Origin of the sequence: Cronobacter dublinensis subsp. dublinensis LMG 23823 (assembly GCF_001277235.1) — a bacterium.
GTDB lineage: Bacteria > Pseudomonadota > Gammaproteobacteria > Enterobacterales > Enterobacteriaceae > Cronobacter > Cronobacter dublinensis.
This window is the reverse complement of record NZ_CP012266.1, coordinates 2,465,695-2,580,661: the sequence shown is the minus strand read 5'-3', so window position 1 is coordinate 2,580,661 and position 114,967 is coordinate 2,465,695. Positions and strand designations below refer to the sequence as shown.

Sequence of the window (114,967 nt, the reverse complement as noted above, 5' to 3'; positions counted from 1 at the left end):
GCGGCCCGTTTCGCCTGCCATTACGCCAGCAGTAAGTATGCCGCTGAGCAGGTCATCACTGCCGCCGCGCAGCGTTTCCCGCACGTCACCTTTGTTATTCTGCGCCCGCGCGGGCTGTTCGGCCCGCATGACCGGGTGATTATCCCGCGCCTGCTGCGCCAGCTGGAGGCCGATCGCGGCGTGCTGCGTCTGCCGCGCGGCGGCGAGGCGCTGCTGGATCTCACCTGGGTCGGCAACGTCGTGCACGCGATGCAACTGGCGACGCGCCAGCCAGGGCTGACGTCCGGCGAGGCGTTTAACATCACCAATCAACAGCCGCAGCGGCTGATAACGATGCTCGACCACCTGTTGCGCGACGAACTTCAGCTGCAGTATCGGGTGGCGTCGGTGCCCTGGCCGCTGCTCGCGCTCGTCGCGCAGGGCATGGAACTGCGCGGACGCCTCACCGGCGTGGAGCCGCGCCTGACGCGCTACAGCGCAGGCACCGTCAGTTTTGATATGACGCTTAATCAGGACAAGGCGATAACCCGTCTTGGCTATCGCCCGCCGGTCTCGCTCGAGGACGGCGTGCGCCTCACCGGCGCATGGCTGCGCGCAAGGAGACGCTGAAATGGCCACCATCACCACGTTTGAAACTGGCTACTGCACCCATTTAGGCTGTATCGCGCTCAAGGGCGCGGGGCTGCGGGTCTGTAAATTCCCCGCCCGCGCGAGCCTTATCGAGGCGGGCGGCAAACGCTGGCTGTGGGATACCGGGTACGCTTCCTGGTTTGACGACCACACCCGCCGCGGGATCTACCAGATTTATCGACGCGTCACGCCGGTCTATTTCTCGCCGGAGCAGTCGCTGGCGCGCCAGCTCGCCGCCGCGGGGTATCGCCCGGAGGATATCGACGCGCTGATCCTCTCGCATTTTCACGCCGACCATATCGCCGGGCTGCGCGATTTCGCGAACGGCCGGTTTATATGCTCCGGCGAAGGCTGGGCGCAGACCCGCACGCTGCGCGGGTTTGCCGCGCTGCGCCAGGCGTTCGTGCCGGGGCTTATCCCTGAAAACTTCGAGAGCGCCGTCGCCTTTATCGAGGGCTTTGAGCGCGTGGCGCTGCCCGCCGCGCTCGCGCCGTTTGAGAACGCGTATTTACTGCCGGAAAGCAACGGCGAGATCATGCTGGTGCCGCTGCCGGGCCACGCCGCCGGACATATCGGTGCGTTCGTGCTGACCGATGACGGCTGGGTGTTGCTGGCCGCCGACGCGGCCTGGTCGCCGGTCAGCTATCGCGAACAGCGCGGCCCCTCCCGGCTTGCGAATCTGGTGATTGCCGACCCGGCGGCGGCCACGCGCACGCTTGATTTACTGCATCAGCTCTGGCAGCGCGGCGGCGCGGAAATTCGCCTCTCGCACGAGGGCGACCTGTGAATAAGCTTGCGATGCTCTGGCACTATTTCCGCGTGCGGCGTATGCGGTTTCGCAGCCGCGAGGCGCTGGCGCGTCACCAGCAGCAACAGCTGCGGCGCTTTGCCTCGCGTGTGCTGGCGAAAAGCCCGTGGTTTCGGCGCTACAGCACGCTGCCGTTCAGCGAATGGCCGACCATGGACAAAGCGCTGATGATGACCCATTTCGACGAAATGAACACCGCCGGGCTGAAAGCGGACGCGGTCATGGCGTGCGCGCTGCAAAGCGAGAACGACAGAAATTTTGCCCCGACGGTGGGCCGCTATAGCGTGGGGCTGTCGAGCGGCACATCGGGACGGCGCGGTATTTTTGCCGTCAGCCCCGAAGAGCAGTCGCTGTGGGCCGGGGCGATGCTCGCCAAAATGCTGCCCGATGGCCTGTTCGCGGGCGAGCGGGTGGCGCTGTTCTTGCGCGCCGACAATAACCTTTATCAGAGCGTCAACAGCCGCTGGCTGAGCCTTGCGTTTTACGATCTCTTTGAACCCTTCGACACGCTGCTGACCCGCCTTGAGGCCGACGCGCCGTCGATTATCGTGGCGCCTGCCCAGGTGCTGCGCGCGCTGGCGCTGGCGGTGCAGTCAGGCGAGCTGAACGTGGCGCCCAAAAAAGTGATTTCGGTCGCCGAAGTGCTCGACCCACAGGACCGCGCGTTGCTGGCGCAGGTGTTTCCGGCGGTCGGTGAAGTTTATCAGGCGACCGAAGGGTTTCTCGCCGCCACCTGCGCGCACGGCGTATTGCACCTGAACGAGGCGTTTATCGTGGTGGAAAAAGCGTGGCTTGACGATCGTCGCTTTATACCGGTGATCACCGACTTCACCCGCACTACGCAGCCCATTGTGCGCTACCGGCTGGACGATATCCTGGTGGCGCGCGACGCACCGTGCCCGTGCGGCGATCCGTCGCAGGCGCTGGCGCACATCGAAGGGCGTCAGGACGACCAGCTGCTGCTGCCGGACGCGCAGGGCGGCCAGCGCGTTATCTTTGGCGACCTCTGCAACCGGGCGCTGGCGCGCGTGCTACCCCTGACGGCGGATTTTCGGCTTATCCAGCACGGCGAAGCGCACCTCACGCTTATCGCGCAGGCGGACGACGTGCAGCGGTCGGCGGCACAGGCGGCCCTGACGGCGCTGTTTGAACAGCAGGGCGTGGCGTGCGAGCTTCTGCGCTGGACGCATCACGCGAGCCTGCCGCCCGCGACGCCGGGCGCGAAACGGCGGCGCATTCTGCGCGTCAGGGAGACGGCGTGAGCGAAACGTCTTACCGCCTGAAGGCGCTACTGCTGGGCTGGGGAAGCGTCGGCGTGGTCTATTCCACCACCGACGTGTTACAGCGTGCCGGGTATAAGCTGCCGCCGCTGTGGGTCGATACGCTCCTCGATTTCTCACCGTCCGCCATCTGGCTCTATCTGTCGTTTTTTATCCTCATTCCGCTGGGCTACTGGCTGACGCCGCTGTCGCAGGTGAAATGCCTGATGCGCGCGACCCAGCTGGCAGCGCTGTTCGCAGGCGTCATCTACCTCGCCTGGCCGAGCACGATGGATTATCCGGCGGTCAGCGGAGAGGGCGTGAGCGTCGACCTGCTGCGCCTGCTGCTGGCGGTGGATTCGTCGCAGAACTGTTTCCCGTCGCTGCACATGGCGCTGACCCTGCTGATGGTCTGGGGCATCAGCCGACGCGGGCAGTGGCAATACACGCTGGGCGCGGCTATCTGGGGGGCGGCCATTGCGGTCTCCATATTGCAGCTGCGTCGGCATCTCTTTATCGATCTGGTCGGGGGAACGGCGCTTGCCCTGCTGGCAGGAGCGCTGGCCGTGAAAATGACGGCCCGGCGAGTGACCCAGGAGGCATTGCGCCATGAATGAATTAACGCTGCCCATCGTGGTGATGCTGGCGCTGGTTTTTGGCGAGGCGCTGCTGGTGAAATGGCGCGGCAAAGAGGCCGTTGACTGGCGGGACGTGGTGTTTAACGTCAACTCCGGGCAGATGATGCTGTGGCTGTTTCGCGGTCTCGAGGTGCTCTGCTATGGCCTGGTATCGCGCACCGCGAATCTGGAGCTCTTTGACGGCCTGCCTGCGGCGGTGGTCTGGGCATTCGCGTTTATCGCCTGGGATTTCGGTTTTTACTGGCTGCATCGTCTGCATCACCAGTGGCCGCTGCTCTGGGCAGTACACAGCGTTCATCATCACGGTGAGCACTATAATCTGTCGCTGGGCGTGCGAAACTCCTGGTACTCGTCGCTCACCTCGATCCCGTTTTTTCTGCTGCTGGCGGTGGCGGGCGTGCCGCTGTCGGTGTTTCTGGCGGTTTCCATCCTCCACTATACCGTCCAGTTTTTTAACCATAACGCATTTACCGGGCGACTCGGCTTCCTGGAACGGCTGTTTGTGACACCGTCACATCATCGGGTGCATCACCTGCGCGAGCGCAGCTTTGCCAACAGCAACTACGGCGGCACCTTGATCCTGTGGGATAAGCTGTTTGGATCGTTTACTCATCAGCCGCCCGCGCGCGGCGAGCATCACTACGGCGTGAAGGGCTATATCGCCTCCGCGAACCCGCTGCGTGAGAGCAACGCGCCATTTGCCCGCCTGCTCGGCCTGCGCCTGCCGCCGCCTGCCGCAAGGCAAGGCCCCGCGCCGCAGGTTATCGTCAGCGCCACGCTGCTGCTGTTTATCCCGGTTATCGGGTATATCCAGCGTTACGGTTACGGCTACGAGGATATCGGCAGGGAACAGGTGGCGCTGTTTGTGCTGCTGGTGGCCGCGTCGGTAATGCTCGGGCTACTCAGCGACGGACGGCGCGGGAGCCGCGTCGGCTGGGCGACAGTTACGTGCCTGATGCCGCTGCTGTGTCTCTTCGCTTTTGGCTGGCAGGGGCTTCTCTGGCAGCTAAGCCTGCCCTTGCTGGGGCTCCACGGCTTGCTGATGCTGCTGATGGGCGGGATGAAAACGAGGGCGCTGCGTCATGGTTAAGACACTGACTCCGCTGCGTTTCGGCACGGCGCAGGAAGGTGCGTTTCATCGGGCGCTGCAGCGGCGGGCGTATGGTTATCTGCACGCGCGCGGCGACCATCGTTTCGCCAACCGGCGGGCGATAAGCAAAGCGGTGCTGATCCTGCTCGCGGCCATCGCCTCTTACAGCCTGGCGCTGCGCGCCTCGCAGCCGCTGGCGTTTATGGCGGGCTACGTGGCGTTTGCCGTGCTGATGATGTGGCTGAATATCGACGTTAACCACGACGCCTCGCACCACACGTTTGTCCGCAGCCGCGTGCTGAACGCCGTAATCAGCCGGGCGGTGACGCTCTCCACGGGCATTGAACCGGTCTACTGGCGCGTGCGCCACGTCAGCTTTCATCACCGCTACGCCAATATCGAACGCTACGATCTGGATACCGAAGAAAACGGGATTTTCCGCCAGACGCCGTTTCAGCGCTGGCGCGGCTGGATGCGTTGGCAGCATGTTTACTGGCCGCTGGTGGCGGCGTTATCCCTGAGCTGGATAGGCGTAGTGTTTGACTGGGCCGACAGGCTCGGGCGCACGCCGCTGCGCGCGGAGCGCCTGCTGCCGGGCGCGGCGGGCTGGGCGGCGTTTATTTTCAGCAAGCTCGGCCACCTGACGCTGATGCTGGGCCTGCCGCTGCTGATGGGGCATGACGGCGGCCTGGTGCTCGGCCTCTATCTCTTGGTGCAGATGTGCACCTCGCTGATGGTGGTGTTTCTGCTGCTGGGCACGCACTGGGCTGATGCGGCGTTTTATCAGGCGCCGACGGGTGAGAACCTGGTTATGGCGCACGGCTGGTATTACCATAACTTTATGACCGCCTGCGACTGGCACACGCCTCAGCGCTGGCAGGAGATGCTGACCGGCGGGCTGAACTATCACCTGACGCACCATCTGTTTCCTGGCTGGCACCATCGGCATTACCCGGCGCTCGCGCGAATTATCGGCGAGCTGGCGGCGGAGCACGGGCTACCGTACCGCTGTATCCGCTATGGCGAGCTGCGGGCCGCCCAGCGTGCGTTTCTGCGCCAGATGGGGCGTGCGCATGCCGCATAACTCGCCGCCGCGCGCGGCAGGGCGCGACCGGGCGCTGCATAAGGCGTTTCGCTCAGCCTGTCAGCGTTATCTGGCAGAGCGGCGCGATCACCGGTTCGCCGACCGGGGAATGTGGTTAAAGCTTGCGCTCCTCGCGCTGGGGGCTGCGGCGTGTTATCTGCTGTGCCTTACGCCGTCGGGCCTTGCCGGCTACGCGCTCTGCTATTTCGGCTTTATCTTTTTTGCGATGATGCTGGTGGTAAACGTGCTGCACGACGCCAGCCATAACGCGTTTTGCCGCTCCGGGGCGGCGAACGCCTGGCTTGGACGCGTTATCAGCCTGCCGCTCGGCCTCGATGCCGACAGCTGGCAGGTGCGGCACGTGCAGTTTCATCACCCGTACACCAATATTCAGGGCTATGACCCGGATATCGACGAGAACGGCGTGCTGTGCCAGACGCCGTTTCAGCGCTGGAAGCCTGTCATGCGCTATCAGCATCTCTACTGGCCGCTGGTGGCGGCGCTCACTTTTCCGTGGTACGCCTGGTGGATGGACTGGCGCGACCGGCTCGGCAACACGCCTTTCACGCGCCATTTACCCCATCAGGGCGCGGGTGGCGCGGGGGTGTTTCTGCTGCTGAAGGGCGCGCATTTTCTCCTGGCGCTCGGCGTTCCGGCGCTGTTCATGGCCGGAAAGCTCTCGTTCATCACCGTACTGACCGTGTATCTGGCAAGCCAGATGCTGGTCTCGGCGCTGTTTGTGTCGCTGCTTATCGGCACCCACTGGGCGAAAGGGCATTTTTATCCGACGCCTGTCAAGGGTGCGATGCCGCCGAGCCCGTATCACCACGCGTTCGCCACGACCTTTGACTGGGGCGCGCGGCCACGGCTGCTGGGCTACTGGCTCGGCGGGCTGAACCTGCACTTAACGCACCATCTGTTTCCCGACTGGAGCCACCGCCATTTTACGGCGCTGAGCGAGATTATCGGCGAGGTGGCGTGCGCGCACGGCCTGGCGTATCGGGTATTGTCAGTGCGGGATCTGCTGCGGTTGCAGCGGCGACATTTAACGCGGATGGGCGCGAACCCCACAGAAGACCGCCGCCAGTAGAGGGCGGCGGCAGAGTGTTACAGCGCGGCGATAATTTTGATTTCGACTTTATAACGCGGGTTCATCAGGCGGGCCTGCACGGTGCAGCGTACCGGGGCTGAGCCTGCCACAACCCATTCATCCCACGCTTTGTTCATCAGCGCGAAGTCACCGCCGTCGGCGAGGAAAATCGTGGCGTCGAGAATGCGCGATTTGTCGCTGCCCTGGGCGGTTAACAGCGTGTCGATTTGCGCGAGCGTATTCGCGGTTTGCTCATAAGCATCGCCGTCCAGGTTTTCCGGTACGCCGGTGTAGTAAATCGTCTGGTTGTGGATCACCGCGTCAGACCAACGGTCTGCGGGATCGATACGCTTAATTGTCATCGCTGTTCCTTTTCCTGTTGTATTCAGCCGCCTGCAAGCCTGCCATATTGTGCGCCGCGCGTCATCTCTTCGGCTGGCTAAAGTGCCGCCTCCCTGACATAATCACTGGCAATTTAACCAGGGGGTAGTGTGACGGACGATTTTGCAGCAGATGGCCAGCTAGCCAAAGCGATACCGGGTTTTAAACCGCGCGAGCCGCAGCGCCAGATGGCGCAGGCGGTCACCGCCGCCATTGAGGCGGCAAAGCCGCTGGTGGTGGAAGCGGGCACCGGCACCGGGAAAACCTACGCGTATCTCGCGCCTGCGCTGCGCGCCGGTAAGAAAGTGATCGTCTCTACCGGCTCGAAGGCGTTGCAGGACCAGCTCTACAGCCGCGATCTGCCGACCGTCGCCAAAGCGCTCGAGTTCAAAGGCCGTCTGGCGCTGTTAAAAGGGCGCTCCAACTACCTCTGCCTTGAGCGTCTTGAACAGCAGGCGCTGGCGGGCGGCGACCTCCCGGTACAAACCTTAAGCGACGTTATCCAGCTGCGCGGCTGGGCCAACGAAACGATCGATGGCGATATCAGCACCTGCGGGCGCGTGGCCGAAGACGCCCCCGTCTGGCCGCTCGTCACCAGCACCAACGATAACTGCCTCGGCAGCGACTGCCCGCTCTATAAAGACTGCTTCGTCGTGAAAGCGCGTAAAAAAGCGATGGATGCCGATGTGGTGGTGGTCAACCATCACCTGTTTCTCGCCGATATGGTGGTCAAAGAGAGCGGCTTCGCGGAGCTTATCCCGGAGGCGGACGTCATTATCTTTGATGAAGCCCACCAGCTGCCGGATATCGCCAGCCAGTATTTTGGCCAGTCGCTCTCAAGCCGCCAGCTGCTCGATCTCGCCAAAGATATTATCATCGCTTATCGCACCGAAGTTAAAGACACCCAGCAGTTGCAAAAATGCGCGGATCGTCTGGCGCAAAGTACCCAGGATTTTCGTCTGCAACTGGGCGACCCCGGCTTTCGCGGCAACCTGCGCGAGCTGCTGGCGGACGCCTCCATCAGCCGTGCGCTGCTGCTGCTCGACGACGCGCTGGAGCTCTGCTACGACGTGGCGAAGCTGTCGCTTGGCCGCTCGGCGCTGCTGGACGCCGCCTTTGAGCGCGCCACGCTCTACCGCGCGCGTCTCAAGCGCTTAAAAGAGATTAATCAGCCCGGCTACAGTTACTGGTATGAGTGCAACTCGCGCCACTTTACGCTGGCGCTGACGCCGCTGACCGTGGCGGATAAATTCCAGGATGTGATTGCCGAAAAGGGCGGCAGCTGGATTTTTACGTCGGCGACGCTCTCGGTTAACGACGAGCTGCATCACTTCACGGAGCGGCTCGGCATTCACGAGGCGCAGACGCTGCTGCTGCCAAGCCCGTTCGATTACGCCCGCCAGGCGCTGCTCTGCGTGCCGCGCGGCCTGCCGCAAACCAACCAGCCACAGGCGGGCAGGGCGCTGGCGCGCATGCTCCAGCCGCTTATCGAGGCCAACCAGGGGCGCTGTTTTATGCTCTGTACCTCGCACGCCATGATGCGCGAGCTGGCCGAGCATTTTCGCGCCACCATGACGCTGCCGGTGCTGCTGCAGGGCGAAACCAGCAAAAGCCAGCTGGTGGAGCAGTTTATTAGCGCGGGCAACGCCCTGCTGGTGGCGACCAGCAGCTTCTGGGAAGGGGTGGACGTGCGCGGCGACGCGCTGTCGCTGGTGATCATCGACAAGCTGCCGTTTACCTCGCCGGACGATCCGCTGCTGAAAGCGCGCATGGAAGATTGCCGCCTGCGCGGCGGCGATCCGTTTGACGAGGTGCAGCTGCCAGACGCGGTGATCACGCTCAAGCAGGGCGTCGGGCGTCTTATTCGCGACGTGGATGACCGCGGCGTGCTGGTGATTTGCGACAACCGTCTGGTGATGCGCCCTTACGGCGCGGTGTTCCTCAAAAGCCTGCCGCCGACCCCGCGCACCCGTGACATCGGCGAGGCGGCGCGGTTTCTCACCGACGCCGCGCGGCAGTAATTTATGCCAGACTGTGATAAGATGCGCCCCTTTTTGAACTACCACGACGCGTAAGAGTGTTATTGATCCATGCGAATTCTGGCTATTGATACCGCCACCGAGGCCTGTTCTGTCGCCCTGTGGGACAACGGTAAAACCTCCGCCCTGTTTGAACTCTGCCCGCGCGAGCACACCCAGCGTATTCTGCCGATGGTCAGTGAGATCCTCACGGCCAGCGGCGTTGCGCTGACGTCAATGGACGCGCTGGCCTTTGGCCGCGGGCCGGGCAGTTTCACCGGCGTGCGAATCGGCATTGGCATCGCGCAGGGGCTGGCGCTCGGCGCCGAACTGCCGATGGTCGGCGTCTCGACGCTGATGACAATGGCCCAGGGCGCATGGCGCGTCTGCGGCGCAACCCGCGTGCTGGCAGCCATCGACGCCCGCATGGGCGAAGTCTACTGGGCAGAATACCAGCGCGATGCGCAGGGCGTCTGGCACGGCGAAGAGACCGAAGCGGTACTCAAGCCGCAGGCGGTAGCTGAACGTCTGAAAACGCTCAGCGGCGCGTGGGCGACCGTCGGCACCGGCTGGCAGGCGTGGCCGGATCTGGCGAGCGAGAGTGGGCTTACGCTCACTGACGGCCAGGTCACGCTGCCTGCCGCGGAAGATATGTTGCCGCTGGCGTGCGGGCTGTTCGAACAACAGCGCGTTGTTGCGGTCGAACATGCAGAACCGGTCTATCTGCGCAACGAAGTCGCGTGGAAAAAATTGCCAGGCCGGGAATAACACCCCGACGCGAGCCGCGGGCGGGTTTAAGGAGTCGCTTATGGTGGGTCAACAATCAATGATGCGCAGCACAATTCTGGCGCTTGGCGCGCTGCTGCTGAGCGGCTGCGTCAGCGTGCCTGACGCGATTAAAGGCACCAGCCCGACGCCGCAGCAGGATCTGGTGCGCGTGATGAACGCGCCGCAGCTCTACGTCGGCCAGGAGGCGCGCTTCGGCGGGCGCGTGGTGAATGTCGATAATCAGCAGGGCAAAACCCGACTGGAGATCGCCACCTTGCCGCTCGACAGCGTCGCCCGTCCACTGCTCGGCCAGCCGTCGCGTGGGCGCATTTATGCCGATGTCGGCGGTTTTCTCGACCCGGTCGATTTCCGTAATCAACTGGTGACGGTGGTCGGGCCCATTACCGGCACGGCAGACGGCAAAGTCGGGGCCAGCCCGTATAAATTTATGGTGATGCAGGCGAACGGCTTCAAGCGCTGGCGCGTGACGCAGCAGGTCGTGATGCCGCCGCAGCCCATCGACCCGTGGATCTGGGGCCCGCCGCGTTCCGGCTGGGGGTATGGCTATGGCCCGTGGGGCTGGTATAATCCCGGGCCCGCTCAGGTACAGACCGTAGTAACTGAGTAACGTATTGATTAATTGAATAAAAAAAACAGCGGCCGGTCCGCTGTTTGTTGTTTTTATCGGCATAACAAAAATAATTAGTGACGCGCTTCGCAACCTTAAACCCGGTGAATTAATAAACTGGTACAATGAGTTAATATTATGTTAACGCCGTGTTTATTGTTTTGGGGTTGTGATGACGACGAATAATATATTCAGAGGTGACGCATTGAAGAAGGTTTGGCTTAACCGTTATCCGGCGGACGTTCCGGCGCAGATAAACCCGGACCGTTATCACTCCCTGGTGGATCTGTTTGAGCAATCCTGCACACGCTTCGCCGATCAGCCCGCCTTTACCAACATGGGCGAGGTGATGACCTTCCGCAAGCTGGAAGAGCGCAGCCGCGCGTTTGCCGCCTGGCTGCAACAGGGGCTGGGCCTGCAAAAAGGCGACCGCGTGGCGCTGATGATGCCCAACCTCCTGCAATACCCGGTGGCGCTGTTCGGCATTCTGCGCGCCGGTATGATTGTCGTAAACGTCAACCCGCTTTACACGCCGCGTGAGCTGGAGCACCAGCTGAACGACAGCGGCGCCAGCGCCATCGTCATCGTCTCCAACTTCGCGCACACCCTGGAAAAAGTGGTCGATAAAACCCAGGTTAAGCACGTCATCCTGACGCGCATGGGCGATCAGCTCTCCACCGCTAAAGGCACGCTGGTGAACTTCGTGGTGAAGTACGTCAAGCGCCTGGTGCCGAAATATCACCTGCCGGACGCCATTTCATTTCGCCGCGCGCTGCATAACGGCTACCGGATGCAGTACATCAAGCCGGAAGTGACGCCGGACGATCTGGCTTTCCTGCAATATACCGGCGGCACGACGGGCGTTGCCAAAGGCGCCATGCTCACTCACCGCAATATGCTCGCCAACCTGGAGCAGGTGCTCGGCACCTACGGGCCGCTGCTGCATCGCGGCAAAGAACTGGTGATAACCGCGCTGCCGCTGTACCACATTTTCGCGCTGACCATGAACTGCCTGCTGTTTATCGAACTGGGCGGCCAGAACGTGCTTATCACCAACCCGCGCGATATTCCGGGGCTGGTGAAAGAGCTCGGTAAATACCCGTTCACCGCGATGACCGGCGTGAACACGCTGTTTAACGCGCTGCTGAATAACAAAGACTTCCACAAGCTCGATTTCTCCTCGCTGCACCTCTCGGCGGGCGGCGGAATGCCGGTGCATCAGGCCGTGGCGGAACGCTGGGAAAAACTCACCGGCCAGTTTCTGCTGGAGGGCTACGGCCTGACCGAGTGCTCGCCGCTGGTGAGCGTTAACCCGCACGATATCGACTACCACAGCGGCAGCATCGGCCTGCCAGTGCCGTCCACCGAAGTGAAGCTGATTGACGATGACGGCAACGAAGTCGCGCCCGGCGAGCCTGGCGAGCTGTGCATCAAAGGCCCGCAGGTGATGCTCGGCTACTGGCAGCGCCCGGACGCCACCGATGAGATCCTGCAGGACGGCTGGCTGCGCAGCGGCGATGTCGCGGTGATGGACGAAGAGGGCTTCCTGCGTATCGTCGATCGCAAAAAAGATATGATTCTGGTCTCCGGCTTTAATGTCTATCCGAACGAAATCGAAGATGTGGTGATGCAGCACAGCGGCGTCCAGGAAGTGGCGGCCGTGGGCATTCCGTCTGAAGCCAGCGGAGAGCTGGTGAAAATCTTCGTGGTGAAGAAAGAGGCCTCGCTTACCGAAGAGGCGCTGATCACCTTCTGCCGCCGCCATCTGACCGGTTATAAAGTGCCGAAACAGGTGGAGTTTCGCACCGAGCTGCCAAAATCCAACGTCGGGAAAATTTTACGACGAGAACTACGTGACGAAGTGCGCCGGGCAGGTGACAATACCGCCTGAGCTGCAATCACGTCGCCCTGACGCCGGTTCTACCGGCGTTTTTTATGGGCGCAGACAAAGAGAGAGCGATTTGAATTACCAGATGATTACCACCAATGACGCGCTGGCGGCGCTGTGCGAAACCGCACGCACGCAGCGCGCTCTGGCGTTGGACACCGAATTTGTCCGTACCCGCACTTATTACCCACAGCTGGGGCTCATCCAGCTTTACGACGGCGAAAACGTCGCCCTTATCGATCCGCTGACCATCACCGACTGGGCCCCGTTCCAGTCGCTGTTGCAGGATCAGAACGTGACCAAATTCCTTCATGCAGGCAGCGAAGATCTGGAAGTGTTCCAGAACGCCTTCGGCATGATGCCAGATCCGTTTATCGACACCCAGGTCGTGGCCTCGTTTGTCGGCCATCCGCTCTCCTGCGGTTTTGCGACGCTTGTGGAGCACCACACCGGCGTGGTGCTGGATAAAAGTGAATCCCGCACCGACTGGCTGGCGCGTCCGCTGACGGAGCGCCAGTGCGACTACGCGGCGGCGGACGTCTGGTATCTGCTGCCTATCGCCCACAAGCTGATGGAGCAGGTGCGCGACGCGGGCTGGCTGACGGCCGCACTCAACGAGTGCCGCCTGATGACGCAGCGTCGTGGCGAGGTGCTGGATCCTGATGAGGCGTATCGTGAAATTACTAACGCCTGGCAGCTTCGTCCGCGCCAGCTGGCGTGCCTGAAGCTGCTGGCGGGCTGGCGTCTGCGTAAAGCGCGCGAGCGCGATATGGCGGTGAATTTCGTGGTGCGTGAAGAGCATCTGTGGAAGGTGGCGCGCCACATGCCGGGCTCGCTTGGCGAACTCGACGGGCTGGGGCTCTCTGGCAGCGAGATCCGCTTTCACGGCAAGACGCTGATCGCGCTGGTCGCCGAAGCGCAGGCCCTGTCGGAAGACGCGCTGCCGTCGCCGCTGGCGAACCTTGTCGACATGCCGGGCTATCGCAACGTGTTTAAAGCGATCAAAGCGCTGGTGCAGGAGACGAGCCAGAAGCAGGGGATCAGCGCCGAGCTGATGGCGTCGCGACGTCAGATTAACCAGTTGCTGAACTGGCACTGGAAACTGAAACCGCAAAATCAGCTGCCGGAATTAATCAGCGGCTGGCGCGGCGAGTTATTAGGCGAATCATTAAAAACGCTGTTGCAGCAATATTAATGACGCCCCTGTAATTATTTACAGGGAAGTGAATGGTCACTGAGAATATATACAGTGGATTCGTTAAAAAAATACCCCGGCATGCCGGGGTATTTTTTCGCGTTATTTTGTCTCTTCCGCTTCGGGTAGCGTGACGTTAAGTTCCAGAATCGAAATATCGTCGCCTTTTTGTTCCAGTTGAACCGTAACCATTTCCGGATCAATCTGAACGTATTTGCAAATCACTTCCAGAATATCCCGCTTCAGCTGCGGTAAATAATGCGGTTCGGCGTCGCTACGACGACGCTCTGCAACAATAATTTGTAAGCGCTCTTTGGCGATACTGGCGGTGTTCTTTTTTCTGGAGAGAAAAAAGTCGAGTAATGCCATAACTTATCCTCCGAACAGGCGTTTGAGGAAACCTTTCTTCTCTTCTTCAATGAAGCGGAAAGGACGTTCTTCTCCCATCAGGCGATCAACGGTATCGGCGTAGGCTTTGCCTGCATCGGATGTGCCATCCAGGATGACCGGCTCGCCCTGGTTTGAGGCGCGCAGCACGGACTGATCTTCCGGGATAACGCCGACCAGAGGAATACGCAGGATCTCCAGCACATCTTCCATGCTGAGCATGTCGCCCTTGCTGACGCGGCCCGGGTTGTAGCGGGTCAGCAGCAGGTGCTCTTTAATCGGGCTCTCGCCGTTTTCGGCGCGGCGCGATTTGGAGGCCAGGATGCCCAGGATACGGTCAGAGTCGCGAACGGAGGAGACTTCCGGGTTGGTGGTAATGATGGCTTCGTCAGCAAAATAGAGCGCCATCAGCGCGCCGGTTTCGATGCCGGCAGGGGAGTCGCAGACGATAAAGTCGAACTCCATCTTCTTAAGCTCATCAAGCACTTTTTCCACGCCTTCGCGGGTCAGGGCGTCTTTGTCGCGCGTCTGCGACGCAGGCAGGATGTAAAGGCTCTCGGTGCGTTTATCGCGGATTAACGCCTGATTCAGCGTAGCATCGCCCTGAATGACGTTGACGAAATCGTATACGACACGGCGTTCGCAACCCATGATCAGATCAAGGTTACGCAGGCCGATATCGAAATCGATAACTACGGTCTTCTTTCCCTTCTGGGCCAGACCCGTAGCGATGGCCGCGCTGGAGGTGGTTTTGCCAACGCCCCCTTTACCTGATGTAACTACAATAATGCGTGCCATAAAGGAATTCCTTGTTAAAAGGGCTTAATTTAATGGTTGAACCGTCAGCGCGCCGTCGGCCAGACGCAGGCGTGCCGCTTTGTTGTAAAACTCGGCCGGGATTTGATCGCTCAGCCAGTAAACCCCGGCGATGGAAACGAGTTCCGCCGCGAGGTTTGTTGAAAAGATTTGTGCTGCTTTATCGCCGCTGGCGCCTGCGAGCGCACGCCCGCGCATGGTGCCGTAGACGTGAATATTGCCGTCGGCGATAAGCTCCGCGCCCGCGCTGACGTGGCTTGTGACGACCAGATCGGCGTCCGGCGCGTAGATCCGCTGGCCAGAGCGCACCGGCAGATCGATTAAACGCGTACGGGGCGCAGGCGCTGGCGGCGCGACGGGTGCTTCAGCAGGCCGTGCGGCGCGTGGCGCGCTGGCCTTTCCCTCCGTCAGCAGGGCGAGCCCTGCGCGAGAGATTTCCGCCTTCAGCGCGTCATCCTGACAGCCGCTGATACCGACCAGATGCAGCCCGCTGTCGACAAATGTCTGATGCAGCTGCTGCCAGTTTATCGTCCCGTCGAGCCCCGCGACATTCACCACCACCGGCGCATTTTTGAGAAAGGCCGGCGCCTGAGCAATTTTTTCTTCAAGCGCTTTGCGAATAACCTCGGGGTGAGCATCATGCAAATGAACCACTGATAAGGTGAAACTACTGCCTTTTAGCTCGATGGGCGTGTTTGACATCCTGGCCTTACTCAATTCAGTTTAAATCCCCACCGCAGTGGGATGATATTCCGAAGCACATCAGGCATGTTATAGTCAGCCTTATATTCAGGCAAGTAACCATCTGGCTAATTTAGAGTAAAAACATGTTTTGTGTGATCTATCGAAGCGCGCGCCGCGAACAAACTTATCTTTATGTTGAAAAAAAAGACGATTTTTCGCGTGTGCCGGAAGAATTGCTGGCGGGATTTGGTCAGCCAATTATGACCATGATGCTACCGTTGGACGGTCGTAAACAATTAGCCAACGCCAGTCTTGAAAAAGTGAAACAGGCGCTCAAAGAGCAGGGCTATTATTTACAAATGCCGCCGCCGCCGGAAAATTTGTTAAAACAGCACCTCGAATCGCTCGGAAAAAAATAGTCTGACGCGCCGTTTTCTGCGGCGCGTTTTTTTGCGCGCGGCAACGGTTTGACTTTTCGCGCGGCCGGGGCGAATAGTTAGGTACTCTCTTACCATCATAAAAAGCCGAGGAAAGCTATGTACCAACATCATCACTGGCAAGGCGAACTGCTCGATTACCCGGTCAGTAAAGTCGTCTGCGTGGGCAGCAACTATGCGAAGCATATTCAGGAGATGGGCAGCGCGACTCCGCAGGAGCCGGTGCTGTTTATCAAACCGGAGACGGCGTTGTGCGATCTGCGCCAGCCGCTGGCGCTGCCGCAAGGGCTCGGCTCGGTGCATCATGAGGTGGAACTGGCGGTGCTGATTGGCGCAACGCTGCGCCAGGCGAGCGAAGAGCACGTCGCGCAGGCCATCGCAGGCTACGGCGTCGCGCTCGATCTCACGCTTCGCGATGTGCAGAGCAACCTGAAAAAAGCCGGGCAGCCGTGGGAAAAAGCGAAAGCGTTCGATAACGCCTGTCCGATCTCCGGTTTTATCCCGGCAGCAGAGTTTTCCGGCGACCCGCAAAATACGCCGCTCAGCCTGCATATTAACGGCGAAGTGCGCCAGAGCGGCAACACCGCAGATATGATCCATAAAATAGTGCCGCTTATCGCGTACATGAGCCGCTTTTTCACGCTGCGCGCGGGCGATGTCATCCTGACCGGCACACCGGAGGGCGTCGGCCCGCTTAACAGCGGCGACGCGCTGGAAATCCGCGTTGGCGACCACACGCTTAACACCCGCGTTCTGTAAAGATGCCGCCCGTGGGGCGGCAAGACTTGCATCCGAGGGCCAGAGTGTTTATAAGGTGCAGCTTAATTTTTGATGTGCGGACACTGTTATGACCGAAACGCCTTTCTGGCAGCGTAAAACCCTGGATGAGATGAGTGACGCCGAGTGGGAATCCCTCTGCGACGGGTGCGGTCAGTGCTGCCTGCATAAGCTGATGGACGAAGACACCGATGAAATCTACTTCACCAACGTCGCCTGCCGTCAGCTGAACATCAAAACCTGCCAGTGCCGTAACTATGAGCGTCGCTTCGAGTATGAGCCGGACTGCATCAAGCTGACGCGCGATAATCTGCCGACCTTTGAATGGCTGCCGCCGACCTGTGCGTATCGTCTGCTGGCCGAAGGCAAAGACCTGCCGCTGTGGCATCCACTGCGCGTCGGCTCCAAAGCTGCCATGCATGCCGAACGTATTTCGGTGCGCCATATTGCCGTGAAAGAATCCGTCGTTCGCGACTGGCAAGACCACATTATAAATAAACCGGATTGGGCAGAATAATCTTAAGCCTGCCATTATGTCGGCGTTAACAGATATAAGCCGCGTTAAATAAATCGCCAATAAAAAAGCCGCTCTTCAATAGCGGCTTTTTTTATCCGAAACGAACGCGCTGCGTATTTTTTCGCCGCAAGGGCGGAGGGTACACCGCGCTGAAAAGGGTTTGAAAGAGGTTGCGAGACGCGGCGCGCCTGTCAGAGCCAGCCAAACCTGACGGATAAGGAAAGGAGTAGACCAGCAAAGGCGAACAGGTTAAGTAAAACCGCAGTTCTGCTTGAAATCTCCATACAATACTCCGGGCTTGTTTGTGACACAGGGGGAGTATAGCCCGTGTTTATTGCGCTGCATCTGGCTTTTGAAAAAATCAGATTATTCGCTCATTCATTGCTCAGATATTTCTTAAGAATATCTGAATAATTGCAGTTTGATTTAGTGAGCGTAAATAAACAGTAATTACGCATCGGGGAATTGGTCAAGAAACTGGCGGAGCGTATTTTGCTCATCGTCATTGAGGGATAAAAAACGCGCAATTTGTTCCTGAAGATGGTCGCACGGCTGCGCGATAATCGTCATCCAGGCTTCATCGCCAGGCTGGCGAATAAGCGATACGCCGCGCAATGTGCCGGAAGGCGCAAGGATGGCTTTAATACTCACGTCGGTACGAAGGATCAGTGGGTTCATAGGGCGGAAAAAGGGCTTAGCAAAATCATCTGACCACACAAATAACACATCTCCTGTCTTGATACAATTCACCTTTTTATAGTGATTGAACCAATAGCCAGTCTCTATTGTAGTAATGGTTAAACCTTTGTTTTCACAGTAAAGATACGTAAAGTTAAATCTGTGTATTAATACATCAGTTTGTAATGGAAGTATAAAAAAAGGCCGCCTGAGCGACCTTCTGATTACTTCTGGTTAGGACTCGGTCTTTTATCGCCCGATTCCGGTGCTTCATTCGGATCGTCTTTTTCGACGTTGAGTGGGTAATTACGCATACGTCCTCCTGTCGTTAATCAGTCACTGTTTAAGTATAGGCAGGGCGCGGCGAAACAAGCCAGGCGGTAGCGGCAATCCGTAAGCAGAAACAAAAACGCCCACCGGGCGGTGGGCGTGGTGTGCTGCTGATATAAAGACTCAGTAGCGGCCGAAGAGATCGCGTTTTTTCGGTTTAAACGCCTGGGCCAGTAGCACCAGCAGCGCAACCAGCAGGTAGGCGGCGAAAATGCCGACCAGCCATTGCGGCATCTCCAGCGTCAGGAAGGACCACTGACGCTCGGAGCAGTCGCCGCTGGCGACAAACACCTGCGGCAGCCACTTGTCGAGCGGCAGCCAGCCCGGAAAACGGGCCGCGAAATCGCAGGTCACGAACGGCGACGGGTGCAGCTGAATCATCGTGTGCTCCCAGGAGAGCATCAGGCCCTTCCAGGCGCTATAGATCCAGATACCCATCGCCACAAAGCGTAACGGGGTTTTCGGTGCAATGGCTCCCACCAGCCCTGCGCCCATCACGCCAAACAGCGCGCAACGTTCATAAATACACAATACGCAGGGTTTCAGCATCATGACATGCTGGAACCACAGCGCCACCATTTCCAGCGCGAAAGCGGTGAGCGCCAGCAACAGCCATGCGCCGCGCCCACGTGAACACTGGTTTAAATATCGCAACATAATGATTATCTCTGCAATCTGCGTTGAACCGGCAGTGTAAACGAATTCCTTTTGGACGCCACTAGCGACATCAAAAATAACGCATTAATCCGGCGCCGGTGAATAAAAAAACGGGCCGTGAAGGGCCCGATAAACCTTAATGCAGCAGCGCCGTCACGGCAGGCACACTGACCCAGCCGCTTTCCAGCAGCCATTGGGTAAACGGCACCAGCGTGTACTGTACGCAGGCGAGACCCACCAGCGTCAGCACTATCGTATACGGCAGCGCCATCCAGACCATGCGGCCATAAGAGAGACGGATAAGCGGCGCGAGCGCAGAGGTCAGCAGGAACAGAAACGCCGCCTGGCCGTTTGGCGTGGCGACCGAAGGCAGGTTAGTGCCGGTATTAATGGCCACCGCCAGCATCTCAAATTGCTTAGCGTCGATAACGCCCTGTTGCAGCGCGCTTTTCGCTTCATTGATATAGACCGTGCCGACAAACACGTTATCGGAAATCGACGACAGCAGACCGTTGAAGAGATAGAACAGCGACAACTGGTTATGCGGCGAGGCTTCCAGCACGTAGGCGATAATCGGCGCGAACAGATGCTGGTCGATAATCACCGCCACAACCGCAAAAAAGACCGTCAGCAGGGCGGTGAAGGGCAGCGCTTCGGTAAAGGCTTTGCCGATAGCGTGCTCGTCGGTCACGCCGCACAGCGCGCTCGCGAGAATAATCACGGAAAGGCCAATCAGGCCCACTTCCGCCAGGTGCAGCGCCAGCGCGGTAATCAGCCAGACGCCGATCAGCGCCTGAATCACCAGCTTAACGGTGTCCTGACGGGTGCGTTTCTGGCGGCTCTTATCGTCATACTCGCGCAGGATCTGACGCACCGGCTCCGGCAGCGGTTCGCCATACCCGAAGGATTTGGTTTTTTCGACCAGAATGCAGGTGATGATGCCGCAGATAAACACCGGCACGCTCACCGGCGCCACGCGCAGCAGGAAGTCGCCGAAGCCCCAGTCCGCTGCGTGCGCGATAATCAGGTTTTGCGGTTCGCCAACCATCGTCATCACGCCGCCAAGCGCGGTGCCGACGCCCGCATGCATCATCAGGCTGCGCAGAAACGCGCGAAAACGCTCAAGCGTGGCGCGACGTTCGTCGTCGAGCTGCGCGTCATCCACCAGCTCTTGCCCCTCTTCATGGTTCGAGGCGACGCGATGGTAAATGCCGTAAAAACCGACCGCCACACTTATCACCACCGCGACCACGGTCAGCGCGTCGAGGAAGGCCGAGAGAAACGCCGCCGCAAAGCAGAAGGCCAGCGAGAGCAGCGTTTTGGAGCGAATGCCCAGCAGCAGGCGGGTGAAAATCAGCAGCAGCAACTGCTTCATAAAGTAAATGCCTGCGACCATGAAGATCAACAGCAGCACCACGGCGAGGTTATTCGCCACTTCTTCGCGTACATGTTCGGCGCTGGTCATGCCGATAAACAGCGCTTCCACCGCCAGCAGGCCGCCCGGCAGCAGGGGGTAACATTTGAGCGCCATCGCCAACGTGAAGATAAACTCAGTCACCAGCAGCCAGCCCGCCGCGAAGGGGCTTACCCAGAACACGAGAGGATTCAGAATCAAAAAGCCAAGTAAACAAAGCTTGTACCAGTCCGGAGATTGTCCTAAAAAGTTACGATACAACGCCCGGCCATATGAAATTTCCATGCCATGATCCTTTACGGTTATTTTTCGTTAACATGTCAGGGTACCCGGCAGCGGGGCGGCAATCAAGCCGCAGGCGCGTGTGGCGGGGCGGCGGGGAAGGCCAGAAACCGAACCCCGATCCCTTTTTTTACTTTTCGTCATGCTATCTGCGCTCCGGCGCGTCTGGTATGATGAGTGAATTTTGCATCTTAGGTGTATTGGAAAGCTCATTATGGTGATTAAGGCGCAGAGCCCGGCGGGTTTCGCGGAAGAGTACATTATTGAAAGCATCTGGAATAACCGCTTCCCGGCGGGATCCATTCTGCCTGCTGAACGCGAACTCTCTGAACTGATTGGCGTGACGCGCACCACCCTGCGTGAAGTGTTGCAGCGCCTGGCGCGCGATGGCTGGCTGACTATCCAGCACGGCAAGCCGACCAAAGTAAACAACTTCTGGGAAACCTCGGGCCTCAATATCCTCGAAACCCTGGCGCGTCTCGACCACGAAAGCGTGCCGCAGCTTATCGACAACCTGCTCTCCGTGCGTACCAACATCGCGACGATTTTTATTCGCACCGCGCTGCGTATGCACCCGGAGCGCGCGCGTGAAGTGCTCGCCACGGCGGATGAAGTGGAAGATCATGCGGACGCGTTCGCCGATCTCGACTACAACATTTTCCGCGGTCTGGCGTTCGCCTCCGGCAACCCGATTTACGGGCTTATCCTCAACGGCATGAAAGGGCTCTACACCCGCATCGGCCGCCACTATTTCTCCAACCCGGAAGCGCGCAGCCTGGCGCTGGGCTTTTACCATAAGCTTGGCACGCTCTCCCGCGAAGGGCAGTACGATCAGGTCTACGACATCGTGCGCACCTACGGGCGTGAGAGTGGCGAGATCTGGCACCGAATGCAGAAAAATCTGCCGGGCGATCTGGCGATGCACACCCGCTAAGCGCGACAGACAGAAAAAAGGCTTCCTTCGGGAAGCCTTTTTCGTTTTAACCGCAAGCCGCTTACAGCGTATTGATACGCGGCGGGCAGCGCTCCAGCAGCTCAATGCTGCCGTCTTCGTTCTGCTGCTCCAGCAGCACGTCAAACCCCCACAGCCGATGCACATGCTTGAGCACCTCGCGGCGGCCTTTATCAAGCGGCGCGCGGTTTTGCGGGATGTAACGCAGCGTCAGCGCGCGGTCGCCGCGCAGGTTAACGTTCCACACCTGGATATTCGGCTCAAGATTACTGAGGTTGTACTGGGCCGATAGCTCGTTGCGAATCGCCCGGTAGCCTTCTTCGTTATGAATGGCCGCAATCTCCAGGTAATTGTTGCGATCGTCATCCAGCACCGTGAAGAGACGGAAATCGCGCATCACTTTTGGCGACAGGAACTGACTGATAAAGCTCTCGTCTTTGAAATCGCGCATCGCGAAATGCAGCGTCTCCAGCCAGTCAGATCCCGCGATATCCGGGAACCAGTAGCGGTCTTCCTCGGTCGGGTTCTGGCAGATGCGTTTAATGTCCTGGAACATGGCGAAGCCCAGCGCATACGGGTTAATGCCGCTGTACCACTGGCTGTTATAGGGCGGCTGGAACACCACGTTGGTGTGGCTGTGCAGAAACTCCAGCATAAAGCGCTCGGTCACTTTCCCTTCATCATAGAGATGATTAAGGATGGTGTAGTGCCAGAACGTCGCCCAGCCTTCGTTCATTACCTGGGTCTGCTTCTGCGGGTAGAAATACTGGCTCACCTTACGCACGATGCGCAGGATCTCTCGCTGCCACGGCTCCAGCAGCGGGGCGTTCTTCTCCATGAAATAGAGCAGGTTCTCCTGCGGCTCCTCCGGGAAGCGATGGTGCGCCTCGACGGTTTTTTCCTCCTCGCGTCGCGGCAGCGTGCGCCACAGCATATTCACCTGGCTTTGCAGATACTCCTCGCGGCTTTTCTGACGCGCTTTCTCCTCCTGCAACGAGATCTTCTGCGGGCGTTTATAACGGTCGACGCCGTAATTCATCAGCGCGTGGCAGGAGTCCAGCAGCTTCTCGACCTCATCGACACCGTAACGCTCTTCGCACTGGGTGATGTAATGGCGGGCGAAAATCAGGTAATCGACAATCGAGCTGGCGTCGGTCCAACTGCGAAACAGATAGTTATTCTTAAAAAATGAGTTGTGGCCGTAACAGGCGTGCGCCATCACCAGCGCCTGCATGGTGATAGTGTTCTCTTCCATCAGATACGCGATGCACGGGTTGGAGTTAATCACAATCTCGTAGGCGAGCCCTTGCTGGCCGTGCTTATAGAGCCGCTCGGTCTCGATGAATTTTTTGCCGAACGACCAGTGCGGGTAGTTAATCGGCATCCCGACGCTTGAGTAGGCGTCCATCATCTGCTCGGAAGTGATTATCTCAATCTGATGCGGGTAAGTGTCCAGCCGGTAGAGTTTCGCCACGCGGTCGATCTCGGCGAGATAAACGTCCAGTAATTCAAACGTCCAGTCCGGCCCGTCGCTCAGACGTTGGGTATCCTTTTTCTGGGAATCAGTTACGGTAGCCATCAGCGCGCCCTCATTGTTAGCGGCTCTCATCCGGGGAGAGCCTTAATTTCAAGCATAGATCACCCCCGCCTTATCAGCGCCACGGCAAAAATTTTTTCTGCGCGATTTCCTGAGCCCGACTGTCGGTAAATGCCGGGTGTCGCAGAATTTTATTTTGCCGGGCAGGGAAGGGAAGCAGGAGATCCTGAAAGCGTCATCCCCGCTGTGGCGGGGAAAGTTGTGAGTCGGCTCACCATAAAAAAGCCATATGTTGAATAATATTTTCTTCTGGGTTATCAATTTGTAATCAGTTAATTATTCTTTAGCCTGAGAAGGAAGAGGACATGCATGTAGTCGTGCTGGGGAGTGGGGTAGTCGGGGTCGCCAGCGCCTGGTATTTACGCCAGGCGGGGCACGAAGTAACGGTTATCGATCGCGAGCCGGGCCCGGCGCTGGAAACCAGCGCCGCCAACGCGGGGCAAATCTCGCCCGGCTACGCGGCGCCCTGGGCCGCGCCCGGCGTGCCGCTGAAGGCCATTAAATGGATGTTCCAGCGCCACGCGCCGCTGGCGATAAGCCTGGACGGGACGCACTTCCAGCTGAAATGGATGTGGCAGATGCTGCGCAACTGCGACACCCGCCACTACATGCAGAACAAAGGGCGCATGGTGCGCCTTGCGGAATACAGCCGCGACTGCTTAAAAGCGCTGCGCGAATCCACCGGCATTCAGTACGAAGGCCGTCAGGGCGGCACGCTGCAACTCTTTCGTACCGAGCAGCAGTATGAAAACGCCTCGCGCGATATCGCGGTGCTGGAGAGCGAAGGCGTGCCGTTCCGTCTGCTGAAAGCCGCCGAGCTGGCGCAGGTCGAACCGGCGCTGGCCGAGGTCGCGCATAAGCTCACCGGCGGGCTGCAACTGCCGAATGACGAAACCGGCGACTGCCAGCTCTTTACCACGCGCCTTGCGCAGATGGCCGAAGAGGCAGGCGTCGTGTTTCGCTACAACACGCCGGTGGATCGTCTGCTCTCGGAAGGCCAGCGCATTTACGGCGTGAAGTGCGGCGATGAAGTGATCAAAGCGGACGGCTACGTGATGGCGTTCGGCTCTTACTCTACCGCCATGCTCAAAGGCATCGTCGATATCCCGGTCTACCCGCTGAAAGGCTACTCGCTTACCATCCCGATTGCCGACGACACCGGTGCGCCGGTCTCCACCGTGCTCGATGAAACCTACAAAATCGCCATTACGCGCTTTGATAACCGCATCCGCGTCGGCGGCATGGCGGAGATCGTCGGCTTTAACACCGAGCTGCTGAAACCGCGTCAGGAGACGCTGGAAATGGTCGTGCGTGACCTCTACCCGCGCGGCGGCCATATTGAACAGGCGAAATTCTGGACCGGCCTGCGCCCGATGACGCCGGACGGCACGCCGGTCGTGGGGCGCACCGGCTTTAAAAACCTGTGGCTTAACACCGGCCACGGCACGCTCGGCTGGACGATGGCCTGCGGCTCCGGCCAGCTGTTGAGCGATATTATCTCCGGTCGCACGCCCGCCATTCCGTTTGAGGATCTCTCGGTGGCCCGCTACGCGCCCGGCTTTACGCCGTCCTCTTCGCACCGCCTGCACGGCGCGCATCCCTGAGAAGGAACCCGCATGTCTCGTCCGATACAGGCGAGCCTGGATTTGCAGGCTCTGCGTCATAATCTGGAAGTGGTGCGCCGGGCCGCGCCCCGTTCGCGCGTCTGGTCTGTGGTCAAAGCGAATGCTTATGGCCACGGGCTTGACCGCGTCTGGTCGGCGCTTGGCGCGACCGACGGCTTCGCGATGCTTAATCTCGAAGAGGCCATTCTGCTGCGCGAGCGCGGCTGGAAGGGCCCCATCCTGATGCTGGAAGGCTTTTTTCACGCCGACGAACTGGCGTTGCTGGATAAATATCGCCTCACCACCAGCGTGCACAGCAACTGGCAGTTAAAGGCGCTCGCCGGCGCGAAGCTTAACGCGCCGCTCGATGTCTATCTTAAAATCAACAGCGGCATGAACCGCCTGGGCTTCGCGCCGGAGCGGGTGCACAGCATTTATCAGCAGCTGAAGGCGATTGCGAACGTCGGGCAGATAACCCTGATGGCGCACTTTGCCGACGCCGACCGCCCGGACGGCATTGACGAGGCGATGGTGCGCATCAACCAGGCGGCGGAAGGCATTGACGCGCCGCGATCGCTCTCCAACTCCGCCGCGGCGCTCTGGCATTCGCAGGCGCATTTCGACTGGGTACGCCCCGGCATCGTGCTCTATGGCGCGTCGCCGAGCGGCCAGTGGCGCGACATCGCCACCAGCGGATTGCAACCGGTGATGACGCTGAAAAGCGAGATTATCGGCGTGCAGACGCTGAAGGCGGGGGATACGGTCGGCTACGGCAGCCGCTATCGCGCCGCGCGCGAACAGCGCATCGGGATTGTCGCGGGCGGTTACGCCGACGGCTACCCGCGCCACGCGCCGGACGGTACGCCGGTGCTGGTGGATGGCGTGCGGACCGGTACGGTCGGCACGGTGTCGATGGATATGCTGGCAGTGGATCTCACGCCGTGTCCGCAGGCGGGCATCGGCAGTCCGGTGGAGCTGTGGGGGAATGAGATTAAAATCGACGACGTCGCCGCGGCGAGCGGCACGGTCGGGTATGAGCTGATGTGCGCGCTGGCACCGCGCGTGCCGGTCACCACACGCTAAACGCGCCACGTCAGGTCAATAAAAAGGGAAACCCGCGGGTTTCCCTTTTTACGTAAGCCTTATGGCGCGACGCGCTTACTCGTCGTCGTCTTCCGCCACTTTCAGGCCGATGCGGCGGATCTGGTTGTTCTCTTTCTCCGCCACCGTCCACGTCATCCCGGCGAAATCCACCTGGTCGCCCACCACGGGGGCCGCGCCAATCAGCGTCTGTATCACTTCGCCGATGGTGCGCTCTTTATCCACCGCCGACCGATCGTCAAGCCCGTAGATAAACGCCACGTCGGCGAATTTCGCCTCCGCTTCGAGGATAAAATCGCCGAAGAAACGCTGGTCGAGCGCCACCGGCGGCGACTGGCTGAAAAGCTTGCCAAGCGCTGGCAGGTCGCGCTCGCGGCCAATCACGCACAGCACGTCGCCTTCGCGCAGGCGCGTGCTGCCGGTCGGGTGCATCAGCTGGTTTTCACGAAACAGCGCCGCGATGCGCGTCTCTTTCGGCATATGCAGGTCGCGCAGCGCCGCGCCGACGCACCATTTATCGGCGCTCAGCTGATAAACAAACTGCTCCCACGGGTTTTCCGGGTGAATATCAAGCCCCACGCGCGACTGCGGGCGTCCCACCTCCGGCACCACCACTTTGGCCTTTTTCGCGGCCCAGCCAAGCGTCGTGCCCTGAAAGAGCAGCGACACCAACACTACGAAAAACGCCACGTCGAAAAACAGATTCGCGCGATCCAGCCCGGCCATCATCGGGAACACCGCAAGGATAATCGGCACCGCGCCGCGAAGCCCCACCCAGCTGATAAACACGCGCTCGCGCAGCGTAAACCCGCGAAATGGCAGCAGCCCGGTAAAGATGGAGAGCGGGCGGGCGATAAAAATCATCCACAGCGACAGCAGCAGCGCAGGCACCGCGATCGGCAGCAGGTGCGACGGCGTCACCAGCAGGCCCAGCACCAGGAACATGCCGATTTGCGCAAGCCAGGCAAGGCCGTCGAAGGTTTGCTGAATGCCGTAGCGGTTGCGAATCGGCTTATTGCCGAGCACAAAGCCGCAGAGATAAACCGCCAGAATGCCGCTGCCGTCGAGCGCCGTCGTGACCGAGAAGACCATGATCCCGCCGCTCAGCGCCAGCAGCGGATAGAGCCCGGTCGGCAGCGGAATGCGGTTGATCATCTTCAGCAACAGCCAGCCGCCGCCGAGGCCGATGATAATCCCGAGCCCGAACTGCTGAACGATATGCACCAGGAACATCCAGCTCAGGGCCGTCTGATGTTCCTGGATCATGGCAATCAGCGTGATGGTGAGAAACACCGCCATTGGATCGTTACTGCCGGATTCAATCTCAAGCGTGGAGCTGACGCGCTCGTTAAGCCCTTTGCCGCCGAGCAGCGAGAAGACCGCCGCGGCGTCGGTCGAGCCGACAATCGCGCCAATCAGCAGCCCTTCCATCATATTCAGGTTAAACAGCCACGCGGCGGCCATGCCGGTCAGCCCCGAGGTGATGAGCACCCCGACGGTCGCGAGCGACAGCGCGGGCCCCAGCGCGACCTTAAACGAGCTCGCCTGGGTGCGCATCCCGCCATCAAGCAGAATGACGGCCAGCGCCAGGTTACTGATGAGGTACGCTAAGGGGTAGTTGTCGAACGGAATGCCGCCTACGCCATCGACGCCCGCGAGCATGCCGATAGCCAGGAAAATCACCAGAATGGGGATACCAAGACGCGACGAAAATGAACTTAACAGGATACTGCAGGTGACCAGTACCGAACCCAGAATAAACAAACTAATTATCGTCCCGGCGTCCAACGTGCGCGCTCTCCTCTGCTGATGGGTTTTTTAAAAACTTAACATATTAATTATGAATCAATCGGTTTAATTAGCATGGTGAATATACTTTTCCTGCGCTTTCAGCGGGGTAACGGCGACATCAGGGCGGTACGCCGCCTTACGCTCCCGATCTTTCGGAAGGCGTCAGTCGAAATACGGCTGTAACACCTCTTCAATCCAGGCCATAAAGGCCCGGACGCGTGGCGACAAATTTCGCCGGTGTGCGATGACGAAAGACGCATCCAGCGGCGCGGGGCGAAAATCGGCAAGCACTTCAACCAGCGCGCCGCGCGCCATCCAGGGCGCGAGGGTAGAATATCCGCCCTGAATTAAGCCTAACCCCGCGATCCCCGCATTATGGTACGCCTGGACGCTGTTTACCCTGACCGCGCCCGGCAGCATTAGCGACTGATAGCCGTCTTCTGTCGGATACTCCCATCCGTCCGGTCTGGCGCTAAAGCTTGACATGTAGTGCACCATCCGGTGCCCCTGGCGGATAAGATCGTCAATCGTCTGCGGCACGCCAACGCGCGCCAGATAGTCCGGGCTTGCGGCATTGATCATACGTAATTTGCCCAGCGGGCGCGCCACCAGCGTTTCGTCAACGATGGGCCCCAGGCGCACGACGCAGTCAAATCCTTCCTGGATAAGGTCCACCCGGCGGTCGGTGCAGGATAGCTCCAGCTCAAGTTCGGGATGGGCGTCGAGCAGGCGCGGCAGGGCAGGGATCACCACGTTCTCGGCGAGCACTGCGGGCATATCGACCCGTAAGCGCCCGCGCAGGGAGGTCGTGCTATGAGAGAACATCGAGGTCAGTTCCTCGGCATCTGATAGCAGATCGCGCGCACGGGCATAAAACGCGCGCCCTTCTTCGGTGAGCTGTACGGTTCGCGTCGTGCGGGTCAGAAGCGTTGCGCCAATTGCCTGTTCGAGCTCGCGCACCACCACCGAGGCGCGGCCTTTCTGGATCCCGAGGCTCTCAGCCGCCTGTGTAAAGCTCTTCATTTCTGCCACGCGCGCAAAGATAAGCAGCGGCTCAAGGTTTTTCATTGTTCATCTCAAAAGTAACAGTGCGTTCATTTTACGGTTATTTATACCCATATTAATACTTAATAGACTGCCTTCACACCGCGTAACCCGCATACTTTCAGGAAGGCAGACAACATGACGCATCTCCTCAGCACCCTTCACCCCACCCGGACGCCCGTCGTGCCGGGCCGCGCGGCGCTCATGCCAGAAGGGGGCGTTCTGTGAAATATAAACAGCTTGGCCGGACAGGCATGTTCGTCTCTGAACTGTGCCTCGGCACGATGACGCTCGGCGGCGGCGCCCAGGCGGGCATGTGGTCCTCCATCGGCGCGGTCGCGCAGGAAGAGGCTAATCAGCTGATCGCGAAGGCGCTCGCAGGCGGCGTCAACTTTATCGATACCGCCGATATTTACGCGTTCGGCCAGTCGGAGCGGATGACGGGCAACGCGCTCCGGGAGACTGGCGTGGCGCGCAGCGACATCGTTCTCGCGACCAAAACGGGCGGCGTGATGGGCAAAGGGCCGAACGACCGGGGCGCGTCGCGCGGGCACATTATGGACTCCGTGCAGCGCAGCCTGGAGCGGTTGCAGGTCGACTATATCGACCTGTACCAGATCCACGCGAGCGACAGCGTCACGCCGGTCGAGGAGACGCTGCGCGCGCTCGACGACCTGACCCGCCAGGGCCTGGTGCGCTATGTGGGCGTCTCTAACTGGGCGGCGGGCAGGCTCGGTAAGGCGCTGGGCCTCAGCGAAGCGCTGCATGCGACGCGCGTTGAGACGCTACAGGCCTATTACTCCATCGCCAGCCGCGACATTGAGCGTGAACTGGTGCCGCTGGTCAGCGAGGAACACCTGGGGCTGCTCGTCTGGTCGCCGCTGGCGGGCGGATTGCTGTCCGGTAAATTCGGGCCGGATGCCTCTGAGGCGAGCCGCGATGCGCGCCGTACCCACTTTGATTTTCCGCCCGTTGACCGCGACCACGCCTGGCACTGCGTGGCGGCCATGCGTGCGATTGCCGAAGCCCGCTCGGTATCGGTCAGCCAGATTGCCATCGCCTGGCTGCTGGCTCGTCCGGCGGTCACCAGCGTTATTATCGGCGCAAAACGGCTCGATCAGCTTACCGAGAATCTGGGCGCGGTTGACATCACGCTCACCGCCGACGAGCTGGCGCGCCTCGATGCGATAAGCGCGCTGCCCCCGCATTACCCGGCATGGATGATTGAACGCCAGGAGGCCATGCGCTATCCGGCGCCGGCCGGCGCGCAGTAACAGACGCAACAACGCAGTTCAGGCGCGCCTGCGCTAAACCTATCAATGACACAGGAAGGAAAAGAGAATGAACAAAGGTTATCTGGTCGCTCACGTGACTATCACCGACCCGGCTGCCTACGCGCACTATGCCGACGCCGCCGCCAAAGCCATGCAGGAATTTAACCCGACCGTCGTTGCCTGGTCGGGGCAGTATGAGAACCTGGAAGGCGAGACGCATGAGAAACATGTGATTTTTGAATTCGCGTCGTTTGACGACGCCCGGCGCTTTTACCATAGCCCGGCGTATCAGGCCGCGAGAACGATGCGCTCCGGCGCGGCGAGCGGCACCTTTGTCTTGATCGAAGGGGCGAGTGCCTGATCCGCTGACCTTGTGTTGCCCGACGCGACGACGTCGGGCAACGCGGTTAATTAAAAGGCGGATGTGAGGATGATTGTGTTAAGCGCGCCTTACTTCTTCATCTCTTCGGCGGCTTTCAGATGCTGCTCCACGACCGGCGTGTGCGCATCGGCCAGCGCTTTGACATCCGGATCTTTGATTTTCGTAGCGTCACTCTGGAGTTTTGAGAGCACCATTTTGTGATCTTTGGTGCCGGCGTTTTCCATATACGCTTTGTCAAAGGCATCGCCGCTCTGCTTTTCAAGCTTCTCAGCCATCGCTTTATGTTTGGCGTCCGGCTCGGTCGGCAGCGTCACGCCTTTTTTCTCAGCAACCTCTTTGACTTTATTCAAAGCATCGCTGTGATCGTCGACCATTTTCTGCGCGTAGGCTTTAACATCGCTGCTCTGGGCTTTTTCCAGCGCGATTTTGGCAGCGGCGACTTCGTTGATATTGGCCTGCGCCATGTCCTTCATTGCTTTTTCATCGCCAGCGCTGAGCTTTGCCCCCGATTCAGTCTGTGCTGCGGCGCCATTCTGCGTGGCGGTCGTCGGCGTCTGGGCTTGCACGCCAGCGGTACTGAACATCGCGGCGACTGCCGATACGGCGAGCAGCCCTTTCAGGGTGTTACGCTTTTGCATGTTGTTCTCCTGCGGGTCATGGGTAAGGTTGAGGTCAGGTCATTTCCCGCATGTAGCCTCACGGGAAACAAAAACCGTAAAGGTCAGTATAGTGCATCGTCGGTTTATGCCAGCAGGTTGCGCTATGAAGGCTGCAAAGGCGTGGATGAAAATAACGCAAGCGAGGCGGCAGGATGGAGAAGTGACCTGCCAGGAGTAACGCGTTGGGCCGGCGCCGGTCTTTGCGCGCCGCCTGAAGGCGGGGGCGCAGACAGGCGGATTATGGTAGTACCGCCTCTTTGCCAGACGTATTATTTTTAACGCGTGAATTCGGTGATTTATTTTTCAAGGATTAAAAGAATGCCACTGCCGGAAAGGATGAGACCGACCAAAGTCAGCAGGAAAAAAATTGATGAACTGGCAAAGCATGCGCAAGGCATTCTTTCCAAAATAGAGGAAGGTGCCGATCAGGATGACCCAGGGCTTGTGACCCTGATGGCCGAATGGAACCGGCAGGTTGTGCAGCCCTGTTCTTTTTCTGATTTCAGAGACTTTTCCTCCTGGACCAGCGCCATCAATTTCACCCGCATGGCCTTTAATCAGGAGAAGTTCTACCCGGACTTTACGTGGCCCGAACTCATTCAGATCATTACCTTTATCTGCGACTGCGAGGGGAATGCATCAGAACAAGACTTCGCGATTTCCTTGCTGGAGAGTAATTTTGTCGGCAACCCGTCGGATCTGATTTTTTGGCCCGACAGCTGGTTCGAAGATGCGGAAATGGCCAATGTTGAGCTCAGCGCGGAAGAGATTGCCGGGTACCTGATGGCTCGCTCCGGCAGGCCGCTCACGGATGCGCCGGACATCGCGTTGCGATACCCGCTCCCGGATAAATAACCCCTTCAGGCCCACTGGCCCCTGAGCCGCCGCATGACTCAGGGGCGCATTCACGTCACAGACGCTGCGTAAACCGCGCGGCGGCTTTCGAAGAGAGCACCGGATGACCGCTCAGGCGCAGCTGCGCGCGTTCGCCGTCATGGCGTAGCTCGCCGCGCGCGCCCAGCGGCAGCGTGACGGTTTCCTGTTCATGGCCGAACGCAAGGCCGGTCAGCACTGGAATGGCAAGGCGCTCGCGCAGAAGGGCGGCGACGCTCGCCAGCGAATACCCGTCGTCGTAGTCATTGCTTGCCGCCGCGGTGAAGCTGCCCAGAATCAGCGCCTTCTGCCGCGCCAGGATACCGGCAGCGTGCAGTTGCAGCAGCATACGTTCCACGCGGAACGGGTGCTCGTTGATGTCTTCTACTACCAGAATTCCGCCGTCAATCTGCGGCATCCACGGCGTGCCGGTAATGGATGCCAGCATCGCCAGATTGCCGCCCCAGACGGTACCCTCCGCCGTGCAGGGCGCGCCGTCGCTGTACCACGCTATCGTATACTCGGGCTCGGTGAGCGCCTGCCAGAAGTGACGCCAGGTAAACGCGTTCATCTCGGGCGCGCCGAAATTCCCGGCCAGCATCGGGCCGCTGAAGGTGAGAGTGTTGCCGCGCGCCAGCAGGAGCATCTGCAACGCCGTGAAATCGCTGTGGCCGCAAATCAGCAGCGGGTTTTCTTTCTGGCGGGCAATCAGCGGCGCCGGATCAAAGTTTTCCAGCAGGCGGGTCATGCCGTAGCCACCGCGCACCGGCATCACGATAACGTCATTTTCAGACAACGCGCTTAAGGCCTGTAAATCGCCCAGACGCTCGTCGTCGCTCCCGGCGAAACGCTGCATCCGGCGGGTAATAACCTGCTGATTCGCAACCGGTAATCCGGCGTCTTCGAGACGGCTGACGCCGCGCCAGGCGGCCTCCTGATTGATGCAATAACCGGACGGGGCGATGAGATGAAGATGAGCCATAACAAATCCTTGCTGACATACCAGGCGAAACCGCTATCATGCCGCTAACCTTAGCGGTTGTCACCCGCACGCCCGCGCTGCGTCCGGGGTCGATGCCTCGTTTTGCACTGATATCGAAAGGAAAGTTGCGTGAAATTGAGATGGTTAATGTGGTTAGTGGTGTTTCTCGCCGGGTGTTCTTCCACGCCGGATTATAAAAATCCGCCCTGGAACCCCGAGGTGCCGGTAAAACGCGCCATGCAGTGGATGCCGATCACCGAAAAAGCGGGCGAGGCCTGGGGTGTCAGCCCGCGCCTGGTGACCGCGATTATCGCCGTGGAATCGGGCGGCAACCCGACGCTTGTAAGCAAATCCAACGCCATCGGGCTGATGCAGATTAAAGCCTCCACCGCCGGGCGAGAAGTCTACCGCTATATGGGCTGGAGCGGCCAGCCGTCGTCCAGCGAGCTGAAAAACCCGGAGCGTAATATTTCGCTCGGCACCGCGTATCTGAGCATTATGGAGCACGGCGTGCTGAAGGGGATTGAAGAGCCGCAAACCATGCAGTATGCGCTGGTGGTCTCTTATGTGAATGGCGCGGGCGCGCTGCTGCGCACGTTCTCGTCGGATCGCAAAACGGCTATCGAGAAGATTAACGACCTGAGCCCGGATGAGTTTGTCGACCATGTCGCGAAACATCATCCAGCGCCGCAGGCCCCGCGTTATATCTGGAAGGTTCAACAGGCGATGAACGCCATGTGATCAGCGCACCCGGCTGGCTTTTTCCCGGGCGATACGCTCCAGCGCGAAGATAATGCGCTGGAGCTCGCGCTCCGTGCCTGGGTTGAGGTTTAAGAAGCGAAAACTCAGGCGCGGCGTGGCGATGGTCTCGTTTTTACTGTCCACCACTTTACGCTCGCTTATCGTCAGCAACTGCGCATCAAAGCGAAATTTTCCCCACTCCAGCAGGTCAATCTCCAGCGGCGAGAACTGCATGCCTGCCTCCAGACCTTCCGGCATCGCGCCTTCCAGCAGCGTCCCCATGCCGCCAAGCGACAGATCCTGCAGACGCCCGCGAAACAGCGTGCCGTCCGGCATCCGCGCGAGGCAGTAGAACAGCGGCTGAACTGGCGCGCTGATGCGAAAATGTTCGCGGCGTTGCACAAACCAGACGGCCTCCGGCAGCGGGGCAACAAAGGCGGGCAGATTCTGATACTCACCGGCGTTCAGCGCAGGCAGATTAAACTCCACCTTCGCGCCCTGGGCTTCGGCGCTAAACTGGATATTTTTGGCTTTTTGCACAGCCTCGTTTTCGCTGGTCTGGCTGCCGAAATCCAGCACCAGCTGGTCCGGCGACGCCTCAAGAATACGGCTGATAAATTGCCAGCCGCCCCACGACAGGCGGATCGGTGCCTGGCTTTTTTGCAAATCGCGCAAAATCCCCAGTACGGCCAACGGGTTTTGCTTCAGAAACTGCTCACTGTAATTGCTCACGTCGCGTGATTCCTTAAAAGACTGACAGAGAGATGTGGACGGTTATCGGCCCACGTGCCTGAAACTTAAGATTTATCCTAAAATTTTTTTATTTCAGTATGAGGATAATCCGAGCTTACCGGAAGAATCTTTATTTATTACCTATACTTGAACCACTTCGGTTTACCGCGCCTTGCGGCAAGCCATTAAGAGACACTTAACCAAGAGGGTGGAGACTATGGGTATTTTAGCCTGGATTGTATTTGGACTTATCGCGGGCATTATCGCCAAGCTGATTATGCCGGGCCGTGACGGCGGCGGCTTTATTCTGACCTGCGTACTGGGGATTGTGGGCGCCGTGGTCGGCGGCTGGCTGGCGACCTTCTTCGGTATCGGCGGCAGCGTGACCGGTTTTAACCTGCCAAGCTTCCTTGTGGCGGTCGTCGGCGCGATTGTGGTGTTGCTGGTCTTCCGCCTGCTGCGCAGGGATTAACCAATCGGCCCGTCAGGGCCACAGACGTGTATATAAGAACGGCCCCGCGGGGCCGTTTTTTTACGTCAGAAATCGTAGCCAATCGTCGCGGTCACGCTGCGCTCCGCGCCCCAGTAGCAGTAACCGGTGCCGTAGCAGCCCGCCACGTAGTCGCGTCCGGTCAGGTTAGTCGCGTTCACCTGAACAAACGCGCCTTTCAGCGCACTGTTCCACGCCCCCAGATCGGCTTTAACCATTGCGTCCACCAGCGTGACGGAAGGCACGCGGCGCGTGTTTTCGTTATCCGCCCACTGTTTGCCGATGTAGCGCACGCCCGCGCCCGCGCTTAAGCCGTAATCGAACTGATAATGGCCCCACAGGTTCGCCATCTGATCCGGCGTCACGTATGGCGTGTTCTTGTTGTTGCCGTCAATGGCGTCTTCAAAGCGCACATGGTTCCAGGTGTAGTTGGCGATAGCGGAGAAACGCGACGTCAGCTGCGTGTGCGCTTCCAGCTCCACGCCCTGCGAATGCACTTTGCCTGCCGGTTCGAAATAGCTGCCGACCACGACGCGGTTGCCAACATCTTTCTGCATCAGATCGTAAACCGCGATGCTGTAGAGATCGGACGTGCCCGGCGGCTGGTATTTCAGGCCGCCTTCATACTGCTCGCTGGTGGTGGGCTTGAGAAGCTTGCCGCGGGCGTCGGTCAGCACCTGCGGCGTTACCGCCGTGCTGTAGCTCAGGTACGGCGACAGGCCATTATCAAACGCGTACAGCAGCGAGGCGCGACCGCTGAAATGATCATCCTTGCGGTGATCGGTGGTATCGGTGCCCGCCGACGGCGTGATCACGCGGTTTTTGGTTTCCAGGTGGTCGAAACGCCCGGAAAGATCCATATGCCAGCGGTTCCAGACCATCTCATCCTGCAGATAAACGCCGGTTTGCTCATAGACGCGCTTCATGTCCTTGCGTTGCAGGCCCTGCAGACGGGTGGCGAAGGTCGGGTCGAGCGGATCGTAATACCAGAAGCCGCCCGCGCCGCCGGAGACGCCGGTCCACGGGTTGAGATTGGTGGTGTAGCCCGCGTCGTCGGAAAGATTGTTGGTGAATTTATGGTATTCGCCGCCCAGCACCACGGTATGCGCGAGGTCGCCGGTGTTAAAGCGCGCCTCTAACTGATTGTCCATAGCCCAGGCGTTCAGTGAAGAGTGTTCGCCGCTGTAGTAGCGGGTCAGCTCGTTCTTCTGCGCATCGGCCCAGCCAATCTGGTAAGCCTGCTTGAGATCCAGATTCGAGTAGGTGTAGCTGCCGTTCGAGCGGAACGACCAGGTGTCGTTGAAATCGTGCGAAAACGCGTAGCTGTAGAGCTGCTGGTAGCGTTTGAATTCGTCGTTGCCCGGCTCGACGTCCGAGAAGCCCGTGTCGAGCTTGCCGTGCGAGGTAGCGTCGAGGCTGCCGCTTGCCGGTACTGAGCCGTGATAGCCGCCGGACGGATCTTTTTCCAGATACGCGCGCAACAGCAGCGAGGTGGATTCGTCCGGCTGCCACAGCAGCTGCGGAGAGATCGCGTAGCGTTCGTCACGCGTTTTTTCATACTGCGTGTCGGTGTATTTCGTCAGGCCGGTGATGCGGTATGCCCACTCGTCGTTAATGGCGTCGGTGTAGTCAAAGGCGGTATTGCGGGTATTGTGATTGCCGACCGAGGCGCGCAGATGGCCTTGCGGGCTAAACAGCGGGCGCTTTGAGCTTTCCATCACCACGCCGCCGGGAATGGTCTGGCCGTAGAGCGCGGAAGAGGGGCCTTTAATCACATCGATACGCTCAAGGAACCACGGGTCGACCTGTAAAACGTTATAGCTGCCGCCGTCGCTCATCAGACGCAGACCGTCTAAAAACGTGTTATTGACGTCGCCGCCGTGGAAGCCGCGCAATGAAACGGTGTCATAACGGGTGGCCCCGCCGGAGAACCCGGTAAACGCGCCTGCGGTGTAATTTAGCGCGCTATTAACCGACAGCGCCCCCTGATCCTCAATCTGCTGACGCGTCACCACGGATACCGACTGCGCGGTGGTGATCAGCGGCTTGTCGGTCTTGGTTGCGCCGGTGCTGCGTTTCACCGTATAGCCTTCGGTCGGGGAGGCGGCGGTTTCCGCCGGTGCGGCGCTTACGGTGATGGTGTCTTCAGCAAGCGTCGCGTGCGGCGCAGCCAGCGCCAGCGCGCACAGCGCCGCAGAGCGTTTCAGGGTTAAAGCCATTTTCATTGTTATCTTCTCGGGGTTGCCAGTGTTCTCTGTGTCGCAGAGACGTAACGATATGTAATAAAGAATGCGAATTATTATCGTTAACAACAATGGATTCAACTAGCAAAATTGGCGGGGAGAATATATCCGGTAAAAAACGGCAGGGAAGCGGGTGAAAGAGTAAAAAAAACTGCCCCCGAATGAGGGCAGTGACAGGTGACGTCGGATTACTGTGCCGGAGCCGGAGCCGGAGCCGGAGCGCTGCTGGTCGGCGCGGCCGGGGCGTTAGCTTCGGCAGGCGCAGCCGGTGCCGTGCTCTGCGGCGCGGGGGCGTCTGCTTTCGCAGGGGCGTTCTGCTCCGCAGGTTTACTCAGCATTTTACCGTCCTGCTGCGGCGTAGCGGCATCTGTTTTTGCAGGGGCGTTCTGCTCCGCAGGTTTGCTCAGCATTTTACCGTCCTGAGACGCGGCGCTGGCGCTGCCGGGGCGCGTCTGGGGCACGTTGTCACACGGTTTTTCCGCGCCGCACAGCAGGTCGAGCATTTTCAACGTCACGCCGTTCGTCCAGCCGAAGCCGTCCTGCAGCGGGTACTCACCGCCGCCGCCGCCCGTGCCGGTAGAGGAAACGTCATATTTCTCTACCAGCTTCTGCTCGCGGTCATAGGTGTGCTGCACGTTGGTTAAGAAGCGCCAGGTCACGTCCATCGCCAGATCTTTCTGGCCGTAATTCATCAGGCCCTCGGTCGCGACCCACTGCAGCGGCGCCCAGCCGTTCGGGGCATCCCACTGCTGGCCGGTTTTGACGGTGGTGGTCAGAATACCGCCCGGTTTCAGCAGCTGCGCGCGGGTGGCGGCGGCCACTTTCTCGGCGCGATCCTGCGCCGCCGCTTTCACATACAGCGGGTACAGCGCGGCGGCGGTCAGCTGATCGCGCACCTTGTTAGTTTTCAGATCGTAATCCGCATACCAGCCATGTTTCGCGTTCCACAGATGCGTTTCCATCGCCTGCTGACGCTGGCTTGCGAGCGACTCATAGCGGGTCGCGCCTGCGCTGTCGCCTGCCGCTTTGCTGGCGCGCGCCAGGGTTTTCTCCAGCTGGAACAGCAGGGCGTTGAGATCCACCGGCAGAATGGTCGTGGTGCGAATCGAGCCGAGCTGTTGCGGGTTATCCATCCAGCGCGAGCTGAAATCCCAGCCCGACGCCGCGCCTGCGCGCAGATCGCGGTAGATCTCGGTCGCCGGGCGATCCGGGTTGTTTTTGGCGGTGGTCACGTCGTCAAGCCAGGATTCGGTACGCGGCGCGTCGCGATCGTCCCAGTAGCGGTTCAGCACCGCGCCATCTTTCAGCTTCACCACGCGCTCATGGGCATCGCCCGCCGCGAGGTTGTCGCTGCCTTCCATCCAGTACGCGTACTCTTTTTGCAGCTGCGGCAGATATTTTTTCAGCGTCTCGTCGCCGCCTTCATGGGTCGCCAGCAGTTCCACCATAAACGAGAAGAACGGCGGCTGGGAGCGGCTTAAGTAGTAGCTGCGGTTGCCGTTCGGGATATGGCCCCAGGCGTCAATCTCATGGGCGAAGTTATCGACCATATCCTGCACTTTATCCCAGTGGTCGCTCTCGGCGAGGCCCAGCATGGTGAAATAGGTGTCCCAGTAATAGACCTCGCGAAAGCGTCCGCCCGGCACCACGTAAGGTTTCGGCAGCGGCAGCAGGGAGTCCCACTTGCTGGCGGAATCGGTGGAGCGCGTCAGCACCGGCCACAGTCCGTCGATATGCTCGCGCAGGCTCTGTCCCGCAGGCGGCACATACGCTTCGCCTTTTTGCGGCAGGGTAAAGTTGAGCTCAACGAAGTGGCGTAAATCAAAACCCGACTGGTTACGCTGCATGCGGTAGTCGGCCAGGATCATCAGCGGGTCGCTTTTCGGCACCGCGTCGGCGAAGGTTTTCTGATCGGGGAACAGCTTCGCGCTCTGGACGTCGGTAAACAGCGGGCCGAGGAGTTGATCCGGCGGCTGCGGCGCGGCGCGGTCGGCTGGCGCGTCCTGCGCGCTGGCGGGCAGCGTGGAGAAGGCCAGCAGCGCGCCGCTGAGGGCGACCTGAATGGCGAAAAACAGCGTCCGGGGACGGCGCGTAACGGCTTGTGTCATCAATTCATTCTCCTTAACGGGGTGCAGCGCATACCACTGCGAATCAACCATATGAAAACCTTAGACGAATATTCCCGTTACGAGGGTGCGTAAAGGGGAAATTTCTGTTTTTCGCCTCCGGTTCAGCCCCGGTTTAGATTCTCCGGGGCGAGGTTTGCCGGTGCACCAGCGTCACGGGCACCCATTCGATGCGCGCAGGCGCGTGCGGTTGCCGGGCGCGATCGGCAAGACACGCCAGCGCCTGTGCGGCAAGCGCGGCCACGTCCTGATGCAGCGTAGTAAGCCGGTAGGCGTCATAGGCCGTCTGCGGCGTGTTGTCGAACCCGATCAGATGAAAATCGTGCGGTGCGTTTTTGCCACGCCGCCGCATGCCGTCGAGAAACCCGCAGGCGAGCTGCGCGTTAGCGCAGAAAATCCCGTCCAGCGAGGCGTGGGCGCTGCCCGCCGCCGCAAGGCCGCCCTGGTAGCCTTCTTCCGGCGCGTTAACCAGCGTGGTGTGCGCCTCGCTGACACCACGGGCGACAAGCGCCGCCAGAAACGCCGCGCCGCGCTCAACACCCGCCCAGGTCGAGTGCGGATAGTTAAGCCAGCCGAAGCGGCGACAGCCCGCGTCGCACAGCTGCGCGGCGGCAAGCGCCGCGCCCTGGGCGTTGTCGGAGCAGACCGTGTCCACCCGCGCATGGGTCGCCGGGCGGTTAATGCCCACCACCGGGATTTGATGGCGCACGCAGTCGTCGATAATCGCCTCGGGCGGCTGGCCGGAGGTCACCACTACGCCCGAGACGCGATACTGCATAAAGCGGCGCAGCGTCACCTCAAGCTCTGCCTCGCCGGCGATTTCCGTCACCAGCGCCTGATAGCCGCGCTGCGAAATCGCCTTAATCAGCGCCTCCAGCAGCGCGCTGCGAAACGGGTCGCCGATGCGCGCCACCATCACGCCGATAAGCTGGCTGCGCTGGCGGTTGAGCCCCTGCGCCAGAAAATTGACCTGATATCCAAGCTCTCTGGCGGCGGCCAGCACCCGCGCTTTGGCGTCCGGCGAGATACTGCCGCTGTCGCTGAAGGCGCGGGAGACCACGGCGCGCGACACGCCCGCCCGCGTCGCGACATCCTGCGCCGTTACCGCGCCCCGTGTCTGGCGCGGCTTCACAATGCTCTCCCGATAAGCGCCAGATCGTGTTGCTGGCCATCTTCTACGAGAAACAGCGCCGGGTGGCGCGCGCAGGCGTCGCGGATAGCCGCGATATCCGCCTCCCAGCAATGGTAAAGCCCAAGCGCGGGCAGTTGCAGGCAGTCGCACACCGTCAGGCAGGAGGGGAAATCGCCGTGTGAGGCGTCATCGTCAAGCGCCTGCCACGAGGCGCACTCCTGAAACGCCAGCGTCGTGCCCGCCATCAGCGCCAGACTCTCGGGCGTCGGGCGGCCGTCGCCGCTATAAAACAGCGCCAGACCCTGCGCGTCAATGCGCAGCGCCCGGCACGGAATTTCATGCTGCGTCGGCGCGCTACGGATGCGCCAGTCGCGCCACGGCGTCTGCGTCGTAATATCCTGCCAGTCGATGTCAAAACAGAACGTGGTCTGCGGCCAGACCGCCAGCAGCGCCAGCTGCTGCAACACCGCGCGCTGGGCAGGCTCGCAAAAAATGGTCAGCGGTTTAACGCGCCCGAAACTCTTCCACTGGTTCAGCAGCGGGGCGAGCCCGGCGCAGTGATCCGGGTGGACGTGGGTAAACCAGATAACATCGATGGCGTTAATGTCCGTTTTGCGCTGCCACAGCGCGCGCGGAATAGTCGGGCCGCAATCCACCAGCCACTGCCCGGCACCCTGAATCAGTATTGATGAGGTATTTCGCTGCGTGGCGAACGCGCTGCCGCTGCCGAGCACATCAATTAACATTTCCCACCTCTTTCCCCGCTCGCTTAATTAAATTGTCACAAAGGCGCGACAAAGTAGGTGCCTATCATGTCGGGGCGACGTTGCATTTTTTTTACATCGTAGTGAACACGTGTTCACCGATAAATAAACGTGCCGCCAGAATGCAGGTGAGAGCGATGAGTTATTTACAGATAACGCAGTTAAAAATGGGCTATGGCGATAATACGGTGCTGCACCATATTGATTTATCGGTCAATCGCGGTGAGATGATTGCGCTGCTCGGTTCCTCCGGCTGCGGAAAAACCACGCTGCTAAACGCGCTCTGCGGATTTGTGCCTGTGCAATCCGGTGAGATTATTCTCGCCGGGCGAAATATCACCGCGCTGCCGCCGGAGCAGCGCAATATTATTATGGTGTTCCAGAGTTATGCGTTATGGCCGCATTTTACGGTGGCGCAAAATATTGGCTTTGGATTAACCCTGCGGAAATTACCGAAGGCCGAAATCCAGGCGCAAATAAAAAAGATGCTGGCGCTGGTGAATTTATCCGGCTTTGAAGACCGCAAAATCAGCGCGCTGTCCGGCGGGCAGCGTCAGCGCGTGGCGCTGGCGAGAGCGCTGGCGGTGGAGCCGGATGTGCTCGTGCTCGACGAGCCGCTCTCTAACCTCGACGCCCGTGTGCGCCTGAACGTGCGTCATGAAATCAAAACCCTGCAACAGCGGCTCGGCTTTACCTCGCTTATTGTCACCCACGATCAGGAAGAGGCGCTGGTGATGGCCGACCGCGTGGCGGTGCTTAACCAGGGCCGTATCGAGCAGGTCGGCACGCCGCAGACTATCTGGCAGCAGCCGCAAACGCCGTTTGTGGCCGATTTTATGGGGGCCAACAACCGCATTCGCGCGCAGGCGGGCGAGACGCTCTGTTTTCGCAGCGCCGACGTGGCGATAAGCGCCGCGCCCGGCCACGCGCAGGACGGCGGGCTGACGCTGGCGGGCGTTATCGAGCAGAGTGCGTTTATGGGGCATCTGTATCGCCACAGCGTGCGCATCGACAGTCATCTTCTCCAGGCGGACAGCCCGCAGAGCTGGCCCGTCAACGCCGCCGTGGCGCTGCATGTGCCAGCCCACGCGCTGCACCGTTTTAACCAGCCTTAGTTCTCTTTTACTCACACAGTCAGGGGTATTTCATGTTTGCTAAAACTCACATCGCGCTGTGCGCGACGCTTTCGTTCGGCTTGCTTGCCAGCGCGCAGGCGGAAACGGTGCTGAACGTGGCGACGGCGGGCGATCAGAATATGGTCGATTACGTTAAAACCTTTCTCGCGCCGCGCTTCGAGGCGAGCCACCCTGACGTAAAAATCCGGGTGGTCGGCACCGGGCCGGGGGATGCGGGCTCCAATAAAATCATCGAGAAGCTGACCGCCCAGCAGCAGAGCGGGGCGGCGCAGTGGGATATCGACGTCGCGGTCGTCCATCAGAAAGCAGGCGGCGAGCTCGTCGAAAAGGGGCTACTGGCGAAATTCCGCGACCAGATCCCGACCGGTAAAATGGTCTCGCAGGCGAGCGCGCGCAACGCGCTGGGCGTGGATGTCGACGGCTACGTGATGCCGATGTTCCTGAGCCAGACGGCGCTGGCGTACAACAGCGAGCTGGTGAAAACGCCGCCCGCCTCGTATGACGAACTGGTGCAATGGACGCAGAAAAACCCGAAGGCGTTTGGCTATAACGGCATCAAAAACGGCATGTCCGGCGTGAGCTTCGTGGTGGGCTGGATCTACGCCTATGGCACCGACGCCGCGCGTCTCGGTGCACAGCCCTATGACAAAAGCGTCGAGAAACGCTGGGGGCCCGCGTTTGAAAAACTCAAAGCCTTTAACCAGAACGTGACGTTCACGCCGGGCAACGCCGGTACGCTCGACATGTTAAGCCGCGGCGAAATCGCCATGGGCCCGGTATGGGTGGATATGTTCTACAGCTGGAAAGATCAGGGCAAAGTGCCGCCGTCGCTGAAGCTTGCGCTGATTGCGCCGGGGATGCCGGGCCAGCCGATGTACTACGTGGTCCCGGCGCACGCGGCCCAGGCGAAGCTCGCGCAGGATTTTATCGCGCTGGCGACCAGCCCCGAGGTGCAGGCGCAGGGCATTGTGAAGCAGTTTAACTGGTATCCGGGCATCGACGCGCAGTACGTCAAAGCTCAGCTCGACGCGCCGACCTGGCAGAAACTGTTCGCCGAAATCTCGCCGCAGACGCTTGCGAACTACGGCAAGAGCTTCCCGATTGCCCCGTACTTTGACGACATCAAAGAGGGCTACGAGCGCCAGGTGTCGAACTGATCCCGCGCGCCCGACACGCGCGTCGGGCGCTGTTATTGTGACTTTTCGGGAATAGCCTGATGAGACCATCCCTTCGTTACGGCCTGCTGGTGGCGCCTGCCGCGCTGCTCACTGCCGTCCTGTTTTTATATCCGCTGGGCTTCTCGCTGGTGTCGGCGTTTGTCAACGACGCCTCAGGGTTGACCCTGGCGCACTTTCGTAAAGTGATTGACCTCTACTCGCAGGATATTCTGTTCTCGCTCGCCATTGTGCTGGTGTCGGTCATTCTGCTGGCGGTTATCGCCGTGACGCTCTCCGGCGTCATCGTGCTTTCGCCATACCCGTTTCTGGCGCGCGCGTTCGGGCTGCTCTACCGCCTGCCGCTGTTCATTCCGTTTATCGTGACGGCGCAGATGATGCGCACGTTTCTCGCCAAAAACGGCCTGATGAATAACGCGCTGGTGGCGGGCGGCCTGCTGACGCCGCTTGAGACCGTCTCGTGGCTTGGCTGGAAGGGCATCATTATTACGTTCGTCTGGAAGCAGATGGCGTTTGTCACGCTCCTGACCTGCGGCGCGATGGCGGCGATTGAGCCCGCGCAGATCCAGGCGGCGAAAAACCTCGGTGCGTCGCGTCTGCGCATCCTCTTGCAGGTGCTCCTGCCCCAGGCGATGCCGACGCTCGGCGTGGCGCTGGTGCTCTCCACCGTCACGATGCTCTCGGTCCTGTCGGTGCCGCTGATGATAGGCACCGGCACGCCTACCATGATGACCGTCGATATGGCGTTTCGCGTCAGTTCTTACGGCGACTATCACGTCGCGAACGCGCTCGGGGTCATCTCGTACCTGATTTGCGCCGCGCTATCGTGGTTTTATCTGCGCCATACGCTGAAAGAGAAAGGAGTCCACGCATGAGCCCGATAGTGGAAAATCGCGCGCTGACGCCCACGCGCGCCTTTAATCTGACGCCGTTTCGCGCGGGCTTCTTCTGGCAGACGCTGCTGCTGGTGCTCCTGCTGCTGATGCTGCTGGGCCCGGTGCTGAACCTGCTTATCTGGACCGTGGCGGAGCGCTGGTACTTTCCGCACACGCTGCCCGACGTGTGGGGGATGAAATACTGGTCGCAGGTGTTCAGCCCCTACAGCGACGTAGGGGGATCGCTGTTCACCAGTATCGTCATTGCGCTGCTCACCGTGGGGGTGTGCCTCGCGGTGGCGGTGCCCGCCGGCTACGCGCTCTCCCGCAAGGCGATGCCGCTGCGCTTTTTCTTTATGCTGCTGTTTTTGATCCCGCAGGCGTTTCCGGGGCTCACGGTCTATATGAACGTGGCGCGGCTCTTTTATCAGTGGGGGCTTAACGGGACGGTGGCGAGCGTGGTGCTGGTGCACAGCGTTCACGGCATGATGTACGCCATCTGGATAAGCGTGGCGGCCTTCAGCAGCGTCGACCCGCAGCTTGCCCGCGCCGCGCGCAATCTCGGCGCGAGCGCGACGTACACCTTCCTGCGCATCGTGCTGCCGCAGGCGGCGCCGGGCATTATCGCCGCCAGCATTTTCGTGTTTCTTGAATCACTGGATGAGTTTACCGGCGCGTTTTTTGTCGGCGCGCCGGATCTCAGCACGCTGCCGCTGCTGCTCTATAACGCCAGTATGTCGGGCAACTATCAGGTGTCTTCGATCACGGCGCTGATCCTGCTGCTCCCGTCAGTGGTCTTTATGCTGGTGGTTAACCGGTTCATGCACCCGGAGATGCTCTCGAAGCTCGGCAAATAGCCGCGTTCAGCGCACACCGGAGAGTAGCGCGCGGGTGTCTGCCGCCGCGCGGGTCAGGAGCGCCAGCGCCTCGTCGTAAGAGCGAAGGTTGGTATAGCCGATGATCAACCCGTAGCGTTTGTCGGGCAGCAGATACCAGGGCGAGAGGGCGCTCACCTGCAACTGGTGCTGATGCCAGACGCGGGCGAGCGCCTCGTCGCAGGTGGCCGTGGTGAGATACGCCACCACATGCATGCCGCCATCCTCAAGCGGCGTGGCAAACACGCCGGGAAAGACCGCGTGCAGCGCGCGGATCGCTATCTCACGCCGCCGGGCGTAGAGCGCGCGCATTTTTTTCAGGTGCGTATAGAAATCGCCGCCGCTTAAAAACGCCGCGAGGATTTTCTGCATCAGCAGCGGCTGGCCGCCGCAGAGCAGCGCGCCGCTGTCCAGAAAGGCGTGACGCGCCGCGCGCGGCATCACCAGATACCCGATGCGCACCGAGGGCATGATGGTCTTGCTGAAGGTGCCGATGTAAATCACGCGGTCATCGGTATCCAGGCTTTTGAGCGACGGCAGCACATTACGCGTGTAGTGAAACTCGCCGTCGTAGTCATCCTCGACAATCCACGCGTTATGCGCTGACGCCCAGGCCAGCAACTGCTGTTTGCGCGGCAGCGACAGCGTGACGCCAAGCGGACTGTGGTGCGACGGCGTGACAATGGCGAGCCGGGCGTTCGGGCAGTGGCGTTGCAGATGCGCCACCTGCATGCCTTCATCATCCACCGGCACCGGATGCAGCGCGGGCGCGAGGGTTTTCAGCAGCCGCTGGCCCATAAAATAGCCGGGCTCCTCCAGCGCCACGCTCTCACCGGGGCCCAGCAGGGCCTGGAGCGTCAGCAGCAGGTTGCCGCGATAGCCGCTGGTGATGAAAATATCGTCGGCGGTACAGGTGACGCCGCGCGATATCGTCAGGTAGCTGGCGATGGCCGCGCGCAGCGGCGCATAGCCCGCGACCGGCGGGTTGACCATCTCTTCCGGGCGCATGGCGCGCGTCGCGCGGGCGCACAGCAGCAGCCATTTCTTGTTGGGAAAGCGGTCCAGCGACGGAATGCCGGGGCGCAGATAGCCTTCGCTTTCGCAAGCGAGCGGGCCGCCCTCGTGGACGGCGACAGGGGCGTTGTCGGCGAGGCGCGGCACGGGCGTCAGCGCCGGGTTGACGCAGGTGCCCTGCGGCCCGCGGCTCACCAGATAGCCTTCACCCACCAGCACGGCATACGCCGCCTCGACGGTTTTCTTCGCAACCTGCAACTCCTGCGCCAGCAGACGGATAGACGGCACCCGGTCGCCCGGTTTCAGTACGCCGTCATGGATGTTCTGGCGGTAACGCTGGTAAATCTCGCGATAGCCTGGCTTCATGTCCTGCCTCGATTCCTCATTGTTGACCCTTTTTACTATGTCATAGCGCCGTAAGATAGCCGGGAAATCCCGACGCACTCCACAGGAGAGTGCATTTTATTGTGACGTAAGGAGTCTCCATGAGTACGCGCGTAAACCATTACCAGGCCGCTCCGGCGCTGGTCAACACGCTGATGAACGCCAGTGCGGCGCTGAAAAAAAGCAGCCTGACGCCGACACTCAAGCATCTGATTGACCTTCGCGCGTCGCAGCTTAACGGCTGCGCGTTCTGTGTCGATATGCACTGTAAAGAGGCGAGAATGGCGGGCGAGCGCGAGCTGCGCCTGCACCATGTGGCGGTGTGGCGCGAGTCGCCGCTCTTCAGCGCGCGGGAAAAAGCGGCGCTGGCCTTAACCGAGGCGCTGACGCATATCGACAAAACGGGCGTCAGCGACGCGCTGTATCAGGAAGCCCGCGAGCATTTTACTGAAGCGCAGATTGCCGAAATCGCCTTTGCGATTGCCATCATCAATAGCTGGAACCGTCTGCAATTAGTCTCGCAAATGGCACCCGGCAGCCAGGACGCCGCGTTCGGTCTCGACCGCGCCGGGCTCGAATAACCCCGATTTTCTCTGCTGAAAGCCCGCCGATGCGGGCTTTTTTTATGGGCGCGACGGGAGCGCAAACCGACGCGCGTTACAGAAAAGCTTGTTTTTTAAACACATAGCAGACCTCTTTGCGCAACCCGCGCCACGCCTGACACTTAAGTAAAACCGATTAAAAAATCTACTGGATATTTAACCAGGTGCCTGTATACTATTTCTACAAAGCACCAGGTGTTGTTGTAATTGAGTCAGTGAATGAGTGGTGAAACCTATGATGATTCCGCTGGAAAATCTTAATGCTCAGGATCAATCGGTCACAATGAGCAGCCGTGAAATCGCGACGTTGACAGGTATTGCCCACAGTGAAGTGAAGCGCATGATTAAAAGCCTGGAAACGGCGCAGCGCCTGTCCCAGCCCATCGGCATTAATTTGTACGAGCGGGACGGGGAGATGCGTCAGGAGTTTTTGTTAAATAAACGCGACTCGCTGTTGACGGTCGCCCGCATTTCGCCGGCCTTTACCGCCGAAATGCTCGATCGCTGGCAGGAGCGTGAACGCAACGCCAGCCTGCCGGATTTTACCAACCCGGCCGCCGCCGCGCGCGCCTGGGCCGAGCAGTATGAAAAGCGTCAGCGGGCGGAGCAGCAGCTGGCTCTCTTCGCCCCTAAAGCCGAGTTCTTCGACCGTTTCGTGCAGGTTGAAGAGTCGCTGGGCTTTCGCCAGCTGTGCAAAATGCTCAAGGTGAAGGAGCCGGAATTCCGCCAGTTCCTGCTGGAGCGCAACATTATGCAGCGCGCTAATGGCACGCTGGTGCCGCAGCACCATCACCTGCAGGCGGGGTACTTTACGCTGCGTTCAGGCGTCGGCGAAAACCTGCATACGTTCTCCCAACCGCGCTTTACGGCGCGCGGCGTGAAATGGGTGGCGAGCCTGTGGGCTGCGCACCTTGCCGCACAAACCAGCGGCGCGGCGGCCTGACGGCCCGGCGTCGCGCTGCCGCCCGGCGTTGCACGGCGGCCGTCCTGAGCCTGCGTTACCCGCAGGCAGGGCGGCAGGCTGCGACGCGCCGGGTGTTGTTTTTATTCTCTTCTTTGCTCCCACCAGATCCCGCACTTGAGCGCCACGCGCGCGCCGCGTATAACCCTCGCAACTGTCTGAAAGGATAATGCGATGTCTGTTTTTGCCCCGTTACGCGTCGAGCAGGCGCTCACGCTGATTAACCGCTGGTTCGACGACACCACGGAACGCTTTACGTCGCCCGACGCGCCACCCGATCATCCGCTGCGCGCGGGCGACTATTCGCTGATGCTGAATGTTGAGTCGCGTCGGGTCACGCTGGAGGAGAGGTTCGAGGAAGACGCTGATGACGATCCGGGCGGATGGCACGGCGCGCTGTCGCCCGATGAGGTGCGCGTCGACTGGCTCGCGCCGCTGACAGCGCTTATCGGGGCGAGGCTTGATACGCTGCGCCGCGAGACGTCCTTCCGCGCCTGGCGCTTCCACGTTGACGCGCGTTTCGCCACGTGCGAAGGGCGGGTGCAGGCCACGCTGTTTGAGCAGCGCGACGCGCAGCATATCGACGCGCTGCACCAGGCAATGCAGGATCATCAGCGCGACGTACTGACTCACGGCGACGCGCCGACCGAGCCGACCTCCACGTTCTTTTATTGCGGCAACGCGCTAAATCGCGAGCTTTACCCGCAGCCTGACATTCCGGCGCTGCTGCGCGATTGCGAGCGCATCCAGCAGCTGAACCAGGGCTGCGCCGCGCTGACCGAACATCGCCACTGGATAGCGTATCTGCTAAGCAATTATGTGGAGCGCGAGTGTCTGCCGCGCTGGTTTACGGCGCAGGAGACGCCCTGGCGGGAGCGTCAGTATCAGCGCAGGCCCGATGCGCCGCCGCCGACGGCAGACGAAACGGCGCTGTTGCTCTACACCGCGCTGATTATCCTGCGTTTTGAGCCGTCATACAGCAAATCCAGAGGGCTGCAATTCCTGACGCTGGCGCAGCAGCTCGGCATTAAAAAAGCCGCCGCGTACCTGAAAACCGGCACCGGCGCGCTGGCGCAGGATGTCGTGACTTTTGAGAGCGAGCAGGTGAGCTGTGCGGCTAACGATGTACTGGCGCGGGTGACGGTGCATATCCGCGAGGAGTCCGCCGCGGCGTATACGCAGGCGCTGGCGTTTCTGTGTCGCCTGCTGGCGGACGACTTCCCGCGCAGCTATGCCCTTAAGCTGAAGTCTGGCGTCAGGGAATGGCTGCCGATCAAGGGCCTTGCGCGCAACGACACGCACCGGTTTTTCGCCAACGCCCTGACGTATGAAGCCTGCCACCCGGCGCTTGAACGTTATGCGCGCGCGGCGATGCGCCAGTATGAGTGGTACGCCGATGCCGGGGCGGAGAAATGCTGTATGCCGGGCAGCTACGCCGTTTTCGGCCTGGCGCTGGCAGGCGAGGCGTATTTCCCGCTGCTGGCGGACACTATGGCGTTGGTCGATGACGAGCATCAGTCGGTGCAGGATAGCTTTATCAAAGCCTTGATGGCGCGCTATACGCTGAATGCGCAGACGGCACCGGCGCTGGTGGCATGCCTGCGCGTCGCCACCGACGCGCTAAAGCTAAAACGCCCGCCGACGGATGACGCCGGGACGCTGCGCGCGCTGGCGGCGGCGCTTTGCGATATGCCGTCTGATGAGGTTTACACGGTGCTGTTCCGGCTGTGGGGTAAGCCGGAGCCGCTCGCGAAGCGGGCGGCGAAAGCCAGCGGCGAGACCGGCGCGCTCTGGCAGGCATTGCTGGACGCTGCCGGTCTCAGGGCGTAACGCGCGTTACGCCTGAGTGGTAAAGATCTGCGTGCCGAGCGTGCGCGCGCGGTCTATCGCGGCGGCAGGCGCGCTGAGCTCCGGCAGGAACAGGATCTCATTGCTGACCACCGGCGCGCCGCAGAAGTCGAAAATCCCGTGGGCGATTTGCGTGTGGTACGCCTGGCGGTAATCATGTTTCTCGTACGTTTTGCGATCCGCGCCGCCGATGCCGACAAGATGCACCGGCAGGTGCCCCAGCTTTTTCACGATCCCGCCCTCCGGCCGCTCTTCATACGCCCAGCCATTGGCAAAGACGCGATCGATCCAGCCTTTCAGCAGCCCCGGCATCGACCACCAGTAGACCGGGTAAACCAGCACCAGCGCGTCGGCGTCATCGAGGCGCGCCTGTTCTTTGGCGACGTCCGGCGGTACCGGCGCGGTTTGCATAAACGCCGCGTAGTCGGCCTCGTTAAACACCGGATTAAAGCCCTCGCGGGTCAGGTCGGCAATCTGCGCGGTGTGGTGCGCGCTGGCGGCGCTGACGCCTTCGGCGAGCGCGTGCGCGACGCTGTGGGTCAGCGATTGCGCTGACGGATGGGAAACCACTATTAATGCGTGCATGTTCACTCCTCCTGCGTTGCCATCGGGCGGCAATGGACGTAATCTGATATACCAAAGGTAACCTACCATTAGTAAGTTACTTTTAGTAGGTTATTCTGTCAAGGAGAATACGCATGTCCGATACCCGCACGCGCACGCGGCTCAGCCGCGAGGAGCGCAATACCCAATTAATGACGGTTGCCTGGGAAATTATTCGCGAGGAGGGCACCGAGGCGCTGACGCTCGGCAGGCTCGCGGAGCGGGCGGGCGTCACCAAACCGGTGGTATACGATCATTTCACCAGCCGCTCCGGCCTGCTGGCGGCGCTCTATCGCGAGTATGACGTGCGCCAGACCCGCAAACTGGACGAGGCGATTGCGCGCACCGCGCCAGAGCTGACGCCGCTTGCGACTGTTATTGCCGATGCGTACATCGAGTGCGTGCTGTTGCAGGGCCGTGAAATGCCAAACGTGATGGCGGCGCTCTCCGGCACGCCGGAGCTGGAAAAACTGCGCCAGGAGTACGCCTTTGAGTTTACCGCCAAATGCCGCGCGCTGTTCGCGCCGTTTCGCGCGCAGGGGGCGCTGCGCGACGCCGCGCTGTGGTCGATGTTCGGTGCCGCCGAAGGGCTTTCGTGGGCGGTCGCTATCGGCGCGATTGACGCCAGCGCGGCGAAAGCGGAATTGCGCGACGCGATAGTCGGCATGGTGGAGAGAGCGTAACGGCGCGCCTTATACCATTCCGTTATTCCCGTGACGCAAAAAGGCGGGCCGCCGGTTGAGCCTGGCAAACCAGGCGTCAATGGCGGGGACGTCAGGGTGGGTAAAGGGCGTCATTTTCCAGCGGTTAACGGATAACCCGATGACAATATCGGCAAGCGTAAAGGTCTCTCCGGTCATCCACGCACCGGTAGCGCGCAGTTGCTGTTCAACAATTTCAATACACTGGTTCCAGGCGATAATGCCCTGAGCGATGGCGTTTTCATCGTTATACGCCGGGTTTTTACGCGCCAGCGCAGGAAACACATAGCGCCACGCGTTGTTGAACTCCGTCGCCTGCCAGTCCATCCAGTGTTCCACGCTCGCCGCAGCCTGCGGTTCGCCAGGGAGAAGATCGTTCCGGCAAGCCTTACGCGCCACGTAGCGACAAATCGAATTAGACTCCCACAACACGAACCCCTCATCGATAAGCACCGGCACCAGCGCATTCGGGTTGAGCGCCTTAAACGCGGCGGTCTGCGTCGGGGCAAAGCCGCTGCCGTAATCTTCCTGCAGATAATCAACACCCGCCTCTTCACACGTCCAGAGGACTTTACGCACGTTTATCGACGTTTTTTTACCGAGTATTTTTAGCATTTCCCTGTTCTCTGTGCGTGGAATGAATAAGCGCAAGGCAACATTATCAGCCAATGAAAAGCCGATATGACGCCTGCCCGTTGGGAATTTCAGTTTTACGCGTTCTCCGCCCTGGTTTCCGCCGGGAAGGTGAGCAATAACGTTCGTAACAGCGATTCCAGCTGCTGGCGTTCAGGCCCCGATAAAGGTTGCAGTATCGATTCCTGCGTCGCGGTATGAACGACCAGCGCCGCTTCGATACGCTCACGGCCCGTGGCGGTGAGGCTCACCAGCGTGCTGCGCTTATCGTCAGGGTCGGTAAGGCGGGCAATGAGCCCCTGCTGTTCAAGATGATTCAGGCGATGGGTCATGGCGCCAGAGGTGACCAGCAGCGAGGTATAAAGCTGAGTGGGCGACAGGCAATAGGGTTCACCGGCGCGGCGCAGGGTGGCAAGCACGTCGAACTCGCCGTCGCGAAAGCCGAACGGCGCCAACGCGCTGGCTCGCGCTTTGCCAAGATGCTTAATGAGCCGCAGCATTCTCCCGAAAATTTTCATCGACGACGCATCCAGTTCAGGCATCGCGCGGTGCCACTGGCCGATAACAACATCTACATGGTCTTTCATTTCTACCCCTGATGATGTGGGAATTTGTCGCGTTGTGCGGTACATCTTACACCAGTCCGCATTTTATCTTAACGTTAAGATAAATGCCCGCGGCACCGTGCCGGGGCGGCCACGGCTTATAAGGAGCATGTTGTGAAACGCATCGCCTCATCGCCTTTGCTCTTCGCTTTTATCGCGTTTATGGTCGGGCTGAATCTGCGCCCCATTCTGGCGTCCATCGGGCCGCTGTTTACTGTGCTGCAGCGCGAAGTGGGGCTATCCGCCACAGCGTTTAGCCTGCTGACGACGCTGCCGGTCGCGATGATGGGCGTGGCCGCCTTCAGCGGGCCGTGGCTGCTGGCGAGAGCCGGAGCGGTACGCGGCATCCTGGCCGCTCTTTTTCTCTTATTCATTGCCTGTATCGTGCGGGGGTTTACGGCGTCGCTGACGGGGCTGATGATCACCGCCCTGGCAGGCGGAGCCAGTATCGGCATGATTCAGGCGTTAATGCCTGCCCTGATTAAAAAAAGGTATGCGGCCTCGGCCAGCACGTTTATGTCGTTATTCAGCACCGGCATTATGGCGGGCGCCGCGCTCGCCGCCGCCAGCGCCGAGCCGCTTTTTTCACGGCTGGGGCTGCAACCTGCGCTGGCCACCGCAGGCGCGTTAGCGCTGCTGGCATGGCTGATGTGGCTGCCGCTGGCGAGAAATCGCCCGCAGCAAAACATCGCCCTGCAAAAGGGCTCGCCCGCCACGCCCCGTACCGGGTGGCTGCTGCTGTTTTTTGGGATTGGCACCGGAGCCTACACGCTGGTGCTGGCCTGGCTGCCGCCTCTCTACATTCAGGCCGGCTGGAGCGCGCGCAGCAGCGGCTATATGCTGGCCTGGCTCACGTTAACGGAAGTGGTCGCCGGGTTTGCGGTTTCCGCGCTGATCCATCGCTTCCCCGACCGCCGCCTTCCGCTGTTCGTCGTTTTACTGGCGCTGCTGGCCGGATTGCTGTGTCTCGTGTTTGCGCCGGGGACGACGCCGGTACTGTCAACGCTGCTGCTGGGCACCGGCATCGGGGCGCTGTTCCCGCTCTCGCTGATTGTCACTTTTGATAACGCGCGCACGCCTGCCGAGGCAGGCAAACTGTTGTCGAGAGTGCAGGGTGGCGGGTATATGATTGCCGCGCTTATGCCGCTGATTGCCGGGCTCGTGCGTGACAGCCACGTCTCTTTAACGGCCGCGTGGCTGGTGATGAGCGCAGGCGTAGTGGTGTTGATGCTGATAGCCATGACGTTTAAACCCGCCGGCGTCGCGGCGAGCTGAAAAGCCACGGGCTAACGGGCATCGTCACGAAGAGAAAAACGGTAGGTTGACGCGCAACAACGCGGGGCGCTGATCCGCCCCTTCTAAAATAATGCGCCCGCAGGCGCATCATATTTAGTGCAGGCAGCAGTGCTTATATTTTTTGCCGCTGCCGCAAAAGCAGGGATCGTTGCGTCCGGGTTTCTGGTCGGCCACCAGCGGCTGCTGCGGCTCCTGGATTGCGTCCGGCTGGGCAATCCAGTAGTCGTGCAGCGCCAGGGCCGCAGGGCGGATCGCCGCAAAGCGCTCTTCCAGCTCTTCAGGTGAAAGCGCCTCCAACTGCGGGAAGTTTTCTTCCTTGCCGTGCAGGGCGATGGCGTCCAGCGCGGGCTGTAAAGATGCAGGCAGTGATGACCAGTCGCTCAGCGCCACGCCGCGCATATAGCCAAAGCACCACTCTTCCACCACGGTGAACTCCTGGCCTTCGGTCTCGCGCACGCCAAACAGCGGATCAAACTGCTCCGGGAACTCCGCGAGGCGGTCGGCGATATCATTCATATGCTGGAAGCACAGCGACATAAAGCGGTTCATCTCACGCTCGTTGCTCCAGCGCGGAATACGGTTTTGTCCGCCCCAGAGCGCGACCAGCCATTCGCTCGGTTCAATGCTGCGCGGGCCGGAAAGCACGGCGGTCAGCAGGCCATCCAGCTCGGCGACGTCAACAATCGACGCCTCGCTGCCATATTTTTCCAGCATATCGTCAAGCCATTGCAGCTCTTTCTCGGTCAATGGGCCTTCGTTCATACTGTTGCCTCCGGGGCGCTTAGGTAAAAGAGCGCAGCAGTGTACACGCTTTTCACCTGAGCTTAGTCATAAATCTGGTCGCCCGGGAGAAAACGCGTCTGCGCGGCGAAAGAGCCGCAACGCCTGAACGCCAGTAACGGCTCCGGGCTTACACTAATGAGAATAACAACCGGTTATTTATTTCCACGGCGTGATATTCACTGGAAATAATTATTATCTGCGGCAGGTTTATTAAGTGAAACTGGGGCTGTGCAAGTAAATAATAAGCGTGTCTGTTATGCGCATTGCCGCTTTGATTATTTTGCGGCGGCCTAAGTGAAATTATTTGCGGTATATATTGTGGGTTTGCGTCTCTTAAACGCTTTATTCTTTTATGTAACTGCGTCATATAAAGGCAATTGATACTAAATTAACGGGAGCGATAAAATAGGGTTAATTCCTAAAATAACTCTTTTATTTTCATTACGTGGATTTTATATGCAGGGAAAAGCGCTTCCTGGGCGCGGGCTGATATTATTGCTGGCGACGCTTCCCGTCACCCTTATTGCGGCGCCTGGCGACCCGTCTCTTTTGCCGCAGGCGGAAGAACAGTTCCAGCATCAGCAGCAACAGCAAAAGGCGCGTGAAGCCCGGCTCGCCGCGGAAGCGCCGGATATTCGTATCCCGGTTGCCACCGCGTCATCCTCACATCTGCAGTTTCCGGATGAGAACCCCTGCTTCACTATCAAGCGCGTGACGCTAACCGGCAAAGCGGCGCTGCCTCACTGGGTGCCGCTACAGCGCCTGGCGGACCAGGCGGTGGGGCACTGCCTGGGCGTGCAGGGCATTAATATGATTATCGGCACCCTGCAAGACCGCATCATTGAACACGGCTGGGTAACGACTCGCGTGCTGGCCCCGCAGCAGGATCTGCGTGAAGGCGAACTCACGCTGCGGATAGTGCCAGGCCGCATCCGCGACGTCGCGCTGACGTCTGACTCCGGGCGCTATATCCGGCTTTGGCCGACGATGCCCGCCCACGCGGGTAATCTGCTCGACCTGCGGGATATCGAACAGGGGCTTGAGAATATGCAGCGCCTGCCGACCGTGCAGGCGCGTATGGAGCTTCAGCCCGGCGATGCGCCAGGCGAGAGCGATATTGTTATTCAGCGCGTGCAGAGCCGGTTCTGGCGCGTTGGCGCCTGGGTTGACGACACCGGTACGGAAAGCACGGGCCGCTATCAGGGCGGCGTGATGCTGGCGCTGGATAACCCCGCCTTGCTGAGCGATCTCTTTTATGTCACCGCCAGCCGCGATCTGGGCTTCGCCGGGCGCAAGAGCAGCAAAAACATTTCCGGTCACTATTCGGTGCCATTTGGCTACTGGACGCTCGGGCTGACCGCCAGCGACTACCAGTACAGCCAGACCATCGCCGGGCGCAACGCAGACATCCTTTACGCCGGTAAAAGCCACTCCCTGGACGTACAGCTAAGCCGCGTGCTGCATCGCGGCGCGGCCTCTAAAACCAGCGTGACCTGGGACGTTCTCATGCGTGAAGCGCGCAACTATATCGAAGATGTTGAGGTGGAGAACCAGCGGCGGCGCACCAGCGCCTGGCGCTTAGGCCTTGAGCATCGTCACTACCTGGGGCCCGCCACGCTTGACGCCAGCGTCAGTTACCAGCGTGGCACCCGCTGGTTCGGCGCGCAGCCTGCCTGGGAAGAAGACGTTGATGACGAGACCTATGCCACCGCGCTTTCAAAAATAGTGACCTGGAAAGCCTCGCTGACCATGCCCTTTACGCTGTGGTCGCAGGACTTCAGCTGGACGACCCAGTACAACCGTCAGATGAGCGACACGCCGCTGACGCCGCAGGAAGAGTTTTCCATCGGCAACCGCTGGACGGTGCGGGGCTTTGACGGTGAGCGCACCCTTAGCGCCAGCCGCGGCTGGACGCTGCAAAACACGCTCGCCTGGAGTACCCCGCTGCCCGCGCAGGAGCTCTATTTGGGGGCGGATTATGGCGAAGTGGGCGGTAATAGCAGCACACACGCCGAGCTGAGCGGCCAGCATCTGGCGGGCGGCGTGCTGGGAATGCGTGGCGCGATTGAGCGCGCGCACCTGAGCTATGACCTGTTCAGCGGCGTCCCGTTCTCAAAGCCGCCTGGCTTTAAAACCGACCCCGTCACCTTTGGCTTTAGCCTCAACTGGAACTACTAACGACTGCGCGAGTGCGCCCGGAAAGGCGCGCGTGATAACCCAGGGAATAGCACGATGAACAAGCTTTTATATCGCCTGATCTTTAACAAAGCCCGCGGCATGCTGATGGTGGTGGCGGAGATAGCGGGCTGTGGCCGCGGCCGTAGCGCGCGTCAACGTACCGGCGCGGCAGCGATCAGGCGCGAGATACGCCTTCATCCACTCTCCTTTGCGCTCTGGCTTGCGGCGGGCTGCGTGAGCCTGCCCGCTCAGGCGAACATCGTGGCGGACGGCAACGCGCCGCGCAAGCAGCAGCCCACCGTGATATCGACGGCGAACGGGCTGCCGCAGGTCAATATTCAGAAACCCAGCGCAGCGGGCGTCTCCCGCAACACCTACTCCCGGTTCGACGTTGACAGACGCGGCGCGGTATTCAACAACAGCCACAAAAATACCCGCACCCAGCTGGGCGGCATGGTGACGGCCAACCCGTGGCTTGGCAAACAGGAAGCGCGGGTGATCCTCAACGAGGTCAACAGCCGCAATCCGAGCCAGCTCAACGGTTTTATCGAAGTGGCAGGCAAGCGCGCGGATGTCGTGATAGCCAACCCGGCGGGCATTACCTGTAATGGCTGCGGCTTTATTAACGCCAGCCGCAACACGCTGACCACCGGCACGCCGGTCATGCAGAACGGCCAGCTGAAAAGCTTCGACGTTAACGGCGGGCGCATCAATATCGAAGGCAAAGGGCTCAACGACACCCAGGGCAATTACACGCAGCTGATCGCCCAGTCGGTGGCCGTCAATGCGCAGATCCATGCGCAGCAGCTGAACGTGGTGGCGGGGCGTAATCAGGTCAGCGCGGCGGGCGCGGTCACTCAGGTGAAAGCGCAGGCGGAGAATAAACCGGCTTTCGCTGTGGACGTCTCGGCGCTCGGCGGCATGTACGCCAATAAAATCACGCTGGTGGGCACCGAAAAAGGCGTGGGCGTGCGCAACGCAGGCGAGCTCGGCGCAAGCGCTGGCGAGCTGCGACTCACCGCCGACGGCAGGCTGGAGAACCGCGGCACGCTGCAAAGCCGCGATGCGCTGCGCATCGCAAGCCAGGGCGGCATCGATAACACGGGAAGCATGCGCGCTGACAAAAAGATCGATCTCGCCACCCAGGGGGCTCTTAACAACAGCGGCAGCGTGGTGGCCCATGATGACCTGACGGCGCGCGCCGGTCGCATCAACAGCACAAAGACCAGCACGCTTGCCGCAGGCATTGATGATAAAGGCGCGGCCACGCGGCCCGGCAGCCTGACGTTAAACAGCAACGGGGAACTGGCGGCGCAGGGGCTAAACCTCGCCACGCAGCGGCTGACGGCGCACGGAACGCGCGTTGATATGAGCGCAAGCCAGACGCTGGCCGACCAGATTGCGCTCACCGCCACGGCAGGTGACGTCTCTACCGCCGACGCGACGGTGAAAAGCCGCCAGCTGGATGTTAACGCCACGGAGCGCATCACTAACGATCGCGGCCAGGTGTCGGCGCAAAAGCTGACGCTCAACGCGCCTGTGCTGAGTAACCGCGGCGGGCTGCTGCGCCAGGAGGGCAGCGACGCGCTGAGGCTGAAGGCCAGGAGCCTCGATAACGGCGGCGGCGCGATCATTACTGCAGGCGATCTTAATGTGCAGGCCCCGGAACTGAACAACCGTCAGGGGCTGCTGGAGAGCACCGGCCACGCGCTGACGCTGACGGCGGATCGTCTGGATAACCAGCAGGGAACCGTGCAGCTTAGCGGCGCGGGGCAGATGGCGGTCACGGCGCAGCAGCTGGACGGCGCGCAGGGTGAACTGCTCTCTGCAGGCAAGCTCAACTTGCAGGGCCAGGCGATGAATCTGGACGGCGCCACCACGCAGGCGCAGCAGGTAGCCCTGAAGGCGCAAAGCCTGTCACACCGTGGCGGCATAATGCAGCAGCAGGGCGGCGAGGCCATGACGCTCGACGTCGCCGCGGGCCTCAATAACCACCAGGGGCGGCTGGAAAGCAACGGCGATCTGCAACTGCATGCCGGTGCGCTGGACAATAGCGCAGGCACGCTGCTCGCAGCCGGCGCCGCCAGCCAGCGGCTTAACGTGGCGGGCGCGCTTGATAATAGCGACGGCAACATACTCGCCGCGCGCGCGGTCGCGCTGGAGGCGCAGACGCTGCGAAACCAGCGCGGTCATCTTGCCGCGGCCGGTGGCGACATGACGCTACAAATAGCCGATGAGCTTGGCAATCAGGGCGGGCGCATCGAAGCGCAGGATGCATTGACCAGCCAGAGCGGCGCGTTTAACAACGACGGCGGTACGCTGCTTGGCGACGCGGTGACGCTCGACACCCGGCAGCAGGCGCTCTCTAACGCGGGCGGCAAGCTCGTCGCGGATGGCGCGCTTGATCTCAACAGCGGGCGTTTTGATAACACCGGCGGACTGGCGCAGGCGGGCGATGCTCTGCGGGCAGATACCCACGGCCAGGCGCTGGTGAACGCCGCCACGGCGCAGGGCGGCCTGCTGAGCGGCGCGGATATGCGCATCCTGGCAGGCGAGATGGACAACCGCGCTGGCGTGATAGCCGCCCAGGGGCAGGCTGATATTCAGGGCGGCACGCTCGCCAATAACGGCGGGCGCGTCGTCGCGGATGGCGATGTGACGCTCGCCACCCAGGCGCTCGACAACACGGGCGGCACGCTGCAATCGGCACACCGTCTTGCGGTCGATACCCATCAACAGACGCTGAATAACGGCGATCGCGGGGCGTTGATCGCCACCGACGCGCTGACGCTCAACAGCGGCGATGTCAATAACCAGAATGGCGAGATTGCCACCGGCGGCGACGCCACGCTCAACACCGGTGCTATCGATAACCGTCAGGGGCGCATGATCGCAGGCGGCGCGGCGGTGCTGCGCGGCGGCGATCTGAATAACCAGCACGGCCAGATAGAGGTCAACGGCCCGGCGCAGCTCAACACCGGTAGCCTTGATAACAGCGCAGGCACGTTGACCAGCGGCGATACGCTGACCCTCGCCAGCCGCAGGCTCGATAACAGCGGCGGACGGTTGCAGGCGAATAAAGATATGACGCTTGATACCGCAGGCGACGCCGTTATTAACCGTGACAGCGGCGCGCAGGGCGGCATTATCGCGCTGGGCAATCTGCAACTGCGCGGCGGCGATATTGACAACCAGAGCGGGTTTATTGCCGCCAGCGGCGTCGCCGAGCTTATGAGCGGCACGGTCAATAATGCACAAGGGCAGATGGCGGGGAATGGCGGTTTATTGCTGCACAGCCAGGGTGTCGATAACCACAGCGGCACGGTGCAGTCGGGTGGCGATCTGCTTATCGATACCGCCGGCCAGACGTTATCTAACCAGGACGGCAGGGTGGTGGGCACGGGCGCGACCCGCATCGACAGCGGCTCGCTGGATAATCAGCGCGGCCATATCCAGGGCGGCAGCGATCTTGTGCTGAACGCGGGCGCAGGCGCGCTGCTGAACCAGGACGGCAAATTACTCTCCGCCGCAGGCATCACGCTGAACGCCGACAGCCTGAACAACCGGGCAGGCCAGGTGCAGGCGAGCGGTGACGGGCGCATCGTTCTGGCGCGTCAGCTCGACAACCGCGGCGGCCTGGTGCGCGGCGGCCAAAACCTCGACCTTAGCGCCGCGGAGATCCTTAACCGCGATACCGGCAAGGGAGAGCACGGCATTGAAGCCAGTGCGCTGAATCTGACGGCGCAGCGTCTTGATAATGGCAACGGCGCGCTGCGCGCCACCCGGCAACTCATCGCCAGCATCAACGGCATGCTGGATAACCGCGGCGGCCTGACCAGCTCGGCGGGCGCGTTCGATCTGCACGACGCGACGCAAGGCCAGCAGCTGGCAATCAATAACAAAGGCGGCACGCTGATTGCCGGCAGCGCGGGCAGCCTGCGCGCCGCGTCGTTAAGCGTCGATGGCAAGGTGCTTTCGCAGGGCAACCTCACGCTCACGCTGGGCAGCGGCTTTCGCAACACGGCGGCGCTCGGCGCGAATGGCGATCTGACCCTCACCACCGCAGGCGATTTGCGTAACGATGGCAGCATGACGTCTGGCGGGGAGATGCGCCTCCAGGCGCAGAATATCAACAATACCGCGCAGGGGGAGATCAGCGGTCAGGCGGTGCATCTCAACGCCCGCGACACGCTGGACAACACCGGGCTGATTGACGGCGTTCTGACGCATCTGGTCGCCGGTGTGCTGAACAACACCGGCACGGGCCGTATCTACGGCGATCATGTCGCTATCGAAACCGGCAGGCTTAACAACCTGAGCCAGAAGGGCAAAGCGGCGGTGATCGCCGCGCGCGACAGGCTGGATATCGGCGCGAGCGCCATCGACAACCGCGACCATGCGCTTATCTACAGCGCGGGCGATATGCACATCGGCGGCGCACTGGACACCAATCTCCACGCGACGGGCCGTGGCGGCGAACTCAATAACGATGGCGCCACCATTGAGGCGGGCCGTGATGCGCAGATAGATGTGGCGCAGATAGACAACAGCAACCGCAAGCTGGTGACGAAAGTGGTGACGACGGAAAACGCCCAGCACCACGAAGCGGCGCTCTCCGGCCAGCCGACCCACTACGACTGGAGCGATGTCGATACCAGCCATAAAAACAAATATGGCGTACATACCGCCAAAATGCCCGACGGCAGTAGCGGTTCAAAATTTTACGAGTACACCTTTACCCGCACCGTGAAGGAAACGCAGGTTAAACAGAGCGATCCGGGCAAAATCCTCGCGGGCGGCAATATGCAGTTTAACGCCGATCGGCTGACCAACCACGACAGCCAGATTGTGGCGGGCGGCGCGCTGGGGATGAATACCGGCGTACTGAATAACCTGGCCACCAAAGGCACGCGCGTAATAACGGATGTCGGCAGGCAGACGCGCTGGTACTCGAAGAAGAAAAAGAAAAAGCTGGGCGGCACCAAAACCTCGCAGGGGAAAAGCCGCAGCAACTATCGCCCCGCGCCCGTCACACAGACTATCGATATGCAAACGCTGGTCTGGCAGGCCAACGGCAGCGCGCAGGGCAGCGGCTATCAGGCGCAGGGCCATCAGGATAAACGCGTTGCCGACACGGCACGCAGCGCGGGCAATGCGGGCGGGCTGACGAGCGCCGCGCCGGTAACGCTGAGCGCGCTTAAGGCAACCCCGCTCAGCAGCCGACCACTGGCGTTGCCGCCCGGCCAGCAGTTTGCGCTGACGCTGCCGCCCGGCACCGTCAACGGACAGGCGGTAACGCCGGTGATCCGCGTGGTGACGCCAGACATGACGCTGCCTGATAACAGCCTGTTTCGCGTAAAACCCGAGAGCCAGAGCCATTACCTGGTGGAGACCGACCCGCGCTTTACCAACCAGAAGCAGTGGCTTGGCAGCGACTACATGCAGGCGGCGCTCGCCGATAACCAGAACCTGGTGCAAAAGCGTCTGGGCGATGGCTATTACGAGCAGAACCTGGTGCGCGATCAGGTCACCCAGCTTACCGGCAACCGCTATCTGGGCAACTACAGTAGCGATGAAGATCAGTTCAAAGGGCTCATGAACAACGGCATCGCCTTCGGCAAGCAGTATCAGCTGCAGCCGGGCGTGGCGCTGTCGCCGGAACAGATGGCGCTGCTGACCTCCGATATTGTCTGGCTGGTGAATCAGCAGGTGACCCTGCCGGACGGCACGCAGCAGACGGTGCAGGTGCCGCAGGTCTACGCGCGAGTTAAACAGGGCGATCTCACCGGCGATGGCGCGCTGATAGGCGGCCATGATGTGGCAATTGCCAGCCGCGGCGACGTTATCAACAGCGGCGCGATTCAGGGGCGCGCGGTGACGCAGGTCACGGCGGAAAACCTCAGCAACAGCGGCTTTATCAGCGGCAACCGCGTCGATTTGAGCGCCCGTCAGAACATCGACAACATCGGCGGGCAGATCCGCGGCGGCGACCGGGTGGCGCTACTGGCGGGGCATGACATCACCAGCGCCTCTACGACGGGCGGTGACGACAGCGAGCTCTGGATAGATCGCCCGGCGGGCATTTATGTCCAGAATAATCAGGGCGAGCTGCGCCTGAGCGCGCTGAATAACGTCGCGCTGATCGCATCAGACATCACCAATGCCGGCAAGGCCGGGAAAACGGCGATCGCCGCGGGCAACGATTTGCAGCTGAGCACCCTGACCACGCGTCATCAGGAGCGCGGCGACTGGGGTAAAGGCAATAATCGCGCGGTCGATCAGCAAACGGATGTCGGCACTTCCATCACGACGCCTGGGGATCTGCAACTGACGGCCGGGCGGGATATCAATGCCGTCGCCGCCACGATAAAGACGGACGGCGTCGCGCAGCTGAAAGCGGACCGGGATATCACTCTCACCGCCGGGCGCGCCTCGACGGATATTACGGAGCACAGCAAACAGTCAAGCAGCGGCTGGCTCTCTGCGGCAAGCCAGGAAACCCATGAGGAAGTCCATACCCGGAAGGCAGAGGGCACGACGCTGAACGCGGGTGAGGTGCAGATAAGCGCCGGGCGCGACGTCGCCGTCAGCGGCAGTAATGTCGTCGGCGCCGGGGATGTCTCGGTGACGGCGAAACGCGATGTCAGCCTGAGCACTGCCACCGAAACCGATTATCACTATAAAGAAGAGACCAAAAACAAGAGCGCTTCTCTGAGTAAAACCACCTTGCACAACATCTCTGAACAAAGCGCCACGCGGGAAGTCGGGGCGCTGTTGAGCGGTGATAACGTGACGGTGAAATCGGGTAACGATCTGCGGGTGAAAGGCTCATCCGTGGTGGGTGATGGCGATGTGGGGCTGAGTGCAGAGCATAACGTGGACATCACCGCCGCCACCAATACCGATTCGAACTGGCAGTTAAATGAGAAGAAAAAGAGCGGCCTGATGGGCTCCGGCGGTATCGGGTTTACCATCGGCAGCAGCAAAACCAAACAGGATCTGAAAGAGAAGGGCACCAGCCAGAGCCAAAGTCAGAGCACCGTCGGCAGCAATGGCCGCGATGTGACCATCAGCGCAGGTCATCAGCTGCACGTCGGCGGTTCGGATCTTATCGCTAAAAAAGATCTTTCGCTCTCGGGTGACAGCGTGGTGATTGATCCGGGCCATGATAAACGCACCTCTGATCAGAAATTCGAACAGAAGAGCAGCGGGTTAACCATTGCGCTTACCGGCGCTGTGGTCGATGCCGTCAGTAATGCAGTGACGGCGGCAAAGGATGCCTCAAAACAAGGCGATTCTCGTCTTGCCGCGCTCCAGGCCACCAAATCGGTGCTTTCGGGCTATCAGGCGATGCAGGGCAAAGAGATGGCGGACACCACTGGCGAGCCCAATTCCGGTATCCGCATCAGCGCCTCGATTAATACGCAAAAATCGAAATCGGAGCAGCATCAGACGTCGGATCAGGTGAGTGGTTCGACGCTCAATGCGGGCGGTGATTTGTCAATTAAGGCTACCGGTAAACATCACGGGGCTAACAGCGGCGATATTGTGGTTGCGGGCAGCAGCATGAAAGCGGGCGGCGATGCCAGCCTGAATGCGGCGCGGGATATTCTCCTGACCGGCGCGGCGAATACGCAGAAAACCACCGGCAGCAACAGCAGCAGCGGCGGCGGGGTCGGCGTCAGCTTTGGGGTTGGGCAGGGAAGCGCGGGCCTTAGCGTCTTTGCTAACGTCAACGCGGCAAGAGGCCATGAAAAAGGCGATGGCACCGACTGGACCGAAACCACGCTGGACAGCGGCGGTAAAGTGTCGCTGCGAAGCGGGCAGGATACGTCGCTGACGGGCGCGCAGGTGAGCGGTGCTCAGGTGACGGCGGACATTGGGCGTAACCTGACGGTCACCAGCCTGCAGGACAGCAATCATTACGACTCGAAACAGAGCAGCGTGAGCGCAGGCGGCAGCTTTACCTTCGGTAGCATGACGGGTTCCGGCTATGTTAACTTTAGCCAGGACAAAATGCACAGCACCTTCAACAGCGTGGCCGAGCAGAGCGGGATCTTCGCTGGTAAAGGTGGCTTTGACGTTACGGTCGGTAGCCATACCCAGCTCAACGGCGGGGCAATTGGCAGCACCGCCACGGCGGATAAAAACCGCCTTGATACCGGTACGCTGGGCTACAGTAATCTTACCAACAAAGCAGATTATAAGGTGTCGCACTCCGGCGGCGGCTTCAGCTCATCCGGTAGCTTTGGGGCGCAGGGGGCGCTCAATGCGGCCAGTACGCTCATGTCGGCCGTGGGCAGTTCCGGCCATGCGCAGGGCACCACCCAGGCGGCGGTGTCGGAAGGCACCATTACCGTTCGTGATAAGGCGAACCAGCGGCAGGATATTGACGGACTGCAAAGGGATGTAACGCAGGCCAACGACGCCATCAGCCCGATCTTTAACAAAGAGAAAGAGCAGACTCGCCTGCAGACCGTGCAGATGGTCAGCGATATCGGTAATCAGGTGGCCGATATTGTGCGCACGCAGAGCGATCTCGATGGCCTGAAAGCGGCGATAGCCCAGACGGGCACGTCACTTCAGGGGCTGCCGGAGAAAGAGCGCCTGGCAAAACTGGCGGCGCTGCGCGATACGGCCGTCTACAAAAAAGTGACCGAAAAAACCGGCACCGGCAGCGATGTGCAGCGTGCAATCACCGCCGCGACCGCCGCAGTCAGCGGGCTGGCAGGCGGTAACCTGAATGCCGCGTTAGCGGGTGCGGCCGCGCCGTATATCGCTAATGAGATCGGTAAAAACATCACCGAGGAAAACACGGCGGCGGGGATAATGGCCCACGCGGTGGTCAACGCCGTGCTGGCGAAGGTACAGGGACAGAACGCGCTGGCCGGTGCCTCTGGCGCGGCCGTCGGCGAAGCGATGGGGTACCTGATTGCGAAGGAAGCATACAAAAAAGACCCTTCGCAGCTGAATGAGACCGAGAAACAAACGGTTGCGGCGCTCTCCACGCTGGCCTCCGGCCTGGCAGGCGCACTGGCCGGCAACAGCACGGAAGCGGTAGCGACCGCCGCGAAGGCCGGGCAGACGACGGTTGAGAATAACTTCTTGGGTCCGGAGAGCCAGGATAAGCTGGATAAAGCCGTACAGAACCAACAGTCCGGTAAAGATCTTCTTGCTGCCTCAAGAGAAATCGTCCGGCAAAACAATGTGGATCGTCAGAGCGATGAGTTGGTGGCTAAATACCTGACAGAACCACAGTCAATGACGCAATCCGAACGCCAGCAACTGGCAGCTTATCTGAACGTATACGGTTACGAACTACAGACAAAATTAGGATTTACGCCCGAGGAAGCTTTGCAGTCAGTAAACTCCATACTAAGCCGTGAGCCGGCATTAAAACCAAGTCCGGGGTACCCGGGCGGCGGCGGTGATACCAGCAGTTATTATGAAGCGTTAGGTTACCTGAAAATGTATTCGGCTCAGTCGGGGCAGGCTGCGATGGGAACAGATGCTTTGCTGACTCTACCGGGGGGCCTTGGAACCGCAGCCCGTGCTACTTTAGCCGCTGGAGGAGCCTGGAAGGCAGGAACGGGTATTGGTCAGATAATTGACGGTCAATATCATGATGGCGCTCTAAATGTTAGTCTTGGAAGTATTGCCATTTTCGGTGGTGTTGCCGGGCAGAACATTATTAAAAAGACGGATACAGGAATTTTCACACCAGAAAGCACAATCAGTTGGCAGGAAAGCAGCCGTTCTACCGGGAAAAACATATTCCCGGTAGACATGCTTAAAATTAGCCCTGAAAACCTGAAGTATGTTGATATCCTTTCGCCAGAGGCGAGGCAACATATTTTATATGGTGAGAGTCTAACTGGTGGTGGCCATATGTATCCCGGTAATCCCGGAAAAAGTATTTATCCACCAACCTGGTCAGCGAATAAAATTGTTCATGAAGTTGGTGATATTGCCACTTCTCCGAATACTAAATGGTACGCCCAAACAGGGACAGGAGGGATTTATACAAGCAAGGGTAAGCCCGCCAATTGGGTCTCTTATGAGGAAAGAGGTGGTGTGAGAATTCGTGTTGTTTATCAGCCTGCAACTGGAAAGATTATTACTGCTTTTCCAGATGCCTCACCTATGCCGACAAATTATAAGCCAATAAAGTAAGGGGGAAATGATGCATGATTTAGATGGAAGGGTAAAAGAGTTTGGCTCTCTTTTTTATGGCCGACTGGATACAGAATTATTACAAGATGCAATTGGTTATGTTGACCACAATGAACGAGGATTAGCATTTGAAACAATTTGCGATCATCTTAGTGAATATGACATTCCAATTACCGAGGAGGAGTATAGCATTGCTCTATCTCTCTGTGATGATATGAAAATGGATATTAATGATATCAGCATCGTTCATATGAAAAAATTAGTCTCTAAATAAATATCCCACCCGGCCAGAAAGCTCTGGCTGGGAGCTTTTATAAGCCGTCAGGCTTACCTAAAATGCTCAATCCTACGCTTAATCACCAACCCATCGCCGGTGACGTTAAGCGCGCCGGGGAAGATCTTAAGTCATTTTTTCATCTTCGGTCCGTTGACGGAGACCATACTCAACCCCTCGGCGCAGCCGTTCAGCTCAAGGGGGTTCTGGGTGGTGATGATGAAGTGGCCCTGCATAGCTTGGTTTCGGAGCGCCATGCATCTGCGGCGGATAGGGGAAAGTACCGAGGAAGACGGCTATAGAAATGGCTGTGGCTCAGCCTTAAAAAGATGGGCAGCGCCCGTAGTAAAGGTGGCTTTGACGCCATAGGCGGTAGCCATACCTGACGCAATCGCGGAGGACTGGCAGCACCGCCTCTGCGGATAAAAGCCAGTTTGATAGCGGTACGCTAAGCGACAGTATTATTTCCAACAAAGCGTTAGCCGCCAGAGTAGCCTGCCTTTGGCAAGAAAATACACCGTGATTTTTTGGCAGACTGATAGGAAACTAATTAAAATAAAGAAGTAACTGAGTATAAATTAAAAAATAAAGGGTTTTAAATGATAAACTATAAGCTGGATATATCAGATTGTTATAATCAAATGATTTGTCTGGATAATTTCATTGGTTTGAACTCGTATTTTTCAATTGTGGATATTATTGATAAAAAAGAAAAGGCATCTATATTATTAAATAATATTGTGGTAAATATGGATGAGCAATCATGGTACGGTGCAATAGTAAAAAATAACAATAACAGCATTGTAACCAGGGCTCTGAATGGCATAGATGTTGATGAGTTAGATGTTTTTAGGCTATTGCTGCAACGAGCAGAATTAATAGTGTCAGGTATAAAGTGTGTATATATCCAGTTGTCAACTAAAACTGGCGATTATTATCACTCTACAGGCAATGAGTTTTTTATTGGGGATAAATATATATGGCTTGCTGGCGACTGCTCTGATTTCGAAAGCTCGACAGTGAAGATAATGCTGGTTTTTGGTGGGGAAATTAATTTAAATTTCCATGAGTCAGATGTGGTTATTGAATCGATTGAATTTAATAATTTCATAACACCGGATAATGTTGATAAATTTAATAAAGCCCAGGATTCCTTCATTTGTTTAAAAAACAGAAGGATAGAGGATTTTGGTTTTAATAATATTAAATCCGGTTTTTTAGAGTTTGAAAAAAATGTTAAGTATTTCGAGCATAGCGAAACTGGAAACACTGCCATTAGAAATCATAAGGTATAAGAGTTTAGAATAAATCAACTGAGTGATGAGTAATTTATAAATAACCCCGGTTCATTAACTTGTGTAAAAAATGTACTGAGTCGGGCGCTCAATGGCGGTTCCTGCCAGTACGACAAAAGCCCAATGGGTGGAAATTAACCGGGCGGTCGAATATGGTCAGAAACGGGGTGTTAAGGTAACAGTGACGCAGGTGAAATAATGACTTTCAATAAGGTTCAGGACTACTGGGCTGGTGTTTATAGTACTAAAGAATTTATCAGCATAGAAACATATTCGGGGCTGGGTATGGTTGCTATGGATCCTCTTTTGCCCCCTCATCTCTTATCACCAGAGAGTGATGATGAGACTATTGGCAAAACAATTTTTCAGGCACTCTCTGATAGCCGGAAATTAACCTCGCTTGACGAGCGGGTTGAACTTTTTGACTTTGAAAAAGGAAAACAGCGTTATTCTGAATGGATTGCAATGCTAAGGGAGAAATATGGCTATAAGAGCAAAAAGCCCTCTTTAAAGACATGAAACACTGCGGTATCCATTGTGTTAATGGTGTTATGAATATATCCCCATTCCGCCACGAAAAGCTGGAAGCCTGGGGAGACACTGGACGTGATGAGAGTGATGAAATCATTTTATCCCTGGAAAATTCACCTGCTGAAATAGGCGCGGGCCTGAGACTGGCATTGAGTCGCTGTATAGATTTATAAATTTTACCCGGCCAGATACTTTGTGGCCGGGATCATATTATCAGCCGTTATCCTTACGGGGGTGCCGGCAGCAACGCCGGGTGACAGAGAGCCAGCCAGCGTTATTCGGCGCTCGAAAAGGCTGCTGCCACAGGGTTATTTTGTTCTTAAAAAGTACGTGACTCTCCATACAGCACCGTAGTTTGCGGGTACTACGGGTAGTTAATACGATGCAGCCGGACATCACCTTGAGTAAGGGTGGCTTTGAGGCCACAGGCGGTAGCCATACCTGACGCAATCGCGGAGGACTGGCAGCACCGCCACGGCAGATAAAACCGCCTTGATAGCGGTATGCCTTGCTATCGCATCATGACCAATTAACCGGAGCATAAGCGGTGCCTCTGGCGCGGCCGTCGGCGAAGCGATGGGGTACCTGATTGCGAAGGAAGCATACAAAAAAGACCCTTCGCAGCTGAATGAGACCGAGAAACAGACGGTCGCGGCGCTCTCCACGCTGGCCTCCGGCCTGGCAGGCGCACTGGCCGGCAACAGCACGGAAGCGGTAGCGACCGCCGCGAAGGCCGGGCAGACGACGGTTGAGAATAACTTCTTGGGTGAGAGCTCAAGGAAACGGAAGGATGAGTTAGTTCAGAAGGGGCTGACAGAGGGGCTGACCCTGGATGAAGAAAAGGAGCTCATCCGCCTTGATACAAATAATCAACTGAGTGATGAGTATCTTGATAAATACCGTCATGACCCCGGTTCATTAACCCCGGATGAAAAATACATCCTGAACCGGGCGTTAACTGCCTTTTATTACGAAAATTTAAAATATTATGACACCGACACCGTAAACAAAATGGTGGGCAGCCTGTTTGCTGAAGGGGCTACCTTCAGAGATTATGATTTCCCGTACGCAGCAAGCAGTGAACTGAAGAACAAAATTACGGACATCAATAAGGCCGGCCTGGGTTTCTGGGATGCCTTAACCTACACAAGAGATATTTCGCCACAGGAACGGTTGTATAAGGAAGCAATAAGCGATCTGGGTGTGGTAAATGAGCACGCATACTGGGCCCGAGTTGGCGAGCCAGTATTAAACTTTTTACCAGGCGCGCCAGGGCTTGTGGTCAACGTAAAAGATGCCATTACAGGCGGCAGCCAGATGGGGCAGGCAACGGCCTCCTTCCTCAATGATGGCCCGAATGCGGATTCCGCAGGACGCTTCCTGGAAGGTTTCCTGAACGCAGCAGGCGCCGGGCTGGTACACATTGGGGTTATAAGGGAGCGACTCAGCCAGGAAAACAAATAATAGGTGTACCTGTAACTCAGTCTAAAAATCCACTAAATCCAGTACAACAATATGATGCTCATGGAAATGAAATTGTTTATCGCACTATGTCGCAAAAACAATATGAGAAATTTTTAAATACAGGGGTAATGCCAGCCACAACCGAAACCTCAGTTTCTCCAGTATTAGGATATTCATCAAAATATGATGGAGTGACTGTAAAAATAGTTGTTAAGCCTGGCACATTCTCAGAGCTTGAAAAGGTAGGCATTGCAGCAAATTCTGCGGCAGCAAAAGAATTACCTAACATGTCGACTCAGACAGGAAAGTGGATGGAAACAAATACCCGATTTAAGGTTGAAGGTGGGCAGATGACAACTCAGCTTGGGCAAGGTAAAGGAATGGAAATTTTTAATAAAAATATTGTCCATTTTGAAAAGGTACAATAAAAGGAAAAAATTATGCTACTCAACTTAGAAAACACAAAAACACCCATGAAACTGGTATACCTTCTTTCTGAAGAGTTAAAAGCTGATCCTGAATATGTTTCCTTGACTCAAGCTTTAACATTGGATAAATCAAGGCCTTATGTTGGATTGAATGGAACCTATGGTCTTTTTGGATCACAAGAATGGTGGGATAGTATCAATCAAGGTAAAATGCCGTTGCTATCACTGTCTGGGGTAATAAAAAAAGCTTATGTAGCAGGGCAAGACCCTTCTGATTTTAATAATACTATCGATTTATTACTTGATGATGGAACCATCCAATCCGTTGGTATTTATACTAATCAAGATGAAGACTTAAGTTTTTTTAAAAGGGGACATAGGGCAAGTATTGTCTATGCTCTTGATGAGCTTAAACCAGAGGCAATGCTTAACTTTGGTCAAAAATATAATCAAATCGCTTTAGAAATGGCTGTTTCATTACAATCAGTTGAATAAAAAACTAATAATTCTTATGAAGTAACAAAAAAGATCCCAGATTTTTGAATCTGGGATCTTTTATTACTTTTTTAGACTGTAAATGATGCTGTGGGGGATCCCCCATTTTTAACGGAGGTTATAAATTGTATTAGCTCACGCGGGGATTTTCCTGCCAGCCGTCAGGCTTACCCACAATGCCCGTCCCCACGCTTGTACACCGGCAGATCGCTGGTGTCGTTCAGCGCGCCCGGAAACGCCCTGATGCACTGTTTCATTTTCTTCTTACTGACGGGAAGCAGGCTTAAGCCCTCGGCCCAACTCTACCCTTAACGGGAGTCCGGGAGGATGGCTGCTGGTGCTGCGCCCTGTGTGACAGGTCTGAGTAAAAGAAAAGCGTCGTCAACGGCAGTGAGCCTGCACGTATCGCTCTGCATACGCTCACTTCTGCCGTATTGGTAAAAGCCCAGGGAAGAAATGCCGCCGCAGGTGCAGCCGGAGGATTTGTTGCCGCGTCAGGTTCTGCTGCGCTGTCTCTGGCGTTTTATAATAAAAAGCCAGAAGAACTCTCTCCGGATGAAAAAACGGTCATTGTTAACCTCGTTGCAGCACTGCGCGCGGCGGGCGGTAGCATGGCCGCAGGGAACAGCACCGGTATCGGCAGTGGTGCAAACGCCGCCAGGGTGGAGGTTGAGAATAACTATCTTACTGCCAAACAAACAATGTCTTGGTTGGAGAAATATAGAGATGCAATTACGGACGAACAGCGTAAAAAGCTTATTGATTTAGCAAGTCAGATTGACGCTTCGCAACAGGAGAAAGCATTAAGCACCCAAATAACAAAGGATTACTTAGTAAAACAGCAAGATGATTTGATCAGGCTATTGCAATCTTCCCAGTGTGATGTCGATTGTAGAAAAATGGCTCAGTATAGTATCAACCAGCTTAGCCCTATTATTGATAATTATGGTCAATTACAAGCGCATAACAATATACCTAAAGCCCTGGTCGCATCCGTTTCACTTTCAATTCCATTATTAAGCAGAGCAATAGCGCCGACAATAAGTGAATGGGTAGGAAGCCAGCAACTGGCAAAAAGATTGGTAGGGGCAGGCATTGGTGGCACTGCTAACACTATGTCGCAGGTGCAAAATATTATCAATAATCCAAATGAAAAATTTAGTATTAGTAGTTTGTTTATAGCAACAGTATCTGCTGGACTTAGTACAGGAATGAAAATGCCGGGTACGGTTATGGTAAGCTCCGCAGATGCAGGCATAAGTAGCGTTATCGACGGAAAAAATCCATTGCCGCCAATAGTGGGAGCTGCTAGCGGCTCACTCGTGGGTTATTATACTGCGGCGGGTTTTGAAAAGGTTGGTAATAAATACATTAATCCATGACGGAATGGTTTTAAAGATATGCCAAACGGTAAGTTACCTTTTATAATTAATCCACCTACGACTAGTGCTTTGCCTTCTAATAGTGGGGCGGCATTAGGTTCATATCTTTCTGAGCGAGTTAGCAAAAGAATGGAAGATGGGGCTGCGGAGATATTAAATGAGAAAAAATAAAAGGATGATTTTATTTTTAATAATAATGCTTATGTCAATTTTAATGTTTATTATTGGCAACATACTCTCTACTTTTATAGCGCGCGCGTTTTTGTTCATAAAGTATGATAAGTGGCTGCCATACGGTATTACAGATTTTTGGGATGATTCATTTTCAGGAATGGTAGTAGGAATTGCGGTTGGGATAGCCCTGAATGTTGGTGAAGTGATTTTAAAGAAATTTAGATAATATTGTTCAATTGAGTTTTGTACAGAGCGTTTATTGTAATATGTAGATACTCGCTGCGGTGAAAAAAGCTGCGATGAATGCAACGAGTGGCGCTATGCTAAATTATGGTGTATCGTAGGCAGGTGATAATTCATCCAGTTTTGTCATGCCGCTATGGCACCGAGACACTGCGTCATTGATCACAGGAAAGGGCTGAGGACATCTGCAGCCCTTCACATCGACCCTGAATGAAAAAATATCTCATTCCCCGTGATAAGGTGAATCAATTAAGTGATGAGCATGTTGATAAATACTACTCTAATTCCGGCTCATTAAAGATGTACTGAGCCGGGCGCTCAATGGCGGTTCCTGCCAGTACGACAAAAGCCCAATGGGTGGAAATTAACCGGGCGGTCGAATATGGTCAGAAACGGGGTGTTAAGGTAACAGTGACGCAGGTGAAATAATGACTTTCAATAAGGATCAGGATTACTGGGTTTGTATTTTCTGTACTGCAGAGTTTATCAGCATAGAAACATATTCAGGGCTGGGTATGGTTGCCAGTGATCCTCTTTTCCCTCCCCATCTCTTATCACCAGAGAGTGATGATGAGACTATTGGAAAAGCAATTTTACAGGCGCTCTCTGACAGCCGGACATTAACCTAGATTGACTAGTGGGTTGAATTTTTTGACCTTGAAAAAGGAAAGCAGCGTTATTCTGAATGGATTGCAATGCTAAGGGAGAAATATGGCTATAAGAGCAAAAAAGCCCTCTTTAAAGACATGAAACACTGTACTATCCATTGCGTTAATGGTGTTATTAAGATTTTACCATATCGCCATGAAAAGCTGGAAGCCTGGGGGGGGACTGGTCGGGGAGGAAATGATAAGGTCATTTTATCTCTCGTAAATTCTCCAGCTGAAATAGGCGCGGGGCTGCGACTGGCATTGAGTTGCTGTATAGATTTATAAATTTTACCCGGCCAGATGCTTTGCGGCCGGGATCGTATTATCAGCCGTTGTCCTTACGTGGGTGCTGGCAGCAACGCCTGATGACAGAGAGCCAGCCAGCATTATTCGGCGCTCGAAAAAGCTGCTGCCACAGCGTTATTCCATCACCTTGAATAAAAGTGGCTTTGACGCCACAGGCGGTAGCCATACCTGACGCAATCGCGGAGGACTGGCAGCACCGCCACGGCGGATAAAAGCCAGCTCGATAGCGGTACTCTAAGCGGCAGTATTATTTCCAACAAAGCGTTATCCGCCAGAGTAGCCTGCCTTTGGCAAGAAAATACACCGTGATTTTTTGGCAGGCTGATAGGAAACTAATAAAAATAAAGAAGTAACTGAGTATAAATTAAAAAATAAAGGGTTTTAAATGATCCATTATAAACTGGATATATCAGATTGTTATAATCAAATGATTTGCCTGGATAATTTTATTGGTTTGAGCTCGTATTTTTCAATTCTGGATATTATTGATAAAAAAGAAAAGGCATCTATATTATTAAATAATTTTGTGGTAAATATGGATGAGCAATCATGGTACGGTGCAATAGTAAACAATAACAATAACAGCATTGTGACTAAGGCACTGAATGGTATAGATGTTGATGAGTTAGATGTTTTTAGGCTAATGCTGCAACGAGCAGAATTAATAGTGTCAGGGATAAAGTGTGTTTATATCCAGTTGTCAACTAAAACTGGTGACTATTACCACTCTACAGGGAATGAGTTTCGCATTGGTGATAAAAATATATGGCTTGCTGGCGATTGCTCTGATTTCGAAAATGCGACCGTTAATATGGTGCTTGTTTTTGACGGGGGGGTTGAGCTAAGTTTTAATGAGTCAGATATGGTTATTGAATCGATTGGCTTTAATAATTTTATAAAACCAGATGATGTCGATAAATTTAATAAAGCCCAGGATTCCTTCATTTGTTTAAAAAACAGAAGGATAGAGGATTTTGGTTTTAATAATATTAAATCTGGTTTTTTAGAGTTTGAAAAAAATGTTAAGTATTTCGAGCATAGCGAAACTGGAAACACTGCCATTAGAAATCATAAGGTATAAGAGTTTAGAATAAATCAACTGAGTGATGAGTAATTTATAAATAACCCCGGTTCATTAACCTTATATAAAAAAGTACTGAGCCGGGCGCTCAATGGCGGTTCCTGCCAGTACGACAAAAGTCCAATGAGTGGAAATTAACCGGGCAGTCGAATATGGTCAGAAACGGGGTGTTAAAGTAACAGTGACGCAGGTGAAATAATGACTTTCAATAAAGATCAGGACTACTGGGTTGGTATTTTCTGTACTGCAGAGTTTATTAACATAGAAACATATTCGGGGCTGGGTATGGTTGCCAGTGATCCTCTTTTCCCTCCCCATCTCTTATCACCAGAGAGTGATGATGAGAGTATTGGCAAGGCAATTTTTCAGGCACTCTCTGACAGCCGGACATTAACCTCAAGTGAATAGCGAGTTGAGGTTTTTGACCTTGAAAAAGGTAAGCAACGTTATTCTGAATGGATTGCAATGTTAAGGGAGAAATATGGCTATAAGACCAAAAAAGCCCTCTTCAAAGACATGAAACGCTGTACTATCCATTGTGTTAATGGTGTTATGAATATATCCCCATTCCGCCATGAAAAGCTGGAAGCCTGGGGAGACACTGGACGTGATGAGAGTGATGAAGTCATTTTATCCCTGGAAAATTCACCTGCTGAAATAGGCGCGGGCCTGAGACTGGCATTGAGTCGCTGTATAGATTTATAAATTTTACCCGGCCAGATACTTTGTGGCCGGGATCATATTATCAGCCGTTATCCTTACGTGGGTGCTGGCAATAACGCCGGGTGACAGAGAGCCAGCCAGCGTTATTTTGTTCTTACAAAAGTACGTGACGTTTCATTTCTCCGCACAGCATCGCGGTTTGCGGGTACTCGGGGTAGTTAATACGATGCAGCCGGACATCACCTTGAGTAAGGGTGGCTTTGAGGCCACAGGCGGTAGCCATACCTGACGCAATCGCGGAGGACTGGCAGCACCGCCACGGCGGATAAAACCGCCTTGATAGCGGTATGCCTTGCTATCGCATCATGACCAATTAACCGGAGCATAAGGGGTGCCTCTGGCGCGGCCGTCGGCGAAGCGATGGGGTACCTGATTGCGAAGGAAGTATTCAAAAAAGACCCTTCGCAGCTGAATGAGACCGAGAAACAGACGGTCGCGGCGCTCTCCACGCTTGCCTCCGGCCTGGCAGGCGCACTGGCTGGCAACAGCACAGAAGCGGTAGCGACCGCCGCGAAGGCCGGGCAGACGACGGTTGAGAATAACTTCTTGGGTGAGAGCTCAAGGAAACGGAAGGATGAGTTAGTTCAGAAGGGGCTGACAGAGGGGCTGACCCTGGATGAAGAAAAGGAGCTCGTCTCCCTTGATACAAATAATCAACTGAGTGATGAATATCTTGATAAATACCGTCATGACCCCGGTTCATTAACCCCGGATGAAAAATACATCCTGAACCGGGCGTTAACTGCCTTTTATTACGAAAATTTAAAATATTATGACACCGACACCGTAAACAAAATGGTGGGCAGCCTGTTTGCTGAAGGGGCTACCTTCAGAGATTATAGTTTTCCGTACGCAGCAAGCAGTGAACTGAAGAACAAAATTACGGACATCAATAAGGCCGGCCTGGGTTTCTGGGATGCCTTAACCTACACAAGAGATATTTCGCCGCAGGAACGGTTGTATAAGGACGCAATAAGCGATCTGGGTGTGGTAAATGAGCACGCATACTGGGCCCGAGTTGGCGAGCCAGTATTAAACTTTTTACCAGGCGCGCCGGGGCTTCTGGTCAACGTAAAAGATGCCATTACAGGCGGCAGCCAGATGGGGCAGGCAACGGCCTCCTTCCTGAATGATGGCCCGAATGCGGATTCCGCAGGACGCTTCCTGGAAGGTTTCCTGAACGCAGCAGGCGCCGTGGCTGGTACACATTGGGGTTATAAAGATGGTGTAACGCCATCAGGTAGCTATTCTCCACCCTGGCAGAACAGTACTATAGTTCCTGAAAAGGAAATGGCCACGGTCTCTGCTTCTGCCATTGGATTAAAATGGGGGGAGGGTAATATGAAGCAAGGGATGCCGTGGGAGGATTATGTGGGCACTACTCCTGCGCATAATGCGGCCAGTTATGCTGGTTTGAATATGGATTTGAAAACAACCGAAGCGGCAAATGAAGTTGTAGAAAGTCTACGTAATACAGGGCAGTTGCCTCAGTATTATCTTGATAAAACACAAGCTATGACTAATGGCTGGAAGCCATTGAATAATACAAATCCTGGTGGCCAGATAGGGGGAGATATTTTTCAAAACTCAACGAATATATTACCTTCTTCAGCAGGAAGAGTATGGAGAGAAGCGGATATCGGAATAAATAACACTATGTCAAGAAGCAATCAGCCAGGAACAAGGTTATTGTATTCAAACGATGGTTTACTTTATATCACAACAGATCACTATGAGACTGCAACTTCAATTGGTAGGTGGAAGTGAATATGAATGAAATAATTCTGGATGGAAAAAGGATACAGAATGAGTCAGATTTTCATAGTGTTATGTCTGAGTTGCTGGATTTTGGTCCTTATTGTGGTCGAAATCTTGATGCTTTATGGGATCGTCTTAGCACTGATATTGAAAGACCAGTAAAAATAATTTGATTACATTCTGAACTATCAAGGAAAAATCTTGGTGAATACTTTGACAGGATTATCCAAATTTTTGAGAGGACCAGGCAGCAAGATATTACATTTAAATGGCATGAAAGATTTGATTATATTTTGAAATAATAAAGATCCCGGTTCATTGGCGGGGATCGTCTTATCAGCCGTTACCCTTACGTGGGTGCTGGCAGCACCGCCACGGTGGATAAAAACAGCCTGGATACCGGTACGCCGGGCTACATTAATATTTCCAACAAAGCAGATTATAAGGTGTCGCACTCCGGCGGCGGCTTCAGCTCATCCGGTAGCTTTGGGGCGCAGGGGGCGCTCAATGCGGCCAGTACGCTCATGTCGGCCGTGGGCAGTTCCGGCCATGCGCAGGGCACCACCCAGGCGGCGGTGTCGGAAGGCACCATTACCGTTCGTGATAAGGCGAACCAGCGGCAGGATGTTGACGGACTGCAAAGGGATGTGACGCAGGCCAACGACGCCATCAGCCCGATCTTTAACAAAGAGAAAGAGCAGACTCGCCTGCAGACCGTGCAGATGGTCAGCGATATCGGTAATCAGGTGGCCGATATTGTGCGCACGCAGAGCGATCTCGATGGCCTGAAGGCGGCGATAGCCCAGACGGGCACGTCACTTCAGGGGCTGCCGGAGAAAGAGCGCCTGGCAAAACTGGCGGCGCTGCGCGATACGGCCGTCTACAAAAAAGTGACCGAGAACACCGGCACCGGCAGCGATGTGCAGCGAGCGATCACCGCCGCGACCGCCGCAGTCAGCGGGCTGGCAGGCGGTAACCTGAATGCCGCGTTAGCGGGTGCGGCCGCGCCGTATATCGCTAATGAGATCGGTAAAAACATCACCGAGGAAAACACGGCGGCGGGGATAATGGCCCACGCGGTGGTCAACGCCGTGCTGGCGAAGGTACAGGGACAGAACGCGCTGGCCGGTGCCTCTGGCGCGGCCGTCGGCGAAGCGATGGGGCACCTGATTGCGAAGGAAGCATACAAAAAAGACCCTTGGCAGCTGAATGAGACCGAGAAACAGACGGTTGCGGCGCTCTCCACGCTGGCCTCCGGCCTGGCAGGCGCACTGGCCGGCAACAGCACGGAAGCGGTAGCGACCGCCGCGAAGGCCGGGCAGACGACGGTTGAGAATAACTTTTTACACGCTGAAAAAATTACTGGTTTTATTGAGGAACAGGCGAAAGCTAAAACTCCCGAGGACAAAAGAAAGTTACAAGAAGATATTGATGAACTTGACAAAAAGCTTCAAGCGCAAGCAGAAGGATGGGGAATATCAACCAGGGATTTGAAAACCGCGCTGGCTGGTCTGAAAGCGTTGGAAGATTCGCCAGAATGTCATGCTCAATGCCAGGGAATGGTACGAGATTCAATATCTAAGCTCGAGCCAGCATTAGAGAACAGGGTGGCTAAACATTCATCACAAGGCGAAAATATCAAAGAGCTAACAGGGATTTTAGCCACAGCCATTGTAATGCATGAAAATGGTTTAATCGTTGGTCGCACCGCCTCATCAGGAAGTGGGAAAGCAGTTCCCGGTGTTACGGCGAATAAGTCTGGTGCGTCGGTTACTGATGATATTGTTACAAGTGAAAAGGCTGCACTGGATCGTATAGGGCAGAACAGTAAAAACACTAAGGACTTAAGTCAGAAACTACCCAATAGTGTATTGGTGCAGCAAAAATAAAAAGTGTCGCAAGTTGCAGAACAGGTTCTGACTTATAACCGGACTGGCAATGGCTTGAAACCAGATCCATCTCACAGGGGAGCCAGTTTCTTGTCCAAAGAGCAATTAGAACCTGGGAGAGTATTTACTTTGGTTGGAGGGGATGGTGTTAAAAGAACTTTACTCCAAACCAATGGTTCATTTGATGGAAAGAATGGCATATTTGAATATATTGTAGATCCATCAGGCAGTGTTACGCATCAACGATTCATTTCAGGTGGCACTGTCAATGGATTACCCAATCAGCGAGCAAAAAAATAAATTTGATGGTAAATATGATGACCTTTTCGTTAATTAATAATAAGTTAGATTTTAGCTGGGAAGATATATGCTGGGGATACAAACATCATTTAATAGGATGGAAAGATGTAGTTTGCTATGCAAGTGATAAAATTTCTCATGGTGATGACAATGAAGTTGTTATTGATATTTCATTGATAGATAAGCATAACCTTCATGAATTGGATGAACTGCTAGGAAAAATAGCGGTTATTTCGGATAGCTATAGTAAAGATAAATGGTTGTATTTTAAGCTATGGATGTTGTTTATTTCTAAAGATGAAATTAACGACCCGTTAGGGGAAGTAGAGAAACTATATGATTTCTTTGATTATCCCGAAGAAATCGAATCATTTATAAGATATATGCCCGCTACGGGAAGTTATGACCCAAGTAAACACACCGCAGAGGAAAATATTCAGCGTTTATATTCTAATTGGAAAGATTATTTAGATAATAAGATTCTATCATTTTTAAAGTGATGCTATAAATCTTGGCTTAAATGGTCGGGATCATGCTACTTGAGCCACAGGGGTAGCCATACCTGACGCAATCGCGGGGGACTGGCAGCACCTCCGCTGCGGATAAAAACCACCTTGATTCCGGCACGCTAAGCTACAGTATTATTTCCAACAAAGCAGATTATAAGGTGTCGCACACCGGCGGAGGCTTCAGCTCATCCGGTTGCTTTGGGGCGCAGGGGACGCTCAATTGGCAAAAAGATTGGTAGGGGCAGGCATTGGTGGCACTGCTAACACTATGTCGCAGGTGCAAAATATTATCAATAATCCAAAAGAAAAATTTAGTATTAGTAGTTTGTTTATAGCAACAGTATCTGCTGGACTTAGTACAGGAATGAAAATGCCGGGTACGGTTATGGTAAGCTCCGCAGGTGCAGGCATAAGTAGCGTTATCGACGGAAAAAATCCATTGCCGCCAATAGTGGGAGCTGCTAGCGGCTCACTCGTGGGTTATTATACTGCGGCGGGTTTTGAAAAGGTTGGAAATAAATACATTAATCCATGGCGGAATGGTTTTAAAGATATGCCAAACGGTAAGTTACCTTTTATAATTAATCCACCTACGACTAGTGCTTTGCCATCAACAACTGGTGCAGCAACAGGTTCATATCTTTCTGAGAGATTTGGCAAGAGAATGGAAGACATTACTGCTGGGAAAATAAATGAAAAGAAATAACGGGGTGCTTTTACTGTTAATAGCTATAATAGCGTCAATAGTAATGTTCATTTTTTTAAACCTATTCTGCGCTTTTATGATTCGAGGATATGTGCTTGTAAGGTTTAATGAATGGAAGCCATATAAAATAACCGATTTTTGGGATGACTTAGGCTCAGGCATTGTGGTTGGTATCGTGTTCGGGATTGCCGTAACTATTGGTGGCATGATTTTAAAGAAATTTAGATAATATTGTTCTATTGAGTTTTGTACAGAGCGTTTATTGTAATATATAGATACTCGCTGCGGTGAAAAAAGCTGCGATGAATCCAATGAGTGGCACTACGGTAAATTATGGTGCATCGTGGATAGGTGATAAGTCATCCAGTTTTGTCATGCCGCTATGGCACCGAGACACTGCGTCATTGATCACAGGAAAGGGCTGAGGACATCTGCAGCCCTTAACATTGACCCTGAATGAAAAAATATCTCATTCCCCGTGATAAGGTGAATCAATTAAGTGATGAGCATGTTGATAAATACTACTCTAATTCCGGCTCATTAAAGATGTACTGATCCGGGCGCTCAATGGCGGTTCCTGCCAGGACGACAAAAGCCCAATGGGTAGAAATTAACCGGGCGGTCGAATATGGTAAGAATCGGGGTGTTAAGGTAACAGTGACGCAGGTGAAATAATGACTTTCAATAAGGATCAGGACTACTGGGTTGGTGTCTATAGTACTAAAGAATTTATCAGCATAGAAACATTCTCGGGACTAGGGATGGTTGCTGGCGATCCTCTTTTTCCTTCTCATTTACTATCACCAGAGAGTGATGATGAGAGTATTGGTAAGGCAATTTTACAAGCACTCTCTGACAGCCGGACATTAACCTCGATTGACGAGCGGGTTGAATTTTTTGACCTTGAAAAAGGAAAGCAGCGTTATTCTGAATGGATTGCAATGCTAAGTGAAAAATATGGCTATAAGAGCAAAAAAGCCCTCTTTAAAGACATGAAATACTGCAGTATCCATTGTGTTAATGGTGTTATGAATATATCCCCATTCCGCCATGAAAAGCTGGAAGCCTGGGGAGACACTGGACGTGATGAGAGTGATGAAGTCATTTTATCTCTCGAAAATTCACCTGCTGAAATAGGCGCGGGGCTGAGACTGGCATTGAGTCGCTGTATAGATTTATAAATTTTACCCGGCCAGATACTTTGTGGCCGGGATCATATTATCAGCCGTTATCCTTACGTGGGTGTTGGCAGCACCGCCACGGCGGATAAAAACCGCCTTGATACCGGTACGCTGGGCTACAGTAATCTTACCAACAAAGCAGATTATAAGGTGTCGCACTCCGGCGGCGGCTTCAGCTCATCCGGTAGCTTTGGGGCGCAGGGGGCGCTCAATGCGGCCAGTACGCTCATGTCGGCCGTGGGCAGTTCCGGCCATGCGCAGGGCACCACCCAGGCGGCGGTATCGGAAGGCACCATTACCGTTCGTGATAAGGCGAACCAGCGGCAGGATATTGACGGACTGCAAAGGGATGTAACGCAGGCCAACGACGCCATCAGCCCGATCTTTAACAAAGAGAAAGAGCAGACTCGCCTGCAGACCGTGCAGATGGTCAGCGATATCGGTAATCAGGTGGCCGATATTGTGCGCACGCAGAGCGATCTCGATGGCCTGAAAGCGGCGATAGCCCAGACGGGCACGTCACTTCAGGGGCTGCCGGAGAAAGAGCGCCTGGCAAAACTGGCGGCGCTGCGCGATACGGCCGTCTACAAAAAAGTGACCGAAAAAACCGGCACCGGCAGCGATGTGCAGCGTGCAATCACCGCCGCGACTGCGGCGGTCAGCGGGCTGGCAGGCGGAAACCTGAATGCCGCGTTAGCGGGTGCGGCCGCGCCGTATATCGCTAATGAGATTGGTAAAAACATCACCGAGGAAAATACGGCGGCGAGGATAATGGCCCACGCGGTGGTCAACGCCGTGCTGGCGAAAGTGCAGGGGCAGGACGCCCTGGCCGGTGCCTCTGGCGCGGTCGTGGGTGAAGCGATGGGGTACCTGATTGCGCAGGAAGTGTACAAAAAAGACCCTTGGCAGCTGGATGAGACAGAGAAACAGACGGTTGCGGCGCTCTGCACAAAAGAGCCTGTATGTGGATACTGCCGGGGGGACATTGCAGCTATGGCTGACAAAGCAGGTTTAAAATCTCTTACTGTTTATGAGGAAAGAACCAGGAAAACATTATATTGGGATCCTGGGATGAAATCACTCAAGGAGAAAAAATAATGTTATTTTCATTAAGCTGGACAGTAAATGGAAGCGGGGGGAACTGTGATAATCCTTTATGGAAGGATGTTGAAGTTAAATTATTAGCTTTAAGAAATAGAGATGGAACGATAACATTAGATATTCATGATAATGATACAGGCCCTCAAATGTTACAAATAAGAGCTGAAGCAGGTAATTATTTAGTAATGCTAGGCGAAATAGCGAATGACGATTATGAAGTGCGAGCTTATTACAATAAAAAAAGTACTGCCGAAATGGTCTGTATCTTGGGTGACTATTGGTCTAATAATCAGATAATAACTGATTTTTCACTCGTCACTCAGGTTATTAGCGAATTTTTTCATACTGGTAATGTACAAAAAAATTGCTGAGTTAGTGTTGAGAATAACTTTTGGGGTGAGAGCTCAAGAAAACGGAAGGATGAGTTAGATCAGAAGGGGCTGACAGAGGGGCTGACCCTGGATGAAGAAAAGGAGCTCATCCGCCTTGATACAAATTAAAAAGTACGTGACGTTTCATTTCTCCGCACAGCACCGTAGTTTGCGGGTATTACGGGTAGTTAATACGATGGAGCCGGGCATCACCTTGAGTAAAGGTGGCTTTGACGCCACAGGCGGTAGCCATATCTGACGCAATCGTGGAGGACTGGTAGCACCGCCACGGTGGATAAAAACCGCCTTGATAGCGGTACGCCTTGCTATCGCATGATTACCAATTAACCGGAGCATTAGCGGTGCCTCTGGCGCAGCCGTCAGTTGAGAATAACCTTATGGATGGCAGTGAGATCGGGTAGGGGGAAGTTCATCTGGCAGCATGGTATTGATATGGCGAGCTGTGCTGATGCCCCAAGTTCAGCAAGTTGCCAGAAAGCTAAAAATGAGCGTGATGCAGTTGGTCTCGCTCTTGCTACCGGAAGTGTTGCATTCCTTCCAGGAAACGCTCAGGTAATGTGGGGTTTAGGTGACACCGCAAATGCTGGGATTGGCTATATGGCAGACGGAACGATCGATCCGGCAAATGCAGCGATTGCTGGGTGGGTCAATGTATTCAGTATGGGCAATAGCCTGCTCGGTACGATTGATTGGAATGCAGCAGGTGGAGCTTTAGGTAACTGGTTAGACGATAAAGATCCTTTATCTGGCGCTATTTCAAATGGTACAGGTGCGGCATTTGGGTATGGATTGGGTAAGGGTTTATCGTGGGCTACTAATACAGGTACTAACTGGTGGAAAGGCGGTTGGGATCCAAAATATAACGCTGCTTTGAGAGCATACACCGAATTTAAAGGTGATTTCGGTATTTCAAAAGAGATGCCCCCAAGTAATATCCCAGGTTTCTTTGGGGATGTAGGTAGTTCAGTGTCCTCTGAAACTACGGGAAAAGGCGCAGAAGCAGTTGTAAATAAGGTTAAAGTGAAGTATGGGAAAAATAATAAGTTAACTTGGGCTGTTTTGTTTATAGCATTTTTAATGCCAGGTATGACTTTCTTGTCTTTATTTGGGTATTTTTTATTTGCATTTTTATTGTGGATGGTTGGCGGAGAGTTAATTTTAATATGGTAGAAATAATCACCCACACTAAAATTGGTGTTTTCGGAGGATTTGTGGCTGGTTTTGGCGTTGTTTTAATGAAACTATTAAAAGTAAAAGGATTTTGATCCATTATTGAAAAAATATTTGTAGCAGGCTTAATCGCAGCGATAAATGTTAGGTTCGCGTGTGGTTGCAGGTTATGGGTTTTTATAAACATCAACGGGCGTAAATTACTGCGTTTTAAGAGACATCCCTGGTCCGCTAATTATCAGTACCAGGCTGAGCTACGGTGCAAATGGAGTAGTGCAAATTGCAACAGGAAATACAGGTGATAAATTAGATCGCCTGCGAATAGTATTATCCCTAAAAATGTGAAGTATGTTGATACCCATTCGCCAGAGGTGCGCCCACATATTTTATATGGTGAGAGCGTAACATCTGATAGCCCTATGTGTATAGGGGAACCGGGGAAAACTATTTTTCCATCGATTCGGTCAGCAAATAAAATCGTTAATTGTGTCAGTGACATAGCGACATCTCGTGATACCACGTGGTATGCACAAACGGGTACCGGGGGGCTTTATACTAAAGCCGGTAGACCGTCCAGATGGGTTGCATGGGATACTCGGGATAATGTGCGTGTCCGGGTGGTATATGAACCAGCTAATGGTAAGGTTATTACAGCATTCCCAGATTCCGGATTAGTACCCCTACACTTAAGCCAGTGAGATAAAGGATTTACAGGATGAGTATTAATAACAGAATTAAAATATTAGGTGAAGGTTTAAAAGATCGAATAGATGCTTCGATCATTGATTTTGATTTGGAGTATATAGATCACTCAGAAAGTATCTTAGCGTTTGAAACACTATGTGATCATATTGCTGATTATGATGTAGTTATAACAAAAGATGAATACAATCAAGTTGTCAATATTGCAAATGAGTTAAATTTGGATATAAATAACAGGTACTTATATATTAATCCAGAAAATAAGAAATAAGGTTAAAGATCCCGGTCGCCATACCCGGATCTCCTTTTTGGCCATTACCCTTACTTAAAATTTTCGCGCTCACGTTTGATCATCGGCAGACCGCCTCTCTTAAGCGCGCCGGGGAAGACCTTAAGTCATTTTTTCATCTTCGGCCCGTTGACGGAGACCATGCTCAACCCCTCGGCGCAGCCGTACAGCTCACGGATGTTCTGGGGGGGATGATGAAGTAGCCCTGCATAGCCTGGTTTCGGAGCGGCATGCCTATGCACCGGGCTGGGGAAAATATTAAGGAAGACGGCTATAGAAATGGCTGTGGCTCAGACTTAAAGAGCTGGGCTGCGCCCGTAGTAAAGGTAGCTTTGACGCCACAGGCGATAGCCATATCTGACGCAATCGCGGAGGACTGGCAGCACCGCCACGGCGGATAAAAACCGCTTTGATAGCGGTACGCCTTGCTATGGCATCATTACCAATTAACCGGAGTAAGCGGTACCTCTGACGCGGCCGTCGGTGAAGCGATGGAGTACCTGATTGCGAAGGAAATCTAGACTTAATCGAAGGATGGTAAAAAATAACTTCTATTGGAAAAGTGCCAGATTATATTGAGTTGCTTTCATTTTTTGAAAATACGCCCTTCTTTATCTGATGAACTAGATCACAGGTATGGTTATTCATATACTGACAGTAACGGAATAAAATTAATTTTTTCTTATGCTGCGCTTGAGGGATGGATACAAACTATTGTTCAATTTAATGGTAATGTTATGTCCCAGCATCTTAGCGAAGGAGTAAATAGCTTGGAAATCAGAAGTGAAATTCAAGGGGAGTATTTATATTCAAAAATAGACTCTTCAAACGCAGTAATGCGAATGGAAATTAGATTAAAACCAAAAATATCAGTTAAGTGGAACACATTATTGAAATAACTAGTTGTGTTTAGGATATAAAGATCCCGGTTTTTGAGTCGGGTTTATATTTGCATGCCTGATCACCAACACATCGTCGATGCCGTTAAACGCTCGGGGGAAGTATTCAGCCATTGGCTCAACTTTATCCGAATCTTCTTTTTACCCGTTAGCATCTGCGAGCGATAAGTGCTTTGATAAAGAGACGGTGCCCAGGCTTAGCGATCATAAGGTGATTCATTATTCAATCAAATGAGATGTCAATAAAGCAGCATGATTCGACGAAGCATATTTTTCCAGGAAAGTGTTAGACTCATCAATGAACAGTAATAAAAAAGACAGTTCGCGGTTTCTGCCAATATGAAAAAGCTCTGATAGATAGAGATTGACCGGGCGGTTGACTATGATAAGGATCGGAGTGTTAAGATAATAATGACACAGATGAAATAATGTTATTTAATAAAGCTCATAACGCCTGGGTTGACGTTTTCTGTATCACAAGGTTTATCTGTAGAAAACATAACAGGCCTGGTTAGGGGCGCTGGCGATCCTCTTTGTACCAACATTTATTATCATATGAATATATCAATTATAGATAAAAAATCAGGTAATCATTTGAATTATGGATGTTATTTTCTTTAAAAAACAAATCGAGCCATCTTTAACAGGCTACGTTTTTCAATATAGTTCTTTCCTTGGTGGTGATTTTGGCGATCTGGAGCGAGTAGAATTTGAAGGGTGTAATAAGATTGGATCTATTGATTTTTGGTCAAAGGGTTGGATAGGTATAGATATATATGATTTTATTTTAAGCGACCAACTTATTAATTTATTGTTGGGACCTGATGAGGATCAGTTGAAAGCTATAGAAAGTCTGGTAAGGAGCTTGAGTAGCATTGAAGAGAAGAATGATTAAGCTTAGCATAGTTAAGTATACGTAAGATCCCGGTCCTTCCGCCGTGCTTTTCTTTTTATCCGTCAGGCTTACCCAAAATGCCCGTTTCCACGTTTCATCATCCACAGATCGCCAGTACTGTTATGTAGTCCCGTATAGCGCGAGGTGCTGGGTGGTCATGACGATGGGATCCGACATTGACCCGGTTTCGAACGCCATTCCGTTAGCGCCGGGCTTGCGAAAAACGACCATGCAAGAGGTGATAGATAAGACGTGAAACACTGGACAGCGCCCCTTACCATTTGCCGAGCGAAAAGTGTTCAGCAAGGTCCGAATGAATAACTCGTAGAGGATATGCGGTTGCAGTGCTCCCAACATCGCCATCAGGCTCGGCAGTTGCACTGGCTGGGAACAGCACGGAAGCAGTAGTGGTTTCCACGAAAGCAAGGCAGACGATGGTTGTAAATAACGTCTTACACGTCGAGAAAATGACGGCTTGTACTGAGGCATAGAAAAAGCTAAACCTCTTGAGGAGAAAATAAAGCTATAATATTTGTCTTGTATTCGACATCACTGATTGAGGATCATGAGTGTATAAAAATTTTGATTTATGTATAAGTTGTTTTAGTGATGATAATAACCCCGGTGATTACTGGTATGATTGCGCAATTGTTGAGGCTACAGAAATATTAAATCAATTCAATGAATCAGACTGGACGAGCCTGGTTGATAGCTTAGACAATAAGAGTATTTTTTGGAAAATGAGGCTGGTCGAATGTTTGGGGGATTTGAACAATACTTATGAGCTGACTATTATATTGGCGCTTATCGAAATTAATGACAATGAGTTAATTGTCAGTTGTATCGACGCATTAAGAACTATAAATATAGATTCCTTATCTGAAAATGAATTTGAAAAAATCAATGACAGATTATCTTTCATTCATAAAAATAGTTCTTTGATAGGATTGTGCATTGTGGAGGATTTCAAGCGTAAGTTTATTGATAAATAATTGAGGTTGCTCATTAAGGTTTTCATTGCAGACATCACACTCGTAGTAACTTGATAACTATGTACCAAAATGTCACAGTGTAAATAATACCTACAGTTAAGTTACAAGCACAATAACTACTTATCCATATGAATAAGAATGATATATATGTAAAAATGTTGCACTCTCTTTGCCTTATATTAGAAGTATCCAATCTTGCATAAGGAAGAGAAAGGGCGTGACATGTCTTGCTATTACGAAGCTGAATTAGTCCATAATCTCATGTATTGACTCCTTGTTGCGGAATTCACTGAGCATGATTTATGATTTTAAATAATCAAGCTAAATATTATTTTGAGGAGTGCGGCGAGGACATATCACCAAATTATAATCAGCAAATTAGCTATATAAGGGAATTGTTTGCCATGGTGCCAGATAGATTAAGGTCAAAACTATTTTGGACAGGTCCGTGACAAAGTCCTGGTCGTTGAGCCGCAATTTAACATGAGACCGTCATTTACCGTGCAGTGGATACACAAGCGACGGTTGAGAATAACCTGCTGAGCAGAATTGAAGATGCTTAGCTCAGGGGGCGGGGTACCGAAGTGAAGCACTAATTACCGGCGACATGTTACTGGTGGCCAGCCCGAACAGCTTCTCGCGGAAGATGCAAACTTTAGTGAGCGCTTAGCGATACAGGCATCAACGGGCCATCAGTAACGAAGCTTAATGCAACTGTCAGCTCGTATGCGCCTGTCAGGGCGCGGCGGGTAACAAAGCCTTGCAGGCGCATCTGAAAAACCGCCGCCTGTGCCGGAGCGCGTTTATTGCGCTGTCTCCACCCAGTGGCACGCCACCTGATGACCAGGACGCACTTCGCGCAGTTGCGGAATGTCAGTGCGGCAGCGATCCGTTGCCTGCGGGCAGCGTGAAGAGAAACGGCAACCGGAGGGCGGGCGTGACGGATCGGGGATTTCCCCCTGCACCACGGCCACGGGCTCGCCTTCCGGGTCGAGCGTCGGCACCGCCGCCAGCAGCGCTTGGGTGTAAGGGTGCAGCGGCTGGCTGAACAGCGCATCGCGGCTGGCGGTTTCCACCAGTTTCCCCAGATACATCACCGCCACGTCATCACACAAATGTTCCACGACACCAAGATCGTGAGAGATAAACAGGAAGGTGACGCCGTGGTCATCGCGCAGATCGGAGAACAGATTAATGATTTGCGCCTGGATGGAGACATCCAGCGCCGAGATGGGTTCGTCGGCGATAATAAAATCCGGGTTGAGAATTAGCGCGCGGGCAATGCCAATACGCTGGCGCTGGCCGCCGGAGAACTCATGGGGAAAGCGGTTGTAATGCTGCGGCGCCAGGCCACAGATTTTCATCACCGCCAGCACGTTGGCGCGCAGTTCCGCTTTGCTGCACAGCTTGTGTTCCAGCATCGCTTCGCCGATCGCATCGCCAATGCGAATGCGCGGGTTCAGCGAGCTGTAAGGATCCTGAAACACCAGCTGGATTTTCGGGCGCAGCGCACGCATCTGTTTTGGCGTCAGCTCCTGCAGCTTCTGCCCGCGATACTTCACGCTACCCGCCGTTTTGTCATACAGCCCCAGCAGCGTGCGTCCGACGGTGGTTTTACCGCTGCCGGATTCGCCCACCAGGCCAAAAATGGTGCCGGGTCGAATGTTAAAACTGACGCCATCCACGGCGCGTAGCTGTCCGGTTTCCTGACCAAACAACCCGTCGCGCAGCGGGAAGTACTTTTTCAGACCGTCAACTTCAATGACATATTGCTGGCTCATGCAACCGGCTCCGCTAACTCAGTGTGAATACATGCGGCTTGCCGCGTTTGTCCGATAAGCGGCGGAATGCCCGCGCGGCACTGCGGCGTAGCGCGTTCGCAGCGATCGTAGAACGCGCAGTACGGCGGCAGTTCGGCCAGATCCGGCACCTGGCCGGGAATCGAATAGAGGCGGCGTCGGCGCTCGCCTGGAACAGGGCGCGAGGCGATCAGCCCTTTGGTATAAGGATGCAGCGGGTGGCGCAGCACGTCGGCGGTCGGACCTTGCTCAACGATGCGCCCGGCGTACATCACTACGACGTCTTCCGCCATCTGCGCGATAACGCCCAAATCATGGGTGATCAGCATCAGCGCCATCTGCTGCGCCCGCGCCTGGTCACGCAGTAAGCGCAGGATTTGCGCCTGCACGGTGACATCCAGCGCCGTGGTTGGCTCATCGGCAATCAGCAGTTTTGGCTGGCAGCTTAGCGCCATGGCAATCATGATGCGCTGCAACATGCCGCCGGAAAGCTGGTGCGGATAGCTGCTCATCAGGCTCTCCGCCCGCGCCAGCCCGACATCGGCGATCAGTTGCGTGGCATGCGTCCAGGCCGCTTTGGGTGTTTCGCCGCGATGGCGAATCAGCGGTTCGCAGAGCTGCTCGCCGATGGTCAGCACCGGGTTGAGCGCCGTCATCGGCTCCTGAAAAATCATCGCTAACTGATTACCACGCAGATCGGCCATTTTCGATGGCTTCAGACGCAGCAGATCGGTGCCCTGAAAGCGGATTTCTCCACCGTCGATACGCGCAGCCTGCGGCGGTAACAGCCCCATCAGCGACATAGCGGTAACGCTTTTGCCGCAGCCGGATTCACCCACCACGCCAATGGTTTGCCCGGCCTGAATGGCAAATGAGACATTCTGTACAGCGCGCACGCGCCCCTGCTCGCTGGCGAAGGAGACAGATAAGTTGTTAAAGGTAATTAGCGGCTCGCTCATTTCAGGCTCCGTTTCATCTTCGGATCCAGCGCATCGCGCAGGCCATCGCCCAGTACGTTAATGGCGATGACGGTCAGAAAAATAGCGATACCCGGCGGCATCCACAGCCACGGGCGACGCTGAAAATCGATCAGGCTGTTGGCCGCATCCATCATATTGCCCCACGACGGTGTTGGCGGTACGACGCCAAGGCCGAGATAGCTGAGCGCAGATTCCATCAGAATGGCATTTGCCACCGCCATCGTCGCCATCACCACCAGAAGGGGAATGGTGTTCGGTAACAGATGGCCGAACAGGCGGCGGCGCGAAGAGAGCCCCAGTACCTGCGTCGCCAGCATAAAATCGCGCTCGCGCAGCGAGAGGATTTGCCCGCGCACCAGCCGCGCCAGCTTTGGCCACTCCAGCAGGCTGAGCATCACCACCACCATGTAGATGCGCGAGTCGGGCGAGAAATCGAGCTCTGACAACATCGCCCCGGCGACAATCAGCAGCGGCAGACTGGGGATGGTCATCACCAGATCCGCCAGACGCATAATCAGTTTGTCCGTCCAGCCGCCGACATAACCGGAGATAGCCCCCAGCAGGTAGCCCAGCGCCACCGACAGCAGCATGGTCAGCAGGCCAATAATCAGCGAGATACGCCCGGCAAGCAGCAGGCGGGTATAAATATCGCGGCCAAGAAAATCGGTGCCCAGCCAGTGCGCGGCGTCAGGCGGTTTATTGATCATCAGCGCGTCGGTGGAGTCATCTTTCCACGGAGACCACACCGGCCCCAGCACGCACCAGAGAGTCATGACCACCAGCAGAACCAGGCACAACATCGCCAGAGGGTTGTGGCGCAGCGCTTTCCACGCCTGACGCCACGGAGAGGGCGTGGCCTGCGCCAGCGCCGGAATTTCCGCCTTGCGCAGGCGGCGATTCGTTGAGAAAAGAGAACCAAACATCACGACCTCACGCGAATGCGCGGGTCGGCCCACGCGTACAGCACATCGGCAATCAGGTTGCCAACAATGGTTAATACCGCCAGAAACAGGGTGAATCCCATCAGCACCGGGTAATCGCGGGCGGCCAGCGAATCAATATGGATATGCCCGGCGCCCGGCCAGTTAAAGACCTTTTCGGTGATGATCGCGCCGGAAAAGAGCCCCGGCAGCTCAAAACCGAGCAGGGTGATGATCGGCAGCAGCGCATTGCGCAGCGCGTGTTTGAGGATCACCGTCCGTTCACGCAGCCCTTTGGCGCGCGCGGTGCGGATAAAATCCATCTTCACCACGTCCAGCATGCTGGCGCGGAAGTAGCGCGTCAGGCTGCCCGCCTGCAACATCACGAGCGCCATAACCGGTAACACCAGATGCGCCGCAACCTGCAACACCCACGCCCAGCCGCTGTCGTCGCTGCCCGTGTTGGTCATGCCGCCCACAGGCAACCAGTGCAGATCGACCGCGAACCACTTAATCAGCAACAGGCAGAGGAAAAAGGTCGGGAATGACATGGCGGCGAACACCACCACGCTCACCAGATGATCGAACAGCGAATTGGGTTTCAGCGCCGAGGCAATGCCCACCGCCAGCCCGATGCCCCAGTAAAACACCAGCGCAATGCTTGCCAGCAGGAACGAGTTCCAGATGTACTGGTTAAGTAGCTGGCTCACCGGGATTTGGTATTGCAGCGAGAACCCCAAATCGCCGCGCAGCAACTGGCCGAGCCAGTGCAGATAACGGCTGAAGAGGGGTTGATCGAGGCCATAAATGGCTTTCAGTTCGGCGGCGCGGGCGGCGGTGAGGGTAATGTTACCGTCGATAAAGTCGCCCGGCGTTTTGGCGAACAGCATAAATATAATCAGTGAGGCGAGCAGCAGCATTGGCAGGGTTTGCAGCAGCCGCCTGAGGATAAAATTTCGCATAGCTTTCTCATGACAACTGCCGGCGATCCCCGGCAGTTATTCGTGTTACTTGACGATTTTCACATCCGGCAGGCTACCAGTCAGCCCGTTGTAGATATCCGGCTTAAAGCCGGTGACGCGGGCGCTGCTGGCCGACAGGATCTCGCGGTTGCCCAGCAGGATCGCCGGTGGATCCTCCGCCAGCACTTTATAGAGCTGGTGATAAATCGGTTTGCGTTTTTCCACGTCCAGTACCGCATTGCCTTCGTTGATGAGCTTATCAACCTGCGGATTGTTATAGCCGGACTCTTTCGCTTCCGTGCTGTAGTAATCCCACACGCCATCATGCGGATCGTTGAGTGTGCTGGTGCTGAAAGAGGCCAGGTCATAGTTGCCCGCTTTGCGTTGCGCCATGAGGGCGTTGAAATCCACCACCTGCGGTTTTAGCAGCACGCCAATCTGCTGCCAGTTCTCTTTGGCGATAGGGATCAGCGCATCGTTCAGTACTTTCTTGCTTACCAGCAGCGTCAGCTCCAGACGTTTACCGTCCTTCACGCGGATGCCGTCCGGCCCCGGTTTCCAGCCCGCTTCATCAAGCAGTTTTTTCGCCTGCGCCGGGTCGAATTTGTATGGATTCACGCCGTCGGTGTTATATGCCCATGAAATCGGGGCGATGGGTTCAATCGCCACTTTGCCGTAGCCCTGATAAACCACATCAATCAGCTTCTGGCGGTCGAGGCCGTAAATCAGCGCCTGGCGCACTTTCACGTCCTGTAACGCCGGGCGACGCACGTTAAATTCCACTTTGCTGTAGTCGCTGGAGCCGAACAGGTTGATATTGGCGAAGCCCAGCATTTTCAGTTGTTCGATATCATCCGGGCGCGAAGTGAATGCGTCATAATCGGTTTCGCCGGTCTGGAACAACTGGAAGTTAGTGGACGGGTTGGTTACGCGGTAGATAAAGCGTGGCGTCGGCGGTGTGCCACGGTAGAAATGGGTGTTGGCGTGGAAACGAATCTCCTGGCCCGGAATGTATTTTTCATAGACATACGGTCCGTTGCCCAGCGGTTTGCCGTGCAGCGTGCGCAGATAATCGAGGTTGCCGCGCTGATACCCTTTACCGTAATACGCTTTGGACAGCACCGGGCCGCCGATTTTCGCAAGCGTTGTCGCGCCTGGCTGCGTGGTGGTGACCTGTAAGGTCTGCGGGTCGATCACTTTCAGGCCGCTGACGCTATCGGCTTTCCCGGCCTTATACTCCGCGCCGCCCGCAATATTGGCGAGGGTGATATCGGTATCGCCATCGTATTTCGGGTCATACAGCACGGTCAGGGTAAACGCCACGTCTTCCGCGGTCAGCGGCGAGCCGTCGCTGAAAGTCAGGTTCGGGCGCAGCTTAATGGTATAGACCTTGTTGTCCGGGCTGACGCTCCAGCTTTCCGCCAGGCCTGGCACCAGTTTACCGTGGCTGTCCCAGTCGATGAGGCGTGAGAAAATCACATTGGTGACGTTTTCGTCCCAGCCGTTGACGAAGAAATAGGGGTTAAAAATACCCTGCGGTTCAGAAATGCCTGCCACCACAGTGTCTTTACGCAGCTTTGCCGCCGCCGGGATCTGGCTTACGTCCGTCGCGGGCGTAATCCCTTCTTTTAAGGTTTCATCGGCAAACGATGCGCAAGAGAAAACCACCACGCTGCTGAGCAGGGCAATGTTGAGGGCAAGGGTAAAGCGCGTGGGTATGGTTTTTAGGCGGGTCAGTAAACTGGACAAAATGGCTCCCTCTTCAAATAATTGCGTCAGATTTACAAATCATGACGAAGATAAGAGCCGTCCTTCCCCCTGTCTAACAATGAAAACGCATGGCTTATAACCAATCATGCTTAGCAAATTCATGGCAAATCAACGCTTAATTTCAGCTAAAGAAGGTGAGAGAGCAAACGGGGCAGGCAAAGAGCCTAAATATCATAATCGATTATTTTAACGGTATTTTTTGATGTGCTTTTTCATGAAGTAGCCTAAGACAATCTGGAATAAAAAATCCACGCAAGCGCGTGGATTTTAGAGGGTTTTGTGAGTTTCATGAGATGTTCTGACACCTCATGAGACAACAAAACTTTATTCAGACGTTGAACAGGAAGTTCATGATGTCGCCGTCTTTCACGATGTACTCTTTCCCTTCCGCGCGCATTTTGCCCGCTTCTTTCGCGCCCTGTTCGCCTTTATAGGTGATGAAATCGTCATAGGCGATGGTTTGCGCGCGGATAAAGCCTTTTTCGAAGTCGGTGTGGATTTTACCGGCGGCCTGAGGCGCGGTCGCGCCAACCGGGATGGTCCATGCGCGCACTTCTTTCACGCCCGCGGTGAAGTAGGTTTGCAGGTTCAGCAGGGCGTAACCGGCGCGGATCACGCGGTTAAGGCCCGGCTCTTCAAGGCCCAGCTCCTGCATGAATTCATCGCGCTCTTCATCGTCGAGCTCAGCGATATCGGATTCCACCGCCGCGCACACCGGTACCACGACAGAGCCTTCTTTATCGGCGATTTCACGGACCTGATCGAGGAACGGGTTGTTTTCAAAACCGTCTTCGTTGACGTTCGCGATGTACATGGTCGGCTTAAGCGTCAAGAAGCTCAGGTATTTGATGAGCTCTTTCTCTTCTTTGCTCAGATCCAGCGCGCGCAGCATACCGGCGTTTTCAAGCTGCGGCAGGCATTTTTCCAGTACGGCCAGCTCGGCTTTGGCATCTTTGTCGCCGCCTTTGGCTTTCTTGGAGATACGGTGGATGGCACGCTCACAGGCGTCGAGGTCAGAAAGCGCCAGCTCGGTATTGATGGTGTCGATATCTTCCGCCGGGTTTACTTTGCCTGCGACGTGGATAATGTTGTCGTTTTCAAAGCAGCGCACCACGTGACCGATAGCTTCGGTTTCACGGATGTTGGTCAGGAACTGGTTGCCCAGACCTTCGCCTTTCGACGCGCCTTTCACCAGGCCCGCGATGTCCACGAATTCCATCGTGGTCGGCAGAATGCGCTGCGGCTTCACGATCTCGGCGATTTTGTCCAGACGCGGATCGGGCATAGGCACGACGCCGGTGTTCGGCTCAATGGTACAGAACGGGAAGTTCGCCGCCTCAATACCTGCTTTGGTCAGCGCATTGAACAGAGTGGATTTACCGACGTTCGGCAAGCCGACGATACCGCATTTGAATCCCATGTTTTACATTACCTTAATTGCTGATTTATCAGAGGGTTAGAAATAACCCGATGATGAGAAATGGTGTTATTTGGCTATTATACACGTAACAGGCGCGCAACGGGGGAGAAATCACCCCCCAGCGCGCCGTTGCGCCGGTTATTGCGCTTTGAAACTGTGCAGGCGGTTGGTGGCTTTGGTTAAGCCATCCTGAAGCCAGATTTCGGTACAGCGCGCCGCTTCGTCAACGGCCTCGTCTATCAGCTTTTGCTCGCTTGTCGGCGGTTTGCCGAGCACAAAACCGACAACTTTATTTTTATCGCCCGGATGGCCAATGCCGAGGCGTAAACGATGAAAGTTCGGGTTATTGCCAAGCTTGCTGATGATATCTTTCAGGCCGTTATGGCCGCCGTGGCCGCCGCCGAGCTTGAATTTCGCCACGCCGGGCGGGAGGTCCAGTTCATCATGCGCGACCAGGATTTCATCCGGCGCGATGCGGTAAAAGGTGGCGAGCGCCGCCACGGCTTTGCCGCTCAGGTTCATAAAAGTGGTGGGCACCAGCAGGCGCACGTCATTGCCGTTGATATTAATGCGCGAGGTATAACCAAAAAATTTGGCTTCTTCTTTCAGCGGCGCGCGAAAGCGATCCGCCAGCAAATCCACATACCATGCCCCCGCATTATGGCGAGTAGCGGCATATTCCGCGCCGGGGTTGGCAAGGCCCACAATCAGTTTAATCGTCACGTTATTGTTCCTGAAAACCTCTGTTTGCGGCGTAGTTTACTGTGACGGCGCGCAGATCACAAAACCGCGACGCCGCCCGGCGGGAAAATCAATAATCACTGCAATGAATCATTAGAATTTCATTCAATTCATTGGCTTATTTGTAAAGTTTCGTTCATGGAATGTTCGTAAATGTGATCCCCGGCGCAACCGCCAGCGATAAGTGTTGCCTATACTTTACACATAAATCGCAGGGATACTTTCCCGCCCAACATTCCGGAGGTAACTATGAAACGCAAAAACGCGTCGTTGCTCGGCAATTTTCTGATGGGGCTGGGGTTAGTCGTCATGGTCGTCGGGGTCGGTTACTCGATTCTCAATCAGTTGCCGCAGCTGAATCTGCCGCAGTTTTTCGCGCACGGCGCCATTTTTAGCATCTTTGTCGGGGCCGTGCTCTGGCTTGCGGGCGCCCGTATCGGCGGTCATGAACAGGTGTGCGACCGCTACTGGTGGGTGCGCCACTATGACAAACGCTGTAAGCGCAATCATCACTCCAGTTAATGGTTCCATGCTGTCAAAAAAGCTCCCGCCGGTCGGGGGCTTTTTTTATGGTAGGCTCTTGACCCTTACGTTACGTCAGGTCTCACAGTGGGCCTCGCAAGGGAAGAGGAGAGGGCGTTATGTTGCTACAGGTGGGTGAACTCGCGAAACGATGCGGACTGACGGTTCGCACGCTGCACCACTATGAAAGCCTCGGGCTGCTCATTCCCTCCGGCCGTACCGCCGCCGGCTACCGGCTCTATAACCGCGACGACATTCAGCGCCTGCATCATATTCAGGCGTTAACGCGGATGGGGCTTAGTCTGGCGCAGGTGCGGGAGTGCCTGGAGAGCGGCAGCGTGACGCTGCCGGAAGTCATCGAAACGCAAATCGCCATGCTTAATGCGCAGCTCAAACGCACCGCGATGCTGCGCGACCGGCTGGTGGCGCTGCGTGAGGGGCTTCTGGCAGGTGACGAGCCGGATCTTCAGGAGTGGCTTAAAACACTGGAGTTAATGACGATGTATGAGAAATGGTTTTCACCGGACGAACTGAAACAGCTGCCGTTCGCGCAGCAGAACGCCGATCGCGAGGCGCAGTGGGCCGCGCTGGTCGGGGAGGTGAAGGAGGCCGTGCATAAAGGCGTGCCGGTAACCGACCCGTCCGCGCAGGCGCTTGCCACGCGCTGGATGGAAACGCTGGAGCGCGATACCGCCGGCAACCCGGCGTTTCTCACGCGCCTTAATGAAATGCACGCCGCCGAGCCCACGATGCGCGACCAGACCGGCATCACGCCTGCCATGATCGACTGGATAACGCAGGCGTTCGCCGAGAGCAAACTGGCGATTTACCAGCGTTATCTCACGCCCGAGGAGTTTGCCTTCACCCGGGCGCACTATTTCGATCGCATGATGGAGTGGCCGCCGCTGGTGGCGAAACTGCACGAGGCGGTGGCGGCGCGGCGGGATCCTGAGAGCGAAGAGGCGCGCGGGCTTGCGGCGCACTGGCTGACGCTGTTTGCGTCGTTCGCCAGCGATAACCCGCAGACGCAGCAGAAGTTTCGCGAGGCTATGATGCGCGAACCGCATCTCTCGAAAGGCACCTGGATGACGCCGGACGTTCTCGACTGGCTGAGACAGGCAATCAGCGCAATGATGCAGGCGCCGGGGGCTGCGCCTGCGCGTTAACTTAGTGCGCGGCTAAGGCCGCGTTGCTGTCCGGGAAGAACGCAAGACGCCCAGGGATGGGCTGTACGCCTGCGCGCGCCAGCGTGCGCAGCGGCTGGAATTCAAGATGACACACGCGCAGCTCGCAGCCTTCCGGCAGACGTTCAATAAAGCGCTGTAAAGCGTCAAGACCGCCTGCGTCGAGCACCGGCACCGCGTCCCACTGCATCACAATAACCCGTTTGCCCGCCGCCTGCGCCAGCAGCGGCGTGAAGACGCCTTCCGCCGCGGCGAAAAACAGCGGCCCGGTTACCCGCACCGCCAGCACGTCCTCCGGCACGCTAACGTTAAGCGGCGCAAGCCGCGTCATCCGTGCCACCCGGCGCATAAAGAGCAGCGACGCCAGCACCACGCCGACGCTGATGGCGATGACCATGTCAAACAGCACGGTCAGCGACATACACAGCAGCATCACGATGATGTCATCCTGCGGCGCGCGGCGCAGCAGGCCGATAACCTTATGCGCCTCGCTCATGTTCCACGCCACCATCAGCAGCAGCGCGGCCATTGCCGAGAGCGGCAGCCAGGAGAGCAGCGGCGCCAGCGCCAGCAGGGCCAACAGCACCAGCAGCGCATGGAAAACGGCGGCGACGGGCGAGGTGGCCCCGGCGCGCACGTTGGCCGCCGAACGGGCGATAGCGGCAGTGGCGGTAATGCCGCCAAAGAACGGCGCCACCAGGTTGCCCAGCCCCTGGCCGATAAGCTCGCTGTTGGCGTTATGGCGCGTGCCGGTCATGCCATCCAGCACCACCGCGCAGAGCAGGGATTCTATAGCGCCAAGCATCGCCATCGAAAACGCGGCGGGCAGCAGCGCGCGCAGTGAATCCAGGCTTAGCGTAAAGGTCGACCCCGGCAGATCCCAGGGCAACATCAGTTGGGGCAGCAGCGGTGGAATACCGCTGCCCTGGGTGCCATCTGCGAGCAGATAATGAAAACGCGAGCCGATGGTGGCGACATTGCCGCCGAGCAGGTGCACGATACCCATTACCGCACAGCCCGCCAGCAGCGCGGGCAGATGCCCCGGCAGCCGGATGCCGAGACGCGGCCAGAGGATAAGCACGGCCAGCGTCACAATACCCGTCGCTGCGTCGCCGGGGTTAACGCCCGGCAGCGCCATCGCCAGCGCCGCTACTTTCGGCAGATAGTGTTCCGGCACGTGCGCCATCTCAAGCCCGAAGAAATCTTTAATCTGCATGGTGGCGATGGTGATGCCGATGCCAGAGGTAAAGCCGAGCGTTACCGGCAGCGGGATGTATTCAATCAGCCGCCCGAAGCGCGCGAGGCCGAACAGTACCAGAAATACGCCGGACATCAGGGTCGCTACCAGCAGACCCGAGAGCCCGAACTGCTGGGCGACAGGGTAGAGGATCACCACAAACGCGGCGGTCGGCCCGGAGACGCTGTAGCGCGAGCCGCCGCTCAGCGCAATCACGATCCCGGCGATGGCGGAGGTGTAAAGCCCGTACTGCGGCGGCACGCCGCTGCCGATAGCCAGCGCCATCGCGAGCGGAATGGCGATGATCCCGACGGTAATGCCCGCCAGCAGATCGCGGCTTAACCTGGAGAGCGTATATTTTTCACGCCAGCAGGCCTCCACCAGCGCGCGGAAAGGAAGAATTTGCGAGAGATACTGTGTGTTCACGATACGGCGTCCATGAGCCCATCATCTAAATCAATATATGATGATGGATTGATAAATCATACAAATAAAATAACGGAATAAAAAAACCCGCCGTAGCGGGTTTTTAAGCACAGTCCGATTAATGTTCGAACATGGCGGAGATAGATTCTTCGTTGCTGATACGACGAATCGCTTCGGCCAGCATACCGGAGAGGGTCAGGGTGCGCACGTTCGGCAGCGCCTTGATCTCTTCCGCCAGCGGGATGGTATCGCAGACGACCACTTCATCGATCACCGAGTTACGCAGGTTGTTAAGCGCGTTGCCGGAGAAGATCGGGTGGGTGGCATAGGCGAAAACGCGTTTCGCGCCGCGCTCTTTCAGCGCTTCCGCTGCTTTGCACAGGGTGCCGCCAGTGTCGATCATGTCGTCAACCAGTACACAGTCACGGCCTGCCACGTCACCGATGATGTGCATCACCTGAGAAACGTTGGCGCGCGGACGGCGCTTGTCGATGATCGCCATGTCGGTATCGTTGAGCAGTTTCGCGATGGCGCGGGCGCGCACCACGCCGCCGATGTCCGGAGAAACCACAATCGGGTTATCCAGGTTCTGCTGCAGCATATCTTCCAGCAGAATCGGGCTGCCGAATACGTTATCTACCGGCACATCGAAGAAGCCCTGAATCTGTTCTGCGTGCAGGTCCACAGTGAGAACGCGGTCAACCCCAACACTTGACAGGAAATCCGCCACCACTTTCGCGGTGATAGGCACACGCGCGGAACGCACGCGACGGTCCTGACGGGCATAGCCAAAGTAAGGGATAACGGCGGTAATACGACCTGCGGAAGCGCGGCGCAGGGCGTCGACCATAACAACCAGTTCCATCAGGTTGTCGTTGGTGGGGGCACAAGTGGACTGGATGATGAAAATATCACCACCGCGTACATTTTCATTGATTTGTACGCTGACTTCGCCGTCGCTAAAGCGACCGACAGCAGCGTCGCCGAGGGAAGTGTACAGGCGGTTGGCAATACGTTGTGCTAGTTCCGGGGTGGCGTTACCAGCAAAAAGCTTCATATCAGGCACGAGAAGAACCTCAGGCATGCGTCCAGTGGTGGATGGCGGCGCCGCAAAACGCGACAGGAAGCAGGTTCGCCATCCAGGCGGTGTATTTAAAGAGCATGGCGCAACGTCTGGAACAGGGGTGACGTTGTCACCAAAACTCAGTTTGCCCGGCGATGGCTTGCTGTAACGCAGAGTGGTTGACGCCTCGCGCAACAAAACCCTTCAGCCATTCCGGGGCTTTCTCAAGCACCCGGCGGGCCTCGGATTCGGTGTCAAATTCAGCAAACACACAAGCTCCGGTGCCGGTCAGGCGCGACGGCGCGTATTCTAACAGCCAGGAAAGCGCGGCATCAACCTCACGAAAACGTTTTCTTGCGATCTGCTCGCAATCGTTGCGAAATTCACATTTCAGCAACGTTTCCATTGACCGGACGGGCGTATCGCGCGTCAGCTCCGGATCGGTAAAAATCACCAGCGTCGGAATGCTCACGCCAGGGTGCGCCACCAGATACCATTTTTCCGGTGGCGAGGCCGGTGTGAGCTGCTCGCCAACGCCTTCGGCGAACGCCGCGCGACCCCGTACAAAGACCGGCACGTCTGCACCGAGGCGCATGCCAAGCGCGGCCAGTGCGTCTTCGCTAAGCCCGGTCTGCCAGAGATGATTCAGCGCCACCAGCACGGTCGCGGCATTTGACGAACCGCCGCCCAGCCCGCCGCCCATCGGCAGACGTTTCTCAACGCCGAGATCCGCACCCGCCCCGGTCGGCAGTCGTCCGGCTTCGCGGGCCGTTTCCATCAGCAGACGCGCAGCGCGCATAATCAGATTGTCTTCTTGCGCCACACCGTCGACGGGCGTCACGAGGCGCAACTGCCCGTCGCCGCGCGGCGCGATCAGCACCGTGTCGCCATAATCGAGAAACTGAAACAGCGTTTGCAGATTGTGGTAGCCGTCCTCACGACGGCCCGTGATATACAGGAAGAGATTAAGCTTCGCCGGAGAGGGCCAACGGGTCATTATTTAACAATCCAGTTATCCATTTTCAGCTTGATGCGCTGATCGCCTTCGCGCAGCTCCAGGTTCGACGGCATCGCCGGCTGGGTTTTAGTGTCGTAGCCGCCGTAAACCACTTTCCAGGTTTTGCCGTTCTGGGTGTAGTTCACTTCACGCAGGCGGTACTGGTCATCGAGCGAGTAGTCAGTCGCCTCGCCCGGCAGGCCGACAATCCACTGGCGCAGGCTGTTGAGTGGAATCGGCATGCCGGTCAGCTTGCCAATCATCTCTTCGGCGTCCGTCGCCTGATAGTGCTGGCCTTTGTTGTCCACCAGCTCCACCGCGCCCGGCTTCGCGTTCAGCTCAAGCTCGGTACTGCCGAGCGGGTTGGTGAGCAGCAGACGATAGTTCTCTTTGCCGGTCTGCTGCCAGAAAAAGCGCGCGTAGACTTTCTGCTGGTCGGAAAGATAGGCGAAGGCGCCGCGGGTCTGGAACTGGGCCAGGTTTTTCACCTGCTCCTGATGCTGTCGCCACTGGGGGGAGTCGGGGCTCTTGCCAGGGCCTTGCGGGGCATGGCTGACACAGGCGGTCAGCACCAGGCTCGCCAGCGGGGCGAGAGACCAAAAACGCACAGAAGAAATCGCCATAACAGGAACAAATCCTTGATGTTGATTGAGGTTATAACCCTTCATGCTAGCGTCCGGGGCTAAGGGCGTCTATGGTCAAGTTGTCTTAAATCATGAATCTGTCTATTACTCCAAAAGAGGCGGTTCTCTTTTATTGACCTTACGCATCCTGTATGATGCGCACAGCAAACCTTATCAACGCTGGTACTATTCCCGCTCCATGACTCTGTTAGCTCTCGGCATCAACCACAAAACGGCTCCTGTTTCGCTGCGAGAACGCGTGACGTTTTCGCCGGATTCGCTCGACCAGGCGCTGGAAAGCCTGCTGTCGCAGCCGATGGTGCAGGGCGGTGTGGTGCTCTCGACGTGCAACCGCACGGAGCTTTATCTGAGCGTTGAAGAGCAGGACAACCTGCACGATAAACTGGTCCGCTGGCTGTGCGACTACCACAAGCTTGATGAAGCGGAAGTGCGCGACAGCCTCTACTGGCACCACGATAACGACGCGGTCAGCCATCTGATGCGCGTCGCCAGCGGGCTGGATTCGCTGGTGCTCGGCGAGCCGCAGATTTTAGGCCAGGTGAAAAAAGCCTTCGCCGATTCCGGTCGCGGCCATGCCAACGCCAGCGAACTGGAGCGCATGTTCCAGAAATCCTTCTCGGTTGCCAAACGCGTGCGTACCGAAACCGACATCGGCGCGAGCGCCGTTTCGGTCGCGTTCGCCGCCTGTACGCTGGCGCGCCAGATTTTCGAATCGCTCTCGACAGTTACCGTGATGCTGGTCGGCGCCGGTGAAACCATTGAGCTGGCGGCGCGTCACTTGCGCGAGCACAACGTCCAGAAGATGATCATCGCCAACCGCACCCGCGAGCGCGCTCAGCGCCTGGCGGATGAAGTCGGCGCGGAAGTCATCGGGCTTGGCGATATCGACGAACGTTTAAAAGACGCGGATATCATTATCAGCTCCACCGCGAGCCCGCTGCCGATTATCGGCAAAGGGATGATGGAGCGCGCGCTGAAGGCCCGCCGCAACCAGCCGATGCTGCTGGTGGATATCGCGGTGCCGCGCGACGTCGAGCCGGAAGTCGGCAAACTCGCCAACGCCTATCTCTACAGCGTCGACGATCTCCAGAGCATCATCCAGCACAACATGGCGCAGCGTAAAGCGGCGGCGGTGCAGGCGGAGTCTATCGTCGAGCAGGAAGCCCACGAATTTATGGCCTGGCTGCGCGCCCAGAGCGTCAGCGAGACTATCCGTGAATACCGCGCGCAGGCCGACCAGGTGCGCGAAGAGCTCACCAGCAAGGCGCTGGCCTCGCTGCGCGCCGGTGGCGACGCCGAAGCCATTATGCAGGATCTGGCGCGCCGGCTGACCAATCGCCTGATCCACACCCCAACCAAATCTCTTCAGCAGGCTGCCCGTGACGGGGATGATGAACGCCTGCATATTCTGCGCAACAGCCTCGGGCTGGAGTAGCACAACACAATTCTAATTACAGGGTGATCTACCGCCTATGAAGCCTTCTATCGTTGCCAAACTGGAAGCCTTGCAGGAGCGTCATGAAGAAGTTCAGGCTCTGCTGGGCGATGCGGGTACGCTCGCCGATCAGGAGCGTTTTCGCGCTCTGTCGCGCGAATATGCCCAGCTGAGCGACGTTTCGCGCTGTTTCCTTGAATGGCGCCAGGTGCAGGAAGACATGGAAACCGCGCGTCTGATGTTAAGCGACCCGGAAATGCGCGATATGGCGCAGGATGAGCTGCTGGAAGCCAAAACGAAAAGCGAAGCGCTGGAGCAGGAGCTTCAGCTGCTGCTGCTGCCCAAAGATCCCGACGACGAGCGCAACGCCTTTGTTGAAGTGCGTGCGGGCACCGGCGGCGATGAAGCCGCGCTGTTCGCAGGCGATCTCTTTCGCATGTACAGCCGCTACGCGGAATCGCGTCGCTGGCGTGTGGAGATCATGAGCGCCAGCGATGGCGAGCATGGCGGCTACAAAGAAGTGATCGCTAAAATCAGCGGCGAGGGCGTTTACGGACGACTCAAGTTTGAGTCCGGCGGTCATCGCGTGCAGCGCGTGCCGGCCACCGAATCCCAGGGCCGTATTCACACCTCCGCGTGCACCGTGGCGGTGATGCCGGAGCTGCCGGAAGCGGAGCTGCCGGATATCAACCCGGCGGATCTGCGTATCGACACCTTCCGCTCCTCCGGCGCGGGCGGTCAGCACGTTAACACCACCGACTCGGCTATCCGCATCACCCACCTGCCGACCGGCATTGTGGTGGAGTGCCAGGACGAACGCTCGCAGCACAAAAACAAAGCCAAAGCGCTGGCGGTGCTGGGTGCGCGCATCCACGCCGCCGAAACGGCAAAACGCCAGCAGGCGGAAGCCTCGACGCGTCGCAACCTGCTGGGCAGCGGCGATCGCTCGGACCGCAACCGCACGTACAACTTCCCGCAGGGCCGCGTGACCGATCACCGCATCAACCTGACGCTCTACCGTCTTGACGAGGTGATGGAAGGCAAACTGGACGCGCTCATTGAGCCGATTATCCAGGAACATCAGGCGGATCAGCTGGCGGCGCTGGCCGAGCAGGAGTGATGGAGTATCAGCAGTGGCTGAAACAGGCCATCCACCGCCTCACTGACAGCGAATCGCCGCGCCGCGACGCGGAAATCCTGCTGGGTTTTGTAACCGGCAGGACGCGCACGTTTATCCTCGCTTTTGGCGAAACCGCGCTGGCTGACGATGAGCTCACGCGGCTCGATGCCCTCCTGGCGCGCCGCGTCCAGGGCGAGCCGGTGGCGTATCTGACCGGCCAGCGCGAATTCTGGTCGTTGCCGCTGGAGGTCTCTGCGGCAACGCTTATCCCCCGTCCCGATACCGAATGTCTGGTGGAGCAGGCGCTGGCGCGTCTGCCCGCCGCGCCGTGCCGTATTCTCGACCTTGGCACCGGCACCGGCGCGATTGCGCTGGCGCTCGCCTGCGAGCGGCCCGACTGTCAGGTGACGGCGCTGGAGGTTATCCCCGAGGCCGTTGAGCTTGCCAGATGCAACGCGCAGCGCCTTGGCATCGACAACGTCACTGTTTTGCAAAGTCACTGGTTCAGCGCACTGACGGACGCGCGTTTTTCCCTTATTGTCAGCAATCCTCCGTACATCGACGGCGACGATCCTCATCTGACGCAGGGCGACGTGCGGTTTGAGCCGAAAAGCGCGCTGGTGGCGCCAAACGCAGGGCTTGCCGACCTCGACGCCATCATTACCGGGGCGCGCCGTTTTCTTGAAAACGACGGGTGGTTACTGGTAGAACATGGCTGGCGACAGGGCGGGGCGGTGCGTGAGCTTTTCACGCGCGCGGGCTATCACGGCGTCGAAACCTGCCGCGACTATGGCGGCAACGAGCGTCTGACGCTGGGACAATATCGCAACACACAGGAGTAGGGCAGCATGGCCGCTTACTTTGCAGTAAAACATTTACATCTTCTGACGGTGGCTATCTCCATCAGTCTCTTTATTCTGCGCTACTGGTGGCAGTACCGCGGCTCGGCGATGTCGGGCAAGCGCTGGGTGCGCATCGTGCCGCATGTCAACGACACCGTGCTGCTCGGCAGCGGCGTCGCGCTGGTGCTCATCACCCATTTTTATCCGTTCACCCCGCAGGGCGCGTGGCTGACTGAAAAACTCTTTGGCGTTATCATCTACATCGTTTTAGGCTTTATCGCGCTCGGGCGTCGCCCGCGCAGCCAGCAGGTTCGCTGGGTAGCGTTCCTGCTTGGGCTGGTGGTGCTCTACATCATCGTGAAACTCGCCACCACCAAAATACCGCTATTGGGGTTGATATGAAGTCGTTGGCCGATTTCCAGTTTAACAACGCGCCGCTCTGTGACGGCATGATTCTGGTTTCACAGCATATCCGTGACGATTTTTCGGCGCAGGATGTTTATGACCAGCTGGAGAGCCTGGTGCGCCTGGCCCGCGAAGAGATTTCTCAGGGGTCGCATCAGGACTCGCAGCTTGAACGCCTTCTCGAGCTTTTCTACGGCGAATGGGGCTTTAGCGACGCGCGTGGCGTGTATCGTCTCTCTGACGCGCTGTGGCTTGATAAGGTGCTGAAAAACCGCCAGGGCAGCGCGGTTTCGCTTGGCGCTATCCTGCTGTGGATAGCAGACCGCCTCGATATTCCGCTGATGCCGGTGATTTTCCCGACCCAGCTTATCCTGCGCGCCGACTGGATGGATGGCGAAATGTGGCTCATCAATCCGTTTAACGGCGAGACGCTTGATGAACACACGCTCGAAGTGTGGCTCAAGGGCAACATCAGCCCGGTGGCCGAGCTGTACATGGATGACCTTGAAGAGTCCGAACATATTCTGGTTATCCGCAAGCTCCTCGACACGCTGAAATCCGCGCTGATGGAAGAGCGGCAGATGGAACTCGCCCTGCGCGCCAGCGAAGCGCTGCTGGAGTTTAATCCGGAAGATCCGTATGAGATCCGCGACCGCGGGCTGATTTACGCCCAGCTCGACTGCGAGCACGTGGCGCTCAATGATTTAAGCTATTTTGTAGAGCAGTGCCCCGAAGATCCGATAAGCGAGATGATTCGGGCGCAGATTAACTCGATTTCGCACAAGCAGATTACCCTGCACTAAGCGGCGGCAGTGTACCGATTTACACAGGATAAAGGCGATAATATGACACAAAAAGTGGTTAGCATTGGCGACATCAACGTAGCGAACGACTTGCCGTTCGTGCTGTTTGGCGGGATGAACGTGCTGGAATCGCGCGATCTGGCGATGCGCATCTGCGAGCATTACGTTACCGTGACCCAGAAGCTCGGCATTCCTTACGTCTTCAAAGCCTCTTTTGATAAAGCCAACCGCTCCTCGATTCACTCCTACCGTGGTCCGGGCCTGGAAGAAGGCATGAAAATCTTCCAGGAGCTGAAACAGACCTTTGGCGTGAAAATCATCACCGACGTGCACACCGCCGAGCAGGCGCAGCCGGTCGCCGATGTGGTGGACGTTATCCAGCTGCCGGCGTTCCTGGCTCGCCAGACCGATCTCGTCGAAGCGATGGCGAAAACCGGCGCCGTCATTAACGTTAAAAAACCGCAGTTCATCAGCCCCGGCCAGATGGGCAACATCGTCGACAAATTCAAAGAGGGCGGCAACGAGCAGGTTATCCTGTGCGATCGCGGCACCAATTTTGGTTACGACAACCTGGTGGTCGACATGCTCGGCTTTGGCGTAATGAAAAAAGTGTCCGGCAACGCTCCGGTGATTTTTGACGTGACCCACGCGCTGCAGTGCCGCGACCCGTTCGGCGCCGCGTCCAGCGGTCGTCGCGCCCAGGTGACGGAGCTTGCCCGCGCCGGTATGGCGACCGGCATCGCCGGTCTCTTTATTGAAGCGCACCCGGACCCGGAAAACGCAAAATGCGACGGCCCGTCCGCGCTGCCGCTCGCGAAGCTGGAAGCGTTCCTCACGCAGATCAAAGCCATCGACGATCTGGTGAAAAGCTTCCCGGAACTCGACACCGAGCAATAACCCGCCCGGTCGTAAGTCGTAAAAAGAAAACCCCGCTCCGGCGGGGTTTTTTTATTGGCGTTTCGCCGTTGGGCCGATGAATGCATCGTGGTGGGTACGCTGCGCTTACCCACTCTACGCCATGATACAACGCGGCATTACCTTGTAGAGCGGGTAAGCCTGCGCACCCGCCATCCCGCCGCGCCGCGCCGCCTCAACCCTACGCGAATATCGTCATCAGATAGGCTGCGAACAGCGCCAGATGCGCGCTGCCGTTAAGCACATTAGTGCGTCCGGTCGAGAACGAAATCTGGCACAGCATTAACGCCGCCAGCATCACTACCATTTCCGGCGCGCCGAGGGCGAAATGCAAATCGTTGCCGGTCAGGATGGCGATAATCGTCACCGTCGGCACCGTCAGGGAAATCGTCGCCAGCACCGAACCGAAAAACAGATTCATCGCGCGCTGGACCTGGTTATTAAGCACCGCTTTCAGCGCGCCCAGCCCTTCCGGCGAGAGGATTAACAGCGCCACCAGGAAGCCGGTGAACGAGACCGGCGCGTTCAGGTGGCTCAGCAGCCCTTCCAGCGGGTGGGCGTTCATCTTGGTCACGGCAATTACCGCAATCAGATGTACTACCAGCCAGGCGGCGTGCCACAGGCTACTGTGCGCCGACGGTTTGCCGTGATGCGGATCGTCGTCGTCGCTTTCATCTTCATGCTCATAAACAAACAGACTCTGGTGCGTTTTGGTCTGGATCAGCAGGAAAACGCCGTACATCGCTGCCGAAATCATCGCCACCAGCAGCGACTGCCCGGTCGTGAAATTGCCGCCCGGCAGGGCCATCGGGAACACCAGCACAATGACCGCCAGCGGGAAAAGGGCTATCAGATACTGCTTAATGCCAAACAGATTCACGTACTGGGTCGCAAACTTGCGCCCGCCCAGCAGCAGCGCCACACCTACCAGACCGCCGCTGACAATCATAATGATGGAATAGAGCGTGTCGCGCATCAGCGTCGGGGCAGCGTCGCCGGTCGCCATCAGCGCGGAGATAAGACTGACTTCCAGAATCACAACCGACAGGCTCAAAATCAGCGAACCGTAAGGCTCGCCAAGGCGATGCGCAAGCACATCCGCGTGGCGCACCACGCTAAACGCGCTGCTGAGAATTCCCACCAGCGCCAGCACGTTAATGCCGATAATCACTGGCAGCGACTGGCTCGATCCCCAGAACGCCAGCACCGCCAGCGCAACGACCGGGAAAATGAGAGAAGTCTCCTTATGGCGGGTTTTCACCGCCTCATGGCTGTTTTTGGTCACGTTATTTCTCCAGAGAAGCAGGTCATTATCATTATAGTGAGGGGTGGTGCTGTACGTAAAAGTACCAAAAAACGCGTTGTCACGACCGCTTATTTACGGTTTTTTACGGCTTGCGTTTAGCTTTGCGTTAAATTCGATAAAAAAAGCAATTATGTTGAGAATTCATCGAGCAAACAGGCCATTGCAAAACGCAGCGGTGCGCCTTACTCAATGACTGGCGCCCACGCGTAACCTGATCCACACTAAGATTTCCACCCAAAAGAGGAGCGCCGCTATGCCTTATTCATCAAAAACCGATTTACCCGACAACGTGCGTAACGTGCTGCCCGCGCACGCGCAGGACATCTACAAAGAAGCCTTTAACAGCGCATGGGATCAATATAAAGACGAAGAGGACCGGCGCGGCGACGCCAGCCGGGAAGAAACCGCGCATCGCGTTGCGTGGGCGGCCGTCAAACATGAGTACGAAAAGGGCGATGACGATAAATGGCATAAGAAAAAGTAATGCCTGGTTAATCGCCTGATTCCCCTCCATCTTTGCCTTTATACCCGCACGTGCTGTGTGGAAAGATAAGTTTTTTATGGGTTGGAAAAGCCGCTGCGGTCTTGTCAGCGGCACGTTAATCCCCTATCGTCACCACGTAATTGCTTTCTGATTGAGCGATAAAAATAGCCGGAAGGCGCTTAAAATCGCAGGGAAGCAGCAGTGGTGGAGGTGGAAGGTGTTAACACGTGATTTCTTAATGACAGCAGACTGTAAGACGGCTTTTGGAGCCATTGAGGAATCGTTACTGTGGACGCCAGAGCAGCGAGCGGCGTCACTGGCCGCCACGCTCGCCTGTCGTCCCGAAAACGAATCGGTCTGGATTTTTGGTTACGGGTCCCTGATGTGGAACCCGGCAATGGTTTTTGAAGAACGCTGCGCCGCCACGCTTAACGGCTGGCACCGCGCGTTCTGCCTGCGGCTGACCGCCGGGCGCGGCAGCGCCTGTCAGCCAGGGCGCATGCTGGCGCTCAAAGAGGGCGGCATGACCACGGGCGTGGCGTATCGTCTGCCCGAGGCAGATCTTGAAACCGAGCTCTCTCTGCTCTGGAAGCGCGAGATGATCACCGGGTGCTATCTGCCGGGCTGGTGTAAGCTTACGCTCAACGATGGCCGCACCGTGCACGCGCTGGTCTTTATCATGGACCCGAGCCATCCGCTGTATGAAGCGGACACCCGGCCTGCGACCATCGCCCCGCTCATCGCCCGCGCCAGCGGCCCGCTTGGCACCAACGCGCAATATCTCTTCTCGCTGGAGCAGGAGCTGAAAAAACTGGGGATGTGCGAAGCGTCGCTGGATGAACTGGCGTGTGAAGTACGCGCCTGTCAGGCGCGCGACGACGGGGAAAGCGGCGAACTGCAACCGGGGTTCGCGTAAGCGTCGTAAAGCGTTTCTAAAAACCCCGGCTGACGCCGGGGCAAAATATCAGGCAGGAACGTAGCTGATGGAGTGTTCCAGCGTCTGGCTGTGACTGTCGATAAGCACATCCCAGACGCCGCTGTAAGGTACGCTGATATACGCGCTGTTGCGGTTCTGGACGCTTAAAATATCCGCCCCGACACGCGCTAAGCGCTCGCCTGCGCTCATTAAATGAATATGGCAATTCGCCGAGCAGCGCACCACCACCGTATCCCCGCCAAACAACTTCAGGCTTGCTTTTACCCGCGCCATTTTTAACCCCTCTGTCAATGATAAAACCCGACTGGACAGCCCTTCGAATGTGAGGCTGTTCACAAAACACTCCGGGAATAACACCAAAGAGGGGGGCGCTGAACGCTGATTTTGATCAAAAAAGGCGGCCTCGCCGCCATATTCATCACATTGTGCGTTAAAGGGGCGGACAGGCGCGCGGAAAATGCCCGAATGCGCGCCTGCGCCTGATTAAATGCGGAAATGACCGGCCGTCTGGGCAAGTTCGCCCGCCTGACCCTGCAACGCGCCCGCGGCGGCGGCGGACTGCACCACCAGCTCGGCGTTCTGCTGCACCATCTGATCAAGCTGGATAACCGCGTGGTTTATCTCCTGAATGCCTTTCATCTGCTCGCTGGTGGCGACCGTGATTTCACGCATAATGCCGGAAACATTGCCGATGCTGCTGACAATCTCCTCCATCGATTCCCCCGCAAGGCGCACATAGCGCGAGCCGGTCGCGACGCTTTCGGTCGTCGAATCGATAAGCGATTTGATCTCTTTCGCGGCCTGAGCGCTGCGGCTGGCGAGGTTTCGCACTTCGCCTGCCACCACCGCGAAGCCGCGGCCCTGTTCGCCTGCGCGCGCTGCTTCCACCGAGGCGTTAAGCGCCAGAATGTTGGTCTGGAAGGCGATGCCATCGATAACGCTCGTGATATCGCCAATCTTCGCCGAGGCGGTTTCAATCAGCTGCATCGTTGAAATGGCTTTCGACACCACTTCGCCGCCGCGCGAGGCGGCATCCGTCGCGCTCTGCGCCTGGCTGTTGGCCTGGGCGGCCGCATCCGTGGAGTTCGCCACCGACGCGGTTATCTCTTCCACCGCGCTTGCTGTTTCTCGCAGGCTGGAGGCGGCCTGTTCGGTGCGCCCGGAGAGATCCTGGTTACCCGCGGCGATTTCATTGGCCGCCACTTTCACCGAGGCGCTGGCGTCGCGCAACTGGCCCATCACGCCCGCGAGCTTGTCGCAGAAGGCGTTAAAGGCGTGGGCAATCTGCGCCACTTCGTCGCGACCGTTTTCCGGCAGACGCTGCGACAGATCGTTGGTGCCGCTGCTGATAGCCACCAGCGCGTCGCGGATCATCCACAAGCGTTTCAGCAGTTTCGTCACCAGGAAATGCATCAGCGCGCCGGTAATCAGTAACAGCACCAGCACGGAAATCGCGGAGGTGCTCAGCAGCGCGCGCATACCGGAGGTCGCGTCGTCTTCATCGAGCGCCACGACCAGATACCACTGGGTGCCCGGCACCGGCGTCGCCAGCAGCGCTTTGGCCGCCCCGTTGATCTCGCCGTCCACCGCCGTGTCGCTGGCTTTCAGTGCGCTGAACGCCACGCCCGATACCGCTTTATCAAAGGGTTTGGAGGTCAGCGCCGGATCTTTCGCCGCGATAAGCGTGCCGTCTTCATTCACCAGCAGGCCGCTGCTGTTATCGGTAGGGTGAATACTGCGCACGTTGGCAATCACGCTGTCCATAGAGAGGTCGCCCGCGACCACCGCCGCGATAGCGCCGTTTTGCTTCACCGGCACCGCGAACGTCACCACCAGCTTGCCGGTGCCCGCATCCACGTAAGGCGCGGTCACGACAGGCGCGTCGGCTTTCACCGCCTGCTGATACCACGGGCGAATGGTCGGATCGTAATCCGCCGGCACGCCTTCCGGGTTCGAGAACTTCGCGGTTTTGGTGGCGTACCCGGCGTAGACGTTCATAAAGCCGCCAGCTTTCGCCATCTGCGTGAAGACCGGCACGGGGTCGGATCCCAGCGCGACGGTATCGAGCGAGCGGATCATGGCGGTTTTGCTGTTCACCCAGTCGGCGATAGCCAGGTTATGGCTGGCGCTGGTGCTTTTCAGGGTATTCAGGCTCGCCTGCTGGTTATCCAGCCGGGTGACCTGATAGTTCATGATGGTGTTGAGTAACAGCGCGCCGACCAGGCAGCCTGCGGTGGCTGCGATGATGCGCGCGCGAATCGACGTTAACATAGGCATTTACCCTGCTGTGTGTTGTATGAGTGTTGTGTGTTGGGACGGGTTGTTGTTATGGGTTTTAAGGTAAATATCGGCACACACGGCGGGGACTTGATGGATAGCGCAGGCGAATAAGTAAATATTATTACGCCTGCGTGAATATCAGAAGGTCAGAACTTTATCGGCCTCAAGCGTCCACTGGGCCAGTTCCACCAGCGTGCCGATTTCCACGCCTTCGACCAGCGGCAGGGCGCTCACGCCGCGCCCGTCGGCGCAGGTTTTGCAAAGCTTCACCGGCACGTTCTGCGCGGTGAGGATCTCCAGCATCTGCTGAATGTTATAGCCTTCGGCGGGGTTCTGCCCGCGCAGCCCGGCGGTCACGGCGTCGGACATTAAAAACAGCTTCAGCACAGGCGCCTGCGGCTGTTCGCGCAGCGCGATAGCCAGCCGCAGGCTGTTAAACAGGGATTCGCTGCCGTAGGCCGCGCCGTTGGCGATAATCACGATCTTTTGCATCCGTAACTCCTTTGCCATAAAGGCACAGTTATTGCTTGATTCCTGTAAAGGCGATAACAGGAGAGTGAGCGATGGCAACACCGTCCAGACCGGCGCAAGACGCGCAGGCGTGGTTTCGTTTCGCCCGTGAACGAGCGCGCAGCCAGCTGGAGGCGTGGTTAAGCGTGGGCGAATGGGCAAGCCAGATAAGCCATCTGGTGCATATGCTACAGCGCGAGCGCGGCGCGTCCAACATCTGGCTCTGCTCGGGCGGACAGCTCTTCGCGCGCGAGCACCGATTTTGCGTCGCGCAAACCGACCAGCGCGTGGCGGCGTTTCGTGAAACACCGCCGCCGCTCGCCGCATCGGGCAGCCTGCTTGCCTGGCGAATGGCCTGCGCGCTCTGGCAGCTTGAGCAGTTGCCTGTGCTTCGCGCGCGGATCCTGGCGCGCGAGATCGAGCCCCTGGAGGCGATGGAAAGCTTTAACCAGACGATTCGTCATCTGCTGAATCTGGTGCCGGAGGCGAGCGAAAGCGTCGATGAGGCGTCGCTCGCCCGCGCGCTGACTGCGCTGTACAGCTTTATGCAGGGTAAAGAGCTGGCAGGCCAGGAGCGTGCGGTCGGTGCTATCGGTTTTACGCAGGGCGCGTTCAGCGAACCGCTGCGCCAGTTACTCGCCGATCGTATCG

General features: G+C 56.8%; 110 protein-coding genes and 4 pseudogenes (2 of these 114 running past the window's edge). 75 read left to right on the top strand and 39 right to left on the bottom strand.

Translation table 11 applies throughout. From position 1 onward, the window contains the following. The 7 genes in view from AFK67_RS11685 to AFK67_RS11655 are tightly spaced (at most 1 nt apart) and all read left to right on the top strand, a layout consistent with a single transcriptional unit that may run on beyond the window. Positions 1–609: the 3' portion of an NAD-dependent epimerase/dehydratase family protein gene (locus tag AFK67_RS11685; protein ID WP_007714176.1), read on the top strand. The gene continues 396 nt to the left of window position 1, outside the view; 609 of the gene's 1,005 nt are visible here — the last part of the coding sequence; its start codon lies off the left edge, out of view; it ends in the stop codon at positions 607–609. Between the two features lies 1 nt (position 610). After that, on the top strand, positions 611–1,417 hold the full coding sequence (locus AFK67_RS11680; protein ID WP_007714178.1) for an MBL fold metallo-hydrolase: 807 nt from the start codon (positions 611–613) through the stop codon (positions 1,415–1,417). Next, positions 1,414–2,700: a F390 synthetase-related protein gene (locus tag AFK67_RS11675; RefSeq protein WP_007714180.1), complete on the top strand. Its 1,287-nt coding sequence runs from the start codon at positions 1,414–1,416 to the stop codon at positions 2,698–2,700. The genes AFK67_RS11680 and AFK67_RS11675 overlap by 4 nt, the downstream gene beginning before the upstream one ends. Beyond that, positions 2,697–3,314, top strand: a complete 618-nt coding sequence (locus AFK67_RS11670) for a phosphatase PAP2 family protein (protein WP_007714182.1) — start codon at positions 2,697–2,699, stop codon at positions 3,312–3,314. The genes AFK67_RS11675 and AFK67_RS11670 overlap by 4 nt, the downstream gene beginning before the upstream one ends. Then, positions 3,307–4,425, top strand: a complete 1,119-nt coding sequence (locus tag AFK67_RS11665; RefSeq protein ID WP_007714185.1) for a sterol desaturase family protein — start codon at positions 3,307–3,309, stop codon at positions 4,423–4,425. The genes AFK67_RS11670 and AFK67_RS11665 overlap by 8 nt, the downstream gene beginning before the upstream one ends. After that, entirely contained in the window at positions 4,418–5,509 is a 1,092-nt protein-coding gene (locus AFK67_RS11660; protein ID WP_007714187.1) for an acyl-CoA desaturase, read from the top strand. Before AFK67_RS11665 ends, AFK67_RS11660 begins: the two co-directional genes overlap by 8 nt. Beyond that, a complete protein-coding gene (locus tag AFK67_RS11655) occupies positions 5,499–6,599 on the top strand; it encodes a fatty acid desaturase family protein (protein ID WP_038883395.1) in 1,101 nt (366 codons plus the stop codon). Before AFK67_RS11660 ends, AFK67_RS11655 begins: the two co-directional genes overlap by 11 nt. A gap of 17 nt (positions 6,600–6,616) precedes the next feature. Here AFK67_RS11655 and AFK67_RS11650 read toward each other — a convergent pair whose 3' ends face one another. Beyond that, the gene (locus tag AFK67_RS11650; RefSeq protein WP_007714190.1) at positions 6,617–6,961 is read right to left on the bottom strand and encodes a RidA family protein; all 345 of its coding nucleotides are present in this window, start codon (positions 6,959–6,961) and stop codon (positions 6,617–6,619) included. Between the two features lie 129 nt (positions 6,962–7,090). On the opposite strand from AFK67_RS11650, the gene AFK67_RS11645 reads away from it, so the two are divergent. The 5 genes from AFK67_RS11645 (at position 7,091) to rnd (ending at position 13,477) form a co-directional block, all read left to right on the top strand. Continuing rightward, positions 7,091–9,001, top strand: a complete 1,911-nt coding sequence (locus AFK67_RS11645; RefSeq protein ID WP_007714193.1) for a DNA repair helicase YoaA — start codon at positions 7,091–7,093, stop codon at positions 8,999–9,001. Positions 9,002–9,070: 69 nt separating this feature from the next. Continuing rightward, positions 9,071–9,766 carry a tRNA (adenosine(37)-N6)-threonylcarbamoyltransferase complex dimerization subunit type 1 TsaB gene (tsaB, locus tag AFK67_RS11640; protein WP_007714196.1) on the top strand — a complete coding sequence of 232 codons (696 nt, stop codon included), beginning with the start codon at positions 9,071–9,073 and terminating at the stop codon, positions 9,764–9,766. Between the two features lie 40 nt (positions 9,767–9,806). Next, positions 9,807–10,394, top strand: coding sequence for a Slp family lipoprotein (locus AFK67_RS11635; RefSeq protein ID WP_007714199.1), 588 nt, complete (start codon positions 9,807–9,809; stop codon positions 10,392–10,394). A 205-nt stretch (positions 10,395–10,599) separates the two neighbouring features. Beyond that, positions 10,600–12,285, top strand: coding sequence for a long-chain-fatty-acid--CoA ligase FadD (gene fadD / locus AFK67_RS11630; RefSeq protein ID WP_007714201.1), 1,686 nt, complete (start codon positions 10,600–10,602; stop codon positions 12,283–12,285). An 82-nt stretch (positions 12,286–12,367) separates the two neighbouring features. Next, positions 12,368–13,477 carry a ribonuclease D gene (gene rnd / locus AFK67_RS11625; protein ID WP_007714204.1) on the top strand — a complete coding sequence of 370 codons (1,110 nt, stop codon included), beginning with the start codon at positions 12,368–12,370 and terminating at the stop codon, positions 13,475–13,477. 102 nt (positions 13,478–13,579) lie between these two features. Here the strand turns inward: rnd and minE are convergent, their stop codons facing one another. From minE to minC, 3 genes are read right to left on the bottom strand one after another with little or no spacing between them, the layout of a single operon-like run. Further along, positions 13,580–13,846, bottom strand: coding sequence for a cell division topological specificity factor MinE (gene minE / locus AFK67_RS11620; protein ID WP_004384978.1), 267 nt, complete (start codon positions 13,844–13,846; stop codon positions 13,580–13,582). Positions 13,847–13,849: 3 nt separating this feature from the next. Beyond that, positions 13,850–14,662 (bottom strand): septum site-determining protein MinD, encoded by an 813-nt coding sequence (gene minD / locus AFK67_RS11615; RefSeq protein ID WP_007714208.1) that lies wholly within the window; start codon positions 14,660–14,662, stop codon positions 13,850–13,852. Between the two features lie 24 nt (positions 14,663–14,686). Next, positions 14,687–15,382, bottom strand: a complete 696-nt coding sequence (minC, locus tag AFK67_RS11610) for a septum site-determining protein MinC (RefSeq protein WP_038871315.1) — start codon at positions 15,380–15,382, stop codon at positions 14,687–14,689. 125 nt (positions 15,383–15,507) lie between these two features. Between minC and AFK67_RS11605 the strand changes: the two genes are divergently transcribed. From AFK67_RS11605 to AFK67_RS11595, 3 genes are all read left to right on the top strand, one after another. Beyond that, complete coding sequence (locus AFK67_RS11605; protein WP_032966647.1) at positions 15,508–15,783, top strand: YcgL domain-containing protein; 276 nt, start codon at positions 15,508–15,510, stop codon at positions 15,781–15,783. A 117-nt stretch (positions 15,784–15,900) separates the two neighbouring features. Then, positions 15,901–16,560: a fumarylacetoacetate hydrolase family protein gene (locus AFK67_RS11600; RefSeq protein ID WP_038883397.1), complete on the top strand. Its 660-nt coding sequence runs from the start codon at positions 15,901–15,903 to the stop codon at positions 16,558–16,560. An 88-nt stretch (positions 16,561–16,648) separates the two neighbouring features. Then, a complete protein-coding gene (locus AFK67_RS11595) occupies positions 16,649–17,095 on the top strand; it encodes a cysteine cluster protein YcgN (protein WP_007714218.1) in 447 nt (148 codons plus the stop codon). A 191-nt stretch (positions 17,096–17,286) separates the two neighbouring features. On the opposite strand, the gene yncL is transcribed toward AFK67_RS11595, so the two are convergent. From yncL to nhaB, 5 genes are all read right to left on the bottom strand, one after another. Beyond that, positions 17,287–17,379 carry a stress response membrane protein YncL gene (gene yncL, locus AFK67_RS21985; protein ID WP_071601081.1) on the bottom strand — a complete coding sequence of 31 codons (93 nt, stop codon included), beginning with the start codon at positions 17,377–17,379 and terminating at the stop codon, positions 17,287–17,289. 166 nt (positions 17,380–17,545) lie between these two features. After that, complete coding sequence (locus AFK67_RS11590; RefSeq protein WP_231692153.1) at positions 17,546–17,821, bottom strand: hypothetical protein; 276 nt, start codon at positions 17,819–17,821, stop codon at positions 17,546–17,548. Positions 17,822–17,997: 176 nt separating this feature from the next. Further along, complete coding sequence (locus AFK67_RS23650) at positions 17,998–18,087, bottom strand: hypothetical protein (RefSeq protein WP_085958814.1); 90 nt, start codon at positions 18,085–18,087, stop codon at positions 17,998–18,000. Positions 18,088–18,226: 139 nt separating this feature from the next. Continuing rightward, positions 18,227–18,760, bottom strand: coding sequence for a disulfide bond formation protein DsbB (dsbB, locus tag AFK67_RS11585; RefSeq protein ID WP_007714223.1), 534 nt, complete (start codon positions 18,758–18,760; stop codon positions 18,227–18,229). A gap of 136 nt (positions 18,761–18,896) precedes the next feature. Further along, positions 18,897–20,459 (bottom strand): sodium/proton antiporter NhaB, encoded by a 1,563-nt coding sequence (gene nhaB / locus AFK67_RS11580; protein ID WP_007714229.1) that lies wholly within the window; start codon positions 20,457–20,459, stop codon positions 18,897–18,899. A 211-nt stretch (positions 20,460–20,670) separates the two neighbouring features. Between nhaB and fadR the strand changes: the two genes are divergently transcribed. Continuing rightward, positions 20,671–21,390 (top strand): fatty acid metabolism transcriptional regulator FadR, encoded by a 720-nt coding sequence (gene fadR / locus AFK67_RS11575; protein ID WP_007714240.1) that lies wholly within the window; start codon positions 20,671–20,673, stop codon positions 21,388–21,390. 61 nt (positions 21,391–21,451) lie between these two features. Here the strand turns inward: fadR and AFK67_RS11570 are convergent, their stop codons facing one another. Beyond that, positions 21,452–22,987, bottom strand: coding sequence for a SpoVR family protein (locus AFK67_RS11570; protein WP_144421362.1), 1,536 nt, complete (start codon positions 22,985–22,987; stop codon positions 21,452–21,454). Positions 22,988–23,310: 323 nt separating this feature from the next. On the opposite strand from AFK67_RS11570, the gene AFK67_RS11565 reads away from it, so the two are divergent. Continuing rightward, complete coding sequence (locus tag AFK67_RS11565; protein WP_038883401.1) at positions 23,311–24,609, top strand: D-amino acid dehydrogenase; 1,299 nt, start codon at positions 23,311–23,313, stop codon at positions 24,607–24,609. A 12-nt stretch (positions 24,610–24,621) separates the two neighbouring features. Further along, on the top strand, positions 24,622–25,692 hold the full coding sequence (dadX, locus tag AFK67_RS11560) for a catabolic alanine racemase DadX (RefSeq protein ID WP_007714247.1): 1,071 nt from the start codon (positions 24,622–24,624) through the stop codon (positions 25,690–25,692). Positions 25,693–25,767: 75 nt separating this feature from the next. Here dadX and AFK67_RS11555 read toward each other — a convergent pair whose 3' ends face one another. Beyond that, a complete protein-coding gene (locus AFK67_RS11555) occupies positions 25,768–27,498 on the bottom strand; it encodes a potassium/proton antiporter (RefSeq protein ID WP_007714249.1) in 1,731 nt (576 codons plus the stop codon). Positions 27,499–27,663: 165 nt separating this feature from the next. Beyond that, positions 27,664–28,569, bottom strand: a complete 906-nt coding sequence (locus AFK67_RS11550; protein WP_007714251.1) for a LysR family transcriptional regulator — start codon at positions 28,567–28,569, stop codon at positions 27,664–27,666. 200 nt (positions 28,570–28,769) lie between these two features. Between AFK67_RS11550 and AFK67_RS11545 the strand changes: the two genes are divergently transcribed. Further along, the gene (locus tag AFK67_RS11545) at positions 28,770–29,819 is read left to right on the top strand and encodes an aldo/keto reductase (protein WP_007714254.1); all 1,050 of its coding nucleotides are present in this window, start codon (positions 28,770–28,772) and stop codon (positions 29,817–29,819) included. A 67-nt stretch (positions 29,820–29,886) separates the two neighbouring features. After that, on the top strand, positions 29,887–30,180 hold the full coding sequence (locus AFK67_RS11540; protein ID WP_007714257.1) for a DUF1330 domain-containing protein: 294 nt from the start codon (positions 29,887–29,889) through the stop codon (positions 30,178–30,180). Positions 30,181–30,269: 89 nt separating this feature from the next. Here the strand turns inward: AFK67_RS11540 and AFK67_RS11535 are convergent, their stop codons facing one another. Beyond that, on the bottom strand, positions 30,270–30,839 hold the full coding sequence (locus tag AFK67_RS11535) for a DUF4142 domain-containing protein (protein ID WP_007714260.1): 570 nt from the start codon (positions 30,837–30,839) through the stop codon (positions 30,270–30,272). Positions 30,840–31,178: 339 nt separating this feature from the next. On the opposite strand from AFK67_RS11535, the gene AFK67_RS11530 reads away from it, so the two are divergent. Then, positions 31,179–31,715, top strand: a complete 537-nt coding sequence (locus tag AFK67_RS11530; protein ID WP_007714263.1) for a hypothetical protein — start codon at positions 31,179–31,181, stop codon at positions 31,713–31,715. A gap of 55 nt (positions 31,716–31,770) precedes the next feature. Here AFK67_RS11530 and ldcA read toward each other — a convergent pair whose 3' ends face one another. Beyond that, positions 31,771–32,715, bottom strand: coding sequence for a muramoyltetrapeptide carboxypeptidase (gene ldcA, locus AFK67_RS11525; RefSeq protein WP_007714266.1), 945 nt, complete (start codon positions 32,713–32,715; stop codon positions 31,771–31,773). Between the two features lie 129 nt (positions 32,716–32,844). Between ldcA and emtA the strand changes: the two genes are divergently transcribed. After that, a complete protein-coding gene (gene emtA, locus AFK67_RS11520) occupies positions 32,845–33,456 on the top strand; it encodes a membrane-bound lytic murein transglycosylase EmtA (protein WP_032966650.1) in 612 nt (203 codons plus the stop codon). Here the strand turns inward: emtA and ycgR are convergent, their stop codons facing one another. After that, positions 33,457–34,188 carry a flagellar brake protein YcgR gene (gene ycgR / locus AFK67_RS11515; protein ID WP_007714272.1) on the bottom strand — a complete coding sequence of 244 codons (732 nt, stop codon included), beginning with the start codon at positions 34,186–34,188 and terminating at the stop codon, positions 33,457–33,459. It abuts the gene before it with no gap. Positions 34,189–34,405: 217 nt separating this feature from the next. Between ycgR and AFK67_RS11510 the strand changes: the two genes are divergently transcribed. Continuing rightward, positions 34,406–34,660 carry a GlsB/YeaQ/YmgE family stress response membrane protein gene (locus AFK67_RS11510; RefSeq protein WP_007714274.1) on the top strand — a complete coding sequence of 85 codons (255 nt, stop codon included), beginning with the start codon at positions 34,406–34,408 and terminating at the stop codon, positions 34,658–34,660. 65 nt (positions 34,661–34,725) lie between these two features. Here AFK67_RS11510 and AFK67_RS11505 read toward each other — a convergent pair whose 3' ends face one another. The 4 genes from AFK67_RS11505 to AFK67_RS11490 form a co-directional block, all read right to left on the bottom strand. Next, positions 34,726–36,903, bottom strand: a complete 2,178-nt coding sequence (locus AFK67_RS11505; RefSeq protein ID WP_007714278.1) for a TonB-dependent siderophore receptor — start codon at positions 36,901–36,903, stop codon at positions 34,726–34,728. A gap of 206 nt (positions 36,904–37,109) precedes the next feature. Then, positions 37,110–39,029, bottom strand: a complete 1,920-nt coding sequence (locus AFK67_RS11500; RefSeq protein WP_038883412.1) for an alpha,alpha-trehalase — start codon at positions 39,027–39,029, stop codon at positions 37,110–37,112. Between the two features lie 133 nt (positions 39,030–39,162). After that, positions 39,163–40,179 carry a LacI family DNA-binding transcriptional regulator gene (locus tag AFK67_RS11495; RefSeq protein ID WP_007726388.1) on the bottom strand — a complete coding sequence of 339 codons (1,017 nt, stop codon included), beginning with the start codon at positions 40,177–40,179 and terminating at the stop codon, positions 39,163–39,165. Further along, positions 40,176–40,925 (bottom strand): MBL fold metallo-hydrolase, encoded by a 750-nt coding sequence (locus AFK67_RS11490; protein ID WP_007726389.1) that lies wholly within the window; start codon positions 40,923–40,925, stop codon positions 40,176–40,178. The genes AFK67_RS11495 and AFK67_RS11490 overlap by 4 nt, the downstream gene beginning before the upstream one ends. 155 nt (positions 40,926–41,080) lie before the next feature. On the opposite strand from AFK67_RS11490, the gene AFK67_RS11485 reads away from it, so the two are divergent. The 4 genes from AFK67_RS11485 (at position 41,081) to AFK67_RS11470 (ending at position 44,986) form a co-directional block, all read left to right on the top strand. Next, the gene (locus AFK67_RS11485; protein WP_007726390.1) at positions 41,081–42,058 is read left to right on the top strand and encodes an ABC transporter ATP-binding protein; all 978 of its coding nucleotides are present in this window, start codon (positions 41,081–41,083) and stop codon (positions 42,056–42,058) included. 32 nt (positions 42,059–42,090) lie between these two features. Then, positions 42,091–43,236 (top strand): ABC transporter substrate-binding protein, encoded by a 1,146-nt coding sequence (locus tag AFK67_RS11480; RefSeq protein WP_007726391.1) that lies wholly within the window; start codon positions 42,091–42,093, stop codon positions 43,234–43,236. Between the two features lie 59 nt (positions 43,237–43,295). After that, the gene (locus AFK67_RS11475; RefSeq protein WP_007726392.1) at positions 43,296–44,129 is read left to right on the top strand and encodes an ABC transporter permease; all 834 of its coding nucleotides are present in this window, start codon (positions 43,296–43,298) and stop codon (positions 44,127–44,129) included. A gap of 107 nt (positions 44,130–44,236) precedes the next feature. Beyond that, entirely contained in the window at positions 44,237–44,986 is a 750-nt protein-coding gene (locus AFK67_RS11470) for an ABC transporter permease (RefSeq protein WP_235047910.1), read from the top strand. Between the two features lie 6 nt (positions 44,987–44,992). Here the strand turns inward: AFK67_RS11470 and pdxR are convergent, their stop codons facing one another. After that, the gene (gene pdxR, locus AFK67_RS11465; RefSeq protein WP_038883404.1) at positions 44,993–46,384 is read right to left on the bottom strand and encodes a MocR-like pyridoxine biosynthesis transcription factor PdxR; all 1,392 of its coding nucleotides are present in this window, start codon (positions 46,382–46,384) and stop codon (positions 44,993–44,995) included. A 119-nt stretch (positions 46,385–46,503) separates the two neighbouring features. Here pdxR and AFK67_RS11460 point away from each other — a divergent pair, with 119 nt between their 5' ends. The 3 genes from AFK67_RS11460 (at position 46,504) to AFK67_RS11450 (ending at position 49,795) form a co-directional block, all read left to right on the top strand. After that, on the top strand, positions 46,504–46,983 hold the full coding sequence (locus AFK67_RS11460; protein WP_007726400.1) for a carboxymuconolactone decarboxylase family protein: 480 nt from the start codon (positions 46,504–46,506) through the stop codon (positions 46,981–46,983). A gap of 256 nt (positions 46,984–47,239) precedes the next feature. Then, a complete protein-coding gene (locus AFK67_RS11455) occupies positions 47,240–47,947 on the top strand; it encodes a phage antirepressor KilAC domain-containing protein (RefSeq protein WP_032967424.1) in 708 nt (235 codons plus the stop codon). Positions 47,948–48,139: 192 nt separating this feature from the next. Next, positions 48,140–49,795, top strand: a complete 1,656-nt coding sequence (locus AFK67_RS11450) for a DUF6138 family protein (RefSeq protein ID WP_007728766.1) — start codon at positions 48,140–48,142, stop codon at positions 49,793–49,795. Positions 49,796–49,801: 6 nt separating this feature from the next. Here AFK67_RS11450 and AFK67_RS11445 read toward each other — a convergent pair whose 3' ends face one another. Beyond that, on the bottom strand, positions 49,802–50,398 hold the full coding sequence (locus AFK67_RS11445; protein WP_007728765.1) for an NAD(P)H-dependent oxidoreductase: 597 nt from the start codon (positions 50,396–50,398) through the stop codon (positions 49,802–49,804). Positions 50,399–50,511: 113 nt separating this feature from the next. On the opposite strand from AFK67_RS11445, the gene AFK67_RS11440 reads away from it, so the two are divergent. Beyond that, positions 50,512–51,099, top strand: a complete 588-nt coding sequence (locus AFK67_RS11440) for a TetR/AcrR family transcriptional regulator (RefSeq protein ID WP_038883407.1) — start codon at positions 50,512–50,514, stop codon at positions 51,097–51,099. Positions 51,100–51,108: 9 nt separating this feature from the next. Here the strand turns inward: AFK67_RS11440 and AFK67_RS11435 are convergent, their stop codons facing one another. Both AFK67_RS11435 and AFK67_RS11430 read right to left on the bottom strand, forming a co-directional pair. Continuing rightward, positions 51,109–51,732, bottom strand: coding sequence for a glutathione S-transferase family protein (locus tag AFK67_RS11435; RefSeq protein WP_007728763.1), 624 nt, complete (start codon positions 51,730–51,732; stop codon positions 51,109–51,111). A gap of 95 nt (positions 51,733–51,827) precedes the next feature. After that, on the bottom strand, positions 51,828–52,337 hold the full coding sequence (locus AFK67_RS11430; protein ID WP_007728761.1) for a MarR family winged helix-turn-helix transcriptional regulator: 510 nt from the start codon (positions 52,335–52,337) through the stop codon (positions 51,828–51,830). A 132-nt stretch (positions 52,338–52,469) separates the two neighbouring features. Between AFK67_RS11430 and AFK67_RS11425 the strand changes: the two genes are divergently transcribed. Next, positions 52,470–53,630, top strand: coding sequence for an MFS transporter (locus AFK67_RS11425; protein ID WP_007728759.1), 1,161 nt, complete (start codon positions 52,470–52,472; stop codon positions 53,628–53,630). Positions 53,631–53,744: 114 nt separating this feature from the next. Here AFK67_RS11425 and AFK67_RS11420 read toward each other — a convergent pair whose 3' ends face one another. Further along, positions 53,745–54,413, bottom strand: coding sequence for a YecA/YgfB family protein (locus AFK67_RS11420; protein WP_007728757.1), 669 nt, complete (start codon positions 54,411–54,413; stop codon positions 53,745–53,747). A 477-nt stretch (positions 54,414–54,890) separates the two neighbouring features. Between AFK67_RS11420 and AFK67_RS11415 the strand changes: the two genes are divergently transcribed. The 32 genes and pseudogenes from AFK67_RS11415 to AFK67_RS23395 all read left to right on the top strand — a co-directional run bounded on the left by AFK67_RS11415 (position 54,891) and on the right by AFK67_RS23395 (position 89,066). Next, on the top strand, positions 54,891–56,612 hold the full coding sequence (locus AFK67_RS11415; RefSeq protein ID WP_038883409.1) for a ShlB/FhaC/HecB family hemolysin secretion/activation protein: 1,722 nt from the start codon (positions 54,891–54,893) through the stop codon (positions 56,610–56,612). 54 nt (positions 56,613–56,666) lie between these two features. Beyond that, positions 56,667–66,785 (top strand): hemagglutinin repeat-containing protein, encoded by a 10,119-nt coding sequence (locus tag AFK67_RS23280; RefSeq protein WP_144421361.1) that lies wholly within the window; start codon positions 56,667–56,669, stop codon positions 66,783–66,785. A gap of 7 nt (positions 66,786–66,792) precedes the next feature. Then, a complete protein-coding gene (locus AFK67_RS11405) occupies positions 66,793–67,059 on the top strand; it encodes a MafI family immunity protein (RefSeq protein ID WP_032967434.1) in 267 nt (88 codons plus the stop codon). A gap of 599 nt (positions 67,060–67,658) precedes the next feature. Beyond that, positions 67,659–68,354 (top strand): hypothetical protein, encoded by a 696-nt coding sequence (locus tag AFK67_RS23420; RefSeq protein WP_235047911.1) that lies wholly within the window; start codon positions 67,659–67,661, stop codon positions 68,352–68,354. Between the two features lie 91 nt (positions 68,355–68,445). After that, entirely contained in the window at positions 68,446–68,553 is a 108-nt protein-coding gene (locus AFK67_RS23645) for an endonuclease toxin domain-containing protein (protein ID WP_336277538.1), read from the top strand. Then, positions 68,553–69,058 (top strand): annotated as a pseudogene (locus AFK67_RS23640) (contact-dependent growth inhibition system immunity protein). Before AFK67_RS23645 ends, AFK67_RS23640 begins: the two are co-directional and overlap by 1 nt. A gap of 403 nt (positions 69,059–69,461) precedes the next feature. Continuing rightward, positions 69,462–70,349 carry a VENN motif pre-toxin domain-containing protein gene (locus AFK67_RS23415; protein WP_050569277.1) on the top strand — a complete coding sequence of 296 codons (888 nt, stop codon included), beginning with the start codon at positions 69,462–69,464 and terminating at the stop codon, positions 70,347–70,349. 86 nt (positions 70,350–70,435) lie between these two features. Next, on the top strand, positions 70,436–70,777 hold the full coding sequence (locus AFK67_RS22560; RefSeq protein ID WP_081591122.1) for a hypothetical protein: 342 nt from the start codon (positions 70,436–70,438) through the stop codon (positions 70,775–70,777). Positions 70,778–70,789: 12 nt separating this feature from the next. Further along, on the top strand, positions 70,790–71,272 hold the full coding sequence (locus AFK67_RS11385) for an immunity protein RhsI2 family protein (protein WP_032967544.1): 483 nt from the start codon (positions 70,790–70,792) through the stop codon (positions 71,270–71,272). 434 nt (positions 71,273–71,706) lie between these two features. Next, entirely contained in the window at positions 71,707–72,654 is a 948-nt protein-coding gene (locus tag AFK67_RS11380) for a VENN motif pre-toxin domain-containing protein (RefSeq protein WP_071602720.1), read from the top strand. A 157-nt stretch (positions 72,655–72,811) separates the two neighbouring features. Further along, positions 72,812–73,054, top strand: coding sequence for a hypothetical protein (locus tag AFK67_RS11375; RefSeq protein ID WP_038883420.1), 243 nt, complete (start codon positions 72,812–72,814; stop codon positions 73,052–73,054). 338 nt (positions 73,055–73,392) lie between these two features. Further along, a complete protein-coding gene (locus AFK67_RS23635; RefSeq protein WP_336277538.1) occupies positions 73,393–73,500 on the top strand; it encodes an endonuclease toxin domain-containing protein in 108 nt (35 codons plus the stop codon). Next, positions 73,500–74,006, top strand: a pseudogene (locus tag AFK67_RS21895) (contact-dependent growth inhibition system immunity protein). Before AFK67_RS23635 ends, AFK67_RS21895 begins: the two are co-directional and overlap by 1 nt. 406 nt (positions 74,007–74,412) lie before the next feature. Next, positions 74,413–75,108, top strand: a complete 696-nt coding sequence (locus AFK67_RS23410) for a hypothetical protein (protein ID WP_235047912.1) — start codon at positions 74,413–74,415, stop codon at positions 75,106–75,108. A 198-nt stretch (positions 75,109–75,306) separates the two neighbouring features. After that, positions 75,307–75,813: pseudogene (locus AFK67_RS21890) on the top strand (contact-dependent growth inhibition system immunity protein). Between the two features lie 378 nt (positions 75,814–76,191). Then, positions 76,192–77,598: a VENN motif pre-toxin domain-containing protein gene (locus AFK67_RS23275; RefSeq protein WP_235047913.1), complete on the top strand. Its 1,407-nt coding sequence runs from the start codon at positions 76,192–76,194 to the stop codon at positions 77,596–77,598. A 2-nt stretch (positions 77,599–77,600) separates the two neighbouring features. Next, positions 77,601–77,762 (top strand): barstar family protein, encoded by a 162-nt coding sequence (locus AFK67_RS23405; RefSeq protein ID WP_235047914.1) that lies wholly within the window; start codon positions 77,601–77,603, stop codon positions 77,760–77,762. Between the two features lie 204 nt (positions 77,763–77,966). Beyond that, on the top strand, positions 77,967–79,478 hold the full coding sequence (locus AFK67_RS23400) for a VENN motif pre-toxin domain-containing protein (protein ID WP_053532890.1): 1,512 nt from the start codon (positions 77,967–77,969) through the stop codon (positions 79,476–79,478). A gap of 90 nt (positions 79,479–79,568) precedes the next feature. Continuing rightward, positions 79,569–79,778: a hypothetical protein gene (locus tag AFK67_RS22845; protein WP_134792943.1), complete on the top strand. Its 210-nt coding sequence runs from the start codon at positions 79,569–79,571 to the stop codon at positions 79,776–79,778. Positions 79,779–79,792: 14 nt separating this feature from the next. Next, positions 79,793–80,278 carry a DUF2247 family protein gene (locus tag AFK67_RS11355; protein ID WP_235508993.1) on the top strand — a complete coding sequence of 162 codons (486 nt, stop codon included), beginning with the start codon at positions 79,793–79,795 and terminating at the stop codon, positions 80,276–80,278. A 229-nt stretch (positions 80,279–80,507) separates the two neighbouring features. Continuing rightward, positions 80,508–80,993 (top strand): hypothetical protein, encoded by a 486-nt coding sequence (locus tag AFK67_RS22840; protein ID WP_134792942.1) that lies wholly within the window; start codon positions 80,508–80,510, stop codon positions 80,991–80,993. Continuing rightward, entirely contained in the window at positions 80,980–81,222 is a 243-nt protein-coding gene (locus AFK67_RS11350; protein ID WP_038883431.1) for a hypothetical protein, read from the top strand. Before AFK67_RS22840 ends, AFK67_RS11350 begins: the two co-directional genes overlap by 14 nt. A 338-nt stretch (positions 81,223–81,560) precedes the next feature. Next, positions 81,561–81,668, top strand: coding sequence for an endonuclease toxin domain-containing protein (locus AFK67_RS23630; RefSeq protein WP_346275331.1), 108 nt, complete (start codon positions 81,561–81,563; stop codon positions 81,666–81,668). Then, a complete protein-coding gene (locus AFK67_RS11345) occupies positions 81,668–82,174 on the top strand; it encodes a contact-dependent growth inhibition system immunity protein (RefSeq protein WP_032967545.1) in 507 nt (168 codons plus the stop codon). Before AFK67_RS23630 ends, AFK67_RS11345 begins: the two co-directional genes overlap by 1 nt. Before the next feature lie 150 nt (positions 82,175–82,324). Further along, on the top strand, positions 82,325–83,272 hold the full coding sequence (locus AFK67_RS11340; RefSeq protein ID WP_200907773.1) for a cytidine deaminase-like fold-containing protein: 948 nt from the start codon (positions 82,325–82,327) through the stop codon (positions 83,270–83,272). After that, positions 83,272–83,646 carry a DUF6911 family protein gene (locus AFK67_RS21870; protein WP_071602721.1) on the top strand — a complete coding sequence of 125 codons (375 nt, stop codon included), beginning with the start codon at positions 83,272–83,274 and terminating at the stop codon, positions 83,644–83,646. The genes AFK67_RS11340 and AFK67_RS21870 overlap by 1 nt, the downstream gene beginning before the upstream one ends. Positions 83,647–84,099: 453 nt before the next feature. Next, positions 84,100–84,837, top strand: a complete 738-nt coding sequence (locus AFK67_RS11335) for a Tat pathway signal sequence (protein ID WP_456318601.1) — start codon at positions 84,100–84,102, stop codon at positions 84,835–84,837. A gap of 419 nt (positions 84,838–85,256) precedes the next feature. Beyond that, the gene (locus AFK67_RS23625; RefSeq protein WP_071602722.1) at positions 85,257–85,535 is read left to right on the top strand and encodes an EndoU domain-containing protein; all 279 of its coding nucleotides are present in this window, start codon (positions 85,257–85,259) and stop codon (positions 85,533–85,535) included. Positions 85,536–85,552: 17 nt separating this feature from the next. After that, positions 85,553–85,810, top strand: a complete 258-nt coding sequence (locus AFK67_RS11330; protein ID WP_032967571.1) for a MafI family immunity protein — start codon at positions 85,553–85,555, stop codon at positions 85,808–85,810. A 1,518-nt stretch (positions 85,811–87,328) separates the two neighbouring features. Then, on the top strand, positions 87,329–87,622 hold the full coding sequence (locus AFK67_RS11325; protein WP_032967570.1) for a hypothetical protein: 294 nt from the start codon (positions 87,329–87,331) through the stop codon (positions 87,620–87,622). A 569-nt stretch (positions 87,623–88,191) separates the two neighbouring features. Then, positions 88,192–88,614 (top strand): hypothetical protein, encoded by a 423-nt coding sequence (locus tag AFK67_RS11315; protein ID WP_050555383.1) that lies wholly within the window; start codon positions 88,192–88,194, stop codon positions 88,612–88,614. A gap of 128 nt (positions 88,615–88,742) precedes the next feature. Continuing rightward, positions 88,743–89,066, top strand: a pseudogene (locus AFK67_RS23395) (zinc ABC transporter substrate-binding protein). Positions 89,067–89,417: 351 nt separating this feature from the next. Here the strand turns inward: AFK67_RS23395 and AFK67_RS11310 are convergent. The 7 genes from AFK67_RS11310 to pth all read right to left on the bottom strand — a co-directional run bounded on the left by AFK67_RS11310 (position 89,418) and on the right by pth (position 97,188). Beyond that, a complete protein-coding gene (locus AFK67_RS11310; protein WP_007729958.1) occupies positions 89,418–90,395 on the bottom strand; it encodes an ABC transporter ATP-binding protein in 978 nt (325 codons plus the stop codon). Beyond that, a complete protein-coding gene (locus AFK67_RS11305) occupies positions 90,392–91,372 on the bottom strand; it encodes an ABC transporter ATP-binding protein (RefSeq protein WP_007729951.1) in 981 nt (326 codons plus the stop codon). Before AFK67_RS11305 ends, AFK67_RS11310 begins: the two co-directional genes overlap by 4 nt. After that, the gene (gene opp4C, locus AFK67_RS11300) at positions 91,369–92,316 is read right to left on the bottom strand and encodes an oligopeptide ABC transporter permease (RefSeq protein WP_007729947.1); all 948 of its coding nucleotides are present in this window, start codon (positions 92,314–92,316) and stop codon (positions 91,369–91,371) included. The genes AFK67_RS11305 and opp4C overlap by 4 nt, the downstream gene beginning before the upstream one ends. Further along, a complete protein-coding gene (locus AFK67_RS11295) occupies positions 92,316–93,275 on the bottom strand; it encodes an ABC transporter permease (protein ID WP_007729935.1) in 960 nt (319 codons plus the stop codon). The genes opp4C and AFK67_RS11295 overlap by 1 nt, the downstream gene beginning before the upstream one ends. A 45-nt stretch (positions 93,276–93,320) precedes the next feature. Next, positions 93,321–95,024, bottom strand: coding sequence for an ABC transporter substrate-binding protein (locus tag AFK67_RS11290; RefSeq protein WP_007729932.1), 1,704 nt, complete (start codon positions 95,022–95,024; stop codon positions 93,321–93,323). A gap of 349 nt (positions 95,025–95,373) precedes the next feature. Beyond that, positions 95,374–96,465 carry a redox-regulated ATPase YchF gene (gene ychF, locus AFK67_RS11285; protein ID WP_007729929.1) on the bottom strand — a complete coding sequence of 364 codons (1,092 nt, stop codon included), beginning with the start codon at positions 96,463–96,465 and terminating at the stop codon, positions 95,374–95,376. Positions 96,466–96,603: 138 nt separating this feature from the next. Beyond that, entirely contained in the window at positions 96,604–97,188 is a 585-nt protein-coding gene (gene pth, locus AFK67_RS11280) for an aminoacyl-tRNA hydrolase (RefSeq protein ID WP_007729926.1), read from the bottom strand. Positions 97,189–97,455: 267 nt separating this feature from the next. Here pth and ychH point away from each other — a divergent pair, with 267 nt between their 5' ends. Continuing rightward, a complete protein-coding gene (ychH, locus tag AFK67_RS11275) occupies positions 97,456–97,728 on the top strand; it encodes a stress-induced protein YchH (protein WP_007729924.1) in 273 nt (90 codons plus the stop codon). A 119-nt stretch (positions 97,729–97,847) separates the two neighbouring features. Continuing rightward, positions 97,848–98,894: a MerR family transcriptional regulator gene (locus AFK67_RS11270; protein ID WP_007729923.1), complete on the top strand. Its 1,047-nt coding sequence runs from the start codon at positions 97,848–97,850 to the stop codon at positions 98,892–98,894. Between the two features lies 1 nt (position 98,895). On the opposite strand, the gene dauA is transcribed toward AFK67_RS11270, so the two are convergent. The 4 genes from dauA to lolB form a co-directional block, all read right to left on the bottom strand. Next, a complete protein-coding gene (gene dauA, locus AFK67_RS11265; RefSeq protein ID WP_007729921.1) occupies positions 98,896–100,575 on the bottom strand; it encodes a C4-dicarboxylic acid transporter DauA in 1,680 nt (559 codons plus the stop codon). 118 nt (positions 100,576–100,693) lie between these two features. Then, the gene (prs, locus tag AFK67_RS11260; protein ID WP_007729920.1) at positions 100,694–101,641 is read right to left on the bottom strand and encodes a ribose-phosphate diphosphokinase; all 948 of its coding nucleotides are present in this window, start codon (positions 101,639–101,641) and stop codon (positions 100,694–100,696) included. A gap of 127 nt (positions 101,642–101,768) precedes the next feature. Then, positions 101,769–102,638: a 4-(cytidine 5'-diphospho)-2-C-methyl-D-erythritol kinase gene (gene ispE / locus AFK67_RS11255; protein ID WP_038883443.1), complete on the bottom strand. Its 870-nt coding sequence runs from the start codon at positions 102,636–102,638 to the stop codon at positions 101,769–101,771. Then, the gene (gene lolB / locus AFK67_RS11250; RefSeq protein WP_032967568.1) at positions 102,635–103,258 is read right to left on the bottom strand and encodes a lipoprotein insertase outer membrane protein LolB; all 624 of its coding nucleotides are present in this window, start codon (positions 103,256–103,258) and stop codon (positions 102,635–102,637) included. The genes ispE and lolB overlap by 4 nt, the downstream gene beginning before the upstream one ends. 199 nt (positions 103,259–103,457) lie before the next feature. Between lolB and hemA the strand changes: the two genes are divergently transcribed. From hemA to kdsA, 6 genes are read left to right on the top strand one after another with little or no spacing between them, the layout of a single operon-like run. Next, entirely contained in the window at positions 103,458–104,714 is a 1,257-nt protein-coding gene (gene hemA / locus AFK67_RS11245) for a glutamyl-tRNA reductase (protein ID WP_032967572.1), read from the top strand. A gap of 37 nt (positions 104,715–104,751) precedes the next feature. Continuing rightward, positions 104,752–105,834, top strand: a complete 1,083-nt coding sequence (gene prfA, locus AFK67_RS11240; RefSeq protein WP_007729913.1) for a peptide chain release factor 1 — start codon at positions 104,752–104,754, stop codon at positions 105,832–105,834. Next, positions 105,834–106,676 (top strand): peptide chain release factor N(5)-glutamine methyltransferase, encoded by an 843-nt coding sequence (gene prmC, locus AFK67_RS11235; protein WP_007729911.1) that lies wholly within the window; start codon positions 105,834–105,836, stop codon positions 106,674–106,676. Before prfA ends, prmC begins: the two co-directional genes overlap by 1 nt. A 6-nt stretch (positions 106,677–106,682) precedes the next feature. Continuing rightward, positions 106,683–107,078: an invasion regulator SirB2 gene (sirB2, locus tag AFK67_RS11230; protein ID WP_007729910.1), complete on the top strand. Its 396-nt coding sequence runs from the start codon at positions 106,683–106,685 to the stop codon at positions 107,076–107,078. Further along, the gene (gene sirB1, locus AFK67_RS11225; RefSeq protein ID WP_007749703.1) at positions 107,075–107,884 is read left to right on the top strand and encodes an invasion regulator SirB1; all 810 of its coding nucleotides are present in this window, start codon (positions 107,075–107,077) and stop codon (positions 107,882–107,884) included. The genes sirB2 and sirB1 overlap by 4 nt, the downstream gene beginning before the upstream one ends. A 42-nt stretch (positions 107,885–107,926) precedes the next feature. After that, positions 107,927–108,781 (top strand): 3-deoxy-8-phosphooctulonate synthase, encoded by an 855-nt coding sequence (gene kdsA, locus AFK67_RS11220; RefSeq protein ID WP_032967567.1) that lies wholly within the window; start codon positions 107,927–107,929, stop codon positions 108,779–108,781. 199 nt (positions 108,782–108,980) lie between these two features. On the opposite strand, the gene chaA is transcribed toward kdsA, so the two are convergent. Continuing rightward, entirely contained in the window at positions 108,981–110,084 is a 1,104-nt protein-coding gene (gene chaA / locus AFK67_RS11215) for a sodium-potassium/proton antiporter ChaA (RefSeq protein ID WP_007729904.1), read from the bottom strand. A gap of 274 nt (positions 110,085–110,358) precedes the next feature. On the opposite strand from chaA, the gene chaB reads away from it, so the two are divergent. Both chaB and AFK67_RS11205 read left to right on the top strand, forming a co-directional pair. Further along, the gene (gene chaB, locus AFK67_RS11210) at positions 110,359–110,589 is read left to right on the top strand and encodes a putative cation transport regulator ChaB (RefSeq protein ID WP_007729903.1); all 231 of its coding nucleotides are present in this window, start codon (positions 110,359–110,361) and stop codon (positions 110,587–110,589) included. Between the two features lie 217 nt (positions 110,590–110,806). Continuing rightward, positions 110,807–111,505 (top strand): gamma-glutamylcyclotransferase, encoded by a 699-nt coding sequence (locus AFK67_RS11205; RefSeq protein WP_038871431.1) that lies wholly within the window; start codon positions 110,807–110,809, stop codon positions 111,503–111,505. Between the two features lie 48 nt (positions 111,506–111,553). Here the strand turns inward: AFK67_RS11205 and AFK67_RS11200 are convergent, their stop codons facing one another. From AFK67_RS11200 to AFK67_RS11190, 3 genes are all read right to left on the bottom strand, one after another. After that, positions 111,554–111,799: a DUF1883 domain-containing protein gene (locus tag AFK67_RS11200; RefSeq protein WP_007729901.1), complete on the bottom strand. Its 246-nt coding sequence runs from the start codon at positions 111,797–111,799 to the stop codon at positions 111,554–111,556. 210 nt (positions 111,800–112,009) lie between these two features. Then, positions 112,010–113,797 (bottom strand): methyl-accepting chemotaxis protein, encoded by a 1,788-nt coding sequence (locus tag AFK67_RS11195; RefSeq protein WP_007729899.1) that lies wholly within the window; start codon positions 113,795–113,797, stop codon positions 112,010–112,012. Between the two features lie 147 nt (positions 113,798–113,944). Then, the gene (locus AFK67_RS11190; protein WP_038883447.1) at positions 113,945–114,298 is read right to left on the bottom strand and encodes a DsrE/DsrF/TusD sulfur relay family protein; all 354 of its coding nucleotides are present in this window, start codon (positions 114,296–114,298) and stop codon (positions 113,945–113,947) included. A gap of 71 nt (positions 114,299–114,369) precedes the next feature. Here AFK67_RS11190 and AFK67_RS11185 point away from each other — a divergent pair, with 71 nt between their 5' ends. Next, a protein-coding gene (locus tag AFK67_RS11185; RefSeq protein ID WP_007715827.1) for a nitrate regulatory protein crosses the window boundary here: on the top strand, positions 114,370–114,967 show its 5' end (the start). It continues 608 nt past the right edge of the window; 598 of the gene's 1,206 nt are visible here — the first part of the coding sequence; the start codon lies at positions 114,370–114,372; its stop codon lies beyond the right edge, outside the window.

What these genes read in the sequence shown, in the direction of transcription:
- AFK67_RS11335 (WP_456318601.1), top strand. Translation starts at nt 84,100, where the DNA reads ATGGCGAGCTGTGCTGATGCCCCAAGTTCAGCAAGTTGCCAGAAAGCT.
- prmC (WP_007729911.1), top strand. Translation starts at nt 105,834, where the DNA reads ATGGAGTATCAGCAGTGGCTGAAACAGGCCATCCACCGCCTCACTGAC.
- minD (WP_007714208.1), bottom strand. Translation starts at nt 14,662, where the DNA reads ATGGCACGCATTATTGTAGTTACATCAGGTAAAGGGGGCGTTGGCAAA.
- AFK67_RS11540 (WP_007714257.1), top strand. Translation starts at nt 29,887, where the DNA reads ATGAACAAAGGTTATCTGGTCGCTCACGTGACTATCACCGACCCGGCT.
- fadR (WP_007714240.1), top strand. Translation starts at nt 20,671, where the DNA reads ATGGTGATTAAGGCGCAGAGCCCGGCGGGTTTCGCGGAAGAGTACATT.
- AFK67_RS23625 (WP_071602722.1), top strand. Translation starts at nt 85,257, where the DNA reads ATGTGTATAGGGGAACCGGGGAAAACTATTTTTCCATCGATTCGGTCA.
- pdxR (WP_038883404.1), bottom strand. Translation starts at nt 46,384, where the DNA reads ATGAAGCCAGGCTATCGCGAGATTTACCAGCGTTACCGCCAGAACATC.
- yncL (WP_071601081.1), bottom strand. Translation starts at nt 17,379, where the DNA reads ATGGAGATTTCAAGCAGAACTGCGGTTTTACTTAACCTGTTCGCCTTT.
- AFK67_RS11200 (WP_007729901.1), bottom strand. Translation starts at nt 111,799, where the DNA reads ATGGCGCGGGTAAAAGCAAGCCTGAAGTTGTTTGGCGGGGATACGGTG.
- nhaB (WP_007714229.1), bottom strand. Translation starts at nt 20,459, where the DNA reads ATGGAAATTTCATATGGCCGGGCGTTGTATCGTAACTTTTTAGGACAA.
- minC (WP_038871315.1), bottom strand. Translation starts at nt 15,382, where the DNA reads ATGTCAAACACGCCCATCGAGCTAAAAGGCAGTAGTTTCACCTTATCA.
- AFK67_RS23280 (WP_144421361.1), top strand. Translation starts at nt 56,667, where the DNA reads ATGAACAAGCTTTTATATCGCCTGATCTTTAACAAAGCCCGCGGCATG.
- AFK67_RS11450 (WP_007728766.1), top strand. Translation starts at nt 48,140, where the DNA reads ATGTCTGTTTTTGCCCCGTTACGCGTCGAGCAGGCGCTCACGCTGATT.
- AFK67_RS11475 (WP_007726392.1), top strand. Translation starts at nt 43,296, where the DNA reads ATGAGACCATCCCTTCGTTACGGCCTGCTGGTGGCGCCTGCCGCGCTG.
- AFK67_RS11655 (WP_038883395.1), top strand. Translation starts at nt 5,499, where the DNA reads ATGCCGCATAACTCGCCGCCGCGCGCGGCAGGGCGCGACCGGGCGCTG.
- AFK67_RS11350 (WP_038883431.1), top strand. Translation starts at nt 80,980, where the DNA reads ATGAAAAGAAATAACGGGGTGCTTTTACTGTTAATAGCTATAATAGCG.
- chaB (WP_007729903.1), top strand. Translation starts at nt 110,359, where the DNA reads ATGCCTTATTCATCAAAAACCGATTTACCCGACAACGTGCGTAACGTG.
- AFK67_RS23275 (WP_235047913.1), top strand. Translation starts at nt 76,192, where the DNA reads ATGGGGTACCTGATTGCGAAGGAAGTATTCAAAAAAGACCCTTCGCAG.
- AFK67_RS11550 (WP_007714251.1), bottom strand. Translation starts at nt 28,569, where the DNA reads ATGAAAAACCTTGAGCCGCTGCTTATCTTTGCGCGCGTGGCAGAAATG.
- AFK67_RS11385 (WP_032967544.1), top strand. Translation starts at nt 70,790, where the DNA reads ATGCTACTCAACTTAGAAAACACAAAAACACCCATGAAACTGGTATAC.
- prfA (WP_007729913.1), top strand. Translation starts at nt 104,752, where the DNA reads ATGAAGCCTTCTATCGTTGCCAAACTGGAAGCCTTGCAGGAGCGTCAT.
- AFK67_RS11325 (WP_032967570.1), top strand. Translation starts at nt 87,329, where the DNA reads ATGGATGTTATTTTCTTTAAAAAACAAATCGAGCCATCTTTAACAGGC.
- AFK67_RS11660 (WP_007714187.1), top strand. Translation starts at nt 4,418, where the DNA reads ATGGTTAAGACACTGACTCCGCTGCGTTTCGGCACGGCGCAGGAAGGT.
- hemA (WP_032967572.1), top strand. Translation starts at nt 103,458, where the DNA reads ATGACTCTGTTAGCTCTCGGCATCAACCACAAAACGGCTCCTGTTTCG.
- ldcA (WP_007714266.1), bottom strand. Translation starts at nt 32,715, where the DNA reads ATGGCTCATCTTCATCTCATCGCCCCGTCCGGTTATTGCATCAATCAG.
- AFK67_RS11600 (WP_038883397.1), top strand. Translation starts at nt 15,901, where the DNA reads ATGTACCAACATCATCACTGGCAAGGCGAACTGCTCGATTACCCGGTC.
- minE (WP_004384978.1), bottom strand. Translation starts at nt 13,846, where the DNA reads ATGGCATTACTCGACTTTTTTCTCTCCAGAAAAAAGAACACCGCCAGT.
- AFK67_RS11305 (WP_007729951.1), bottom strand. Translation starts at nt 91,372, where the DNA reads ATGAGCGAGCCGCTAATTACCTTTAACAACTTATCTGTCTCCTTCGCC.
- ychF (WP_007729929.1), bottom strand. Translation starts at nt 96,465, where the DNA reads ATGGGATTCAAATGCGGTATCGTCGGCTTGCCGAACGTCGGTAAATCC.
- AFK67_RS11435 (WP_007728763.1), bottom strand. Translation starts at nt 51,732, where the DNA reads ATGCTAAAAATACTCGGTAAAAAAACGTCGATAAACGTGCGTAAAGTC.
- AFK67_RS11510 (WP_007714274.1), top strand. Translation starts at nt 34,406, where the DNA reads ATGGGTATTTTAGCCTGGATTGTATTTGGACTTATCGCGGGCATTATC.
- AFK67_RS11460 (WP_007726400.1), top strand. Translation starts at nt 46,504, where the DNA reads ATGAGTACGCGCGTAAACCATTACCAGGCCGCTCCGGCGCTGGTCAAC.
- rnd (WP_007714204.1), top strand. Translation starts at nt 12,368, where the DNA reads ATGATTACCACCAATGACGCGCTGGCGGCGCTGTGCGAAACCGCACGC.
- AFK67_RS23420 (WP_235047911.1), top strand. Translation starts at nt 67,659, where the DNA reads ATGATAAACTATAAGCTGGATATATCAGATTGTTATAATCAAATGATT.
- AFK67_RS22560 (WP_081591122.1), top strand. Translation starts at nt 70,436, where the DNA reads ATGTCGCAAAAACAATATGAGAAATTTTTAAATACAGGGGTAATGCCA.
- AFK67_RS11420 (WP_007728757.1), bottom strand. Translation starts at nt 54,413, where the DNA reads ATGAACGAAGGCCCATTGACCGAGAAAGAGCTGCAATGGCTTGACGAT.
- AFK67_RS11415 (WP_038883409.1), top strand. Translation starts at nt 54,891, where the DNA reads ATGCAGGGAAAAGCGCTTCCTGGGCGCGGGCTGATATTATTGCTGGCG.
- AFK67_RS11650 (WP_007714190.1), bottom strand. Translation starts at nt 6,961, where the DNA reads ATGACAATTAAGCGTATCGATCCCGCAGACCGTTGGTCTGACGCGGTG.
- AFK67_RS11505 (WP_007714278.1), bottom strand. Translation starts at nt 36,903, where the DNA reads ATGAAAATGGCTTTAACCCTGAAACGCTCTGCGGCGCTGTGCGCGCTG.
- AFK67_RS11565 (WP_038883401.1), top strand. Translation starts at nt 23,311, where the DNA reads ATGCATGTAGTCGTGCTGGGGAGTGGGGTAGTCGGGGTCGCCAGCGCC.
- lolB (WP_032967568.1), bottom strand. Translation starts at nt 103,258, where the DNA reads ATGGCGATTTCTTCTGTGCGTTTTTGGTCTCTCGCCCCGCTGGCGAGC.
- AFK67_RS11470 (WP_235047910.1), top strand. Translation starts at nt 44,237, where the DNA reads ATGCTGCTGGGCCCGGTGCTGAACCTGCTTATCTGGACCGTGGCGGAG.
- AFK67_RS11665 (WP_007714185.1), top strand. Translation starts at nt 3,307, where the DNA reads ATGAATGAATTAACGCTGCCCATCGTGGTGATGCTGGCGCTGGTTTTT.
- AFK67_RS11345 (WP_032967545.1), top strand. Translation starts at nt 81,668, where the DNA reads ATGACTTTCAATAAGGATCAGGACTACTGGGTTGGTGTCTATAGTACT.
- AFK67_RS11530 (WP_007714263.1), top strand. Translation starts at nt 31,179, where the DNA reads ATGCCACTGCCGGAAAGGATGAGACCGACCAAAGTCAGCAGGAAAAAA.
- opp4C (WP_007729947.1), bottom strand. Translation starts at nt 92,316, where the DNA reads ATGTTTGGTTCTCTTTTCTCAACGAATCGCCGCCTGCGCAAGGCGGAA.
- AFK67_RS11680 (WP_007714178.1), top strand. Translation starts at nt 611, where the DNA reads ATGGCCACCATCACCACGTTTGAAACTGGCTACTGCACCCATTTAGGC.
- AFK67_RS11445 (WP_007728765.1), bottom strand. Translation starts at nt 50,398, where the DNA reads ATGCACGCATTAATAGTGGTTTCCCATCCGTCAGCGCAATCGCTGACC.
- AFK67_RS11455 (WP_032967424.1), top strand. Translation starts at nt 47,240, where the DNA reads ATGATGATTCCGCTGGAAAATCTTAATGCTCAGGATCAATCGGTCACA.
- AFK67_RS23410 (WP_235047912.1), top strand. Translation starts at nt 74,413, where the DNA reads ATGATCCATTATAAACTGGATATATCAGATTGTTATAATCAAATGATT.
- kdsA (WP_032967567.1), top strand. Translation starts at nt 107,927, where the DNA reads ATGACACAAAAAGTGGTTAGCATTGGCGACATCAACGTAGCGAACGAC.
- sirB2 (WP_007729910.1), top strand. Translation starts at nt 106,683, where the DNA reads ATGGCCGCTTACTTTGCAGTAAAACATTTACATCTTCTGACGGTGGCT.
- AFK67_RS11405 (WP_032967434.1), top strand. Translation starts at nt 66,793, where the DNA reads ATGATGCATGATTTAGATGGAAGGGTAAAAGAGTTTGGCTCTCTTTTT.
- AFK67_RS11310 (WP_007729958.1), bottom strand. Translation starts at nt 90,395, where the DNA reads ATGAGCCAGCAATATGTCATTGAAGTTGACGGTCTGAAAAAGTACTTC.
- sirB1 (WP_007749703.1), top strand. Translation starts at nt 107,075, where the DNA reads ATGAAGTCGTTGGCCGATTTCCAGTTTAACAACGCGCCGCTCTGTGAC.
- AFK67_RS11330 (WP_032967571.1), top strand. Translation starts at nt 85,553, where the DNA reads ATGAGTATTAATAACAGAATTAAAATATTAGGTGAAGGTTTAAAAGAT.
- AFK67_RS11595 (WP_007714218.1), top strand. Translation starts at nt 16,649, where the DNA reads ATGACCGAAACGCCTTTCTGGCAGCGTAAAACCCTGGATGAGATGAGT.
- AFK67_RS11355 (WP_235508993.1), top strand. Translation starts at nt 79,793, where the DNA reads ATGATGACCTTTTCGTTAATTAATAATAAGTTAGATTTTAGCTGGGAA.
- AFK67_RS11375 (WP_038883420.1), top strand. Translation starts at nt 72,812, where the DNA reads ATGAGAAAAAATAAAAGGATGATTTTATTTTTAATAATAATGCTTATG.
- AFK67_RS11295 (WP_007729935.1), bottom strand. Translation starts at nt 93,275, where the DNA reads ATGCGAAATTTTATCCTCAGGCGGCTGCTGCAAACCCTGCCAATGCTG.
- AFK67_RS11430 (WP_007728761.1), bottom strand. Translation starts at nt 52,337, where the DNA reads ATGAAAGACCATGTAGATGTTGTTATCGGCCAGTGGCACCGCGCGATG.
- AFK67_RS11195 (WP_007729899.1), bottom strand. Translation starts at nt 113,797, where the DNA reads ATGTTAACGTCGATTCGCGCGCGCATCATCGCAGCCACCGCAGGCTGC.
- AFK67_RS23415 (WP_050569277.1), top strand. Translation starts at nt 69,462, where the DNA reads ATGGGGTACCTGATTGCGAAGGAAGCATACAAAAAAGACCCTTCGCAG.
- AFK67_RS11485 (WP_007726390.1), top strand. Translation starts at nt 41,081, where the DNA reads ATGAGTTATTTACAGATAACGCAGTTAAAAATGGGCTATGGCGATAAT.
- dsbB (WP_007714223.1), bottom strand. Translation starts at nt 18,760, where the DNA reads ATGTTGCGATATTTAAACCAGTGTTCACGTGGGCGCGGCGCATGGCTG.
- AFK67_RS23405 (WP_235047914.1), top strand. Translation starts at nt 77,601, where the DNA reads ATGAATGAAATAATTCTGGATGGAAAAAGGATACAGAATGAGTCAGAT.
- AFK67_RS11270 (WP_007729923.1), top strand. Translation starts at nt 97,848, where the DNA reads ATGTTGCTACAGGTGGGTGAACTCGCGAAACGATGCGGACTGACGGTT.
- AFK67_RS11605 (WP_032966647.1), top strand. Translation starts at nt 15,508, where the DNA reads ATGTTTTGTGTGATCTATCGAAGCGCGCGCCGCGAACAAACTTATCTT.
- AFK67_RS11490 (WP_007726389.1), bottom strand. Translation starts at nt 40,925, where the DNA reads ATGTTAATTGATGTGCTCGGCAGCGGCAGCGCGTTCGCCACGCAGCGA.
- AFK67_RS11500 (WP_038883412.1), bottom strand. Translation starts at nt 39,029, where the DNA reads ATGACACAAGCCGTTACGCGCCGTCCCCGGACGCTGTTTTTCGCCATT.
- AFK67_RS23645 (WP_336277538.1), top strand. Translation starts at nt 68,446, where the DNA reads ATGGCGGTTCCTGCCAGTACGACAAAAGCCCAATGGGTGGAAATTAAC.
- AFK67_RS11190 (WP_038883447.1), bottom strand. Translation starts at nt 114,298, where the DNA reads ATGCAAAAGATCGTGATTATCGCCAACGGCGCGGCCTACGGCAGCGAA.
- ychH (WP_007729924.1), top strand. Translation starts at nt 97,456, where the DNA reads ATGAAACGCAAAAACGCGTCGTTGCTCGGCAATTTTCTGATGGGGCTG.
- AFK67_RS11535 (WP_007714260.1), bottom strand. Translation starts at nt 30,839, where the DNA reads ATGCAAAAGCGTAACACCCTGAAAGGGCTGCTCGCCGTATCGGCAGTC.
- AFK67_RS23635 (WP_336277538.1), top strand. Translation starts at nt 73,393, where the DNA reads ATGGCGGTTCCTGCCAGTACGACAAAAGCCCAATGGGTGGAAATTAAC.
- tsaB (WP_007714196.1), top strand. Translation starts at nt 9,071, where the DNA reads ATGCGAATTCTGGCTATTGATACCGCCACCGAGGCCTGTTCTGTCGCC.
- AFK67_RS21870 (WP_071602721.1), top strand. Translation starts at nt 83,272, where the DNA reads ATGTTATTTTCATTAAGCTGGACAGTAAATGGAAGCGGGGGGAACTGT.
- AFK67_RS23630 (WP_346275331.1), top strand. Translation starts at nt 81,561, where the DNA reads ATGGCGGTTCCTGCCAGGACGACAAAAGCCCAATGGGTAGAAATTAAC.
- AFK67_RS11480 (WP_007726391.1), top strand. Translation starts at nt 42,091, where the DNA reads ATGTTTGCTAAAACTCACATCGCGCTGTGCGCGACGCTTTCGTTCGGC.
- AFK67_RS11570 (WP_144421362.1), bottom strand. Translation starts at nt 22,987, where the DNA reads ATGGCTACCGTAACTGATTCCCAGAAAAAGGATACCCAACGTCTGAGC.
- AFK67_RS23650 (WP_085958814.1), bottom strand. Translation starts at nt 18,087, where the DNA reads ATGCGTAATTACCCACTCAACGTCGAAAAAGACGATCCGAATGAAGCA.
- AFK67_RS11635 (WP_007714199.1), top strand. Translation starts at nt 9,807, where the DNA reads ATGGTGGGTCAACAATCAATGATGCGCAGCACAATTCTGGCGCTTGGC.
- AFK67_RS11440 (WP_038883407.1), top strand. Translation starts at nt 50,512, where the DNA reads ATGTCCGATACCCGCACGCGCACGCGGCTCAGCCGCGAGGAGCGCAAT.
- dadX (WP_007714247.1), top strand. Translation starts at nt 24,622, where the DNA reads ATGTCTCGTCCGATACAGGCGAGCCTGGATTTGCAGGCTCTGCGTCAT.